Below are 89,682 nucleotides of genomic sequence, written 5' to 3' on the forward strand. Positions count from 1 at the left end.
AGCCCTTGAGTTGTTTCTCGCGCAGGACGCGCTGGCTCCGGCGGCGCTTACCCACCTGATGTCGGACCGCGCCGCGCGGCGGCTCTGCGACCGGCTGGTGGCCCTCGGCGCGCTGCGCGAGCTGACCGGGCGTGACAGTTTCCGCCTTTACGGGCTCTGACCATGGACATGATCGACCGCGAACTGGCCGAGCTGCCACCCGAACTGCGCTGGCGTGAGTGGATGCGGCGGGTCGAGGCGGTGCTGTTCGCCTCCGCTCGGCCGGTGCCGCGCGCCGATTTGGGCCGGGTCGTGGGGCAGGGGGCGGCACTCGACCTGCTGCTCGACGATCTCGCCGCGGAGCTGGCCGACCGGCCCTACGAGGTCGTGCGGATCGGCGAGAGCTGGATGCTGCGGACCCGGCCCGCCTATGGGGCGGTGGTCCGCGCTGCCGCCGATGTGAGGGACCGGGAGTTCGACCTGTCGGAGCGCGATCTCGCGGTGCTCGCCGCCATCGCCTACCACCAGCCGATCACCCGCGATGGCCTGAGGGAGATTTTCGGACACGACATTTCCCGTGAGCTGATTGGCCGACTGGCGGCACGCGAGCTGATCGCGCCGGGGCCGCGCGCGCCGCGGCGGGGTGCGCCCTATACCTACGTCACCACGCCGGGCTTCCTTGCAGCCTTCGGGCTTTCGGACCTGCGGGACTTGCCCGATGTCGAAGCTCTGCGCGATGCGGGGCTGGCGGGGGGTAGGGTGGAATAACGGCGGGATCGTCATCCGCCGAACCTCCTTTGTCACCCGCCAAAAGCTTCGCTCGTTTTCTGTCTGTCTTATCGGCGGCCCCAAGCATAGCAGATATCGGTCAGCACATGCGGCGGCTCGAGTTGCTCCTCATCATGCGTGATCGATCGGCAGCCCTGGCCGGCCAGCCCCGCAGGCCGGGCAGCGTCGCTGAAAAATGTCCGAGCCGTTCGCCCCGTAACGCTCGCCGCAGCGCCGGCATCGAAGGATGTAGACGAGCTGGTTGTGGTCGTTGCCGGGAAGGTCGGTCTTCCGCAGGACTTCCTGGTCGTTGCGATTGAGGAAGCCCGGCCGTGTCGTCCTGGCCGGTGCCACTCCCTGCAGGGACGGCTTCCGCTTCGGCTTTGGCTTTGGCTTTTTGGCTGGCGGCCAAGTGGCTCCGAGGATCCACCCCTCAACCTGTCCCATCCGGGCGATTGGTTCGGGCTCAGGCGCTGCGAAGGCGCCTGCCAGATCACCGCTGCAATCGGCCTCCTGAAGCCATCGCGCGATGGCATAGGCGTCGTGCTGGTCGGGCGTGCGCGCGCTTCGCGGATAGTTCGCGCTCCAGAGCCGCGGATATGCCTCGACGACAACCGAGGCCCCCGGCGCTGGCATCCATCCATCGAACGGCCAGAAGTGGAGTTCTGGCTTCGCCCTGCGCAGCGCCCGAAGCCAGGGGATCCCGGAATGGGTGGATTTTGCCACCGAGCCCTGCACATCGAAATGAAACACCGACTTCGCCGATCCGGTGGCCTCCTCGGTCAGACGGCGCCAGGTCCTTTCGCCCGTCCTGGCCGCCCCGTTCCCGACGTGGCCATACCGCACGAAGTCGACATAGGTGTGCGGCTCGTCCGTCGGCCAATGCGCGCAGAAGTCGTCCAGGAAACTCGACCAGTCCGGTGCCAGGCGGTGGCGTTCGAAGTAGCGCATTGGGAAGGAGAAGGCGTGATCGATGCCGACGATGGTCGGCACACGGCCGTCCAACTCCTGCATCAGCCATGCCGCCAAGCCGCGCCGGGTCCAGTATTTCTTCGGCCCGGCCGGGGGCAGGACTTCTTGCGCTTCCTCGTCACTGAAGGACAGATAGACCCGCAATCCCTTGAGGCTCGCCTCGGCGGTCTCGGCCCCCGAATAATCGATGCCAATCGTGCGGGCGAAACTGCGCGGCGTATCGGTCACTGGAAGCTCGCCCGAAAGCTCGTAGCGGTCAGCGAGACATGTGCGTCGAGAGGGGGCCGCAGCTCGAACGCCTTCGGCGCGCGCGCAAACTCGTAGAGCCGAAAAAGGTGCCAGTCGTCGCGGCGCTCCTGCGCCACCTTGAGCTCGTTGCGCGAAATGTGGAAGGGCGTGCGGTCCCACCCGTTGGTGGTCTTTACCTCGATGAGGCGCTCCCGGCCTTGGGGCGTGAAGCTGGCGATATCGTAGCCCACGCCATCGCCATCCTCCTGCGAGACCCAGCGAACTCGACGCGCCAGATCCTCGCGGCCGCTTTGCCGTAGGGCATGGATCTCATGGCGAAATACGCGCTCTTCGCCGGCATGGCCCAGGGCGCGGTTGCGCTCATCCCGGCCGGCCGCGTCGAAACGTCGTGCAATACGCTGCGTGTGCTCGAGATCTTCTGAGGGCAGTGCGTTGCGCAGGGTCGGTGCGACGCCAACTTGGAGCATGGCGGCCTCGGCTATCTGCGGGACGGCCTTGCCATGCAAAGTTGCTTCCCATTCCGGGTGCCGCGCGAGCCATCGGGCGGCGGCCTCTGCGAGCGACATCTGGACATTGAACCGGGGCAGGTAGCCCTTGATGATCGGCAGTCCGAGGCCGAGACAGGCCGCGGACACATTGCACAGCTTGAACTCGATGGAGCCCCGGCTGCGCCCGATCTGCTGCTGCAAGGCCTTGTTCTGGGCCGCCTTGTTGTAGGGTCGTCCGGACAGCTCATCACTGAGCATTGCGAAGTAAGCCGCTACCACGGCGTCGTTCTCGGAGTCTGACCAATCGCTCGCGTTCATGCTGTCACGCTACGGTGGGGCGGGTTGGGTGTCATCAAGGTTCGGCGCATCAAAGGGCCCCACGGGTATTGAGCCGATCAAACGGCGCTCCCTGAGATCCTGTAGCGAACGGCCCTAAGCTGACCTTCATGCCTTGCGTAGCGAAGGTCCGCTTCGAGCTCAGATTGACCGATGCTGCGCAAGGCATGAATATCTGCTTAAATCCTTGAATTGGTTACTATCGTGCCAGGCTCGGACAGAGCCTCGCAAAGGGTTTGTGGCAAAGAAAGCACCCCACAGCCCCAACGTCAGGTGACCTGAGAAAGAACGATCCATTTGCCGAGACGTCAGTGGCGCAGATGATCGGAGATAATTTTTGCCATCCTTCGATGTTGCACTGGTGGAAGCTCATGTCCGACACCGGGCAGGACGACAAGCTCCGCGCCTTCGATGCCGTCGACAATGGCTTGGCCGTTTGCGACGGGAAGAATGGGGTCCTCTTCACCGTGGAGGACCAGCACAGGCACCGAGATGTCACGGAATCTGCCCGTCCAATCCCGGCGAACATCAAGGGTGGCATGATTGAACATGCTCGCCGGGCTGTCGGTGCGCTCAAGGATTTGAGCGATCCGCGCTCGCATGGCTGTCTCATCGAAGGGCTCTCCTGACCCGGCACTGAGACGATCGCTCGTCAGCAGGAAGTCGGTGACGGCCTCCCGGTCCACCCAATTCAGATGCTCGAGATCTGCGAAGTGCTGGAGAAATGCCTGCGAGATATGCGGCAGCGGTGGTCCTTCCCAACCGAGAGGCTCGGAGCCGACGAGCGAGAGAGACCGAACGCGATCTGGGTGTTCAAGCGCCAGCATCTGCGCCAAATAGCCGCCGAGCGACATGCCCAGAACATGTGCCCGCTCCAGCTGATAGCCATCCAGAATACCGATGACATCCTCGGCCAGATCTTCGACCGCATAGCGCGCCGCGCCCGGCGGAACGGTCGTGGACTGCCCCGTGTCGCGGTGATCGAAGCGGATCACGTAGAGGCCTTGCTCCGCGAGGGCATGACAGAACGCATCCGGCCAACTTAGCATCGAGGCGGTCGCCCCCATGATCAGAACCAAGGCTGGGTCGGCCGGCAATCCGAATGCCTGGGTAGCGATGTGAACGTCCCGGGTCTCTACAATTCGCATATCGCGGGTTTCCCATCCTGACCAACCGCGAGGTGAGGACACGCGGTCAGAGCGCAGATACCGCTAAGAAGCACACGTCGTCTCAACACAACCCCATAAATAACCTACATGTTGGTTATTTAATTCCTTGTGTTAGAGTCAAGCGTTCGTCGATCAGATCGAAGGCGAAACGGAGTTTCCGGAGCACGAAATCCGATAATTCCAGAGACCCGTCACTGACAACCCACTGCATGGTCGCACCGGCAATCACCCCGTGCAAATGTTCGGCGGCTTCGCGACGGTCCGGCCCGTCCGAAAGCCGCGCTTCGATCGCATCCTGCACGATCCTGTAGCGTTCCTGCGCATGGTGTCTCATCACCGGATCTCGAGCTTCCAGTGCTGCGATCTGGACCCGCGCCGAAAACCCGTCACCCGCTCCCATGCTTTCCACGATCTCTTCGAGGAATCTCCACAGGCCAGTCCGACCTCGCTCAATCGGGAAGGTATCGATCCAAGCCCGCGTCGCCTTGGCTTCGAACGCGGCCATGTGATGAAGGATCGCCTCCCGATCACCGAAGCGTTGTATCAGCGTCGCACGTGACAAGCCGACAGAGCGCGCCAGATCGGACAATGTGAAGCTTAGTCCTTCAGTTCCGAGCAACTTGAGAGACGCGGTAAGGACATCTTCATCGGAAACGGTCTTGGGGCGTGGCAAGGGATCAGGCTCGAAAATTATTCATGAATGAAAGCATATATCTTCGGCGGCTGGTCGAACACTCCGAATGAGACGAGCAACCAGGGTGGCGCGTGTTTCGATCTTGCCAAACCTTTGGCGACAAGGACCGTCCTCGGTCCGAACAGCGATCATTGGTTCAAAATCGGCGAATCTCGGCTTCCTCCGCACAGCTGGCTTTCAGTGCCCGCGCAGCGAATGACTACCGCGAGCCCGAAGTCGCTTCGACAGCCTCGTTATGGAAAGCTCCCGGCATGGCATTACTCAAGATCTTCGCTCAATTGAATTGCCGCGACACCAAGTCGAGTGCTGATTGGTATCAGAAGCTCTTTGGTCGACGCAGCGACGTCGATCCCATGGACGGCCTCAAGGAATGGCATCATGGACCAGACGCAGGTTTTCAACTCGTTTCCAACTCCGATCAGGCAGGTCACGGTTCGATGACGCTGATCGTGAGCGACCTTGCAAGCGAGCACGAGCGGCTGGTGAAGGCTGGTTTGTCGGTGGGTGAGATTGTTGTTGGGGATTTCGCGTCATTTGCACAGCTTAAAGACCCAGACGGAAATACGGTGGTGCTGGCAGAGCCGAAGTAGTTGCTGTGAACATCGGCTTCATCCCGTTTAGCAGACCACGATGTGATGTGCAGTGAATGTCTGGGTCGAGCCCACAGTGATGGATGCTCCACGCCAGTTAGATAATCCTTCGCTCCAGTTCAGCAGGATCAAGGACGTCGACATGCCAAAACGCGCACGCCTCGGCTGGTAGCTTCGCCAGCATGCGATCAAAGTCTCTTCCATTCGTGCATCGCCGCACGGCCCATGCAGTCGCCTCTATTGCATTGTCTGGCGTCAGGTTGTGGTTCACTCGCACTTTCTTCACCTCAGCTACGAGGGTTTCTCGATCGCGAAATGTCGCTGGAGGATGCGTAACATCCCAGTTTTCAACAAAAATGGCACGGAGAACACAGGGCAAAACGCTTGCGAACTCCAGCCCCTGTTGAGCAGTCAAACGACGGCGGAACACTTGGAATACCGCGTCTACAGCAGTGTAGGCCATGTTATCTGACTCAATGGACATGCGCTCTTTGGCATCGTCGAGGAAAGCCCGCCATTCCTTGGTGGCGTGCCGATATGTCCACGGCATTGGCATTTATCGCTGTTTCCTTGATTGTATCATCATCTGCAAGCTTAGTTGTCGTGGAACGCTTGTCGAGGCAGTCGACCTCAGCTTCGTCCGCTCAGTGGACCTCAGTAGAGCACAGCTAAGATCTTCAATCCGCTCTTCCCTACCTCGTTCGCCGGGCCCATCGCCGACATTCGCAGGCTGCGCCATGCCGGGACGCAGATTAGCCGAAGTGGCCGGTGGCTGGGCTGTGCAGCAACGCCTCCTGCCTCCCAGTCGGCTATGTAGACCTCGCCGTCCGCTGCATCTGCACAGTTTCCGCCGCGCCTGCGAGAACCTCTCAAGGGAAGGGCGGAGAGCGACCATTCGCGTCGCTTATCACAGGGGACCGCTCCGCGGACCTTCCTGCCATTCAGAGGATGACATCGAGGCGCATCCTACCGGGCGTTTCTGGATACTTGTCCGCCCGCCCCAAAAGCTCTTCGGATCGCGGTTCTCATGGCGTGGATTGGTGGCGTCATGTCGTCAGGACGCGACCCTAACACCAAGTGAGAAACCGGCATGTCGCAAAATCCATCCTCTGGTTCAAGCTTCCGCAGATCCTCGGTCATGCTGGACGTGCCCAGCAATCCGATAGCGATGCCAGCTTCGATCGCTGCGGCGACACCCGCAACGCTTTGACTGGAATAGACGATGCGAAAGGGGCGCCCCATCGAACCCAAGGCGCCCAAAGCCGCATCACGCCACCAGCAATCCCGGTCGAAGAGCGCGATGGGCAGTGGATCGTGGAGCAGGAGATCGTGATGATGCGACATCATCCAGCAAGTCCGTTCCTCCTGTAGAACATCTGCTCCCGGTTCGGGATGCGCCACCTCGAAAATCGCGATGTCCAGGGCACCTGATGCAAGCGCATCGGGAAACCCCGCGCTGAGGGCGCAGGTGACATCCAGATCGACCAGCGGATGGGATTGCGCGAACTCAGCTACGATCCGGGACAGCCGGTCTTTCGTCTGGTCGTCGGGAATGCCAAGGCGCAACTTGCCATGCAGGTCGTCCGAAGTCAGCTCGCGTAACGTCGCATCCAGCTTTCGGGTCACATCCCGCGCGACCGGTAGCAGACGCTCGCCCGCATCCGTCAGCACGACTCCGCGACCATGCCGGTCGAAGACAGATCGACCTACGATGTCCTCGAGTTTTCGGATCTGAAGGCTAACAGCAGATTGCGACCGATAGACCCGGGCAGCCCCCTCCGTCACGCTGCCCGCCTCGGCAACAGCCAGAAAGGTCCGCAACAGGTCGCTGCTCAAGTGATCCATTCGAGAACCTCATGCCTGATAGCCAAACAACTCGTTTCACATATACCCAAGCGAACCCCAAGCTCGAGGCATCGATCCGGGGAGATGCATGGTGTTCGACCAAAGTCAGAATGAAACGCGCTCGGTATCCAGACAGGCCTTGGTCTTGGGGTGTCTGATCGTGATCGCTATGGGCTCAGTGATATGGCCCGGTCAAGCATGGGCCATGGCCCGATTTGTAGTCTTCGGCCTCGTCTCCGTCGCGCCGCTTGTCGTTCCCGGTATCGTTCTGGCCGCATGGATCATGGCCAGTGGGGCGGATGCCCATATCGTCAGGGCTTTCGAAGGACAGGTGGCCTATTCGATTATCGCAGCGGCCGCAGTCGGGGCGATCACACCGGTCTGCGGTATTACGGTCCTGCCGTTGATGGCTGGATTGCTGGCAGCGGGGATTCCACTGGCGCCCATCATGGCCTTTTGGCTGTCGTCCCCGATCACCGATCCGGCGATGTTGGCGGCGACGGCCGCAACCCTCGGGTTCGGGTTCGCGGCAGGCAAGACGGTTGCGGCCTTTGGCCTCGGCCTTTGGGGCGGATCGGTCACGTCGATCTTCGCAAGACAAGACTGGGCGACTGCTCCCCTGCGCCGCAATCGCATCGTCGGCAGGCTGTCGCAGAAGACTTGCGGAGCGCCGTTGCCGTTCGAAGCACAGGTTTGGACCGACCCCGGGCGGCGGGAGGTCTTCCGGCAGAACTTCGTCTCCACGACGCGGCTGATCCTCATTTGCCTGATCCCCGCTTTCGCGGCGGAATACGCTTTGAACGCAACCCTGAAACCAGAAGCCTTGTCGGCCTATGTTGGTGATGATGTGTGGTGGGCCATTCCGTTCGCGGTCTTTGTCGGCGCACCCGCCTATCTCGACGGATACGCGGCGCTGCCCCTGACGCGCAGTCTGATGGATCACGGCATGTCGCCGGGAGCTGCCATGGCCTTTCTCGTCTCGGGAGGCGTGGTCAGCATCTGGGGCGCAATGGCGATCTTCCCCGTGCTCAGGCTGAAGCCGTTCCTCCTGTATCTCGCGCTGGCTATCTCGGGATCGCTGATCGCAGGCTACCTCTTCGACTCGATCGTATGATTTCTACGGAAATAGCCAAGTTTGTGATGTGGGCGCAGCAATCAACAGGATGGGCTCGAAGCGGATATTGCGGCCGCGCCTTGGTATCGTTGTGACCTGCACCCCGAAGTGCGAAGGCCCGTCGAGTAAAGGCTCCCGAAAAAGATATGGGGGGCATGCATGTTTGATGTCAGCTTCGTAGGTAACTCGAAATTGCCATTGTCGGCATGTGGATTACGTCGCTTCAGATCTCGGTGTTCCAGGAAGCAGATATGTCGGTAGAGTTCATCGCGATCGTGGTGATGGTCATCCTCATCCCAGGTGTGGACCAATTGATGGTGCTGCGGAACACGCTTGTCAGAGGGCGCATCGCCGGGATCGCAACTGCGCTTGGGATTGGTTTGGCCTCTGCGATACAGGCAGCTCTCGTCTCGATTGGCATTGGCGCTGTAATTGTCGCGGTGCAGCCCATGTTCGAGGTGATCCGGTGGCTGGGCGTTACCTATCTGCTGTGGCTTGGCATCGGCGCTCTACGCTCCGCCATCAGTGGCACCTATGCGCAAGAAGAAGGGAGAAAGGCCGATGGAGCTCTTTTCGGTTTCCGAGACGGTATGGTGTGCAACATCACCAACCCGAAGATGTTCGTATTCTACCTTGCGCTGCTCCCGCAGTTCGTTGGAGCCACCGCTCCCGTCATGCACTGGCTCATGCTCGCGCTGATGGTGCCGGCATTCGGAACGCTCTGGCTCATTGGCATGGCGCTGGCGGTCAATCAGGCTCGTAATCTGCTTCTACGTCGCACGGTGAGGCGCGCCATCGACGGAGCGAGCGGGCTGTTGCTTGTTGCGTTCGGCCTTCGGTTGGCACGGGAAACCTGAAAGGGCTGCGCAACCGGTTGCCCAATGGGCCATGGCTTTGAGCCACCTTCCGGCCTTCTCGCCCCCAGGATGTGCTCCTGGGACAGGTGTTCCAGCAGCGCCGCTTTAGCCTCAGCGACTGTCATTCCGGGTAGTGTGTCCGGCAGCACTGGTAACAACGCATCCCGCATCGCGGTGTATTTCGCACGATCGACGCGCTCGGTGCGGTCGGCAGAAGTCGCGCTGCTGATCTCGATCATCTCATCCGCCTTCCAAAGGCAGCTCTCCACTGTCCGGGAACCGGGGGTTTCTGAACCCCATCCTCACCCATGCGCCGAACAGGCGGCCATAGAAGCCGATCGAGTGGGTCTTCAGGTTGGGCAGGTCGCGCGGCAAGTCATCGCGCTCGCCTATCATGGTGCGCAGTTCAACGACCGGACGGTCGGCTTTGGGCCAAAGCGCGGCATAGAGACTCAGCCAGTGGCCACCCTTCATCTCCAAGAAGACGGGGGTGTTGCAGCAGCTGGCGGCCACGCGGCGGGTGCCGGCACCATCAGTGAGCCGATGCGACATGAGCTTTTCCTGTCCGGCGACGATCGCGACGCAGTCTTTGCGATGCAGGACGAACGGCGTGGCGCCCTTGACGTCGAGGATCGGCTCAGCTCCCGGGAGAGCTTCGAGAACCCGTGCTGCCTTCTGACAACTGATGCATAGACATTCGACGGACGCGATATGCGGGCCTTCGACCGTCAGGCGCACCGCTCCGCATCGACATCCGAGACTGGGCATTGCATCAAATCCGCTACTGCAACCATACGAGGAGCCGACTGGATCGGCCTGCTCGACCGGTCAAGACGGTGGGCTTCGCGATAGAGACCTGAGTGAACGCCAGCGTGTCGAACGACCGATCGCTTCTATCCAGCGCAACCGCGCGAGCATGGTTTCACCGACAGGGCGGCACGGGAGTTTGCTGCGCAAGGCCGTCATCGCACGAGTGCCGGGCCCGGTGCGCCTGCGAAGCATGACGCTCGGCACGGCCAGAGCGGCCTACTTTCCTTCGCGCACGAGCTTTTTCAGAACCGCTGCAACCATCTCCCTGTAATCTCCTGGCCCTGTCGAGACATCCCGGGCAAGCACCGCCCGGTCGAACATCGCCGAGACCAGATCGGCGAGCATCTCGACCTCGGGGTCGTCTCCGTCACGCCTCATCACCTCTGCGAGGCCGTGGCGCAGCTCCCGACCTCCGGTTTCCCGGTCGATGCGGCGCATCTCATCCGGCCCGAGCACGGCAGGCCCATCCAAGAGCATCAGCCGAACCCGGCCCGGAATTTCCATGGCACGAAAGTAGGCGTTGGCTCCTTGGATGAGCGCATCCAGCGAGCTTCCAGCACCGGCAGAACCGTCCTCGATCTCGACTGCGATCCGTGCTGCCTCTTCCTCGACGACGGCGAGGAACAGGGCCTGCTTGTCGGCGAAATGGTGGTAGAGCGCGCCCCGCGTGAGGCCGACACGTTTGACCAACACTGGCGTGCCCACCGCGGTAAACCCTTCCGATAGGAACAGCTCACGGGCCGCGTCGAGCAAGGCGTGCCGAGTGGCGTTGCTGCGGTCAGCGTTCGAACGTCTCTCTTTCATACATACAGCCTGTATGTTAATATGGTGGCGCAGAGGGTCCCTGCGATTCAGCTTGAAGGATTCAAGCCATGAAGATCACCCAATACTACCCGGTCCTGATGGTCGAGCACGTCGCCGAAGTCAGCGCCTTCTATCGGACGCATTTCGGGTTCCGGCCCTGCTTCGAAAGCGACTGGTATATCCATCTCCAGTCAATCGAGGACGACACGGTTAACTTGGCCATCCTGGACGCGTCGCACGAGACCATCCCGGCCGAGGCCCGAGGTTCCCGCGCGGCGGGACTCATCCTGAACTTCGAGGTCGCCGATGTGGACGCTATCCATGATGCCCTGACGGCAGCAAACCTGCCGATCCTGCTGCCCCTTCGCGACGAGCCGTTCGGGCAGAGACACTTCATCACCCGCGACCCGGCAGGGGTGCTGATCGACGTCATCACCCCCATACCACCGAGCGAGGCGTTCGCAGGTCAGTTCGCCGAGAATGCCTTACCAAGCTAACTCATAGTTATTGTGCTCAGCCCGGTCAGTCTGTCTGCGAGGAAAAGCGGCCGTTCATGTCAATTGCAGCGAACGACCGCTTTCCGTCCATTATGTCTGTCTTTTAGGGCTGCACTGGAGGTTATTCAGCTCCCGCACTTCTCTTGAACGAGCCCATAAATGGCGTCGGCCTCCGGCGGAGAAAACGTAAGGCCATAGGATTCCGACACCCGAGTAAAACGGAGCAGATACTGGCAGTGGAAGCTTGCATCTTCCGGCAGCCATGCGAGCGGTCCCGATGCCCCCTTCTGCCTGTTCGCCGAGGCCTCAACGGCGAACAGGTTTACGGAATCATTCGCGAAGCGGTGACGCTTCTCTTCCGCCCACATGTCAGCACCATGGGCCCATGCGTAGGCCAGCGGCACGAGGTGATCGATGTCGAGCGCTGCGGCATTAAGATGGATCTGCCCTGAATACGGGTCATTCCAGCGCCCTCGCTCCACGTGGCAACCGTCGCCTGAGTAGCGGACCGGTCCAGTCGACAGCTCGGCCAAGAGCTCATGCCGGGTGTTCTGACAATCCCCGTCATCGTCGGCCCAGCCTCCGAACAGATCCCGGTCGTAGCTATCGCGTCCAGCCGAGACAATGACGGCGTTGGCAGTCGGGCGGCTGAAGGCGGGTGTGGAGGACGCGAGTTCGCAAGCGCCTTGACCCTTCTTGGGGTGCCGTCCCCCTGCATCGAGGCAAGCCTGTATGGAGGGGTAGGGACGGAAGCTCTTCGTCCGCGCATAGTAGGAGCCACCGGGGCAGTGGCAGATCCTCGAGGTCGACATCTTCACCGGATCAGCTGCGCTGAGCGTGGGTATGGCTATGGCAGCGGAGATCGCGATCGCGCGGAAGAAACTCATGGGGCACCTGATCGAAAGGATGTGCGCCCATGTGCGCATAGCGTGCTCCGGTTGTGTAGAGGGAAACTGTGGCGCCTATGGAGCGTGTCAGTCTAACCTCGAAACAGAAGCCATGCGTTGCAAACGAATGACCGCACTCGGATCGCCTCGGCCGACCATCTGCAAAGAGCGCGTTACGACACGGCCGACGTGCTGCTATTGGATCAACTCTGGCCCTGCGGGATCATCGACCAGCGCAGAGAACCGGCTGCGGATCATCTCTTCCCGATAACGCTCGGCCAGATGCCCGTAGGTCGATGCGACCGTTCGCGTGTCGGCATGGCCGAGCTGTCTGGCCACGACCTCAAGCGGGACGCCATGGCAGATGAGGTCGCTGGCATAGGTGTGCCGTAGGCCATGAAAGACGAAGGTCGGTGGCAGGCCGGCCCGGGCAGCGGCAAGCCGAAACGGTCCCGCGTGCTGACGCCGCCAGACCTTCCCGGATTCTGAGAGCAGGACATGATCCTTGGGGACTTTGTCGAGACAGCACCGCTGGAAGAAGGCCATGCCTTCGTCCGGCAGAAAGACGAAGCGGGCGGGGCTGCGCTTGAAGGCCGGAATGCGCAGCCCGTAGATCTGGTAGGCGACATCCTCCACGCGCAGCTGTCCCAGCTCGCCGACGCGGCAGCCGGTGTAGAGAGCGGCCATCACCAGGCGGCGCAAGGCTGGCGAGCACGCGTCGAGCAGGCGCCGGCATTGGGTGCGGTCGAGGAAGTCCCTGCGGGGCGTGTGGTTCACCGGCAGCCGTCGCAGGCAGCGCCATGTGCGTTCCGCTTCCAGATGACCGTTCTCCCATGCGAGGCGCAGCGCCATACGCAGGATCGTCACCAGGCTGTTGAAGGTGCGCTTGCGGCGCCGGAGATCCTCGGAGGTGAGGTCGCACAGCCGGACCTTCGGCCGCTCGCGCTGGAAGCCGAACTTCGGTGGACGCTCCAGCACGCGATGTGCCAGCCGCCGAAGGTGATGAGGGACGATGTCGTTGACCGGCACGAACAGCAGCTCGTCGGCCAGATGATGGTTGATGAGCGCCAGCATGTTGTAGTGCCCGCCCGGCGAATGCGCGATCTTCGTCCAAGCGGTGTAGTCGGCAAGGGCATGGCCAACCGTGTAGAGATCCCCGATGGGGCAGAAGCTGACCCCCGACATTCGCTCGGCGGGCCGGGTGGCATGCGCCTTGTCGGCGACATCCGGGGCCGCGAACCATGCCTCGGCGAGATCCAATGCGGCCTCGAACTGCAAGGCGCCTTGGCCCGCGTCCAATGCAGGACCGAGAGCTCTTTGCTTGTAGAGCTTGTCCCTGGACAGGTAACGCGCCGTCCAAGTGCAGACCCCGGCGTGAGGGCGATAGATCCCGAGATGCCGGGAGGTGGCGATCGACCACCAGTAGGGCGTCTCCCGGAATGGCAGTTCCGCGATCGTCCGTGGGGCGGCGAAGGGACATGACCTTTCATTCACCGCATGTGTCGACGGCACCGGCAGCGTCATGACGCACTCCATGCGGCCGTTAACGGCTGGTTAACAGTTTGCCGTCAAACCGAAGGATATGGGAAGCATCTGTTCGATTGAGCAACGGGTTTGCAAAAGCGCCATCGCCTACACGGAAGGAAGGGCAGTCCGATATGTGAATAGCCCCGCGTTTCTTAGACGCCCTCGTGCCTCAGTTTCTGCTGCCACTCGAAGTCGACGGGCGACAGCATTCCGTTCCGCGCGTGCTTGCGCTTCGGGTTGTAGAACATCTCGATGTAGTCGAACACGTCCCGGCGGGCTTCCTCGCGCGTCCGGTAGGTCCGGCGCCTGATCCGCTCGCGCTTGAGCAGGTTGAAGAAGCTCTCTGCGACGGCATTGTCATGGCAGTTGCCTCGACGGCTCATGGAATGCTCGAGGTCGTGGGCTTTCAGGAAAGCGGCCCAGTCCATGCTGGTGAACTGACTTCCCTGATCGGAGTGGATCAGCACCTTGGCCTTCGGCTTTCTCCGCCATATGGCCATGAGCAGAGCCTGGAGGACGACGTCAGTCGTCTGGCGCGACTGCATGGACCATCCGACCACGCGCCGAGAGAAGAGATCGATGACAACAGCGAGGTAAGCGAAGCCTTCCTGCGTCCGGATGTAGGTGATGTCGGTGACCCAGACCGTATCTGGAGCCTCGACATCAAATTGCCGATCCAGGGTGTTGTCGACCACGATCGACGGCTTGCCGCCATACTTGCCAGGGCGGCGCTTGTAGCCGATCTGCGCCGTGATCCCGGCCAGCTTGGTCAGGCGGGAGACGCGGTTCAGGCAGATGCTTTCGCCCTGTTCGACCAGGTCATCGTGCAACTTCCGCTGCCCATAGACCTTACCGCTCTCGACCCACGCTTCCTTCAGAAGCTCAATCTGCCGTTCGTCCTCCCGAGCGCGTTTGCTCAACGGCGCCTTCAGCCAGGCATAGAAGCCGCTCGGCTGGATGCGCAGGCACCGACACATCGCCCGCACGGAGAACTGACTGCGATGCTCGGCCACGAACGCGTATCTCACTTTGCATCCCTGGCGAAATACGCGGTGGCCTTTTTTAGGATGTCGCGCTCCTCCGAGACCCGCGCCAGTTCCTTCTTCAGGCGCCGGATCTCGGTGTCCTTCTCCGCCTCGCCGGATGACGCCTTCGCGAACTTCTTCTTCCAGGCGTAGAGCGAATACGGGCTGACCCCGAGCCGCTGCGACACCTCCCTGACCGGGTAGCCCCGCTCGGTGATCTGCGCGACCGCATCCCGCTTGAACTCGTCGCTGAACTTGCTGCTGCTCATCATGGCCTCCTTGCCTCAAAATTAGCGAAGAAGGCGTCCACAAGACACGGGGCTATTCAATGGCCTGTTAGGCCCGGAGACACTGGCACGGCTCGCGGCGCTTCCGCGCTTGCGTTGGGTTCGGCTGGAGGACTTCGCCCCTTTGAGTGCCTCGTATCAAAGCATCATGGCCCGAGAAGAGAGGGCGGTCGTTGCGGTGTCGGCTCAATTACGCCTGCATGGTCGCCGGGTGTTCGATCACGAGATCACCCTGGCGAACCGGCGTTGCGACCTGCTGATCCTGGTTTGCAGCACACTGGCCTCTCCCATCTCGGATCGAGAAAGCCCCCGCGACGTCCGGGGCGATGCCGCCTCGGTATTGCGCGATGTGATGTTTCACTGAAGCGAAGGAAGAACGTGGGGCATGGCATCAACCAGACAGCTTCCTCCCGACCCTTTCCACCCATACCATGCCCCTAAGAATGGCGGCGCAGCTTCTTGGATCAGTCAGCAACGCAGCGGCCCCGTGCAGAATGAACATATCGAATTGGACGGCATGACCCACCCCATCGACAAACACGTCGGCACGCGCCTCCGCCATGCTCGCTGGATGAGGGGAAAAACACAGCAGGACTTGGGGGAGGCGGTCGGCTGCAAGTTCCAGCAGATCCAGAAGTATGAGACCGGGGCCAACCGGGTTTCAGCGTCGCGGTTGTGGGACATTGCCAAAGCACTCGGCCTGCCCATCACCTATTTCTTCGAAGGCACGGACCAGCCGGATCCGATGCTATCGACATTCCCGGATCGCGGCTCGGCCGAATTGCTTCGGATCTGGATGTCTCTGCCGGGGCGGCAGAAGCAAGCTCTCCTGAGCCTCGCGAAAAGCATGACCAATATGGAGGGGCAGGAATAGGTGGCACTGGCCTCTCCCCCAGTCCTGCGGAACGCGATTTTGTTACCTAAGCGCTACTCGACCTTGGCGATGTCGCAGACCAGCGCCGTGGCCGGGGCCTCGGTGCGGTTGTAGACCCAATGCACTGTTTCCTCAGTCTCGGGGAACGTGCCATGTGAGGCAGCATCGAAGCTGCGCTCGCCCGAGGGCTGGCCCTCGACCCATTGGCCATCGATCACCGTGACGATGCCCGGGCGGTCGGCATGACTATGCTCGGCGATCTGGCCGCCGGGAGCGATCTCGACGGCGCGCATGCGCAAGCTGTAGCCGGCGAGGCCAATGGTAGCCTCCATGGTCTGGGGAGACAGTTCGGCCAGCAGGTCGACCGTCAGGCCGGCATGCTCGGTCGGGCCCGACATCTGCGCTAAACTGAAGCTGCCAGAAGCGGCTACGAGACCAGCGCAGAGGCCGAGGGCGAATGTCGTCCGGGGATGGCGTTGAAGTCGCGACATGGTGGTTTCCTTTCAACGTTGCGGGTTGAGCTTCGCCTCCGGCGGAGCCGGGGCCGTCAGTGGGTGCAGACCGTGCCGACCAGCAGCATCGTGTGATCGAGGTCGAAGGCCGTCTCCAGATCCTCGCCGAACAGGGCAAGCCAGGCATCCTGAGCCCGATAGGCCAGCCGTTCCCGCGCGGCCGGGCAGGCGAAGCGGTGCCCGGCCATGGCCTGCATGTGGTAGACCAATTCGTGGACGAGGATCGACACCTCTGCCGGGCTGCGGCCGGTCCAACCCTCGGAGAGGTAGATGGTGCCGGTGGCCTTGTCATAGAGCGCAACCACCCGGTCGGGGGCGACGCCTGCTCCTTCACCATAGCGCATCGCGACCAGTTCCGGGCCAGGCAGCGTGACGAGATGCGGATCGCGGGTCGCGCGCGGCAGGTCGAAATTGGCTTCGGGCCACAGCGCGAGGGTGTCGAGAAGCGGCGGTGCCTCGCGCATTCGCCCCTCCTGTGCGGAGGCGGGCAACGGCGCCGCGGTCATGGTCCAGAGGCACAAGGCAAGCGTCCCGATGTAAAGGGCAGAGCGGAGCATGAGGTCCTCCCGAGGCCGTGACGGTGTCCCCGAAGCTTCAATCGGGGACGGCTCGAAGTCCTGAAAACGGCCTGAAGGAAGCCTGAAATCGTGCTAAAATCGGCAGGTCCAGCACCGGGGCATCGTCGTGGAGGCTTGCGAGACCATTCGGATCGGCGACGTCGTGCTGAACCCCAGACGCGGCCGGCTCGAGGATGGGACCGGCGCCGAGCGGGTTTTGCGCGCCAAATCCTTTCGCGTGCTCGAGCTTCTGATCGCGCGGCGCGGGGAACTGGTGGCCAAGGACGATCTTCTGCGCGACGCATGGCCAGACGTGATCGTGTCGGAAGACTCCCTGTCCCAATGCATCAGCGACATCCGGCGCGCGCTGGGACCGCGCGGCGCCGTGCTGCTGCGCACGGTGCCCCGACGCGGCTACGTGCTCGAGGATGAGGATGTCCCTGCCAAAGCCTTGCCGGGCCGCACGGTCCGGCATGGCATGATGGTCGCCGCGGCGGGGCTGGGGTGGCTGTGGCTGCCCGCCGGACCGGTCGCCCCGCCCGAAACGCCTGGCCAAGTCATGGCCGCCAGCGCGCTGCTCGACGGACGGGACTGGCAAAGGCGGGAGGCCAACGAGCAAGCGCGCATGCTGCTCGAGGCAGCGGTCGAAGACGACCCCGACGATGCTGTGGCTTGGGCCAATCTCGGCCTGACCTATTGGCTCGAGGTTCAACATCTCGCCTGGGGCGGGGGACGGCGTGAGATGGCGCAGGCGATTGAGTTGGTCAAGCGCGCCGTGGCCCTCGGGGGCACGGCCAGCGCGCACCGGCTCCTGGCCGAGATGCGGCTGCTGTCGCCTTTTCCCGAAATGCGCTCACTGGTCGACGCGCTGGCCAATGCGCAGGCCGCGGTCACGATCGCGCCCGACAAGGCAGACAATCTTGCCGTGCTGGCGCATGTGCTGGCGCTGACCGGTCGCGGCGCCGAGGCCGTGCGCCATATCGAGCGGGCCCTGCGCCTCGATCCAACACCACCCGACTGGTATCGGCAGGTGGCCGGGCTGAGCTATCTCGTCTCGCAGGAGCCGGCCCGGGCGGCCGAAGCCTTCGGGGCGCTGCATGGCGCAGGCACCTTCACCGGCACCCGCTGGTGGCCCGGCTGGCTGCTGGCATCGAGCCTCGCGCAATCGGGCCGCACCGGCGAGGCGGCCGCAATCATTCAGGCCGCTGCGGGCCGCCGCCCGGAGCGGAGCATCGCCGCCGTGGCACAATCGCTTGACGGCTGGTCCGATCGCGACAGCCGGGAGCGGTTCCTCGACGGGTTGCGACGGGCCGGGCTGCCTGGCTGATCAGTCCTAATCGATATAGCCCTGCGCGGTGGCAGAGCCTTGGCCTTCGACATGGGCCAGATAGCTCTTCCAGGCCGCGTCAAGGAGTGGATCGCGGGCGGTTTCCTCGGCGATCACCTCAGTCCATGCTTGCCGCAGCGCTGCGAGGATTTCCTCGGGCCAGTCGTGGATCTCGACCCCCTCGGCGCGGAACCGATCCAAGGCTGTTACCTGCCGTTCCAGGGCCATCGCAAGCGACCAGGACAGCGTCGCCTCGCAGGCCGCCTCGATCGCGGATCGGTGGTCATCCGACAGCGCCGCCCAGCTGCGTTCCGGCATCAGCATCTCGAGCGAGGTCGCCGGCTGCTGCCAACCGGGTAGGTAGAGATGCCCCGCCGCCTCGTGCAGGCCGAGATCGGCGTCGATCGACGGCAGCGAGAACTCCGCCGCCGCGATCAGCCCGGTCTCCAGCGCCGGACGGATGTCGGCGGCGGGCAGCTCGTAGGGCACCACGCCGAGCGCCCTGAGCGTCAGCGCGCCGTAGCCGAAGACGCGCATGGCCAGCCCGTCGAGATCGCCGACGGTCTCGATAGGCGCGCGGAACCAGCCGCCACCCTCGGCCGGCAGCACACCGCAATAGAGGCTCCTGAGGCCATGGCGCGCATAGATCGCTTCGAGTGCTTCGGCTCCGCCGCCTTCGTGCATCCAGGCGGTAAAACTTTCGGGGTCCGGCCCGAAAGGGAAGCCGCTGAAGATCGCGAGCGCCGGGTCCTCGCGATGATGGTGGCCGGCAGAGCCCCAGACGGCGTCGATCAGCCCGGCCTCGAGCGCGCCGAAGCTGTCCTGATCGAGAACCATCCGATCATGCACCTCGATGACGAAGCTGCCCCCTGTCCGACGCTCCACCTGCGTCGCGAAGTGGGACCCGGCCTCGCCAAAGAGCTTCGGGTAGAGCAGGCTGTTCATGCGCCACCGCAGGACGTCCTCGCCGGCCGATGCCGGGCCGGCGGTCAGGCCGAGCACGATGACTACCGGGCCCAGCTGGCAGCTCAAAAGGGAGCGGTATGACATGTCGCGCGCCTTCACATGAAGCTGCTGGCATTGCCCATAATGCGCGCTTCCCAGTTGCCGATCAAACATGGAGACCGCGTGCCAGCGTCGGCCGATCGGGCCAAGCCGCGTATGGGGATCGCATCGGTTTGCGGACCCTTCGGCCGAGCACTGTCTTGGTTGCGGGAGAAGTCCCCCATGAACTGCTCAGGCACGGCCGAAGCGAGCTGATCACGAGGTAGCTTGTCGCGCCGGCAGCCGCAGGGATTCTGACGCGTTTGCAACGAGGGCGCGGATTTCCGCGAAGTTGGACGTGAGGAATTGAATGGCATCTTTACCACTTTTGCCCCAGCGGGCACCACTGAGGTGAAGAGGCATATTAGGGTGAATGCGTTCGGCGTCTACGATGAGGCCCTCCTGCATGTCATCGGCGTCGATGTGCGCCTCGAGAAAGACCTCGTCGATGAGGCGGATTTCAGTGATTTTCATTTCTTCATTACTTTCTTTGATTTGCTTTGGTTCATGCGATCGCCCCCTGCGTGACCATCGCAGAGGGTAAATGGGTCTCACGGCCGGAACCAAAAAAAGAAAGTTCGGAAAGGTTTGAGAAGCAATGGCAGCTCTTGTCCCTACCCGGGAGCGTGGCCGCTTCCAGTATGACACTGTTTCTGCTCAGCCTGCAGTTTCCTTGCACCCTCGCAGAGCCTTTTCGAGAGTTGCGTTCGCCGTGACGGCGATGATCGAACATCGTCGGTGTCTGAATGGCACGATCAAACCAAACATGGGTTTATGCTTGATCCCGAAATGCATCGGTTCCCCGTTGCGTTGATCTCTACTACGTCCGCAACCAGGGGCTTCTTTCGCCATGCCGTCCGGCAAGACCCCCCGGTGGAACGTTTCTTGACAGACATTTCTGCAGCCCGTGCCGTGAACCCAGTTTCCCGGCATGGAACATCTGGACCCCACTCATCTCCTCGACGCCCAGCCGGTGGTGCAACAGCTGACCACGGCAGACTACGTGAGGTTGCTGCATCCGATCACGTCGATCGGAAAGTCGACGATCATGACGGCCATAGTTGGCAAGGGTATGCACAGCAAAATCTACGGGACCCGTGAGGCACCCTGGATGGCCGAGTGCTGCCTCGGCACGGATGCCTACATCACCCTGAACCGGTTTCATGGCCCCCGCCGGGATCAGCGGCTGGCCGCCCTGAATGCCCTCTACCTGGACCTCGATATCGACCTCGCGCCCCGGAGTCTCGCTTCCAATCCGATAGCCTGGGCACGGGAGTTCACCCGCGATGTCGAGCGCCGCGGCCTGCCGGCCCCGTCCTTCGTAAACTTCACGGGGCGCGGGCTTGCGGCGATCTGGCTGATCAACGATTTGCCCCCGAAGGCCAGACGGCGCTGGAGCGCGGCGCAGAAAGCGCTCATCAGCCTGTATCGGCGTTACGGCGCGGATCCCCGCTGCTGCGACACCGCCCGGGTGTTTCGGATCCCGGGCTCGGTCAACCTCAAGAGCGGCCGCACGGTCGAGATCTTGGGCGGAAGCCTGCAGCGCCATTCCTTCGAAGATCTCGCAGACAGGATCTACATCGCCGCCGGCCGGCCGACACGCCGGGACCTGCAGGCGCGGAAGAAGCGGAAGGCTCAGTCGGGGCAGGGCGGGCCGCGCCGATCCAGGCTGAGCCCCGGCCAGCGCTTCTTCGCAATCCAGCAGGACCTGGAATGTCTGTTGGATGCCTGGGGCGGTCGTGTTCCAACAGGTCACCGGAACACATGGCTGCATCTGTGGGCCACCTGCCTGACGCACCAAGAGACCCCCGGAGATATCGACGCGCGGACCCATGCGATGGCGCGCGTCGCGACCCCGGGGCTTTCGGCCAACGAGGTGCGCGCCATCGCCAGGCATGCCGCGGAAAGGGCAGCGCTTCCCCGAAGCGGGTCCCTGATGTCAGACGGCCGCTACCACTATGCCGGCGCCACGCTTGCCGAGCTGCTCTGCGTTTCGGACAAGATGGCCCACGCGCTCGGCCTGCGGCAGATCTTCTCGCTCACCGCACGCAGGCGTCAGAAAGCCGGCAAGCAGCGGTTGCGCCGCGCGGCCTCCGGGGCCGTGACCCGCGCGAGCTATCTCGCCGAGAACGCAATATCCCGCACGAAGCCGTGGGAGGCGCAGGGTATTTCGCGGGCCACCTGGTATCGCCGGCAGAAGGCCGAGGCAGAGACCTCAAACCCGCGGCAGACCCAAGAGCATTCTGGTGAGACAGGTTCGTGCCCACTACAAGGAGCTTCGCTATGCCGAAGGCTGGGAGAGGGGGAGGCAGTTACCCGGACACCTGCTCAGGCCACTCAGAATACGCTCATGCCCATTGCAGGCGCCGAAAACCCCGCCAAAAGCCCGGGAGAGCGACAGGGCATCGACAAGGTGGCACGAGAGGCATCGGAGGTATCGGCCCGGACAGAGCTGGTTGTCGACGGATATCGCGCGGAGATGCCGGAAGGACAGGCCGTGACTGACCCTCAGGCAGACGAGGGGGATCTGCATCAGGTGGTGCTTGCCCCCGTCAGCAACGTCGGACCCGCCCCATCGAACCGTCACGCTCTGCGCAGGGATGCCGCCGCGGAGCCGCATGATGTCAAAAGGACGCTCGAGCCGGGCATCCGCCCCTTTTCAATCGCGGTCGCGCCAGCCGGGCCGCATGACCTTGTCGAGGTTTTCGTAAGGCGCGGTGTCGAGGAAGCGCTGAAGGCGCTCGGGATCCCTGGGCCGATCCCGTCCAGCGGTGTTCCCGAGATGCCGCATCCAGAGGCTCACCCCGATGGCGACGACAACAGAGGTGACCGACAGAATGATCTCGAACGTGGTCATGGGTTCTCCTGCAATTGGCGTCTCATGATAGCATGAACCACCGGATCACGCCGAGGAGGGGCAGGTAACATGCCGAGGGCCCACAAATGGGGCGATGCACTCGTCGTCAGGGTCGCAGTCGCCCTTGTCCGCAAGTTCGGGCTGGGAGCCCGCGATCCCCTCGATAAGCACGCAAAGAGCGGTCCTGTCCTCGCCTTTATCGGCCGGAGGTGCCTTGGTGGTATTTGGGCCGGACTTCGTCGGTGCAGGGGGTTGCCCCCTGTAGACGGCCGTTCCCAACGACATGAGGTGCCTAATCGGTTTCCAGAAGCTTTCAAGGAAGCGCGCGGCACGGTGGATCCCACGATCGACCTCGGGTTTTGATACGACCTGCGAGAGACAGGATCGGCCTGAACCCGAACCATAGAACGGTCGTGACAAAGTCGGCCAAGGTATCAGCATGATGACCTTGCTGCGGACGACATAGATATCCTCCTTTTCTCTCGATCGAGGTAGAGGAAGACCGGAGAACGTCCACGGCGGGCCTGCTTCGCCAGGGTCGACGATTCAGAGTCGGGAGGTTCAACGGTCCCGCTATAGCTGTCCGGCTGAGGCACATGGCGCGCGCTCGCGACGATCTCGTGATTGCGCGCATGTGCAGGTCGCCGCGCTGCTTGAGAAATGCCCCCCGAACTCATTGCGCCCGCTCATATTCCCCCGTTCGTCTCAGGCCTGTCCTGACGAAGGCCCGAGGCGAACAGCGGAATATGGTCTGCTTCGACCGGTTTGATCCGCTGGAGAACGGCACGCGGTTGCAAAGCCGTCGACCTCGGGACCTTCGATCTTTTTCAAGACAAGGACCTGACCCATGACGACCTCCAACTCCCTCGAAGACCTCGCCTTTCACGCCATCCGCAGCGGCCGCGCCTTCGCGCGCCTCTGGCACGATGCCGGGATCGAAGCCCACAGGGTCACACGCCCCTCCTGGACCATCACGCTTAACCAACTTGAGGCGGGTCGGCTGCTCAAGGGGGTCGATCTCGACGGAGTGACCGCCATGGGCGAGGCGCTGCGTCGCGTGCTCAACACGGAGCGTGCAGGCTACGGCGATCGCGCGATGCAAGAGGATACGCGGTATGACGATCTTCTCTGGGAGCCTCGCCTCGATGAGCTGCGTCGCGTGGCGGAGGCCTACAAGCACTTTTGTGACTGCCATGAGCGCTACGCCGATCGCCTGACGGCCGAACGCGAGGCCGCACGCGCGTTCTAACCCTGACCCGGTCGGCCCCGCCCCTCGGCGTCAGGTCGTCATCTGAAACCGGAGGAGAATACCTCCGGTTTCGCCGCCTCCGTGCCGGGTCTACTCCAGGCTCTCGGAATAGTTCTTCAGCAGCCGCAGGCGATCCGTGGCATAAGCCACGATCTGCTCCGCGAGCTCCGCTGGAAATGTCTTAGGCAGCTGTTCAGGGGCGCTGCGGAGCGCCTTGGGCGCTGCCGCTGCGAGGTCTCCGAACGCGCGTCGTCGCGCCTCCAGGGGGACGCCGGCCTTCTGCGCTGTCTCATCGAAATGGCGTGGCACGATCCGATCCAGGCGGTAATGACCACGCCGACCCACCGACATGGCCAGCTGCAGATCCTTGTGCCGGAACGTCGAGCGAAGCTGCTGCGGCGCCGCGCTCATAATGTCGTAAAACGGCGTCAGCCGGAATCCGTCTCCTTCGAGGAAGATCGAGAAGTTCTTCGCATGCCCGTCGATCCCAGCGATCATCCAGTTGAAGAGCTGCGCCTTCAGGAATGCGGCCTGGTCCGCAATCGGATCGTCGGACTGCCGCAGCAGCGCGAAGCATTCCGCCATTGAAGGCCCGCCGTGCTGCTGATACTTCTGGCCGGAAAAGCGGCCCATGGCTTGCAGGAAATCCTCCTGCGGGACCCGCACCAGTCCGCCCGCCCGCCGCGGCCGCCGGTCGAACCGCTCGACCACGAGCGTGATCTGCTCCTCGAAATGGTGGATCTCGGCATGGTTTGCCTCGAGCCCCATTTCCCGCGCCAGAAGCAGGCAGAAGAACTCGTTCTCGACGCTGCGGGTGAGATCGAGACCGCCGCCGACTACGCCCATGGGGCGTTTGAAGATATGCGTCGTCGGCGTCAGCCCGGTCGGCCTCAACCAGGCACCGTCATGCCGAAGATAGGCCGTCTTTTCCTGCGCGCCCGCCAGCGAGATCCGGAAAGGCTCGTCCGGATTGATGCCGAGCGGCGTCGTGCTGAGCGATCTGAGCGTCTCCGCGATCTGGGCCTCGGATTGCGGCGTGCCCTCGATCCGGAACGGGTCGGCCGGCGTTACCCCATGATGCAGGAATTGCATCGCCCCCACGCAGTCCTGACCAATCGCGGCAAGAAGATCGTGGGTCCGATCGCTGCGCGCCTCCGTGCGCTCAGCGATCGCTCGTCGTAGCTCGGGCACATCGGGAAGGAGGTTCTCGAAAACCGCGTCTACGTAGTCCCCGGTCTGGGTCGACGACATCAGGGGCAGGGCGCGCGAGATTGGAAAGCGGAATTCCCAGCCGAGCCAGGTGTCGTCGTAGCGAAAGCTGGCGCCGGCGGAGGGGCGATAGCCGTAATAGCCCGCAAGCCGCCCGTTGAGATAGACGTCAAGCATGCGGGTGAGCGATCTGCGCCCCATCAGAAGATGTCCTCGGGCTTCGGTCGCGCCGTCTGGAGGGACGCCCCACGCCGGGGCACGAGGCCGAGGTCCAGTTCGAGCGCCGCTACCACGGCGAGCAGCAGGCTCAGCTTCGGCTCATGGGCCGCCGTCTCGATCCGCGAGATCTGGCGCGGGTCCGTGCCTGCCCGCCGGGCGAGATCGCCTTGCGACCAGCCCTTCGCCTTGCGCGCTTGGCGGAGCTGCTGACCCAAGGCTTTCACGTCCCGAAATATGCTTGCGTCCATACCTGCCTCGCATGCCATGCTTGTAGCATCTGACTTTTATGCCATCTCTGTAGCATAGGCGATATACTACAGACATGTAGATTTTATAATTTATACCAAACATGTCTTGAAGATCGATCCTTTGGAAAGGCGGTCGAAGCGCGCCAAGTGCAACACTCACCAGACCCGGCGCTCCAATGCGGTCGGAGAACGGCCATGCCCTCCGACCCTCGAAGCTCACGCTGCCGCACCGGTGATCGCGTCAGGATCCTCCGAAGCAACGAGAGCCTCCGGTCGAGCTTCGTCCCGCGTCCGGGTGTCCGGGCGGTTGACCGTGGTGAGATGCGTGAGGGACCGCATTGCCGCGCGACCCGAAATGATCCGCTGCGATGCAGCCGCCACCAAGCCCATGGGACCCCCGGGATTGCCTGGCAGAACCAGGGAGGGATCGGCCGCGCTCTGGTCCGCCGCCGTAGCGGCAAGGCGCCGGACGGCCTCGTAAAGCGCGACGATTTCCGTCTTTGCGACCGAAGGCATGGCTGCCGTGTTGCGCCGCACATTATCAAAGTCGATCGTCTTGAAGCGTGCCAGAAGTTCAGCTGCGCTGCAGGTGACGGCACGCACGAACAGATGCGACTGCGTGCTGCCGGCCTCTTCCAGCGTTTTCAGGCGCCCGGCATTGGCGCCAACGCGCTGGATCGCGAAGTCGGCCTCAGCCCGACCGCAGAACTCGAAGTCAGGATGCCGCGTTTCCCGTGCGCGCTGCGGTCGGGGCTCCACGCGCCGCTCCCAGGTCTGGGTCGCGCACCGCCGCTCGTGCGGCCGGCCGTTGGCTCCCGACATCTGCACCGTGGCGTCGATGTCGTTGACGAGATGGAAGGCGGGGTCGAGCTGGTTCTGCACGCTCGTCTTCCGGAAGCTCAGCGGCACCTTGATCGTGATGAGTTGTGCCTCCACCGCGGCTGCATTGAAACGCGCGATGGCTTCCCGAGCCGGTGCACCTCCCGAAATGTCGTCGATGACCACCTGGCCGGACAGCACAGGGGTATCGGCTTTCAACGTGTCGGACCTCACCGCAACCGCCGCGGGGCCGCCACTGGTCTCGCAATGTGCTGGCTCGCCGAGCGCTGCCCGCTGCGCGGTCCTGTCAGCTTGCTCGATCGGCAGGGCTTCAGGGGCGGCGGGCACCGCCTGTGCGCTCTGCCGCGGCATCGACACTGCAGGGGCGGCCGCCACGGTCCGAGCTTCCTCCGCCAGAGCTGCCTCGTAGAGCGCAACGATCTCGCTCATGTTGATCGAGCCACCGCCGACGCCGTTGCGGGCATGCCCCGCCATGTCGAGCCGCGCGAACCGGGCCTTCAGCTCTTCGGGGCTGCAGCCGGTGGCCCGCAGAAAGATGTTGGACTGGGCGCTCCATTGCGTCTCGAACGGCTTCAGCTGACCGGCATGCGCGCCCACGCGCCGGATCACGAGGTCCGCTTCGGCCTGGCTGCAGCGTTCGAAATGCGGATGCGTGGTCTCCAAAGTGTGCAGCTGGCGCGGTTCCGAGCGGCGTTCCCAGATTTGCAGCACGCAAGGGACATCAACGGTCTTGCCCTCGAAGATGAAGGCATCTTGGGGCACCTCCTCTTCGTGCACGAGGTGGAGGTTCCTTGCGACGCGGTTCTGCTGCGTCTTCTTGCGGAACGTCGCAGGCAGGATGAACACGACCACGTCGGCGAAGCCGGCGGCATGGTTGAGGAAGGCGAGCGCCGCCTTCTCGCCAAAGGGCGGGTTGCCGATGACGAGGCAGCGACCGGTGGGTGCCGCGGGCGTCCAGTTCAGAAAGTCGGCTTTCACGATGCCCGGCGCCTTGGGGTCGAGGTCGAGCGCGATGCAGTCCGGCCCGAGAGGATGCGAAAAGGCACCTTCGCCTGCGGAGGGATCGATATCCGTTTCGAAGGGGTTGGCGTCGTAGCGCGTCTTGACCTGCTTCACGATTGCTGCCGCGAGCTGCCTGTTGGTGTAAAACTGGCTCATCTTTTCGGCAATGGAAACGTGGCGGGTGTCGGCGGCCTTGGTGTTGGTGGTCATGGATCGTGTCCCTCGTTGATGTGAGAGGGAAATTGATCCGGCGACCCGAACCCAGAAGCGGGTTTGTTTCTAATTATTCATTAGGTTTCAATGTCTTGAAGTATGTCCAAGATTTTTTCCAGTCGTATCCTATGTCGTGTGGTCTGCTGGCCCACCGGGGCCATGCACGGTCAGGACGGAAGGTTTCATCTGATTTCTGCGGGTGGCTGTGCTTGCCGCGAAAGGAGCCTATGCTTCTCGGCATGGCTGACCCGTTCCCTCCGTTCCCGACCGCGCAGGAGCTGATCCGGCCCGATGGCAGGGTTGCCATCGATGACCTTCTCGATGAGCTCCGCCTGAGCCGGGCCGAACTCGCGCTCGCTCTTGGCCTGCCGGAGGACGCGCTGTGCGAGCCATCACGGCCGGATACGCAGCGCCGCCTCTGGGATCTGATCGAGATCCTTGCGCAAGTCGCCCCCTGGGCCGGCTCACTCCACGGGGCCTATGCTTGGGCTTCGACACAGCCCCTTCCGTCCTTCGGCGGCCGGACCGCCGCGGACCTGCTGCGGGAGGATCGCGGCGGGGCAGTGGCGTCCTACGTCTCCCGGGTTACTCAAGGGGGCTACGCATGAGGGGGGCTGGTCGGACAGGCAGGGGGCGCCAGCGGCTGGGCAGACCCTCCAGGTGACATCGACTTACACCAGCAAGTTCATGAGGCTCTCGTCGGCTTCCTGACCAGATTGGAGCCTTCGGAAGACCCGTGCGCATGGGCGATCCGGTGACACCACCCTGCAACAAGACCTTCCATACAGGGCCAATGATACCGGTCCGAGACGGCTGCTCGGATGCTTGCCGTCGGCCTTGGACGAGAGGCCTGCAGACCGAGCTCATGCATTGACCATGATGACCTTGGTGTTTGGATGGAATTTTTTGAACTCATCCTGCGACCAGCGCGTGTTGTCTGTGCGAAACCGGATCCGGGCCTGACGATAGGCCTGCGTGCCTCGATCCTCCTCGTAGCCGATGATGAACTTATAGCCCGTGTGCCTGGCCCATTTGCTCAAGGCCGGTTCGAGACGCGCCCGGGTCGCGCGCAGATCGATCTGCGGTGGGCACCTCTGACCCTCGAACTCCTCGAAACCGGGGTTCGCTTGGAACAGGGTGAACTCAGGCCATTTCTTCTTCCGGTGCAGCGTGATCTGCGCCAGCAGGGCGAGATCGAGGTCCCGCGACAGCAGGGTGATATCCGAGAGAGTCATCAGCCCGTAGACATTCATGTCCGACATCAGCGCATGCATCCGAAGACCGAAGCACCACGACACAGTCCTGCGGCGTGGGCACAACTCGATATGCTCGAACAGCGCCGGCACCTCGGCCAGCGCCGGCACCGCGTTCTGAAAAAAGCGCAGATTGCCCGTGCGAGGTGCACATCCAAGTGCACGAAACCGGCTCACATGGCGATGGCAGGGGCGGCACGCAAACTCCATCCAGTCCTCGCCCGTTCGCCAGCCATTCTCCTCTTGGTCCTGTTCGTGGATCAGCGCGTAGAACAGCTTCTGCGCTGGCACCGTCAGGATGAGCTGCTTCGTCAGCTCCGCGACACTCTCCGATATTCTGAACTTCCCATTGCTCACCGCTTTTTCTCCTTCAATTCAATCCGGGAGCGAGATGGGTTCGAGTTGTGAAGGTGCAAAAATGCCAGCTGCCTCTGGAAGGCGGCCGCATGCCGCCAAGCGCCTGCCGCGCCTCTTCTTGAGCCTGTTTCCCAGCATCAACGGCCTGCCAGAAATCCTCATCAGGGCCCGCATCTGTCCACTTTCATTCGCTTTTTGAGCCCTGAAGTTGGGGAATACGGGGAATGATAAGAACCCCCTGAAATGGCTTTGCGGGGGGGTTAGAGGAGCTTCTCGTCCCCGCTTTCTCTTCAAAGAAGGCGGTTCAACCTTTCCCTTGCAAGCCAGCAGAAGTCTTTGGCTGTAGCAGGCCTTACCAGCCAGGAAAGGTGACACCCGTCAACTGATCGGTAGGTGCAGTGTTCTGCAGGGCGGGACGGTCCACTATCGCAGACCCTTCTCTTGATCCAATCGTCTGACGCGTCAAAGCATGCCCACCTGATTTCAGGTGGTTTGTTTCCGACTTTCTGCCCTGAACCCAGATCCCGCCTGCCGGGAGAGTTCCACCCGGTCGGGCGGATGCCAGCGGGGCATGACGACGGATCCGCCATCGCGGACCCTCTTCCCGATCACGAGACTGAAAACGAAAGGATAAATTCATGGGCCTTGATATGGGCTTCGTCAAACGTCGCGCAAAGACCGAGATCGCGAGCCTGCGCAAGCACCATGCGTTCGCCACCAGCTTCTTCAACTTCAATCCTCCTCCTTTCGAGGAGCCCTTTACCGATTTCCTGGTCGACGAGTGGATGATCAACGGAGTGGCCCACCAGTGGGGTATCGATGACGAGGAGGTGGTGCGCGCGGAAGCGGCGCTGTCAAAGGCGGTGTTTGAAAGCATCTGCGGCGACTGCGAGGACGACCACAACATCTCGGAACTCCGGCCGGTTTACCGGCGAATTATTGAGAGGCTATGCACTGCCGTCGGGGGTTCAACGCTCCTGTTGTGTTACTACTCCGCCTGAAGCACACCGGCTACCAAACTGAATTACATATAGATTTTGAAACACCCCCCGGCGGGAATCATCTCCTTCGCGATCGCCGCTGCGACCCCCTCCCGAATGAGGGGCCGCAGCGGCCTCGCTTCAATGGAGATGACGATGACCACCGCAGACACTCTCGCTGACGTTCACACCTGGGCCGTGGCTCAGGAGGAGGCGTCGGACGCCATCCGCGCGCTGCTGCGCGTGCCGGCCCGGCTGGGGCTCCTGGACGCCGATCTCGGCACCATCCCGGCCGATCTCGGCCATTTCGAGCGCCGCATCGCCGGGCAGGGCCATGCCCTGGTCAGCCGGGCGCGGGACATGGCCAAGAGCGGCGCGCGCGAGGACTCGCGGCTGCGCTCGCTGCTGCGCCGCTACCACATCGCCCGATCCAACACGGGGCCCACCGACCCGGCCGTGCGGGCGCGTTACAACGCGTTGATCGAGATCATCGCGGCAGAGGAAGGCCCACCCGGCTCCGGCGCGCGCTGGAACATTGGAAAGCACCGCAGCTTGTGGGTGCTGCGCGCCCGGGCCTGTCTTGCGCCCGAAGCGCTGACTCAGGGCGAGATCGACCGGATCAGCGCCGAAATGAGTGCAGGCAAGCGCAAGGGGCTGCGCCGGGCCGTCGCGTTCCTCGGGGAGCTGCACCGGCTGACCAACGAACTGCCCGTGCTGCGGGAGTTCTTGCCGCTGGTGCCCCTGGTTTCTCCGGCAGGCTCGTCGCGGGCGCGCAAGCTGGACTGGGACGGGCTGCCAAAACCGTTCCGCGACTCGTTCGAGGCGGCGGCGGATGCCTGCCTGAAAGGGGCCGGCGATCATGCCGAAGCCTTTCTCGCCCGGATCGAGGCCGGGGAGGATCCGGAAACCGTCATGGCCGAAGCCGATGCCATGGCCGAGAGCAAGAGCCGCGAGGTCGGCAAGCCCACGGCGGCGCGCACGCGCTACCGCGAGGCGGTAAGCTGGCTGGTGCGGTCGTGGGAAGATGCCGGAGGCGACACCGAGGACCTGCGCGACCTGCGTCAGCTCTTCGAGCGGACCACCATCGAGACCGCGATCCGCGACCAGATCGCGCGTTCCAAGGACGCAGCCGACCTGCGCGATCCTCTCGACTCCACGACGCTGAAGGCCCGCCTCATGGCGCTGATCACGCTGGCGCGCCGCGGGCTCGAGGACGCGCGCGCCGTGGCGATCCTGAAGTTCCTGGGCCAGCAGCACTACGAGATGCCGCGCCTCAAGCTCAAGAAGGATCGCGGCGGGGCCGGGATCCTGATGGAGGTCGACCGGATTGCCGCGATGCTGCGGCAGAAGCCGGCGCTCGCAGGCATCTGGGCCAATGCACCCGGCCGCATCGCCGAGGCCGCACGGCGGGATGTCGAAGCGGCCCAGTCGGCCGGGGATCGTGACGGGGAGATCAGCGCGCTGCGCCGTTTCGCCGGGGCGGCCGCTTATGCACTGCAGATGTCGCGACCGCTGCGGCCCACTTGCCTGCGCCATACCCGCATCGCCAGCAAGGATGATGCGCATGCGAACCTGAAGCGCGTCTCGCCCCGGAAGGATCTGCTGACCTTCCGCTACGCCCCATGGGAGGTGAAGAACGTCCGCGATGTCACCGTCGACGTGACCGGATCCGACGCGGAGATTTTGCGCGAATGGCTCGACCAATGGCGGCCGCAGATGATCGCCCTGCAGGATCTCGATCCGGACAACGTCTATCTCTTCCCCGGCGCGGCCCTCCCCAAGCCCGACAAAGGAGATCCGGTGGCATTGCCGCGTGGAGCCTATGCGCCGAGCTCCTTTCTCGACCTGTGGCGCGATAGTTCGGCGGAGCTCGGTGTTCACGAAACCCCGCATCGCATGCGGCATGTCGTGGCATTGCTGACGCTGGCCGCGCACCCGGGCGACTACGCGCGGGTATCGGCCATTCTCGGGAACACCGAGGCCACGGCCCGCCAGCACTACGGACGCGACAATGGCGAAGCGGCGGCGCGCCAGAGCCGCGCGGCGATGCTCGCGGCGCATCCCGATCTCTTCAAGACATTGAACAGGAGGCATCGTCGATGAAGGACGATATCGCCCGGGCGCGCCTTGCCGGCGTGCCTGCGGACATCAGGAACCGGCTGCTTGCGGCGCGCGCCGCTCTGCCGGCCGGCGCGATCAGCGTAGTGGCGCGGTTCTTTGCCGTGCTGGACGAGCGCGGCGAGCTTTTCGATGCGCCCACGCGGGCGAGCTTCGAGGCGGCCTGCGGCAGCGAGTCCACCTTGGGCCTGCTGCTGCGTGTGCTTGAACGGCATGCGCCCGAGGTCGGGCTCGCCGAGGGCCGGGCCCTGCGCCAGGCGCATTACCGCGCGCGACCCAGTGGCAAGGGGGCGGCTCACCAACAGGATCCCGCGGGGCAACCACAGGTGCGGAAAGAGCGTCAGGGTGCAACGTCGCAGCTACCGCAGCCGCGCGATTGGCCGGACGCCTGGCTTGCCTTGCTGCCGGGCCTGCGGGCGGCGCCGATCGCCGACAGCTCTATCGCCAGGCACATCGCCTCGATCAACAGATGTGCCGAGATGCTGTCGGATCTGTCCTGCCCACCGCGGCTCGGCTGGCTGCTCGCCTGGGAACTGGCGGAAATCCTCCAGGAGCGCGGCGGCAAAGCCGCGAAGGCGCGCGCGGGGCAGGGCAAAGAGGTGACCGGCATCGGTCCGCGTAGTGCGGCCGCCTATATCGGCGCGCTGGTGAGCCTTGGCCTGCATGGCGAGCTGGAGCCGGCGGCCCTCAAGGGGCTGCGCGCGGTGCGGTCGCAGCTGCAGCGCAAGGCCAGGCGGGCCCCCAAGCGCAAGACCAGCCGGATCGAGGCGCTTTACGAGAAGGGCGGCTACGCCGAGATTCTGCGCGTCATCGCCCATGAAATCGAGCGCGCGGCCGCCTTGCCCGCTTGGCGATCGGAGGCGGAGATCGCGCGCGCGGCGTCGGCAATCCTCGCGGTGGCGGTCAATATGCCCGCCCGCACCGGCGATGTCGCGGCCTGGAAGATCGGGGAGGAGCTCCTGCGCGACCCCTGTGGCGACTGGCGGTTGCGCTGGCGGCAAGGCAAGACCGGTCACTGGCAGGATGCCGGCACGCTCTGGCCCGAGGTTGGACTGGTGCTCGACCTGCACATCCTCGGGGATCGGCCAGGCCGACAGGTCCAGCAGCGCCATGACGCGCTGCAGGGGCTGAACTGGCTGACATTCTCATCAGACGCCTACGCATCGAAATGGCCAAGCGAAAAGGTCAAGGCGGTGGTTGGCATACCGCTGCACGACCTGCGCACCCTGGCGGCGGACTACCTGCGCCTGCACGATCCCGCGAAGGCACCGGACATCGTTTCGTCGCTGCTCGGCCATGCCACGCGGCAGGCGGGCGAGGCTTACCGGGCGCTGTGCTCCGACACCGTTGCACAGCGGGAGTGGATGGCCGTCCGGGCAGGGGCGTCCGGCTAAGAGGATCGTCGGCGATCCGTGCGCGCCTTCCATTCGGCGCCTGAAATTTTTTCGCGTTGAAGATTTTGGTTCCGCTCTCGCGGGGCCAATCTGCTTCTCATGGAACAGACCCACGAGTATATGCTCACGACCGATGAGGTCGCAGCGCATTTCGACCTCTCGCCACGCACCGTGCGGCACCACCTCCAGCTGGGCAATTTGCGGGGGGCAAAGAGAAACCGCGACTGGCGCTGCCGCTGGCCCGATCTCTGGGCCGTGGAGAAGGGGCCAACCCCCAAGGGAGATCGTGCCGCCTTCTACAAGGCCCCCCTCCTGAGCAAGAGTGGTCTTGCGGCCAAGGAGCGCATCAGCGTGCGGACCGTGGAGCGCTGGGTCGAACAGGGCCTGCCCACCCGCAACGTCTTCGGCAGCGTCCGTATCGCTGAGGTCGACGCCGAGGAATGGTTGAAATGGTATTTTGGTAGAGAGGGTTAGCAGATCGCGTTGGCCGACTGTGTTTCGGTATGTACGCGGTATTGCCGCTTACATACCGGTATTGCCGACACAATACTCGGGAGCGAAGCGAGCCAGTCCGCCCCCATGTATCGTCTTTTGGCGAGCAAGCCGCCCTTGGCCGACAGCACAACGGGCGCGCAGAGGCAGCGGCGCCTACCGATCCAACACGATCTGCGGACACCCCCTTTGGGTATGGGTGGCGAACGAGTGCTGGATCAATCTGAGTTTCACTCAGCACCGCCTCTGTCGGCGATCCCGACTGCCCTACCCCTGCCACCATGATCCGTCGAGTAGACGCAGCGATCCTTTTTCCGGACAGGCAGAATGGAACGGCATTTCACACGCCCCTCGGCGTCGGGCGGCACCCTGCCGCCCGCACCAACGGGAAACGTATGGCGTCCTCAATAGCAAGCGAACCAGCGCAATGCCGTGATGATGACGTTGTCATAGTCGCTGGAGAATGCTTCATCGACGAAACGAGACAGTTCGTCATTGCTCAGTCCGGCACGTCGGCCGGCCTGGCGACACCGACCGACGATGGCATAGGCATTACCATCTTCGCCGATCAACTTGACTTTGATGTGGGGATACTTGGTGGTCATGGGGGTTGGGTCCCCTTCAGTTACGGCGTTGTGCCGCCTCAGGAGGAAGCTTGGTTCGATGGCAGGAACGACAAAGCGGTTTGGTTCGATAAGTGATGTTCGCGCCTGAGGCCACCATGCCGAGCGGGCCCCGACAGACATCCGAAGTCCAGGCACGAGGCGTCTGACAGGATGCCTGCTGGCGCGACTGGCGATCGGTTCGATCCATTCTCCGCGACCTCAGACCGATCGCGGGACACGTTCGCACAGATCGATGGTCGAAATCCCGCCATGGCGGCAGTTCCTCGTCAGCCGCACAGCCGGCCCCGAACATTCATTGGCGAAATGTTCGGGACTCTCGGTGCGAGCGGCGGCAGATCCCCGACAGGATGTGCGTTTTACTCTTTTTCCGGAGGTCGAGGCGTCAACGACTCTGCAAGTAAATTCTATGAGCCAGCCAGCACCGCCTGACTGCCGGAGAATCCTGAGTAGCTGGAGCACATGAGGGAACGCGCTTGGCATGACATTGTGTCTCCTTGGCACTCCTCTCGGCCCGAAGCGTTGCATTGTTGCGTCTATTCAAGGGCACCGCACCTATTGAGCCAAAGGAGAAGGATCGACCGAAACCGGCTTCCCCCACTTCGCGGTGTAAACTTCGACGAAGCCGTCTGTAAGTGCTCGATGTCCGCTCAGCGGACCCGGCGAACTTTCGCTGCGGCTGCACGAATGCCGGCTTTCCGAATATTCTCAGGACCTGGAAGCCTCATCAACGACTTCCCGGACTATCTGGAAGATCCCCTTCAGGTCGTCCTTGTGCACGCCACCGAACGCAAGACGAAGCGCCTGAGGCACGGCAACGGTCGTCGCGAAAGGTTCTGCACCCGACACGGAGATTCCGTTTTCCTTCAGACGTGCGACGATGGGTTCCGCCCGAACACCTTTTTCGAGCGGCAACCAGGCAAAGCCTGCGTTGCGATGCGAAAGGATGGGCGATCCACCGAAAGCGGCCTGCCAGATCTGCTGTCGCTGCGCACCGTCCCGCCTTCGGTTCTCCTCGGAGCGGATCAGCGTGCCGTCCTCCACCCAGCCCGTGACCAATCCGGAAATCAGCGCCGGGGCGTTCCAGGTCGTCGCCCTTATCGCCTCGAGCAGCCGGTCCGTATGGTGCGCTGGGGCGATCATATAGCCCAGACGCAGCCCGGTCGCGAGGCTCTTGGAAAAGCCTCCTACATGGACAGTCCTCTCCGGCGCGAGGAAAACAAAGCTCGACGGGGGGGCCGGTTCCAGAAATGCGTAAGCAGCGTCTTCGATGATCAGGAGGTCGTGCTCGCGCGCGATCTCGATCAAACGCCGGCGTGTCGCCTCGTCCATCACCGCGCCCAGGGGATTGTGAACGGTTGGCATCAGATAGACCGCCCGCAGTTTGCTCGCATGGCACTGTCGTTCCAGATCGTCCGGGTCCATCACACCACGCCGTCCTTCGACCGGGACAATCTCGAGGCCCTGCAACGCCGCGACGGATTTGAAGCCGGGATAGGTCAGGGTGTCGGCCGCAATCCTCTCGCCGCGTCGAAAGAGCCCGAGGGCGATGGTTGCAAGCCCATGCTGCCCGCCAGACGTGACCAGAAGGCATTCCGGGTCGATCGGACCAAGGGTCGAGGTGAGGCTTTCGGCAATGATCCGGCGTTCGTGGGTCCGCCCGCCATGCGGCTGGTAGCGCAGCATCGCCTCGAGGTCGCCCGCCGCCGCAAGTCGCCGCAAACCCGCACGGAGCATCTCCGCATCGGCTGAGTCTCCCGGCATGTTGAAGACCAGGTCGACGAGGCCTTCGCTGGCTGTCTGTCGGACGCCGAGCGTGGGCGGCAATCCGGGATCGCGCACATAGGTGCCGCGCCCCGCTTCGCCGACGATCAGGCCTCTACGTTCAAGCTCCCCATAGGCACGCGTCGCTGTGGCCAAGGCCACCTTGAACTGCTCCGCGAAGGCGCGATGCGTGGGCAGCTTCGTGCCCGGAGCCAACCTGCCTTCGCTGATGGCGGTCGAGAGCATGTCGGCAAGGCGGATGTATCGGGCTTTCTTCATGATCCCACTGTATCTATGACAATATAAAAATTGTCATGCCTGATCCCGCATGACATCCCGGTCTCAAGTCAACCTTCGAGATCCATGCCCCATGTCCAAGCTGCTCCCGGTTTCGCTGCTTGCCCTTGGCCTTTTCACGGTGACGTTCGCCGTGAACCTCCAGGCGCCGCTCTACGACGCCTACGCGGCGAAAAGCGATGTCAGGGCGACGTCGGTGACGGTCGCGTTCGCGGCCTATGTCGCGGGGCTCATGCCGACGCTGCTGCTGCTTGGCGGGCTATCGGATCGGGTCGGACGACGGGTGCCGATTGCTCTGGCGCTGATCCTCGGCACCGTTGCGACGGCGCTTCTTGTGCAGGTTCCAAGCTGGACCAGCCTCGTCGTGGCGCGAATTCTGCTCGGGATCGGGACGGGCCTCGCGACGACTACCGGGACCGCCTACATGACGGAAATACTCGGCGCGGGCCGTGCCAAGACCGCCGCCCTTGTTGTGACCTCCGCCACATCGCTCGGCTTTGGCGGCGGTGCTCTGGCGACCGGCATCAGTCTCGGAATGCAGGGGCCGACGTTTCTGCCCGCCAGCTACGTCGCGCTGTTCGTCGCGGCTCCGGTCCTCGCCGTGATCGCTCTCGGACTGCCCAGGATCGATAAACGCCGGCCCGTCTCCCTTATGCGTCTGCCGGTCTTCCCCTCCGGCACGTGGATGTTCGGTGCCGCGATGGCACTGGCTTGGTCCACGACCGGCATGACCATCGCGGTCGTTCCGCTTGAGCTGGCTGCGAACGATCTCGGGGGATGGACGGGTCTCGTCATATTTCTGGCGATCTTCATGGGGTTTCTTTGCCAGCCGATTGCCCGGCGCATGACCAACGACCGCGCGCTCGCCCTCGGGTTCGTTCTGATCCCGCTCGGCTTTCTCGTTCTTCTGGCCGGCGTCTGGTTGAAGGTTCTCCCATTCGTTCTCGTCGGAACCTGCATCACCAGCGCGGCAAGCTACGGCTTTACCTATCTCGCTGCACTGGCAGAAGTCTCGGTGCGTGCGCCGGCCGACCGGGCGCGGGCAACGGCGGGTCTGTTTGTCTATGCGTATCTCGGGTTCTCGCTCCCCGTGATCGCCTGCGGCGCGTTGGCGGACATGCTTGGTCTTCTGTCGGCGATGTTGGTGTTCGCAGCGGTCCAGATCACGGTCACCGTGATCGTCGTGATGATCTTGTATCGAGGGGCAATCTCGCCCGTCGCTTCTTTGAGTGCGGAATAAAGCAGTGACAGACTTGGAAAACGTAAAGCGCTTGCGGATCATGGTGCTGTTCGGTGGCCGGTCGAGCGAGCACGAGGTTTCAATTCTGTCCGCGGTTAACGTCCTCTCCGCAATGGATCTTGAGAAGTATGAGCCGTGCCGGTGTTTATCGGGCACGACGGCCTTTGGAGGCTCAGCGATTATTCCGCGGGTTCACTTTCGCGATCGACAGATGGATCAAGGGTCGCTCCCATTCCAGGCGGACGGGGGCATCTGGTCAACCTGTTGGCCGATGGACGTCTCGGGGAGTTGCCTCCCGTCGATGCAGTTTTTCCTGTGCTCCACGGTCTATGGGGCGAGGATGGCTCGATACAGGGGGCGGCCATCACCGCAAACGTCCCACTGATCGGATGCGGCATTCCGGGTTCGGCGAATGCGCTGGACAAGGAGATCGCAAAGCGGCTTCTGAACGAGGCAGGATTACCAGTCGCTCAGTCCATGACGATCCGCCGGGAGGACGCGGCCCCCTTCGACGTGGTAAAGGGCAAGCTGGGCGCCCCATTCTTCTTGAAGCCTGCCATGCAAGGATCGTCGGTCGGTGTCGGAAAGGTTTCGACCGACGAAGAATATCGTGCCGTGCTGACAAACGGGTTCAAATTTGATCATCGGATGCTTGCAGAGGAATACATCCCGGGCCGCGAGATAGAATGCGCTGTCCTGGAAGATGCCGACGGATCGCTGTTCGTCTCAAAGCCCGGGGAAGTGTTTCCGTCCTCCGCGCATGGGTTTTACACCTATGATGCGAAATACCTCGACCCGGACGGGGCCGGGTTGCAGATCCCTGCCGACCTTTCCGTCGACGATGAAGCCTCGATCCGGTCGATGGCCGCCCGAGCGTTTCGAGCGGTCGGGTGCGACGGAATGGCTCGCGTGGATTTTTTCCTGAAGGCCGATGGCAAGCTGGTCGTGAACGAGCTGAACACCATGCCAGGTTTCACGGATGCCAGTATGTATCCAAAAGCGATGGCTGCGAGTGGGATAGACGGACGGGAGCTGCTCGACAGATTGATCGCTCATGGGTTGGCGCGGTTCGACAACGAAGATCGCAGGCAATAACGCGATCACATTCAGCGGAAGGTAAGCGAAGTAGACATTGGGGTGTGTCGCAGCATCGGTCAGATTGGGCTCGATGCGGACGTTGCGCTTCGAGCCTTGGTGTCGTTCTCTCAAACCTCGAAGTGCAAAATGCCGGCGATAGAAAGTCGATAGCGACATCGCGTCTGTCCGGCCCATTCGTGCTTGCAAAGGGCACCACGTTTCAGGGCCCTCATGCGGAATGGGCGGGGCAGGCAAGACATGTCGGCTGAACCGAAGCATGTGACAGATCGCTCGAGCACCCGCCACATGTCACGCTGCCATTCAGGCGCGCCCCGTCGGCAAGGCGGTCGTGGTTGCGTATTTCTGCATCCAGTAGCGATGATCGGCGAGACAGAAGCCATCGTCGTCTGGTTTGGCCTCCCATTCCAACTCCGGCAGGGCCTCTCTGATGTCGTCTTCGATTTCAGCCCAAATCTTGCGGCTGACCGCCATGTCGAGCTCCTTGCTCTCGATTTCCTCCTCCCGCCTTTCCAGAGCGATCCGCCCGGGTCCGCAAAGCGCTCCGGTTTCGTCGAAGGGCAGCAGGAAGGAAAGCGAGTGGTTCTCGTCAGCGTCGCTGATCTCGAACACGCCATGCTCGCCCACACGAGGCGATCGCTTGATGTCTTGGAAGCTGCCGAAATTCTCCCATACCTCCCAGATTGGATCGAAGCGCACTGCGCTTTCCAGCAGCTCCACGTCGAAGCCAAAGTTATCGAGAAATTCCAGGTCTGTTGTCATGTCAGTCATTCCATGTTGGCTGTGGTGAGGATTTGGGAGCCCCTGAAGGCCTTCGCGACCTTGGTTTGAATCCCGGCCGGTAGGGGTGCAGACGTTCCCACCGAAGGGGCATGGAGATGCTCCTCCGGTGGCCCGTGACGGCGCTCCAAGCGGTAGGGAATGCAAGAGCCTTCCAAGCACCGTCCGGAGCGCCTTAGGAGACAGCGCTCTCAGTTCGTGACCGGCTCCGGGAGCCGCATCAGGAATTCGTCGCGACGAAGCGGACCCTCCGCCTTGGTCTCGAAATCCCAGTCGGCCCCGCCATCGACGAACTGCATGAAGAGCCGCATTCCGGGAGAGGGCAGATCGAACATGGCAGTGCGGGCCGAGGCCGGTGCAGGGTTTGCAGGGGCATCTTCGGCAATGGCCGGAGCCTTGCCCGCGGCCAGGCAGGCGGCTTCGTAGAGGGACACGAGATCTCCCTTGGAAACCGACGGAATGCCGGCCACCTGAAGGCGCAGGAGATCGAAGTCGATCTTGGCGAGGTGGGCGCGCAGCTCGTCCACGCGTCCGTCGGTGGCCTTCAGGTAGTAGTGCGAGTTGACACTGCCCGCCTCGGCGACTGGCTTGATCCGGCCCGCATTGGCGCCGACGCGCTGCACCGCAAGGTCGGCATCCGAGCGGCCGCTGAACACGAAGTCAGGGTGCGACTTCGGCTGCATGATCTTGCGCCGCGGCGTGGCGCAGCGCTGCCAGATCTGGAAGGCGCAGGGCACGGTGCGCTCCTTGCCATCCGCGCCGATGATCAGGCCGACAATGTCCTCGTCGTGGATCAGGTGAAACCTCGGATCGAGCCGGTTCTGCTGGCTCGGCTTGCGGACACAGCGCGGCAGCAGGAGGGCGATGGTCTGGGCATATCCGGCCGCGGCATTGAAGAAGTCCACGGCAGAGGTGCCGCTCCTGCCGAAGGCCGCGGCGCCAACTACCAAAACGCGACCGTAGTTGCAGCTGGGCGTCCAGCTCGCGAACTCCGCAACGCAGAGGCCGGCCGGGCGGGGAGTAATATCCAGTGCGACCCGATTGCGCAGGCTGGTCGAGAGAGCACTGGGCACTGCGGCGGGGTCAATGATCGTATCGAACGTGTCGAGCGGGCAGATCGCCTCGAGGCGCTGCAGGCAGCACTCGGCGGTGGTGGCCGTGGTGTCGAAGCTGGGGCGGGTGGTGATGGTCATGGTGTGTCTCCGGTATCGATGACCGGGAGATTGGTCCCTTTCCCAAACCGAAAAACGTTCAGTTTGATTTTTTAATATAACAAAAACAGATGGTTGGTGCGCGCCTCGAAATTATTATGAAAAGTCGGTGTAGCCGGAGGCAGGTTTCCGGCGTGACGGAAAGGCCCGCAAGGTCACTGATGTCCAGTCGGGCGCGACGGGGTGCCGCCCGACCGGACATCAGTGCTCTCGCGAGCCAGCGGAACGGGTGGAGATGAACTCTTTGAAGGATCCTGCCCAATGCATTCCACCCATCTTGCCTGCCTGCCATCGCAACCTGATTGGAGGTCGACGCTCCGTGCCGGCGACATCGTCGCCTTCCGCTTCCCGCATGAGCGCGACGGCGACGAGCCACCGAAGGTGCGTCCCACGCTCGTGCTCGGCCTTTGGGTCGAGAACGGCCAACGCTTGGCAACGCTCGCTTACGGCACTTCGAGCGGCCGGCGTCGCGCGCCTCATCTTCTGGTGCCGGTCACTGCCCCGGAGGAGCTGACCTGCGCGTCGCTCCGCAGGCCGACGGTCTTCGATGCCGGGCGACGGCTGCGCGTGCTGCTCGACGACCCAGCCTTCGAGATCCATCCCGTTCTGAACACGGCTGTCATCGGGCATCTCACCGGGGCTGCCGCGGCGCGGCTCGCGCTTGTCCAGAGGCAGGTTACGCGCGGATCTTATCGCCGCTTGCCTTGGGGTCGGATGCGATCCTCTGGCACGTCGGCCCCCATCCCCCATCACCGCAGCCGTCCCCTGCTGTCGCTCAGGTCGGACGATCGAGAGAGCAGCAACCGCCAGCCCGGAGCATAGCGCCGCGTCCGTTACGCGATCGCAGTCGTCCAATACTCCACCCATTCGGCAAGGGTAGCTTGGATCATCGGCCCCTTCGGGGGGCTAACCCAAGCGAGAGCCCCGCAGCATCCGACGGGCCCACGCTGTCCGTAAAAGGGCCTCCAGAGCTTCCCCGCCAATCCCTTACGGCCCTCCCATCCGAAGAGGGCCGCCTTGTCGCCTGCGGCGCACCGCCGTCGGGCCTATATCTCAAGGAAAGACTTCATGTTCGACACTCCCATCCCACTCTCCGCCCTGCATCATTTCGCCCAGCAATACGACGTCGCCCTCCAGAACGCGGCTTGGTGTCTGGGGGGTCGGCCATGGCTCCTGCGAGCACAGCGCCTGCTCGACGATCTGCGACAGCCGGCGCGGCTGACATGCAGGGCCGAGCGCGATGCGCAGGCCCTGCTCGACCTGCTTCGCCTCGAGCATGTGCATGACGAGAACCGCATCGAAGCGGCCTGCTTCGCGGTGATCGACCCAACTTCGCCGAATGTCGAAAATATCTGCCTGCTTTCCGAGGCCCTGAGGGACGCGCTCCATGCAGCACAGGCTCAGCAGGAGACGGAGACCTATCATGTGTGAGCGGTGTCATGACTGCGACAGCCTCATCGTTCGGATCAACCGAGCCCTCGATGCCGCGGAGGCCACCGAAGCGGCCTTGGCCGCGGCCGAGAAGATCCAGGGCCTCTCGGTCTCGCAGCAGCGTCGAGCCGCGATGCTGCGCCAGGAGTTAGCGCAGGCGACAATTTTCTCGGCGCTCGACATCGACGCGTTTCGCGTCTTTGCAGCCGATCTCGATGCGGCCATCCGCCAAGGCACGGGGAGCCATTACATCGCTGATGAATATGCCATCTCGGGAGGCTACGAGCAGCACGTTACGAACGAGTCTGCGATGGCGCTGATCGCCCTGCAGTCGGCGTTGAACCTCCTCGCCAGGCGAATCGGCGCCGTGCGCAACAGGCTGCGCGCGGAGCGGATCGCGAGCGAGCTTCGGGTATTGAAGAAGCACGGGCTGGAAACAGCCCCTCGCCTTGCGAGTCGTCAGCGCCAATCGAATAGACGATCATTATAGGGCTAAAACCTGAATGCCACCCTCAGGGAAGTAGTCAAAAATAAGCAAGCGATCGAAACAACCGTGTTATGTTTCGACTGAACACGTTCACCAGCTGTATTGCAAACGCCTGGAACCGCTAACATTCCGAACGGAATGCCAAGCAGCTGCGCAGCTGGCTTAGCTAAGACCGAGGTAAGGTACCTCGACTATTTCTCACAGTGGACGAATGCCATTTAGGTCGACTGCTTGACTTGAGTGTCAGCACATCAGGCCGCATACGCCTCTTCCAAATCAACTGGATTTACATCGTATTCAATCCAGCGATGATTATCGCGGTATGACCTATCAATAAGCTCCCAGAGCAAATCTGACCCATTATCAATATCATCTTTGCTGAGGGCTTCGGCCTCTTCCATGTAATAGCCATGATCGATGAATGTGGACCATAGTTCGCGCCGAAGCTGGCGTTCCCCATATACCCGAATCGTATCTTCTTCCCATTCGTAATTGTAGAAGATGTCGTAGGCAGTGCTTTCGACAGGCTCGATCAACTGACCGGCCCCGACCTCATCACCAGTAATCAATGATGCCTCGATGCCAGCATCCGAGAGTTCCTTTCGGAAGGCTTCGATCCGGCTATCCCGATCCGGACCCTCCGGCATGATATGCAGCGCCGCATATTCGTCACGCTGGCCCTTCGTAAGCCTGGCGGCGGTGAATAGTTTCAGTTCAGTCATTTCGTATCCTTCGATGCTATGGTCCCCGGGGCGGTGGCTCCCCGCGAATTCGGCCTTCCCCTTGGGCAGGTCGGACTCGGCTGGCGGGCAGTCACCGCGCCATCGATTCCAGTGGTCTACTGTGCCGGTTGCCACGAATAAGGTGGGTCCCTCATCTGAAACGAAAAACAGATTCCGACCGAATTCTTGGGGAGCCCGCGTCGCGGCGCTCGACGGGTGGGACCTGCCGGCAGTGATGCTCTACAAAGCGACGTTAAAGCGATCCACTTGCTGAGCGGCGTAAAGCCGCGCGTTTTTGCGGTGCCGAAGCGCCACGGCGTGGTGGACTACGACAACTTGCCAATGGCGGCGCTGCCTATGTTCGGCCTTCCCAGCTTCAACTTGGGTGGGCGGTTGGGCAAGATGGCGACGCATACTCTTGTCGTCGACCGTCGGCCTGGCCGCTATATGATCGAGCAATAGGACGACGACCGGGCCTTCACCTGTTGGCGCGAGACCTCGGCCGTGCTCTGGCCTGATGCGGACGAGATGCGCACCGTGGTCACCGCGGCGGCAAAGTTATCAGACTTCGTTCTGCCGAATTGCGGAGACGAGGCGCGCTGGTGTTCAGTGACCCCAACCTCGCCGCACGCGCCGCGCGTTGCCGTGTCGCCGGGGTGCGCGACAGATTTAATGGCGCCTATTTCTCTGCACGCTGGCTGGCGCATCCTGCTCGCAGCAGCAGAGGCAGAGATTGTCCTGGGAACATGCAAAATTTCGCCGCACGGCGCGATTCTCGACCTGCCGAAAACATTCAACCGGAAATCCGCCTGAAGCGAACGAATGCTCTGACGGGATGACAGAGCAAACAAAAAATCCAAAGCGTCCGCGAGTTACATAATTAGGGTTATACGCATGAATTGCGTGTAGCGGCGCGCGCTACTTCCAACTGCGACTCTTGTTTGAAAACAATGCCCTATCAAGCAGGAGTTTTCCAGTATGGGACGTGTTTACGCGCAGCTGACGCTCGAGGAGCGCCGCAAGATCGAGCGCTGGCGCCATGCCAGAGTATCCGTGAACGAGATGGCGCGGGTGCTGCGCCGCCACCGCTCGACCATCTTTCGCGAGCTCCGACGCAATCATTTCCAAGACCCCTGCATGCCCAAGGTCGTGGGTTACTTTGCGATGGCCGCTCAGCTGAGAACCAGCGATCGCCGCGCCCGCCAGCGCAAGCTGATCCGGCATCCGCAGCTACGTGACCAGGTCGTCGATCGGATCAAGGATGGTTGGACGCCGGAGCAGATCGCCGGCCGGATGCGCATCGAGCGCGCGCCGCTGCGGGTCTGCCAGGAAACGATCTATCGCTACATCTACGGCAAGGAAGGCCTGCGCGAAGAGCTGTGGTGGTATCTGCCGACCCACCGCAAGGCCCGGCGTCCGAGACGCGCCCGCAAGCGGCGTCCGCCGAAATTCCACCGTGATGTCAGCATCCTGTTCCGGCCCGAGGCAGTGGCGCGCGCTACTTCCAACTGCGACTCTTGTTTGAAAACAATGCCCTATCAAGCAGGAGTTTTCCAGTATGGGACGTGTTTACGCCCAGTTAACGCTCGAAGATCGGCGCAAGATCGAACGCTGGCGCCATGCCAAAGTGTCTGTGAACGAGATGGCGCGGGTATTGCAGCGTCACCGCTCGACCATTTTCCGCGAGCTCAGGCGCAACCATTTCCAGGATCCCTGCATGCCGAAGGTCGTGGGCTACTTCGCCATGGCCGCTCAGCTGAGAACCAGCGATCGCCGCGCCCGCCAGCGCAAGCTGATCCGGCATCCGCAGCTGCGTGATCAGATCGTCGAGCGGATCAAGGACGGCTGGACCCCGGAACAGATTGCCGGCCGGATGCGCATGGAGCGCGCGCCGCTGCGGGTCTGCCAGGAAACCATCTATCGCTACATCTACGCCAAGGAAGGCCTGCGCGAAGAGCTCTGGTGGTATCTGCCGACCCATCGCAGGGCCCGCCGCCCGAGATGCGCCCGCAAGCGCCGTGCGCCGAAATTCCATCGCGATGTCAGCATCCTGTTTCGACCCGAAGCCGTGGCGCAGCGCTCTCAGTTCGGTCAATGGGAGGCCGATCTGATGCTGTTTAGGCAGCGGTTCGGCTCCGCCAACGTGACCTCGCTCGTCGAGCGCGTCAGTCGCTTCACCGTGCTGCTGAAGAACGCTGACAAGCGGACCCGACCCGTCATGGACAAGGTCATCGCCGCGATCCGTGCCCTGCCCCAGCCGGCGCGCAGATCGATCACCTTCGATCGAGGTACCGAGTTCGTCTCGTAGCCGCATCTCCAGGCCGAGATTGGCACGAGCAGCTGGTTCTGCGACCCCTCCGCGCCATGGCAGAAGGGCACGGTCGAGAACACCAACCGCCGTGCCCGCCGCTGGCTGCCCCGGGAACGCGACATCGGCCAACTCTCCGACAACGACATCCGCGAGATCTGCGACCGCCTGAACGCGACGCCGCGCAAATGCCTCGGATGGAGGACACCCGCCGAGGTGTTCCGGGCCAAGATGCTGGAGAAGAGGACGTGAGCGCCCTACCCTGAACCCATCGCGGAGTCGCGGTCCAAGTATCGCTCACCGTCGAAAATGTAGCATCTGCTTGAAAGTCAGTCCCCAGATGCTCTTAGCATACTTCGGTCCCGACTTCACCCTTTCCGGCCTTTTCGTGCGCTGTCGTCCTATCGATTGCGACGGTGAGGTCATCTTTCTTGCACAGGGTCACGGTCGCTTCGAGCCGCTGTCATGAGTTATCCACAGGGTGCTGAGTGTTAGTATGTGTTAAATAGTGTGTTAAGGCTCACAGAATGATCCGTAAGTTACTGTAGTATCAGTACAAAATATAAGTTCCGGTCACAGATACCCCGAACATTCGTCACTGTTTCCCAGACATCGGTCACAGAAACCCCGAACTCATGTTTCGGTCACAGAAACCCCGAACATGTGGTCATGGGTCATAGATTCCCCGAATCCTTGACTTCGGTCACAGATTCCCCGAACTGTAGGGCATGGTCACAGAAACCCCGAATCTTTCTCCTGAACGCTACCCCGAAAAGGATCTGTTCATCTGCGACGTGGGTGATGCGGTTCTCAAGGACTTCATGCAAGAGATGGAGCATCCGTTCTACTCCCTCTCGAAGAAACCAGATACCAGTGTCCGAAGGTATGAGCATAATGGATTGTGGATCGAAATAACGCCCTCCGTGAAGGGCTTGGCAACGATCTACGATAAAGACATCCTTATCTATGCAATCAGCCAGATAATGTCAGAGTTGAATGCTGGTAACAAAGTAGGTAAACGAGTCCGGATTAACTCCCGAGATTTTTTACGCTTTACGAACCGCGGCACTGGGGGGAAAGACTATACTGCTCTAATACAAAGCCTCGAAAGGCTTCGGGGTACAATGATTACAACAAATATTCGCACAGGCGATGAGGAGCAAATAGATACTTTTGGACTTATCGAAAGCTCGTCTGTTCGTCGAAAATTCGGTCTTGATGGTAGATTACTATGGGTCGAACTAACGCTTTCAGACTGGGTCTTTAATGCTATTCAGAAGCACGAAGTTCTAACTCTGCACCGTGATTACTTTCGTCTCAAGAAACCACTCGAGCGCAGAATCTATGAGCTTGCGAGAAAGCATTGCGGTGCTCAAAAAGAGTGGCGATGTAATGATGAGCTGCTCTTAAAAAAGTCAGGGTCTCGGTCGCCGTTGAAGCAGTTTAGATACTTGCTTCGTGATATCGCAGAGCAGGATCATCTCCCGGACTATTCGCTTAGTGTCGATGACGAGATGGTCACATTCCGTTCGCGCGGCACCGTGCCATCTGAGTTTATCGAAACCATCTCCATCCCTACTCTCGACCCGGAAATTTACGAGATGGCACGACAGGTGGCGCCTGGTTGGGACATCAGAATGATCGAGCGGGAGTGGCGTGACTGGGCGACAGAGGCTCCCAAGAACCCGGAGATGGCATTCTTGGGATTCTGTCGAAAGTGGTTCGAAAAGCGCGGTAAGCCGTGATTCAGTAAGGCTGAAGCATGGTTCCTTGCCGCAATGATGTCAGCGAGCTCGGTGCGCATCTGCTCAACGCCTGCCAAGTCACCAAGAACGCCCTCATCATCGGCGCCCTGCCTTTCCTCAACAACATGGTCAAAAAGTTGACGCAACTGATCCATTTCGCCAAAAATGGCTGTCATGCCGACTTCAGTGACGGCGGGCGGCAGGTCGGACTCTTGGATACGCTGAGCGGCAGCGAAGAAGATAGAGGTCAGATCACCGCGGGCGGATTCGAAACGGAGGCGGTTGTGGGCTAAGAAAGTTATCGCTTGCCCTCTGCCTTGTCCATGAGGATTTCAAGCATCGCCCACCGGCTCCTGCGATCTTCTTTGCACATAGCATTGAAACGGTCAGCTACACTTTGAGGGCCATGAATATGGAGCTGGACGGTTTTCTCCTTCTCAGCTTCCACTTTGGCCTCACGCGACGGCCAGCCGCCCTCTGTATGCTTCTCCGGCGCTCGCTTCCTGACAGGTTCTGGCTTAGGAGCTTGACGCGGAGGTCGAGGCCGAAAGTCCTCGAGGCTGTCCGCCTCAGCCCTCTCGACGCGATCGGAAACCTTTGCCTCATCCGTAGCGGATTCTGGTGCTTCCATACTGAATCCCCGTCTTGCCATTAAGCTGCCTCCCCTGCCCTATTGGATCGAAGTATTTCAAGCAGCTCGGCCACCAGAGCCGCCACGTTCTCGCGTGCTCGATCGCGACCGCCTCTGGGGTCTGTCAGACGACCAAGGGATGTAGCGTGAGACCAAACAGCACCTACTGCGTCGCGCTCGAGTAGCTCGCAGTCCATGACGCGGACGCCCTTGTTACTGCGGAGTTCATCGGCATTCTCACGAGCGTCCGTGCCGCGACCAACCTCACGAGTCCGGGTCAGGCAAACGACTGCGGGCACCTCTCGACGCAACTGCCGAGAAACACGCCCTACTTCCGCAATGGTCTTCATGGCATCTTGGATGTCCAGGTATCGCTCTTGAGCAGGCACGACCACGAGGTCAGACTCGGTCATGGCAAACGTTGCCATCCGGCTCGCGACGCCCTCGAGATCGACGAGGACGAACGCAGCCTCAGATGCTGCCCGCTCGATCTCATCCTGGATGTTTGCTTCACCATCTGATCGCCTCACCGACAGTCCCGCTGGCTTGTCGCCCTCGGCTTCAAACCACTCGAGAATCCTCGGCTCCTGGTCAGCGTCGATGATGATGACGCTGGACTTCTCGGCGAGATAACTGCCAACCAAGACTGCGAGGGTGCTCTTACCTACCCCTCCCTTTATCGACGCAAATGAGATCACTGGCATGCTCGTCCTCGTTTCTCTTGGTGAGTTGCCTCACCAAACCTCGCCTGATCGCATCGCACCACACATCATCAAAACATAAGGCCTGATGTGATGCGGTGAGGTCACGTATGTTACTACACCTTATGATGTCACACCTTATCATATAGTATCATAACTGACCTTATCAAATAAAATCTTATCTAACCTTATCATACCTTATCAATCGTTCTCGGTCAGGCGTTGCTATGCCTCGAGATCATCACCTGCGAAGTCGCACCACACGCTCACGACAGTATAGACCTGTTCGCCATCATATCTCCAAGCGAGGTAGAACCCCTCGACATCAGCACAGAAAGTGTATCGACCTCTCTCCTTCTCAGTGTCAGAGAACAGCACGACAGGCACCTGCCCCATAGCATGAGATTTGAGGAGCTGCCGGACCCAGGGTGGGATTTCGGGTCCGTTCTCTGCGGGGTCATAAAGTGGCAGGGCCGATGGGTTATACAGTATGAGTTGCAGCAGCGGTATTGGCGGGTTGTGCATCGACATCGTCAGTCTCCCTCTGTTCTGAGAAGAAATATTAACCCGTTTCCGCAAGAACGAAACAGAAACAAAAGTTGCCGAAGCAGCCGCTGATGATATTGAGTGCGGACGGGTAGGGCAGGGGGTCTGCGCCCTTTAATCGGCACCAGCGCGCGAAACCGGCCCAGTCGCGCGCTTAGGCCCGACGGGTGTTCTCGGCGATGGCGTGATCGGCATAGCCCCGCGCCGAGTCGACGAGCCGGCGACGTGGGTAGGCAGGGCGATCGGGGCGGGGATTTCGGGCGTGTCCGGCATGCCGGTGGGCGTATCATGCTCATGTCCGATAAGTCAGCTTATCGGATACGACTGGGAGCAGCTGTGAAAAGGGTGCGGAGCAAGGCCGCCCGGTCACTCTGATGCCAGACGCGCGCCGGGACAGACACAGGCTTCCTTCATCCGCCCGGGGCCTTGTCATGCCCTCGACCGCCGAACTCGGAGGGCCCGTCGCAGGCGTGCCAGGCGCATACCGTTTCCAGCGTTCAGATTGCCTGCCTTAGAAGGCGATCCGGGGCCAGGGATCACGAGGAATGAATGCTCCCGCCGAGGGACATCAACACGGACGAGAGCTGGCGCTCGGAGAAGGGTTTTTGCAAGCGGGGCTTGTTCTCGAAAGCGGATTCGACCAGCGAGTAGCCCGTGGAGAAGAAGTAGGGAATGCCCAAAGCCGCCAACCGCTCGGCGATAGGATAGCTGGTCTCGCGGCCGAGGTTGATGTCGAGCATGGCGAGATCGATAGGCTCCCGTTCGACGATCCCCAGGGCCTGCTCCACTCGAGCCGCCGGGCCGACCACAATACAGCCAAGCTCCGAAAGCATATCCATGAGATCCATGCAGACGAGCATCTCGTCCTCCACCACGAGAACACGCAACCCGTTCAGAGCAACCCCGTTCATTGAAGCTGCCCTGGTTCTGGGACGAAGATGTCCCAACTCACCCCGGAGCGGTCTGCTCTCATCTGCACGTCGCCCCCCAACTCATGCGCCAGGCCATGCCGGAGCAGATAGGAACCGAAGCCGGACGCGCCGAACGCTTCGACCGGCGGACCGTCCTTTTCGGTCCAGGATATATGCAAGGTGCCGTCTTCCATGGTTCTCCAGCACAGATCGATGTAGCCGGAATCGCCGCGCAGGGCACCATGCCGGGCTGCGTTGGCGACCAGTTCGTGAAATCCCATGCCCAGAGCCAGAGCGACTTTCGGCTCAAGACAAACAGGCGGGCCGTCGAGCCGGGCGCGTGCCTCCCCCTTTGCCTCGTCCAGAAATGGCGCCAAGGCGGTGTGGGCCAGATCCTTCAGATCGACGGCTTGCCAGTTCTGGCGCATGATCAGGCTGTGGCTGTGCGACAGGGCATGCAGCCGGTCCTGGAACGACCGCATGGCCGCTTCCTCTGCACGCCCCCGGAGGGTGCGGCGCGCGAGGGACTGCACAGTCGCAAGCATGTTCTTCACACGGTGATTGAGTTCCTGGATCAGGAGTTTCTGGTGCGCCTCCGCCTTTTGCCGCTCCGCGATCTCCCGCTGCGAGGCCTCGAACAGGGCAGCATTGTCGATCGCCGCGGTTGCCTGCGCGGCAATCGCGGTCACGATGCGCTCGCTCCGCTCGGTGAATACGCCGACATCCTCATGACCGAAAATCAACGCACCATGGATCGTCCCATTGCACGCCAGGACCGGCACCGAGAGATAGCTTGAAGCGGGCAGGTGGCTCTCCGGCATGCCGCGGAACGGGGGGTTGCGCCCGTAGCGCGGATCGCGCCGAATATCGGGGGAACGAACCACGCGACCCTGCGCGAAAGTCGGTTCGAACACGGCCGTATGCCGCGGCTGCGGAAAGGCCGCGAAAGCGTCGCGAGATGCGCCGGACAGCGTATAGAGCTGGAGTGCCTCGCCGTCTCGGATCACGTTGTAGAAGAACGCACCGAATTGAGCGCCCGCCAACTCGGTGGCCGCCTCCGTGACAGCCTGGACGATCTCCTCGAGATCCAGCTTGCTGGCAAGCATGCTGCCGGTTCGATTGAGGATCTCGAGCATGCGGGTTTCTTCCTTCAGCGCCGCGATTGCCGCCTGATCGCCTCCTGTCGGGCGCATCTCCAGCACCGTGCCCACTACCTCGCCGCCTTCGCGCACCGGACTGGCGGTATAGATGATCGGGTGGGCCTGACCGCTCCTGTCCATCAGGACATCGCGCTGTGGCTGCCCGCTGGCGATCGGGAAGCGATCGTGAGGTGACAGATCGGCGCCATCCTGCCCGATCACGTCCCACAGGGACCGGCCGCGCATTTCATCTTGCCTGTAGCCGGTCAGCGCCTCAGCCGCCCGGTTCATGAAGATGCAGCAATTCTGGGCATCGAGAAGCAAGAGTGCCTCGCTCGCACGATCGCAGAGCGCCGCCAGGAGCTGGCTCGAAGGAGTATGAGCTGTCGTTGTCAAGAATGAACTCTGCCCGTTCTGGTTGTCATGGCCTTGTAGACCCCAAGCGCGGGTGAAACTAAGGCCGATGCCGTTCGTTTTCAATGGCTGTAGACATTCCCGCACATGTGAAGCCTGGCCCGCCTGAACTGCCCGCCATTCGCCGCACCGCTGACGGTAATTCCGGCTTGCACCGTTCTTCCTCGAAAAGAGATGTTATCTCCGATAACGCTCGGTAGAAGTGGACCGTGTGCTGACAGCCTTGAGTTGTCCAAGAGAGGCGATGATCGAGAAAGATCCCGATATGGACAGAGTCCTCGACCGGATTGCAGGCTGCGGAACCTATGAGTGGCATGTCCTCGAGAACCGGCTTGTCTGGTCCGAAGGACTGACAAAGCTCTACGGCCTTCGCCGACCGCCTTCCACGGAGCGGGGCTTCCTGCAACTCGTGCACCCTGAGGATCGGATACGGATCGAGGCCGAGATATCGAGCTTTCTGGAGACCGGAGACAGCTACGAGCACGAATTCCGGATCGTCCGTCCCGACGGGCATGTGCGCTACATTCACGACCGTGGCACCATCGAGCGCGACGCCGATGGGCGGGCCCGATTTCTGCATGGCCTTAATGTCGATGTGACCCGGGCGCGCGAGATCCAGGTCATGGAACAGGAGACCCGCCTCGGCACGGCGCGGGGCATCGGTTTCTACGAGTATGATGTGGCGCAGGCGAAGCCCTGGTGGTCCGAGGGGATGTTTCGAATTCTCGATCTGCCGCCCGATCGGGATCTCGATCTGGACCGAATTACTGAAGAGCGGGTTCACCCTGAGGACCGCGATCGCCTGCGCGGTTTGCAGTATTCGGCGTATCGCAGGCTGGGCCCCTTCGAGATCGAGTATCGCTTCTTTCAGCGGGACGGCGAGGTTCGGTGGATCAGGGACCGGGGAGAGACCGTGGGTGCCCTGGACCCGGCCAACGGCATGGCCTGGCGCATACGCGGCACGATCACCGACATCACCGAGAGCAAGCGGACCCATCCCGCCACCCCGGCGGGTTCGGAAACTTTCCGCCAGGTGATCGAAGGGGCGCCCTTCGGCATCTGCGTGATCGATGCAGACTTTCGACTTGTGCAGGTCAGCGCGGGAGCAAGGGAAGCGTTCGGTGGGATCGATGCCTTGATCGGCCGCGATTACCGTGAGTTGCTGCGCTCGATCTGGTCCGAGCCCTTCGTGTCGGATGTTGTCGCCCGCATCCGGAACACGCTCGATACCGGCGAGACGTATCGCGACCTGCTTGCGCAGGAGCATCGACGGGACCGAGGTGCGGATGAAACCTACGCATGGGCGTTGGAGCAGATCCGTTTGCCGGACGGCCGGCCCGGGGTGGCCTGCTACTTCTACGACCTGTCCGACCGCACCGCTCAGGAAGCGGTATTGCGCGAGAACGAGGAGCGGCTGCATCTTTCACATGAGGCCGCCAACATGGGGGCGTGGGATCTCGACCTCGCCTCCGGCGACGTTATCTGGACTTCGATGCTATACGAACTCTTGGGGCTCGACCCTACCACGCCGGCATCGACGAACCTGTTCTTCGAGATGATCCATCCTGAGGACAGGGAGACAGTCAAATCAGAACTCGAACGTTCTATTGAGAGCGGCGGAAACTTCGATGCCATGTTCCGGGTTCGGCGGCCTGACGGAGACATCCGACATATTGCCGGGCGAGGCCGGGTCATACGGCATGACGGCAATCGCCCAGTCCGGATGATTGGTGTCAACTTTGACGTCACCGAGCGGCATCGTATGGAACGGAAGGCCCGCGACAGCGCCGAGCGGTTGCGGCTGGTGCTCGACAACGCGCTCGCCTTCATCGGCTTGCTCGATCTCGAGGGGCGGATCGTGGAAGCGAACGCGATGGCGCTCGAAGCGGGCGGGGTCGGTCGTGACGAGATCGTCGGGAAGTTGGCTTGGGAGACATATGGATGGTCCTACGATCCCGAGGTTGCCGACCGGCTGCGCGCCTCCATCGCCCGGGCGGCCACTGGCGAGGTCGTGCGCTACGACGCCGTGGCACGCACTTCAGGCGACGGACGCGTGACCATCGATATGTTGCTGTCGCCCATCATCTACGATGATGGAAGCGTGCGGGAAATCGTCGTCTCCGGCTTTGACGTGACCGAACGCGAGAAAGCCAAGGAGCACGCCGAATTCCTGATGCGGGAAATCAATCACCGCGCCAAGAACACCCTCTCGCTGGTTCAGGCGATCGCCCGGCAGATCTGGCAGACCGATTCCGGTGAGTTTCTGTCCCGCTTCGAGGGCCGGTTGCGAGCGCTGGCGCATTCGCACGACCTACTCGTCAATGATGACTGGAACGGTGTTCGCCTCGGGGATCTGGTGCGCGGCCAGCTGGCGCATTTCGAGGATCTAATCGGCACACGTATCCACCTGCAAGGACCGAAGACGGCGATCACCGCCGAAGCCGCGCAGACGCTTGGCATGGCGTTCCACGAACTGGCCACGAATGCCGGCAAGTATGGCGCGCTCTCGCAGGAAAACGGTCACGTCGACATCATCTGGAACGTCTCCGGCGCGGAGCATGGAGACAGACGGCTAACCGTATGCTGGACCGAGCGGGGCGGGCCGCCGGTCGAGCCCCCCACCCGCAAGGGCTTCGGCAACATCGTGCTCGACCGGCTCGTGAAGGGGGCGTTCTCGGGGGAGGTGGAACTCGCCTATCCACCCAAAGGTTTCCGTTGGCGTTTCACCTGTTCGGATACGTGCCTGTTGCCACAAACCCTATCGGATCAACTGTAACGTGAACAGTGGGTGGCTGAACTGATCCTGTGCCTCGCGGTTGGTGAACCATTCACCAAGTCTGCGAGAGGATCACTCATGCACGCTCTACTGAAAACCACTACGGCGAGCGCTGCGCTTGCGGCGGCTCTTTCTGTTTCTCCTGCCACACTGTCAGCGCAGGAAACCGCAACGGACGACTCCTCGTCGTCTGAAACGAGCACTGCAACCGACACTGCGTCGGCCCCTGACACCCGTGTCGAAGTGCAAGCCAATGTCACCGCCGATGCCGGTGCCGTGGCCGATCCACCGGCCAGCCCAAACGAAGACATGCAGGCGGTGCTCGACAAGCTCGCCGATCTGGGGGCTCAACCGATCTCGGAACTGTCGGTCGAGGAAGCGCGCAGCCAGCCCACTCCTGCCGATGCCGTCATGGCGCTGATGGAAGAGCGGGGCATCGAGATGCCCGAGGATCTGGCTGGGATCGCGACGCGCGACATCACCTATCCCGGCGCCGATGGCAGTGAGATCGATGCGCGCGTCTACACCCCCGCCGAGGGTGAGGGACCGTTCCCGCTGATCGTCTACTACCACGGCGGCGGCTGGGTGATCGCCGGCATCGATGTCTACGATGCTTCGGCCCGTGCCCTTGCTGCCAGCGCAAATGCAGTGGTGGTCTCCGCCACGTATCGACAGGCTCCAGGCGCGATCTTCCCGACGCAGCACGAGGACGCCAGCGCGGCCTATGAGTGGATTGTTGAAAACTCGGGCGCCTTCAACGCCGATGCCGAGCGGCTTGCTATCGCGGGCGAGAGCGCGGGCGGCAACCTTGCGCTGAACGTGGCGATCCATGCCCGTGATGCCGAGCTGATCCAGCCCGACCATGTGCTCTCGGTCTACCCGATCGCCAGCGATGATATGCAGCTGCCCTCTTACGAAGCCTATGCGGACGCCATGCCGCTGTCGCGCGATGGCATGGAGTGGTTCTTCGACAAAGTCTTTGAAGATCCCTCCCAGGCTTCCGATCCGCGCATCGACCTGATCTCTCGCGACGACCTGCAAGGCCTGCCGCCGGTGACCATCGTCAATGCCGAGATCGACCCGCTCCAGAGCGAGGGCGAGATCATGGCCGAGCGCCTTGCGGAAGCGGGCGTTGAGGTCGAGCAGATGACCTATGACGGCGTCACCCACGAGTTCTTCGGCATGGGCACGGTCGTGCCGCAGGCACAGGAGGCCGTGGACATGGCTGTCGCCAATCTGCGCGAGGCCTTTGGGAGCGAGAGCGACATGGATGCCGGCGCCACGACCGATGCGGGAATGGAATCTGGGGAGGGCTCGGAGACGGATGCCATGGCGACCGACGCGCCTGCGGCCATGCAGACAGAAGGCGATACGAACACGGGGACCGATGGCACCGCCGATCCCGCAGACGAGGACGCAACGACGACCGGAAACTGATGGCCGGCCTTCGATCGTGACAATGGGCGAGGCTTGGAACCTCGCCCATTTTTTTGACGAGTGTCCACAAGAAAGGCGGGCAGCAAGAATGCTTCCCGCCTTTATTCTCGCCAAGAATGCATTTACTGCTGAATCACGGCTTCTTCGGCGTTGGTGATATCTTCTCCGGCCGGTTCAAAAGTCAGCCGCTGGGCAATTTCAGGACTATTGCCTGCCATATGCTGTCGAACGGCTTCCTCATAGGCAGCCCGAGCTTCGTCGACTGACTTTTCGCCGGTAATCACATCGTTACCAAGGTTGAGCGCGATCAAATTGGCAAACTCGGAGTGGCAGCGGGCCGAAATCTCGCCCTTGGTGCGCTCCGCAATAATGCTGCCGTCGAACATTGCGAGCTCGTCGAACACATCGGTCGGCACATCGTAGTGTATGAACTGCTGCAACACGTCCTTGTGCGGCGCCGGCCAGTTATGGTCGATTTCATATCCATAGACATAGGTGCGCACGAACGGCCCATTGTCACGCCAGATCAAGAGGGTGTCGGTCATCTCGGCTGGCGCGCCATACTTGTCCCACATCTCCATGGCGGCCTTTTTCGAGGCCTGCGGCCATTGTGCGATATGAGTCTCGAGATCGGCCATGGTCATATCGCCCGCCATCTGGCCGGAACCGATCCCCTCGGCATCCATCTCACCAGAAGTCATTTCCGCAGAGGCAGATTGTTCCGAGCTGTCTCCTCCGGACATGGCTTCGTTGCCCTCGGCAGCGTCAACTTCCGTCGTGGAGCCACTTCCACCGAAGCTCGCGGTCACCACCTCGCCATCTACGGTGACGGGCGTATCAACGTCAGTGTTGTCCGGGCCAAAATCATAGGTTTCATTGCCATTGCTTTCGACATGCAGCATGGCAATGTAATTCTCGGCTTCGGCGAGCGGGTATTCTGTCGTGACAGTTACATCATTGTTTTCGCCTGCGCTGACTGCGGCGCTCCCGATCGACTCGGGCACGACAACCTCGCCGTCCTGAGTGGTGTGAATCACCAGATAGCCGTCCTCCTCAGCCATCACCGAGCTGAAGGTGACGTCCGCACCGTCCACGGTAACTTCAGAGGTGTTGATCATGTTTTGCGCTGCCGCTGGCCCACCGAACGTCGACACGAGTGCTGCGACCGCAGTGGAAGTCAGGTATTGTAGTTTCATTTCGCTTCTCCTGATAATGTCGAAGTCGAACCGAACAACGTATCCGGGCATGAATTGTTCGAAGTTCTCGCGCAGATGTCAGAAATCAGGAGGCTGAGGAAAATACGAATTTGGTCGAATCCTACCATGCAGATGAAGCGTGTTCCTTGGCGCGCAATGGGATACGACCAAGCCCGGTAAATTCGCCTGAATTCTTCAAGCTAAAGGCCACAGTCCAACTTGACGTTATCGAGCGTCGACGGTTGAAATCAGCGCGTTGATCTCTTCGGCAAGAATCCGCGGATGATCCTCGGGTGTGAAATGCAGCCCTCCGTCGATCCGCCGCAGCGGCGCGCCGAAATCCTTGGCGAGCCGCTCGCCATACTCAACCTTCTGGAACTCGTCCGCAGCCCCCCAGACGATCCGGGCGGGGATATTGAGCGTCGGTAGTTGGCTCGCGATGGCCTTGGTATCTTCGACATTCAGTGATTGCGCCTGCCGCACGAATGCCTCTGCCTCACCGTGACGGTTGTAATGCGACGCATGCGCATCGAACGCAGCCTCGGCAGCCGCATTGGTCTCGTGGCCTTTCGAAAACATCATCTTCAGGAGCTGGTGAAAGGAGCCGTCGGGAGCGTGCTTCGCGATGGAGCCCGTCTTCGCGACCGCGCTCACGAGCGGCACCGGCCAAGAATCATAGCTAATCGCATTGGTCAGAAGGAGGCCGCTGACCATCTCCGGATGCCGCACGGCCACGATCTGTGCGACGCCGCCACCAAGGTCGTGTGCTGCGAGGATCGCGCGTTCGATCTTCTGACTGCGCATCCAGGCAACGAGGTAGTCGGCCTGCTTGGCAACAGAGATGTCGCGGCCCTTTCCTTCGGGGATTGAAGCACCATAGCCAGGCATCTCCCAAGCAAGGACGCGACAGCCTTCGATGAGCGGCACGACATCACGCCAGAGGGCCGGGCCGGTGGGAATACCGTGAAGCAGGATGACAGGCTCCCCTGATCCGGTTTCCTCCCAACGCATGTCGATTCCATCAACGTCGGCGGTGTGGCTTTGCATGACGTGGTCCCTCTTCGTAAATCTACATCGCTCTGAAGACCAACCAACACTGCACAACCTCGTTCCTGATGCCTCCCTGAGTAGCTTGTATGCTCCAGTGGGTAGATTGTTTATCGGCCTTCCGATGAGCGATATTATCTTCGGCAGACAAGGGACCTCTTGCCAGAAACGGCCGTTATCACCGGTGACAGAAATGGTTGAGTTTTGGCACATCCTGCGGTGTCGAGGAGGTCCGCTCCGAGCCCTTCCGCGACATCGGTGACAATCGCAGCATCCGTCGAAGACAAGCGGGAAGCGGTCGTTCGCCGCACCTGTCACAAGAGCGAGCGGTGCCCACAAAGCCGTCGCAGATTCGAGGGAGCTACACGGAGTCGTCCGACGGAATGCGACGCCGATGCAATGTCCTGACAGCTGACAGTGAAACTAAAGGAAGTTCTGGCCGTTGTTGCAGCATGGAATTGAATTGCGAACGTCATGGTGCGGGACGACCCTTGCTTATGGTTCACGGGCTCGGGGGAAGTGTCCGGTCATGGGACAGCATCGTCCCGATGCTATCCCATGCGCGCGAGATCGTGCTGATCGATCTGCCGGGGCACGGAAAATCTCCGGCGCTTTTGGGGCGCCAGACAATAGCGGCCTATGCGGACGTGCTCGAGCAGTTCATCGACCTGAATGGGCTTACAGGAGTTGACACAGTCGGCAGTTCCGTCGGCGCACGCTTGGTTTTGGAATTGTCGCGGCGGGGCGTCGGCGGCCACACGGTCGCCTATGATCCGGGCGGTTTCTGGCGGGGCTGGGAAACGGCTTGGTTCCGCTACACACTGTCCGCCTCGGTTCGGCTGGTACGCCGCTTGCGCTCGCGCATTCCGGCATTGTCGCAGAACAGGGCCGCGCGGACGGCACTTCTGATGCAACTGTCGGCGAGACCCGGCACCCTCGATCCTCAGTTGGTCCAGAAAGAGCTGACGGCCATAGCCGGGACCGAAGTATTCGACGCGATGCTGCGCGAGTTGGCGAACGGTCCGTTGCAGGAGGGGACGGCCACACCTCCGGGCCGCGTGACGATTGGATGGGGTCGTAAAGACCGCCTCCTGCTGCCCAGGCAAGCGGAACGTGCTCAAGCAGTCTTCCCTACCGCCCAGCTACATTGGTTCGAGCGATGCGGCCACTTCCCGCAATGGGACCGCCCGACGGAGGCCGCAGAGGTCATTCTGAAGACCGTCGAGGAATGAGGTACGGATAAGTTTGAAGTCATCGCCCGGCGTGCTTGCCAGCCCCGACTTGGAGAACGACGCCAATAACGCAGCGGCAGCTATCTATCTCTTTACAACTCTCGCCCGAGGAACCAGCCAGAGGGCTGAAGAGACAGAAAGCCCCTTTGCCAGTCTGGCCACCCAGCATTCTCGCAAAGTGATGCCTCACCGCCGGCACGGCTTCGGGGTGAGTCCGGACTTGAGGTGTGCTCAACAGTAAGCGTCAGTATCGACCAGCCTCAGCGACCCAGCACTTCAGGGGACGGAGGCCAAACATAAGAGGGCGGATTACGTTGAAAAAGTCGGTCGAGGACGACGGTTTTGCCAGCCATTCGTCGGGGCGCCGCCGTTCCGTTCGGGCAACTGCCCGTCTGTCCGCCTCAAGACGGGTATTCGCCCGCTCAGCTCATGCCGTGGCCTCCCGAAGCACATTCTGGGGCCGTAGCTTCGCAAGTTTCCTGAGGTTCTGAGCGATGGCGGCGAGGAGGAACTCATCCTTGGCGCCGTTGGGGCCACGCAGGCGTAGCCGGGTCAGGCCGAGGATGCGCTTCAGGTGGGCAAAGAGCATCTCTACCTTCTTCCGCTTGTCGCGGGACACCTTGTAGGCCTTGGTCTTGCGACATTCGCGCGCGAACTCGCGTGCTTTCTCGTGCGGCTCACGTGTCACGTATCGCGCCTCCGCTTTCGGGCAGCAGACTTCCTTGGATGGGCAGGCCTGACAGGTGGCCTTCAAGGCACGGTATTTCTTCTGTCCGCCAGCATCCTGCCCCCGGCTTGGATCGGAGTAGTTCCGGCGGAATTGCTTGAGAGCCTGGCCCTCGGGACAGATGTATTGATCGTTCGCTTCGTCCCATTCGAAGTCGGACCGGGACCAGGTGCCATCGGTCCGCTCTGATTTGTCGATGACCGGGATGAAGGGGATGATGCTGCGCTTCTCGACCAGCCATCCGAGGTTCTCGGCGTTGCCGTATGCGGTGTCGGCGGCCAGCCAGTCCGGCCGGATACCGAACCGCTTCTCCGTCCTGTCGAGCATTGTGCGCGAGGCCCCGACTTCGGCCTGGCGGATTGCCCTCGTCGCCTCGACGTCCATGATGACCGCGCTCTTGGTGTCGATCAGGTAGTTGGTGGCATAGGCGAAGTATGGACGGCTTTCCTCGGCGCGGGTCCATTGCGCGGCCGGATCGGACTTCGCCACGAACTTCGGCTGGACAGGCGACGCGGCCCCGAAGGCGGCATCGTCGAGTGTCTCCAGATATTCCCGCGCCGCCCTGTTTCCGACCTCACGTGCGCGCTCCGGACTCCAATCCTCGGCCGCGATCGACCGGACCTTGTTGGCGTCGGCAGAGATCAGGCTCGCATCCACAGCGAAGCCCTCGCCGGACACGAGGTCTTCCTTCAGGCAGCGCTCGACCGTGGCTTCGAAGGCCTGACGCAACAAGTTGCTCTCCCGGAACTTGCCATGGCGATAGCGCGAGAAGGTCGAGTGATCCGGAACCTTCCGCTCCAGGCCCAGTCGGCAGAACCAGCGATAGGCGAGGTTCAGATGGACCTCGTCACAGAGGCGACGTTCCGATCGGATGCCCATGACGTAGCCGATCACCAGCATCCGGATGATGAGTTCGGGGTCGATGGATGGACGGCCAAGGTGGCTGTAGAAGGGGCGCAGCGCCTCCCGCAAGCCGCCGCAGTCGAGAAACAGATCGATCTCTCGCAGCATATGGTTGGCCGGGACGTGCCGCTCCAGATCGAACTCGTAGAACAGCTGCGCCGGAGCCTCCTGCCTGCCCATCATCTCGAAACCCTCCCATCCCCTCAGGATTGAGTGAATCGAAGGACTTGCCGCGCTGCAATACGGACTTTTTCAACAGCATCGGCGGAGAGCCGTCATTCGCTGCACCCGGCTCGAATGTCCGCACACCGGACACAAACCCCCTGACAGAACCCATTGGCCAAAAACGGCCGTTTGTGGAGGAGGGGCACTGCCTGGAGGTCGGCAGGGGCAGGACCCTCCAATAACCCCATCCAGAAATACGATAGTTGTTGAAGGTTTTTGGAGGGAGGGCGCTCGGCGGCGTCTGTATCTTAAAGCCCCGCCGCCTTGGTCAGGTTGATGCGAAAGCGATCCCGATTTTGCTGGTAGCGGCGGGTCATCTCGGCCGAGGCGTGACCGAGCTGCTTCTGCACATGCCGCTCGTCGACTTCGGCCGACGAGGCCAGTCCGGCGCGTAGCGAATGGCCCGCGAACAGTGCGCGGCGCTCGGCCTCCGGCAAATCCGTCCGCAGTCCGGCCGCGAGCGCCGTGCGCTGCACCAGCCGTGCCACGTGGCGATCGCTCAGACGGCGCTCCAACGCGCTTTGTCCGTCACGGCTGACACCAGTGTAGATTGGGCCGAATCGATCTTCGCGAAATGCAGCCAGCGCTCCAATGCATGCACCGGGCAAGTGGCCTCGCTGGAGCCACGGGCGATCTCGACCGCGCGCCAACCTGTCTTGCCGCGCAGCGTCACGAGCGCGCCGGCCTCCAAGATCTCGACCCAGCCGCTGCCGTCGATGGTGTCGTCCTTGGCCCGGTCCAGCCCGACGATCTCCGAACGCCGCAGTGCGCCGGCGAAGCCGATAAGCAGCATCGCCCGATCGCGCAGCCCACGCAGATCATGCGGCAGCGTCGCGAGCATCGCCCGCAGCTCGTCGGGTCCGATCGCCTCCTTCTGCACCGGTGGCCGCGCATGACGGCGGCGGATGCCGGCGAGAATGGAGGCGATGTGTCGGTCGCGACGGTCGAGCCGGAAGCCACGCTGCGTGTAGCCCCAGGACAGCCCTGCCAGCCGGCGCTCGATCGAAGCCACCGAGAGTGCGCGCGCCTTGCCCGACGGCGCGGCGAGGTCGGTGATGTAGAGGCCGATCAGTTCGGGGGAGGGCGGCAGCGGGTCGGCGCCGCGCAGCCGGCACCAGCGTGCGAAGGCGGCCCAGTCACGCCCGTAGGCAATACGGGTGTTTTCGGAGACCGCGTGGTCGGCATAGCCGCGGGCTGTGTCGATGAGGCGATCAAGCGTGCCCGAGCCTGCGATTTGATTGGGCAGGACGAGCGGCGTTTCGGGGTTCTCAGATGATCCTGTCATGCCGAGCAGCATATCACCCTTGTGTCCGATAAGACGGGGTACTGGACGCAATAGAAGACCGCATCCATGCTCATGGGTGCCGTGCCGAGCTTCCATTGACCATGATCTCCCGTATGAGACCGGCAACCGCGCGGTGCGTCTGAACATCAATTCCCGGCCCGATGGCGTTTTCATGCGTTGTCGCTGCGTCTTGCAGGATGCCCAGGATTTCGTGTTTCGGCAGCAGCTGGCGGTCACTGAGCGCAAGAAGGAGCGCCTCGCAAATCGAGAGCGCGGCCATGCCAGAGTAAGTGTTCTGATCAGTCATGCGGGGAAATCCTCTCTGAAAGTGACGCCACCGGACGTGTCGGGTTTTAGTTGAGTGCCGACATGTTGGCATGAAGTGCGGTATGGTGAACTGATCGAAAGCAGCCCTCATGTCTGAAGTTTTGGCTCCATTTGGAAAAGGGAGGAAAGCGTTTGCTGGCCGGTTCATTCGACGCATTCGCGCGCAAGCTCGGCGCCTTCGTCGCCTTGTCGGCGACGGAGCTCGATGTACTGTCACGCCTGCACCGCCGTCGCAGGACCTTCGTGGCCGGGCGCGATCTTGTGCATCAGGGGCAATCCGAGCAGGCCGCCTACATCCTGACATCGGGCTGGGTCTGTTCCTATAAATCGCAACCCGATGGGTCACGGCAGATCATCGATTTCCAGATCCCGGGCGATTTCCTCGGCTTGCGGAGCATCCTTCTGCATACCTCGGATCATGGCATCGAACCGATCGGAAAGATCGAGGCTGCCGAAGTTCTAAGACAGGATCTTCTCGATGCGTTCGCGCATACTCCCCGCTTGGCGACAGCGGTCCTTTGGGCGGCGTCGCGGGACGAGGCGATGGTCGTCGAGCATTTGGTAGGGCTCGGACGGCGCAGCGCCTCCGAGCGCATGGCCCACATGCTGCTCGAACTGGGAGCCCGGCTGGCGCTGGTCGGCATGGGAGACAAGGCTGGCTATGATTGTCCTTTGACCCAGTATCATCTGGCGGATGCTCTGGGACTGAGCGCGGTACATGTCAATCGCGTGCTTCGGCAATTGCGTGAGGAGGGGCTGGTAACCTTCCAGGGCGGCCATGTCGCCTTCAATGATTATACGGGCCTTGTAGCCCTGGCCGAGTTCGACCCGACCTATCTTGATCAGATGGGTCCTCTCCTCGATTGAGAATGCGCGCACGGGGGATATGGGTGTCGATGCCCCCATGAGGTTCTGCCGCGGGTGTCATGCAAGGGGCGTTTGCTGATGCGAGAGCCGCAGCCAGCCCCCGTCCCGCAGGTAAAACGAGGACATGCAGAGCGCCTCATAGATCGTGCTACCTGTCTTGTTCGCCGAGACGCGGTAGGCAAGGATGATCCGGTCCGTATCGCGCGCAAAGCTTCGATCCAGCAAGGCGACGGAGCGCCAATCCGACGCTTGCAGCCAAGCAGTCCAAATGTCGACGCCTCGAAGTGGACGGGTTTGATGAGGAAGGATGAACATCGCATCTGCCGCCGTCGAGGCGCGGGCTTGGAAGAGGCCATCGCTCCAAAGGCTTTCTTCCATTTTCCAAAGCCGCGCCTCGTGTGGTGGGACGGATTTCCGCGCTGACGCCGGAAACGGCCGGAGGTTGGGAAAGGGCAGGATCATTCCCCGGCTCCGGCCAAGCCGAAATACAGGATCTGCGCGAGCGCCAGCAGGATCATGAGAAGCCAGAAAACAGGCAGGGTGGGCTTCGATGGACATCCCGCGACCAGATCGTCATGGCTCGGCGCGGCTCGGGGCCGCAACCGTTCCGGAAGCAGCAGGATCAGTCGTTCCGCCGTGGCACCGTGCTCGCGCTTGAGCGCCGGCACATCGGAGAACCCGGTGAGCAGCCGGTCCAGCCGTTCGCGCGCGACCGATCGCGACAGCGCCGCAAGGCCCGATGCCTCATTTCTCGGATCGAGGCCGAGCCTTGCGAAGGTCGACAAGACGGTCACAACATAGCCGTTCCTATCCTCGCCCACCGGAGCAAAAAGGAACCGGTCGCAGTCGCTCGCGTCGGGACGAAGCAGGTTGGGGTTGGTCATGGAAAAAGCCTTTCGTGCCCCGCAATGGCCCGGCACGGGGGGCGGCATGGCGTGTGGGAAGCAGAGATTGCCAGCCGTTTCGGTGAGCAGCCGGGTGTGGGCTGGCCCAGTCTCGCAGAGATGGCACGCAGCTGCGCTGATGCAGATCAGTCACCTGCTCCGAAACGCTATCTGCAACCGATGCGGTGACGGTGCGAGGGGTCGTCAAAAAAAGCGTGGTCGGCGCTAACACCGGTCAGTCTGCCTCGCCGGGCTGGGCCGTATGGTGCTTCAGTCGATCGGGCGGGGCATCGTCCTCGCCCCCAGACTGACGCAGTCCATGCCAGTTAGTAATTCGGGAGAGTTCCGAGATGACCGTGCGATCCTCCAAGTCGGTGGTGACGTTTACTTATCCGTTCCGCATCTCAGGGTATTCGGACGAGCTGCCTGAAGGCGAGTACGTGGTGGTCGTCGAGGAAGAGCTCCTTCAGGGGCTCAGCTTCGAGGCCTATCGAAGAACGGGCACCTAACTGACCGTTCAGGGCAGGGGGCACCGCGCCGACAGTTCGGAGACGCGCCCGATTACCCAAAAGGCGCTGGAGGCCGCTCTCGATCACGACCGGACGCTTGCTGGAGAAGCCACCGAGCCAGTCGACGTTTCCCCGGCCTGAACCACGCAAGACGGGCCACCGGCCCATCCATCCATCCCTTGGCGCAGGTTCGTTCGTCGACCGTCCTGATCCCTGACGCCCCCTGTTCTCAGAAAAGGAAATGCACGATGTCTTTCAAAGATCTGTCAAAGAAGGCGGAGCAGCCGCCGAAGCCGTCCGAGACCAAGAGCCCGCAACAAAACCAGGCGGCGAAGGATGCCGCCCCGGCACCTGCCGACGCGGCCCATTCGCCAAAGAAGCCTTGAGCCCCGAGGCCAGTCCGGTCCCGTCACGTCCGGGGGCGGGGTCGGACGGAACGGCAAATGCCTCGAAGGAGGCGCTGGACGACATGATCCGCAGGGCCACGGCAACCTTCTCGCGCGCGTTCACGCTCCCCGGCTTCGACGAGATGCTGCCGGCAGGTGAGTACGACATCGAGACCGAGCTGGCCGCCCCGGTGGAGCATCTGAACCCCGATGACTGGAAAGCTTCGGTCCTGGTCCATTTGCACCCACGGGAGTCGCATCCCGGACTGTCGCGCAGCCTGACCGTGTCGCTCGCTGATCTGGAGTTTGCCGCCATGAAGGACGGCCTTTCGGACATGGATTTGAGGTATGCTTTTATCGAGGAGATGCTGGTCGACCCTCTGGTCCGCCTGCTGATGCAGGCCGACGAGATTTCGGAAACGGAACTTCGGCGCTTTTATGCAAGCCCGCCGCCTCAGGAGGTACGAACTGCCGAGGCGGTAAGTCGCTCTCCCGTAAGCAAGGCACTGAGAGCGATGGCCGATATGTTCGCCCTCCAGTCGGCCGAGAACGAGGGTATGCCGATGCGCTACCGCCGCATGCCGAACTGATCGTTCGAAGTAGCGGTGCCACGGATGCCCGGCACTGACCCGATGTTGTGCCGATCAACAGGAGGTAGGACCAAACATGTCTAAGGGACAGAAGCGAAACAACAAGGAAGCCAAGAAGCCAAAGCAGGAGAAAACTCCTCCAGTCGCTCCGTCGAGCGTCGTTCGGACCTTTGCCGATGCGGCATCGCCGAAACTTAAGAGAAAGCACTGAGCCGGTTCCTTGCCGTCGTAGAGCGCATCCCGCTCCAATTAGTGCCGCGCGCAATGCACGGTTTCTGACGCATCCGCGCCAACCACATCGCAATCAGCTTCGAGATCGAAGCAGGAGACCAACATGGCTAACATGAATGTGACGCAATCCCGCAAAAGCATGGGCATTATCGCCGCCGTTCTCATCGGCGTTGTCGTGATCGCCGCCTATCTCTTCGGCTGGTATAGCGGTGATCCCACGGTGGCGATCCCCGCGAACTGAGACGTCCGCAGCCGTTCGGATGACCGGGGCCAGCTTACGCCCGGAAGCGAGGCTTATGAGCGGACGGCCGAGGTGCGCAGGCGAAGGCCCGATCGTTTCAAGCGGCCTCGCGGACTGTCGGAACAAGATCTCCAACAAGGCGGGCTCTATGACGTTTCATGCTTCCCAAGCACTACGCCCGCCCCATGGCCACGGCGAATATCTGTCGGACCTGCAACTTGCGGACCTCGGGCGCGATCTTGCGGGGCGATCCCGTGTCGAGGTTCCGTTCGGCTTCGGTGCGATCATGCCGCGCCGCGCCCGGCAGCTTCGGGAGCAAACCGCCACGATTTATCGCAGGGTGTTTCGTGCCTCGCAGGGAGAGCAGCTCATCGGCCCGGCCGAGGAATGGCTGCTCGACAACTTTCACCTCGTCGACGAGAACATCCGGCAGGTCGAGCAGGCGCTGCCGCCCCGCTATATCCGGCAGCTTCCGCAGGTTGCGATCTCGGAAGGGCACGCCGCGCCGCGGGTGGTCGCCTTCGCATGGAAGTTCGCCTCGCATTCGGCATTCGAATTTGATGCCGCCCGCCTGACCGCGATGGTCAATGGTTACCAGGCGATCCACCCCTTCCTGATCGGGGAACTCTGGGCCCTGCCGTCCATGCTGCGGTTCATCCTGGTCGAGGAGTTCGCCGGTCTCGCGCAGCGTATCGACCGAGCCCGGACCATGCGAGATCGTGCCAACATCCTGGCGGACCGGATCGTCGCGCTGAACGGCGCGCCGGAGCACGGTCTCCTCGAGGCCGAGATCACGGCCTGCGAGGACGACAGCTTCGCGAGCCAGCTGCTCTACCGGCTGCGCGACGCGCCCGAGCGGACCCATGCGGCGATCGACTGGCTGGACGAGGCACTGATCCGCCGCGGCAGCGATGCCGAAGAGGTGCTGATCGCGGAGGAAACGCACCAGTCCGCTGAGACGGTGCTGATCGCCAGCATCATCCGCAGCCTGCGCGCCATCGACGATCTGGACTGGATGAAATGGTTCTCTTCGGTCAGCCTGGTCGATGCAGCACTTGCCGAACGATCCAACTTCGCGGCGCTCGATTTCAAGTCCCGTAATCAGTATCGCAATGCGGTCGAGGAGCTGGCCCGGCAGTCGGGTCATAGCGAGCTTGAGGTTGTGGAGGCGGCGCTGCGGCTGTTCGAGGCCGAAGCGCGGGGCCGAGGCGGCGCGGGGGCCCGCGTGCCGCGCCCGGAGCACCCTGATATCGGGTTCTGGCTGGTCGGCCCGTGCCGTCCCGGGCTGGAGCGGGATCTCGGGGCGCGCCTGCCGCTGAAGAAGCGAGCCGAGCGCGGCTACCGCCGGCTGGGCTGGCTGGCCGTAGCGGGACCGATTCTGCTTCTGACCGTGCTTATCGTCGCAGCCGGGATGGTGACGCTGAGCCTTGCGGGGCTTTCCGCGTGGCAGGTGCTCTTGCTGTGCCTTCTCGCCGCCTTGCCCGCCAGCGAGGCGGCGAGCGGGCTGTTCAACTTCGCCGCGTCGCTGCTCAAGGGGCCGGTTCGGCTTGTCGGCTTCGAGTTTCCCCGCGGCGTCCCGGAGGAGGCGGCAACCCTCGTGGTCGTGCCGTGCCTGCTGTCGTCGCGCGACGCGATTGACGACCTGTGCCGGCATCTCGAAGTGCATTACCTTGCCAACCCGACAGGGCAGGTGACCTTCGCGCTGATCAGCGACTGGTCCGACAGCCCGACCGAAACGGCGCCCGACGATGCGGAGCTACTGGATCATGCGCGCGATCGGATCGACCGGCTGGCCCGACTCTACGCGCATGACGGCCGCAGGCGGTTCCACCTGCTGCACCGCGCCCGGCAATACAATGCCTCGGAGGGGGTGTGGATGGGCTGGGAGCGCAAGCGCGGCAAGCTCACCGAGCTGAACCTGCTGCTGCGCGGCGATGCCGATACCTCGTTCCTGCCCACCGATACGGCGCTGCCGGAGGGCATCCAATACGTCATGACGCTCGATTCCGATACGCGTCTCACCCGCGACGCGGTGACCAAGCTCGTCGGCAAGATGGCGCATCCGCTCAATCACCCGGTGCTCGACCACGATACGGGGCGGGTCACGCGCGGCTGGTCGATCATGCAGCCACGGGTGACGCCATCGCTCACCACCGGGGCCGAGGCGTCGACCTTCCAGCGGGTGTTCTCGCGCGACCGCGGGCTCGATCCATATGTCTTCACCGTCTCGGACACCTATCAGGATCTGCTGGGCGAAGGCTCCTTCACCGGCAAGGGGCTCTATCACGTCGATACGGTCCGCAGGGTGCTGACCCACGCCTTCGGCGAGAACGCGATCCTGAGCCATGATCTGGCCGAGGGGGCGATCGCCCGCTGCGCGCTGGTGACGGATGTCGAACTGATCGAGGACTTTCCGACCCGTTACGAGGTCGAGGCGGCGCGTCAGCACCGCTGGGCGCGCGGCGACGTGCAGCTGCTGCCGCTGATCCTGAGCGCGTCGGGCATCGGTGCCCTCGGGCGCTGGAAGATGATCGACAATTTGCGGCGGATCCTTGTACCGATCTTCTGGATCGCGGCCTCGGTGAGCGGGTGGATCCTGCTCGGGCGGGTCTCGGCGCTGGTGTGGCAGATGTTCCTGATCCTGAGTCTCTTCGTGGGGCCGACGCTGCAGCTGATCCGCTCCGGCCTGCCGCCCGCCGTCGACATGGTGACGCGGACCCACCTGCGATCACTGGCGGTCGACGTGGCGGCATCGACGGCGCAGGTCGGTCTGCGCATCCTGTTCTTGCCGCATGCGGCGGCCCTGATGCTGGATGCCACGGTCCGCAGCCTCTACCGCGTCCTGATCAGCCGCAGGCACCTGCTGGAATGGCGCAGCGTCGGCGCTTCGGGGGTCACAACCGCGCCGGGCCTGCCGGGCTATTACCGGATCATGCTCTGGCCGGTGCTGGTGTTGCTGGCCGGGCTGCCGCTGCTCTACCGGCTCTCGGCCCCCGGCCTGCCCATCGCGCTCGCCTTCGGGCTGGTCTGGAGCCTGGCACCCGCTGTCGCGTGGTACGTCAGCCGCTCGGCCGAGACCGAGGACCGGCTCGACATCGACCCGGCCGACCGCGCGGCGCTGCGCCGGATCGCACGGCGCACCTGGGAATACTTCGACCGCTTCGTGACCGAAGAGCACAACTGGCTGCCGCCGGACAACTTTCAGGAGGACCCGGAGCCGGTCGTGGCGGGGCGGACCTCGCCCACCAACATCGGCCTCTACCTGCTCTCGACCGTCTCGGCGCGCGACTTTGGCTGGATCGCGCTGCGCGACGCCATCGGGCGGGTCGAGCGGACCCTCGCGACGGTCGAGACCATGGAGATGCTGCGCGGCCATCTCTACAACTGGTACGACACGCGGACGCTGGCGCCCCTGATGCCGCAATATGTCTCGACCGTCGACAGCGGCAATCTCGCGGGACATCTCGTGGCGCTGTCGGCGACGCTGCGCGAGTGGGGGGCGGCGCCCTATGTGCACCTGTGGACCGGCGTCGAGGGGATCGGCGACGTCGCCTCGATCCTGCGCGAGGAGCTGGCCGCCGTACCCGACGACCGCCGCACGATCCGGCCCCTGCGCCAACGACTGGAGGAGCGGCTCGCGGGGTTCGAGCGGTCGCTGGAGACGGTGCGCCGCGCGCCCGAGACCGCGTCGGTGCGCACCCATACGCTGCTGGCGATCGCCGAGGACATCGACAACCTCGGCCTGGGCTTTGCCTCCGAATACGGCGAGCGCGCCATCGCTGTGCGGCACTGGTCGGCGCGGCTCAAGGCCGTCTGCGCCGCCGGTCTGGCGGATGCGACCCTTGGCATGTCCGCGACCGAGGAGCTGCGCGCGCGGCTCGAGCGCATCGCCGAGCTGGCGCGGCGTCTGGCCTTCTCGATGGACTTCAGCTTTCTCATGCAGCCCGATCAGCGGCTGCTGTCGATCGGCTACAACCCTGTCGAGGGCAAGCTCGACACCTCCTGCTACGATCTTCTCGCCTCCGAGGCGCGGCTGACCAGCCTGTTCGCCGTGGCCAAGGGCGACCTGCCCAACGAGCATTGGTTCCGGCTCGGCCGCCAGCTGGTAAGCGTCGGCGCGCGGGGCGCGCTGATGTCGTGGTCGGGTTCGATGTTCGAATACCTGATGCCGCCGCTTGTCATGCAGGAACAGACAGGTGGGCTTTTGAACCAGTCCAACATGCTCTCGGTCAAGGCGCAGATTGATTACGGCCGCCGCCGCCGGGTGCCTTGGGGCATTTCCGAGGCCGCTTACAACGCGCGCGACCGGGAGATGACCTACCAGTATTCCAACTTCGGTGTGCCGCTGCTGGGGCTGAAGCGCGGCCTCGCCAGCGATCTGGTGATTGCGCCCTATGCCAGCCTTCTGGCAAGCCAGTATCGCCCCCGCGCGGCGGTGGCCAATCTCGAACGACTACGCGACATGGGCGCGCGTGGCGATTACGGCTTCTACGATGCGATCGATTTTACACCGGCGCGGCTGCCCGAGGGCACACGTCATGCGGTGGTCCGGACCTACATGGCGCACCACCAAGGCATGTCGATCGTCGCGGTGGCGAATGTCGTGTCGCAGGGGCTCATGCGGACGCGGTTTCACAGCGATCCGGTGATCGAGGCGGCCGAACTGTTGTTGCAGGAGCGCTCGCCGCATGAGGTCCCCGTGATCGTCGCATTGACCGAAGAGAACGCGCGCCTTACCGGCTCGGCGCAGCTGACCAGCACGGCGCTACGCGAGATCGACGATCCGACCCGGGCCGGGCGGGCTGTGAACCTGCTGTCGAACGGGCATTATTCTATCATGCTGACTGCCACGGGGGCCGGATCGGCTGTCTGGAACGGCTTGGCCGTCACCCGGTTCCGCCCGGATCCGGTCGAACAAGTCTGGGGCAGCTTCCTGTTCCTTCGCGATCTCGAGACCGGCGACTGGTGGTCGGCCACGGCTGCGCCCCGCGCCGCCCCGGGCGAGACGGCGCATGCCGTGTTCTCCGACAGCAAGGCCGAATTCTACAAGACAGTCGGCACGCTGCGCAGCCGCGTCGACGTGATCGTCGCCTCCGAGGTCGATGCGGAGGGCCGCGCCCTGACCTTGTGCAACGACGGCGAGACCGATCGGATCGTTGAGGTCACCTCCTATGCCGAGCCGGTGATTGCCCCGGCGCGGTCCGACGCCGCGCATCCCGTCTTTTCCAAGATGTTCATCCGCACCGAGATCGCCGAGGCCGGCGCCGTAATTCATGCCTGGCGCAACAAGCGCAGCCCGGACGAGCTGGACATGCATGTGGCGCATCTGCTCGCCGGATCGGGCGGCGGCCGGAGCACCAGCGCCGAGACCGACCGCCGCCGCTTCATCGGGCGGGGCCGCACCCTGCGCACCGCCGCGGCCTTCGATCCCGACGCTCCGCGCTTCGGCGGAGCGGAGCCATCGGACGGCTACACGCTCGACCCGATCCTGTCGCTGCGCCGCAAGGTCCGGGTCCCGGCGGGCAAGGAGATCCGGTTGGTCTTCTGGACTATCGCCGCCCCGAACCGAGCCGAGGCCGAAGCGGCGATCACCCGCTACATGCATCCCGAGGCGTTCGACCGCGAGGCGATGCACGCTTGGACCCGGTCGCAGATCCACCTGCACCATGTCGGCGTCGATCCGGCCGAAGCGGCGATCTTCCAGGCCCTCGCGGCCTCCTTCGTGCTGCCCGACCGGTCGCTTGGGGCCGCGTCGGATGCGCGGCGCCTCGGCGCGCAGTCGATGCTGTGGCGCCTGTCGATCTCGGGCGACGCGCCGATCCTCACGATCCGCATCGACGCCGAGGCGGATCTCGAGGTGCTGCGCGAGGCGCTCAGGGCGCATGAATACCTGCGCAGCCGGGGCCTGCTGATCGACCTCGTGATCCTCAACGAGCACGCGACCTCCTATGCGCAGGACCTCCAGATGGCGATCGAGACGATCTGCGCCAGTTCGCGGCACCGCGCCCTGATGGGCGGCGGTCTGGCGCATGTCTTCGCGCTTCGGCGGGATCTGATGGACGAGGCGACCTGCGAGACCCTGCTCGGCGCGAGCCGCGCGGTGTTCCACGCCCGCAATGGGCGGCTTTCGATTCAGCTCGGACGCGCGGCGCGGCTGGCCGGGCGCGGGCGATCCGATGCGGAGGCGCGGCCCGACCACGAAACTCGACCGGGATGGCCCGCCCGTCTCGTTGTCGACCGCCCGAAGGGTGGCCAGAAACCGCCCGAGCCACGAGGCGGCGACGGTCTGGAGTTCTGGAACGGTATCGGCGGGTTCGACGCCCGGCGGCGCGAATACGTCATCCGCCCGGAGGCGGGCGTCCCCACGCCGCATCCTTGGATCAACGTGATCGCCAACATGCGGTTCGGCATCCAGGTCTCCGCCGATGGCGCCGTGTCGAGCTGGAGCGTCAATTCCCGCGATCACCAGCTCACGCCTTGGTCCAACGATCCGGTGATCGACCGGCCCGGCGAGGCGATCTATGTGGTCGACCGCGACACGGGGATGATGTTCAACCCCCTGCCGCGCCTTGATACCGCGGGCGGCGCGCGCTTCGAGGCGCGGCACGGCATGGGCTATAGCCTGTTCCGGCGTGAGGGCGGCGATCTCGCGATGACGCTCACACACCGCGTGGCGGCCGAAGATCCGGTGCGCCTGTCCCGGCTGGAACTAAAGAATACGGGGGAGCGGCGGCTTCGGCTGCGGATCACCGGCTATGCCGAATGGGTGCTCGGCCATGACCGTGCCCGCACCGCGCCCTTCGTTGCGGTCCGGGCCGATCCTGCCGCAGGGCTGATGACGGCCTGCAACCCCTTCGATACCGAGTTTCCGGGCCGTGTCGCCTTTCTCGCCTGTTCGGAGCCGGTGGCCGCCTTCACCGCGGATCGGGGCCGCGTTCTCGGCGGGGGCGATGTCTGGCGCCCCGAGGCGGTGATGCGCGGTCAGCATTTGGGCGACGAGACGGAGACCCATGGCGACCCCTGCGCCGCCATTGCCACCGATCTGGTGCTCGAACCCGGCCAAAGCGCGCGGCTGAGCTTCCTGTTGGGCGACGGGGCGGATGCGGGGGAGGTGCAGGCCCTTGCCCGTCGCCATCTCGCGGCAGAACGGGACTCGCAGATAGATCCCTGCGACGCGGCGGCGGCGGCGTGGGCGCCGCTTCTTGATACGCTACAGATCGAGACGCCGGACCCGGCGATGGATCTCATGGTCAATGCCTGGCTGCCCTATCAGGGCATCGTCTGTCGACTGCGCGCCCGCTCGGCGTTCTATCAGGCCAGCGGCGCCTTCGGCTTCCGCGACCAGCTGCAGGATACGCTGGCCTTCTTGTGGCAGGATCCCGGGCTGGCTCGGCGGCAAATCCTCAACGCCGCGGGGCGGCAGTTCATCGAAGGAGATTTCCAGCACTGGTGGCTGCCGCAGAGCGGGGCAGGGGTGCGGACCACAATATCGGATGACTGCGTCTGGCTCGCCTATGCGGTGTGCCATTTCGTCGCTGGGACAGGCGACGTCTCCCTGCTCGACGAAGTGCTGCCCTTCCTGTCAGGGCCGCCGATCCCTGAGGGCGCGCATGACGCCTATTTCCAGCCTGAGACGACGCAAGAGATCGCCTCAGTTTACGAACATGCGGCACTCGGCCTCGATCTGGCGATCAGCCGCACCGGCGCCCATGGCCTGCCATTGATCTTGGGTGGCGATTGGAACGACGGCATGAACCGAGTCGGCGAGGCGGGCCGGGGTGAAAGCGTCTGGCTCGGCTGGTTCCTTGCGCATGCGCTCGACCGACTGGGAGCGATCGCGTTGCAGCGCGGCGACAGCGCCCGTGCCGACGCTTGGGCCGCCCATCTGGTGTCGCTACGCGAAGCGCTCGACACGGCTGGCTGGGACGGGGAATGGTACCGCCGGGGCTATTACGACGACGGCACGCCACTGGGCTCCACGACATCCGAGGAATGCCGCATCGATTCCATCGCCCAGTCATGGAGCGTGATGTCAGGCCTCGCCGATCAAGAGCGAAGCGCGCAGGCCATGACAAGCGTGCTGGCGCATCTTCCGGACCGAGAGGCCGGACTGATCCGCCTGTTCGCGCCACCTTTCGCCCGGACCCCGCAGGATCCGGGCTACATCAAGGGCTACCCGCCCGGTGTGCGCGAGAACGGCGGTCAGTATACCCATGCCGCGGCTTGGGTGGCCTATGCGCTGGCCGAGATGGGGCAGGGCGACGCGGCGCATGACTGCTTCTCCATGCTCAACCCGATCCGGCACGCGCTGAACCCGGCCGCTGTCGCAACCTACCGAACCGAGCCCTACGCCGTCGCGGCCGACATCTATTCCGAAGGTGAGCGACAGGGCCGTGGCGGCTGGACTTGGTACACTGGCTCCGCCGGCTGGCTCTATCGTGCTGCGGTCGAAGGCATCCTCGGCATTCGCCAATCCGGAGGCCGCGTCATCGTGCGCCCGAACCTGCCTGACGCGTGGCCGGGCTATTCAGCTCGCTTAAAGATCGAAGGGACGGTTCACGAAATCGATGTGACGCGCAGCGACGACGGTAGCCTCGTCATCAAGGTGGATGGGACGGAGTTGCATGAGACCGAGTCAATCTGCCTTTAGACCCCCAGATAACGCTACGAAGCGACTGCACCGGTGGCCTCTCAGGCGGCATTCTCTTTGCAAAGGTTGCTCGAAGCCGCCCAAAACATTGCATGGAGAAGAAATCGCGGATGTGCCGGTTTTTCCAGCATCTCATTCCTGCAAGCATGGCGAAGGCCAACGTCACCATAGTCTTCGCTTGCGAGATGGCCGGCTGCGTCCGAGCCTTCGCCAGAGAGACGACGGCCGCCTTGACCCGATACGCTAATACCCGAGACCGAAAAGACGAAGGCGTTCCTCATCATACTGATGCGCAAGGATATGGCAGAACGCTGTAGGACCCGCGGTTTGTTATCAGCCAGCACACTCGGCGCGCTACTAAAAGACATTCTTTGACCTCAGAAAACAGGCAAAGGAGACTGCGGCTCATGCTAAGTCAGGTGAGTGGTGAGCGCGCTTGATCAAAGAGTCTGCGACCCGGTCAACTTGTAGCGTGCTTTGTGCCACTTGTTTTCAACGAGTTGAATGGTTTGCGAAAGCGACCCGCCACGGTTTGGCGGGTCGTCTCATGTGAATAGCTATGGGCTGTATAGACGAGCTGTGCGATCGTGTCGAAACCCACGACGGACTTGAGCAATGCGAGCGGGACGGAGGCCTCGGGCACGTTCGATATGCCGAATATCGTATTCACCATGATGTCCGATAAGACGGGTTATCGGACAGGAACTGGAGCGGACAGAGCCATGCTGTGCGGATCATGCCCAGCATGGCCAAGGTTGAGGTAGTCGAGTCTCGATGCCGCCCTTGCTCGGGGCGGCGCCGCCTCTCCATGCTGCGACGTCCACTCCCCGAGTGGCGTCTTCTTTCCTTACCGCAGTTGATCCGGCATCCGCACCAGTTTGCGCCCGCCCATATGGCTCAGGACGGTATAAGCGAGGGTGCCGGCCGCGTCATAGGTCGACGCGAGCGAACGCGGCAGGTAGACGACCTGATTTTCGCGGCAGGCATGCAGCGCGTCGCACCAGGAGGGCAGGACGCCGTCCAGGGCGGCCTTGGCATCGGCGACCGTTTCGCCGCGGTCGGCGCGATAGGTGACGAAGATCATGTCCGCGTCGAATCGCGGCAGCATCTCGGCCGAGAATGCCTGACGCTCGTTGCCCTCGATGGCGTCGACGATCTCCGGAAACGAGAAGCCCGCGTCGCGCAGCACCTTGCCGAGCGTGCCATAGGTGTTCCAGACGAGCAGCTCGCCGTCATGCCCTTGAATGACCGAGACGCGCAACTCTTCCGGTTCGACCTGGCTACGGATCAGATCGAGCTGCGCCTCATAGCGTGCTTCGAGCGCGGCCAGCCGATCGCTGTGCCCGGTGATCTCCGCCAGCTTGGCATAGACGTCGAAATCACCGGTCCTCGCGATGTCGAAGACATAGGTCGGGGCGATCCGGCGCAGCTGGTCCGGGTCGGCGGTCTGCCAGCTCGTCGTCACGATCAGATCGGGGTCGGCCGCGGCGACGCGCTCCACATCGGCGGGCAAGTTGCCCATGAACGCGATGTCGGAATTGGCGAAATCCATCCCCGTGGCCGTGGCGGAGGAGCGGATATAGGGCGTGCCGTCCGCCCGGGTCCGTCCGTGCGAGCCGACCGGCTCGATCCCCAGTTCCAGCAGCGCGACCGTCAGCGAGGTGTCATGCAGCGAGACGATCCGCTGCGGGTTGGCGGGCAGGGTGACCTCGACCCCGGTGCCGTCGACGACCGTGCGGACCTCCTGCCCGGCCGCAGGCGCGGCGACCGTGATCAGGGCCATGGTTGCGAGATGCTTCATGAGAACTCTCCTTTTCTCTCGCTCAGTTCGCATCAGCGGTCGTCGCGGGATCGCCGCCGAGAGCGGCCTCGATCAACGGGACAAGGCGTTCTACGGCGTAGGGGATCGACAGGAGAGAGGCATGCGAGAACGCGCCGACCAGCTCCTCGTCGAGAAAGATTTCGCCCCCTTCCTGGGCGACATCAAGGAACTTGCGTGCGGGCAGGTCGAGGATCGGCTGTCTGTTCTCTTCCTCCGGAAGCCAGACGAGAAGATCTGTATCGATCGGCGAAAGATCTTCGGGGGAGAAGTTGACCGCGAATTCATTGCCGACGATCAAATCGTCGATCGCCTGCGGCGTCTCGAAGCCGAGCTCCGCGAGCAGCTGCGGGCGGACATCGTTCGAGGTGTAAGCGCCCAGATCGCCGTTCCACATATAGGCGACGGCGGCGGTCTTGCCGGCCCAGTCGGGATGGGCCTCGGCAGCTGCCTCCAATTCGGCCTCGACCGCCTCGATCCGGGCCTCGGCCTTCGCCTCGCGGCCGACGGCTTGGCCAGTCAGTCGCGCGCGCTTGTCCCAGGGCAGGGCGTAATCGCCGACACCTTCCGGGACCGCAACAACCGGCGCAATCAGACTCAGGCGCTCGTATTCCTCGGCGGTGATGCCGGACCACAGGGCGACGATCACCTCCGGCTCAGCGGCGGCGACCGCTTCGAAATCGATCTGGCCGCGCAGGATCGTCGGGGTTCCCTCGAGCAGGGGCTCGGCCCAGGGCCAGACCGAGCGGGGGTAATCGCCATACCAGTGACGGATGGTTACTGGCTGCACGCCAAGGGCGAGCAGATCGTCGGCTCCGGCATAGTCGAGCGAGGCAACGCGCTCGGGCGCCTCCTCAATCACCGTGGTCCCGAACTTGTGCTCGAAGGTCACGGGGTAGTCCTGTGCGAATGCAGGCCCCGCAAGGCCGATGATGATGGTCGAGATGGCCGTGTTCAGGCGCAGCATGGTCTTCTCCGATTTTACGAAATGGGACGTCCCAGCCCGCGGGGGCGGATCTAATGGCAGGTGCGGGCGGGTGAGCGGACCGCGAGGGCCACGCGCTCGGTCGGGGAGGGGACTCGTCACGCCCCCTCCAGCCCATGCTTGCGGCGCAGATGGGCGCGCAGCAGCGCCTCGCGGCTCTCGGGGTCGCGCAGGACACAGGTCGAACAATATGCGCCACCCTCGGTCGTGTAGTAGCGGCAGCAGCCGCCCCGCGCGCGGAACCATTCGGCGATGTCCGGCCGCTCGGGCAGATCGATCCGGAAAAAGCCGGTCTGGCGTGAATGGAGTGGGTTCTGCCGATCGCGCAGAGCCGCATAGGCCATCTCCATGGCCTCCTCCTCTCGACCCACATGCTTGCCCTGCATCAGGAGCGCGCCTGCCAAGGCGTCGCCGATGAGCCGCCACAGCGCCCCTCGTGACAGGCCCGAGCGATCGACGAGATACAGGACGAGCGGCGCGAGCAGGTCGGGCAGCGCGGCGCCCAGCATTGCGGCGGGCGCGCTGCACGGCACGAGGTCCGTATCGGAAAGCACGATGTCATAGGCGCGGCCCTCGCCGCTTTCCCCGTCGAGGTGCCATAGGGCGCGGCGTGCGGTCAGCGCGACGGTATTTGGGGCGAGGCGCGCAGGCCGCAGGCCCTTCAGCGCCAAGGCCGCGAGCACCTCGCTGACGGCGAAAGCGATCCGGCCCAGCAGGTAGGCGGCGGCGAGCTTGTCATCGGCGCCCGGCTGCGCCTGTGCCTCCGCGCCAAGCCATGCTTCGAGAAGCTCGGCCCCTGGTGTATCGAGGCGAAGCACCTCCTCGGGGGCAGGACCTGCGTGCAGCAGAGCCGAGAAGGCGTCGCGCAGCCGAGGCAGTCGCACGGCGACCGCCGCGAAATCGGCACTGACGGCATCATTCCGTGTCGCGGCGCCGTCGGTCGGGAGCGGTGCCCGGCTTTGTCGTATCATCCTCGTCACAGGCTGGCCCTCGCCTGAGTGCGAAGAAGGAGCCATACGAAGAGCGGCACGCCGATAAGTGCCGTCACCAGCCCGGCCGGGATCTGGACCGGTGCGAAGGCAAGGCGGCCGGCCAGATCCGCCGCGCCCACGAGGAGCGCGCCGGTCGCCGCCGAGAGGGCAAGGTGCAGGCCGACGCCGCAGCGCGCCAGCCGGTGGGCCAGATGCGGCGCGACGAGGCCGACGAAGCCGATCGGCCCGACCATTGCCGCGGCCGCCGCGGCGAGCGCCACGGACAGCGTGACGAGCGCCATGCGGGTCAGGCCGACCCGCAGCCCGAGCCCCACCGCCATCTCCGGCCCCATGCGCATCGCCGCCATCGGCCGCGAGGCCGCGGCGAGAGCCGGTGCGAGGCAGAGAAACGCGCCGCCCAGGACCGCAACCTCGCTCCACCCCGCGGCGTGGACGGACCCCGAGAGCCAGCCCAACGCCGAGATCGCGCGGTCTATCTGCCCATAAGTCAGTAAGGCCGAGGTCAGCGCGGAGACGAAGGCCGCAACGCCGATGCCGGTCAGGATGAAGCGCATCGTCGCGCCGCCCGACCTGCGCATGGCGATCCCCTGGATCAGCGCGGCCACCGCGAGGGCGCCGCAAAAGGCAAGCACGGGTCGCATTGCTTGGGGCAGTTCGGACCAGGCCACCATCGCCGCGACGACGGCAAGGCCCGCGCCTTGGCTCACCCCGACCAGCGACGGGTCGGCCAGCGGATTGCGCGTGACGTTCTGAAGCGTCGCGCCCGACAGCGCCAGCAGCGCCCCGGCCGCGAGCGCCGCGAGGGTGCGCGGAAAGCGGAACTGCCAGACCACCGTCTGCGCCATGTCCGACGGGGCCCGCCCGGCAAGGGTCGCCGCGACCTCGGTGGCCCCGAGCGGGTAGCTGCCGGCCATCAGGCTGGCAACCACGAGGGTGCAGGTCAGGCCCAACAGAACAGCCAGCACGGTCAGGGCATGCACCGGCAGGGCGTAGGTGACCGGCCCGTCGAGCCGGATGAGCAATCCTGCGCTCACAACCGTGCCCTCACCAGCCAGACGAAGATTGGCGCGCCGAGCAGGGCCGTGACGAGGCCGGTCGAGATCTCGACCGGGGCCAGAACCATCCGCGCGGCGACGTCCACGACGAGGAGGTAGCCGGCTCCGGCGATGGCCGACCAGGGCACGATCCGGCGATAATCCTGACCTGCGAGGAGACGCACGGCATGCGGCACCACCAGACCCACGAAGCCCATCGGTCCGGCTATGGCGACGGCAGCGGCGGTCAGCGCCACCACGGCGAACAAAGCGAGCGCCTTCACCCGCCCGACATTCATTCCCAACCCCACGGCCGTCTCTTCGCCCATGGCGAGCGCAGTGGTCTGCCGCGCGATGGCGAAGGCGACGACGAGACCGACGCCGAACCAAGGCAAGGTCCAAGGAATGACGCCGCCTTGCGCGCCCGCGAGCGATCCGGTCATCCAGACCCGCAGCTGTTCGAAGCTCTGCTCATCGAGCAGGTTGGCGATGGTCACCAGCGCCCCGAGAAAGGCTGTGATCGCCGCGCCCGAAAGCACCAGGGTAAGCGGCATCGCCCCGCCTGGCGCGGCCGAGGCGATGCCCCACACGGCCGCGGCGGCAGCGACCGCCCCGAGGGCCGCGATGAGCGGGATCAGGGCGGGCGTGGCAAGGTCGAACACCCCTACGAAGAGCACCACCGCGAAGGAGGCGCCGATCAGCAGCCCGAGGATGCCCGGATCGGCCAGAGGGTTGCGCGTCACGCCCTGCATGAGCGCGCCGGATACGGCGAGCGCGGCGCCAACCATCGCCGCAAGAAGCGCGCGTGGCAGGCGCAGGTCGACAATCACCACGTGCTCGAAGACCGAGGCATCGTAAGACAGCAGCGCCTCGGCCACGACCGGGAGCGGAATGGTCTTGGCCCCGACCGAGACATGCCACGCAAAGGCAAGCGCGAGCGCGGCCAGCGCCAGCAGGGGCGCAAAGCCGGGGCGGCGCGCAGGGCGGGTCGAAGGCGCCGTCATTGCGCGGCCCTCCAGGGCAGGACGGTTTCGATGGGGCCGACGATCGGCACGCAGACCGGTCGGCCGCTCGCCGGATCACGCAGCACGTTCGCTTCGAGACCGAAGACCTCCCGCAGGGTCGCGGCGGTGAAGACGCGCTCCACGCGGCCCTCCGCGAGAATGCGGCCGTCCTTCATCATGACAAGGTGGTCGGCGAAGGCGGCCGCGACGTTCAGCTCGTGCAGGACGACGACCAGCGTGCGCCCGTCTTCCCTCGCGATCCGCCGCAACAGGCGCATCAGGTCGACCTGGACCTTGAGGTCGAGAAAGGTCGTCGGCTCATCGAGGAGCAGGATGCCTGTCTCCTGCGCGAGCACCATGGCGATCCAGCAGCGTTGCCGTTGCCCGCCCGAAAGATCCGACACGGGCCGGTCGGCGAACTGGATCACATCCGCGGCCCGCATCGCGGCATCGACGGCCTCGGCGTCCTCGCGTGACCATTGCCGCAGCAGCGACTGGTGCGGATAGCGTCCTTGCGCCACCAGCTCGCGCACGCGCAGCCCTTCGGGGGCGATCGGCCCCTGCGGCAGCAGGGCGAGTTGCTTGGCAACCTCGCGCGTCGGGGTCGACCGCAGCGGGCGGCCATCGAGCCTGATCTCGCCCGCGCTGACCGGCAGGACGCGGGCCATGGCCTTCATGAAGGTGGATTTTCCGGAGCCGTTGGGACCGACGAGAACCGTCAATGCGCCATCCGGCACATCGAGGGAAACATCACGGACGATCGGCGCGTCGCCATAGCCGACCGCGACACCCGCCACGCGAAGGCGAGATGCAGCGCTCTCTTCCGGAGCGTCTGAATTGTTATATCCGGTCATGCTCTGCCCCTGTTGCGACTCATGCCTAAGCAAATTTGTCGGATTAAACAAGTTGACTGACAATATTGGTCGGGTATGAGGGGCGCCGGATGAAGGAGCGGCGGACGCCAATGTCTATCCGTCTCCTTTTTCGACGTGATGCCCGATGGACATCGTCGGGAAACAAGATGCTCGACCGACTCTGGACCTGGATAAAACTATGTTCCTCGCCGCCTCCGACCCCCGCGTTGTCTTTGACAGCGACCAGCGAGCTTCATTGGAGCCCAAGGACCGGCGACTGCTGGCCCAAATGCGGCTGTCTGCACTACGTTGCCGGTCCCGGAGCCGGATCGAACTGGCGCAGGCCTGCGCCATGGTTGGCACTCGGCGAGACATTCCGCCGGACACCGTGCTCGATGCCCTGATCCGGACGCTGGGTGAAGCGCTTGGCCGCTCTCCCCGCTTCTATCGACCGACCGCCCGGGCGCTGTCCTTCGACGAAAGCTGGTTGCTGCGCCTGATCGCCGCTCTGCGCGACGACGACCTGACCAGCGCCACGTTCCTATTGCACAGCCGCGTGCCAGCGCAGGTCCGGCGGTCCTTGGTTCATCTGGTCGCTCGCGTCGCGTCCGATAGTGACACGTTGACACGCTTGGCGGACGCGACAGATGATCCGGCATCCCCGAAGCTGGAAAGGATTGCGTCATGACACAGCCTGCCATCGAGTTGAGCCCCGACGCTCGGAAGGAGATCGCCGAGGCGCTGAACCAGAGCGTGGCGGAGACCGCGGTCACCACCATGCTCGCCCAGAACTTCCACTGGAACGTCACCGGCATGGCTTTCGGTGAATTGCATCGCCTGTTCCAGGAAATCTACGAGGATCACTTTCAGGCGCAGGACGATCTTGCCGAGCGTATCCGTGCCCTGAACGAGCATGCCGAGGGCAAACTTGCCGGCATGCTCGAGCGATCAAAGGTCGAGGAGCATGACGGTCATCAGAGTGACCGGGAGATGGTCGAAATCCTGATGAAAGCGCAGGAGACCATTGCTGCTACGCTGGGGGGGCTTGGCGAACTCGCAGCCAATCACGGTGATACCTTGACCGAGGATCTTGCCATCGAGCGCGGGCGAACCCACGAGAAATTCGCTTGGATGCTGCGTGCCCATATCGCCTGAAAACGGCGAGTGAAAGATTCAAGCGGCGCCCGAGGGGCGCCGCTTTCTGTTTCAGAATAACCCGGGCCGCAGCGGGCTTGTCCGGCATTCGGAGACCCACGCCTCCCGCCTCGGAACATCGCGATCAAGTCGCAAGGGGCGGCATCACGCCCTTCTTCGCGCATTTCTTGAGATAGGCCGGTGCCCAGTGTCGGAACAGGCACAGATCGTTCTGCTGATGAACCAGCATGGTGACGAAGGCCTCGCGGTGCTCGGGCTTCTTCAACGTCTTGAACATCTTCTTCTGGGCCTTGGTCATAGAGCAGCCGATACAATGACCTTCGCGGCGGAACTTGCAGACGTCGATGCAGGGGGATGGCAGTTTCTTCGCCATGGTCTCTCCGATGCGGCCGGGGCTTCTGCCTTGCCGCTTCAGATAGTCACCTCGTCCAAACGGGAAAAGATATGGCATCGGGTTTCTTGTCCGCCGCACACCATCCCCGGCAGACAAGCGAGAACCGCCGGACCAGGAGGGAACCGGCCCGGCGGCTGTAGGGGCGTTTCGGGAACGCCCCGAACCCGCTGATCAGAACTTGACGCTGGTGCTTAACGAGATGTCGCGGCCCTCGCCGAAGTAGCACGTGGCAGAATCGCAATTGGTGAAATGCTCGTCATCGGTCAGGTTGCGGAGGTTGAGCGAGACTTCGTAATCGTCGGTGCCGTAGGCCACCCGCGCGTCGTAGAGCGTGTTGTCCGGCACGAAACTGTTGCCGTCGCCATCCTCGCGATCACCCGCAAAGCGCGCACCGACGCCGAACTCCCAGCCCGCGAGCCGGCCAGCCTCAGGGGCATAAGTCACCCAACCTGAACCAAAAGTCTCGGCCACGGTAGCAATGGAGTTGCCGTCGACATTCTCGGTGTCGAGCATGGTGAAGTTCGCGTCGAAGCGCAGGTCGCGCCAAAGAGTCTGCGCCTCGAGCTCGATGCCCTGCACGGTCGCCTCGCCGGTTTGGATTTGGAAGCCCGGGTTCTCGGGATCGGCGATGGTCAGGTTCGACTTGGTGAGGTCGAACAGCGCCACCGAGTAGATACTGTTGGTGCCGAGCGGCTGGTATTTCATACCGACCTCGTATTGCTCGCCTCGGGTCGGCTCGAACGGATCGCCTTCCGCATCCGAGCCCACGACCTCCTGCCGGAAGCTTTCGGCGTAGCTGCCATAGACCGAGACGCCGTTATCGAAGGCATAAAGCAGCGCGACATTGCCGGTCACAGCGTCGTCCTCGGCGTTGACGACCGCCGAGGTGAAGGTGCCGGTGGTCTCGCCGGTCTCGATCTCGCCGTAGCGCAGGCCGGTGTCGAGATGCAGCCGCCCGCCGAAGGTTGCGCGGTTCTGTACGTAGAGCCCGCGCTCCTCGACCGTGCTGGCCGGGCTGTCGATCACGGCGATCTCGGGTGCGCCGGGATAGACCGGGTCGAAGGGATCGATCGGGGCGATCTGCGCGCCGTAGCCGGTATCGCTATCGTATTCGCCGCGATTGTAGCTCAGACCGAACAGGGTCTGCATTTCGATCGAGCCGAGCGCGTAATCGGCCGTGGCGGTCACGTCGGCACCGAATGTCTCGAGTTCGTTCTCGGCGCGGTAGAAGGTGCGGTTGATCGTGTCATCGCTGTTGTAGCGGTTCGTCTCGAAGTTGTCGAAGGCCCACCAGGCATGGCGGTAATCGGCCTTGCCCCGGGTCGCGCGGGCGCGCGCATCGATCGACCAGACCGGCGACAGGCGGTGCTCGGCCAACAGCGTGACGCCACGGCTTTCGCTGTCATAGCGATCGAAGCCCGGCTCGCCCACAAAGAGGCTGTCATCGAGGAAGCGTCCATCGGGCGAGGGCTCCAGAGTACCGAAACGCGAGGCGAACTGGATCATCGGACTGGCCTGGTTTTCTTGGTAGTTGCCCAGCAGGGTCAGCTTGGTGCCGGCCTGCGGCTCCCAAGTGATCGAGGGCGCGATGGCGAAGGCATCGTCGCGGCTGTGTTCCACCTGAGTCTCGCTGTCGCGCGCCAGCGCTACGATGCGGCTGCGCAGGCTGCCATCGGCATTTAGATCGTGCGAGACGTCGAGCCCGACCTGCCGGCGCTCATGCGACCCAATCTGAAACTGGGCGATGTTCTCCGAGTCTTCGGCCGAGGTCTTGGAGGAGGTGTTGACCACGCCGCCGACCTCACCATTGCCATAAAGCCCCGAGGCCGGGCCGCGCAGCACGCCGATCTGCGAAAGCAGGAAGGGCTCGGGCTTGGTATCGTTGTAGTAGCCGTAGCGCGCTGCCAGCCCGTCATGGAAGGTGGCCGGGCGAAAGCCGCGCACGAGATACCAGTCCGAGCGGTTATCGAGGCCGAATTCGCCGGCGAACACACCGGCGCTGTACTGTAGCGCCTGTTCCACATCCTGCGCACCGCGCTCGGCAATCTCGGCCTCGGTCACCACCGAGATAGCGCGCGGTGTCAGCGCGATCGGCGCGCCGGTTTTGGTGACGTTGCTGTCGAGCGCGATGGCATCGCCAAAGAAGGTGTCCTCGAATTCACCCTCAACAGTGATGGGGTCGAGTTCGATGTCCTGTGCCGCGGCAGGGAACGCCGCCATCAGGGCACAGATAGAAATTGCGGTGCGCCGAAGCAGCATGACCGTCTCCATGAGTTTGTGCTGGAAATGCCTTGCCATGCCGGCTGGGTGCAGACCCGCTACATTTCCTTACTGAAATTATCAAGAACCAATTTCAGTCATCCGTTAAACAGCATTGGTAAGGTGAAGCTGTAACTTGGATTGTTCAGACCCTGCGGCGCGGCGGGCAGCCGCGCGGCCTGCACCGCATTCAGCGCGGCCTGATCGAGCACGGCGTTGCCGGAGGAGCCGACCAGAGCGAGGCCGGTCAGCCGACCGCCGCGATCCACCGTAATCCGCACCGTCACCTGGCCCGAGGCACCACGCGCGGAGTTGGGATAGCGCTTGCGCCGCTCGATCTGCGAACGCAGTTGCGCCCCCCATTGTGTGGTCAGCGACTGAACCTGCCCAGGCGACAGCCCCGGCGCGGCCTGCTGTTGCGCCGCGCCCGCCTGAGCGCCGCCGCCTGATCCAGCGGCGCGCTGTGCCTGCCGCGGTTCGGAGACTTGCCGCTGCGGCTCCCGCTGGGGCTTTGGTTCGGGCTTCGGCGCCAGTTCGGGCGGCCGCTCCGGGCGCGGCTGCGGCCGGTCCTTCGGTGGCTCGGTCATTGGCTGCTGCGGCTCGGGCGGCTGCGGCTCAGCCGAGATTGTGTCGATCTCGGGGGCGGCGGGCAGCGCTGGCGCCTGCGGCACCGCAAGGCCCGGCCCGGTTGGCATGGCAGGTGCGACCGGAGCGGCGGGGGCCGGCATCTTTGGCATCTGCGGCACGGGAGGCGCGATCGGCATGGGCTGCGCGATCTTCTCTGTCTCGGGCGGGCGCTCCCACGTATCAACAAGCACTGCGATCTGCGCGTCCCCAGCCGCCAGCGTCACCGTCTCGGCCCCGCTCGCCCCGGCAGCGGTTGGCGTCCCCTCATCGGGGCGCAGAGCGAGCAGCGCCAGATGCGCGCCGACCGCCAGCGCAAGGAAGCTTGCGCCTTCGAGCAAACGCCTCATGGTGCGGCTGTCACGAGTTCGATCGCCGAAAAGCCCGCAGCCGACAGCTCGGGGAGCAGCGCCGCGAGCCGCGTCGCCGGCACGCCTGCATCGGCGCGCAGCGTCAGCACCTCGCAATCCTCGCAGATTTCCGCCTCAGTGGCAGCCGCGGCGATCGCGCCATCACCCAGTGTATCGCGGAACGCCACCGTGCCTTCGGCCGAGAGGTGCAGCACCAGCTCGCCGCCGGCGAGCGTCTCGGCCTCGGCCTTGGGCGGCGTCACCTCGAACGGCTCCGGCGGCGCGATCTGCGCTGTCATCAGAAAGAAGATCAACAGCAAGAACACGACGTTGATCATCGGTACGATGCTCTCGGTCTGCGGCTTGCGGGGCGGCTCGGACAATCTCATCAGTTCACTCCACCAGCACAAGTTGGCCGTAGCCCTCGGCCGAGAGACGCTGCATCACCGTCACCAGCCGCTGAAGCCCGGTGCCCTCTTTGGCGCGCAGCACGATGGTGTCGGACGGGTCCTCAACCAGACCGGCCAGCGCCTCGGCCAGCGCCGTCTCTTCGATTGCCACGCCGTTCAGCGCCAGCGTTTCTTCTCCGACTGTGACCAGCCGCGGCGGCCCCTGCCAGCCCGCGCTTGCTGTCTTTCCCGCGGCGTTCAGCGGCAGCTGCTGGTCGAGACCGAACCGAGCGGAGAGCATGAAAAACACCAGAAGCAGGAACACCACGTCGATCATCGGTGTCAGGCTGATGCGCCGACGCGACCGGTCGAGATCGGCGAAATTCATCTCAGGCCGCCCGCGCGACCAGCTCGGCCGACGCCACCGGTCGCAGGAAAATCCGGGTCGCAGCGTCCTCCATCTCGTGGCGCAGCCGGTCGGCGACGCTCTCGAACCAGGTTAGCGCCATCGAGGCCGGAATCGCCACCGCCATGCCGGCGGCGGTGGTCAGCAGCGCCTCCCAGATACCGCCCGCCAGTGCCGCCGGATCGGCCCGACTGCCGGCCTCCTGCAACGCCTGGAACGCGGCGATCATGCCGAGTACGGTGCCCAGAAGCCCCAGCAGCGGTGCAATGGTCGCAATCAGCTCCAGCGGCCGCAGCCCGGCCTTGGCGCGAGCCAGTAGCTCCCGGGCGACGCGCTCAGTTTCAGACTGCGCGGCTGCATCGTCGAGGCCGGGATCGCGCCGGGACCGCATCGCCGCCTGCACCAGCTGTGCCCGGCAGCTGCGCCGCCCGTCTATCAACGCCAGCGCCTCGGCCTCGCGCCCTGCGATCCAATGCGCGACCGCGCGCCGCGTGCGCCGGCCTCCGCTCCACGCTCCGAGCAGCGCCAGCCGCCACGTTTTCCACAGGATCAGCGCCAGTGTGATCACCGAGAGAGCGACAATCGCCCAGATCGCCGGGCCGCCAAGCACAATTACCTCCCAGCCGCCTTCAAGCCCCGTCTGCGCGCGTGTCCAGATCTCGTTCATGATGGGTTCCCTCGATTGCGGGCGGTGCACCGATCGGGCGCAATACAAAGTCTTAGTCTAATAGTCGGGATTGTGCGGTAGGTCCATACGTGTGGTGAGACGAACGCATGGGGTTGGGCGCTCGGCGACTTCTGAAAAGAAGCCGGTGGCTGTGAATAGCCCTATGTTTAGGAAACGCCCCTTTACCGAATTCGAGATTAAAGACTGCTACAGCCCCGCGGCCCTGGTCAGGTTCACCCTGAACCTGTCCCGACTTCGCTGATACCGGCGGGTCATCTCGGCCGAGGCATGACCGAGCTGCTTCTGGACATGGCGCTCGTCGATCTCGGCCGACGAGGCCAGTCCGGCGCGCAGCGAATGCCCGGCGAAGAGAGCCCGGCGCTCGGCCTCCGGCAGCTCGGCTCGCAGCCCCGCCGCCAGCGCCGTGCGCTGCACCAGCCGCGCCACGTGGCGATCGTTCAGGCGACGCTCGAGGGCGCGGGCTCCGTCATGGCTGACGGCGGTGAACAGTGGGCCGAAATCGATCTTCGCGAAGTCCAGCCAGCACTCCAGCGCCTGCACCGGGCAGGTGGTCTTACTGGAGCCGCGCGCGATCTCGATCTCGCGCCAGCCGGTCTTGCCGCGCAGCGTCACAAGCGCGCCGGCGTCGAGGATTTCGACCCAGCCGCTGCCGTCGAGGGTGTCATCTTTCACCCGGTCGAGCCCGACGAGTTCCGAGCGGCGCAGCGCCCCGGCGAAGCCGACAAGCAGCATCGCCCGATCGCGCAGCCCGCGCAGGTCGTGGCCGAGGGTGGCCAGCATCGCGCGCAGATCGTCGGGTCCGATCGCGTCCTTCTGCACCGGCGGCCGGGCGTGGCGGCGGCGGATGCCGGCGAGGACCGATGAGATGTGCCGGTCGCGGCGGTCGAGCCGAAAGCCGCGCTGCGCGTAGCCCCAGGAGAGACCGGCCAGCCGCCGCTCGATCGAGGCCACCGACAGCGCGCGGGCCGTGCCCGAGGGGGCCGCGAGATCGGTGATGTAGAGGCCGACCAACTCTGGGGAGGGGGGCAGGGGGTCGGCGCCCTTCAACCGGCACCAGCGCGCGAAGGCCGCCCAGTCGCGCGTATAGGCCCGGCGCGTGTTCTCGGCGATAGCATGGTCGGCATAGCCGCGGGCGGTGTCGACGAGGCGGTCGAGATTGCCGGAGCCCGCGACATGCTCGGGCAGGGCGATCGGAGCGGGGATTTGGGGCGTGTCCGGCATGCCGATAAGCGTATCACCGCTATGTCCGATAAACCAAGATTATCGGACATGATGTTAGACCGCACAGCGCGGCGGTTAAAACGCCATGGAATGGACAAAAGCGCCGCGACCCGGTAGCGCGAGAGGCATGTCCGTTCATCCGCATCCTCATCTTCCCGCGCCCTCCTGGCCTGCTGCTCCGGGCTGGGCCGTCACGGGCCGCCCTGCGGATCCCGAGGAGGCCGCGTTCCGCGCCGGCGCCGCGCTGGCGCATCTGCAAGGCGTGATGGCCCAGCCGGGCTTGCCTCTGACGCTGTGGCGCGACCGG

General features: G+C 63.4%; 83 protein-coding genes and 4 pseudogenes. 38 read left to right on the forward strand and 49 right to left on the reverse strand.

Annotated features, from left to right (window positions below; genetic code table 11):
* Together NHG85_RS02025 and scpB are read left to right on the forward strand one after the other, a co-directional pair.
* Positions 1–160: DUF1403 family protein (locus tag NHG85_RS02025; protein WP_253329483.1), on the forward strand; the 160-nt coding region annotated here is incomplete at its 5' end.
* Between the two features lie 2 nt (positions 161–162).
* Positions 163–747: an SMC-Scp complex subunit ScpB gene (gene scpB, locus NHG85_RS02030; protein WP_253329313.1), complete on the forward strand. Its 585-nt coding sequence runs from the start codon at positions 163–165 to the stop codon at positions 745–747.
* A gap of 132 nt (positions 748–879) precedes the next feature.
* Here the strand turns inward: scpB and NHG85_RS02035 are convergent, their stop codons facing one another.
* From NHG85_RS02035 to NHG85_RS02050, 4 genes are all read right to left on the reverse strand, one after another.
* Complete coding sequence (locus NHG85_RS02035) at positions 880–1,947, reverse strand: hypothetical protein (protein WP_253329315.1); 1,068 nt, start codon at positions 1,945–1,947, stop codon at positions 880–882.
* Entirely contained in the window at positions 1,944–2,774 is an 831-nt protein-coding gene (locus NHG85_RS02040) for a protein NO VEIN domain-containing protein (RefSeq protein WP_253329317.1), read from the reverse strand. Before NHG85_RS02040 ends, NHG85_RS02035 begins: the two co-directional genes overlap by 4 nt.
* Positions 2,775–3,100: 326 nt before the next feature.
* Positions 3,101–3,871, reverse strand: coding sequence for an alpha/beta fold hydrolase (locus NHG85_RS02045; RefSeq protein WP_253329319.1), 771 nt, complete (start codon positions 3,869–3,871; stop codon positions 3,101–3,103).
* Between the two features lie 184 nt (positions 3,872–4,055).
* A complete protein-coding gene (locus NHG85_RS02050) occupies positions 4,056–4,634 on the reverse strand; it encodes a TetR/AcrR family transcriptional regulator (protein ID WP_253329321.1) in 579 nt (192 codons plus the stop codon).
* A gap of 272 nt (positions 4,635–4,906) precedes the next feature.
* Between NHG85_RS02050 and NHG85_RS02055 the strand changes: the two genes are divergently transcribed.
* Positions 4,907–5,245 (forward strand): VOC family protein, encoded by a 339-nt coding sequence (locus NHG85_RS02055; protein ID WP_253329323.1) that lies wholly within the window; start codon positions 4,907–4,909, stop codon positions 5,243–5,245.
* A gap of 97 nt (positions 5,246–5,342) precedes the next feature.
* Here NHG85_RS02055 and NHG85_RS02060 read toward each other — a convergent pair whose 3' ends face one another.
* Positions 5,343–5,801 carry a DUF2267 domain-containing protein gene (locus tag NHG85_RS02060; protein WP_253329325.1) on the reverse strand — a complete coding sequence of 153 codons (459 nt, stop codon included), beginning with the start codon at positions 5,799–5,801 and terminating at the stop codon, positions 5,343–5,345.
* Between the two features lie 410 nt (positions 5,802–6,211).
* Complete coding sequence (locus tag NHG85_RS02065) at positions 6,212–7,090, reverse strand: LysR family transcriptional regulator (protein ID WP_253329327.1); 879 nt, start codon at positions 7,088–7,090, stop codon at positions 6,212–6,214.
* A gap of 205 nt (positions 7,091–7,295) precedes the next feature.
* Here NHG85_RS02065 and NHG85_RS02070 point away from each other — a divergent pair, with 205 nt between their 5' ends.
* Positions 7,296–8,204, forward strand: a complete 909-nt coding sequence (locus NHG85_RS02070; RefSeq protein ID WP_253329329.1) for a permease — start codon at positions 7,296–7,298, stop codon at positions 8,202–8,204.
* Positions 8,205–8,410: 206 nt separating this feature from the next.
* Positions 8,411–9,061, forward strand: a complete 651-nt coding sequence (locus NHG85_RS02075; RefSeq protein ID WP_253329331.1) for a LysE family translocator — start codon at positions 8,411–8,413, stop codon at positions 9,059–9,061.
* Here the strand turns inward: NHG85_RS02075 and NHG85_RS19945 are convergent.
* The 3 genes from NHG85_RS19945 to NHG85_RS02085 all read right to left on the reverse strand — a co-directional run bounded on the left by NHG85_RS19945 (position 8,956) and on the right by NHG85_RS02085 (position 10,675).
* The gene (locus NHG85_RS19945) at positions 8,956–9,300 is read right to left on the reverse strand and encodes a DUF6958 family protein (protein WP_440339600.1); all 345 of its coding nucleotides are present in this window, start codon (positions 9,298–9,300) and stop codon (positions 8,956–8,958) included. The two genes, NHG85_RS02075 and NHG85_RS19945, sit on opposite strands and share 106 nt — an antisense overlap.
* 1 nt (position 9,301) lies before the next feature.
* Positions 9,302–9,829: a GFA family protein gene (locus NHG85_RS02080; protein WP_256500052.1), complete on the reverse strand. Its 528-nt coding sequence runs from the start codon at positions 9,827–9,829 to the stop codon at positions 9,302–9,304.
* 258 nt (positions 9,830–10,087) lie between these two features.
* Positions 10,088–10,675, reverse strand: a complete 588-nt coding sequence (locus tag NHG85_RS02085) for a TetR/AcrR family transcriptional regulator (RefSeq protein ID WP_253329335.1) — start codon at positions 10,673–10,675, stop codon at positions 10,088–10,090.
* A 68-nt stretch (positions 10,676–10,743) separates the two neighbouring features.
* Here NHG85_RS02085 and NHG85_RS02090 point away from each other — a divergent pair, with 68 nt between their 5' ends.
* Entirely contained in the window at positions 10,744–11,172 is a 429-nt protein-coding gene (locus NHG85_RS02090; protein WP_253329337.1) for a VOC family protein, read from the forward strand.
* A gap of 125 nt (positions 11,173–11,297) precedes the next feature.
* Here NHG85_RS02090 and NHG85_RS02095 read toward each other — a convergent pair whose 3' ends face one another.
* The 3 genes from NHG85_RS02095 to NHG85_RS02105 form a co-directional block, all read right to left on the reverse strand.
* On the reverse strand, positions 11,298–12,059 hold the full coding sequence (locus NHG85_RS02095; RefSeq protein ID WP_253329339.1) for an HNH endonuclease family protein: 762 nt from the start codon (positions 12,057–12,059) through the stop codon (positions 11,298–11,300).
* A 195-nt stretch (positions 12,060–12,254) separates the two neighbouring features.
* On the reverse strand, positions 12,255–13,583 hold the full coding sequence (locus NHG85_RS02100) for a tyrosine-type recombinase/integrase (RefSeq protein WP_253329341.1): 1,329 nt from the start codon (positions 13,581–13,583) through the stop codon (positions 12,255–12,257).
* Positions 13,584–13,738: 155 nt separating this feature from the next.
* A protein-coding gene (locus NHG85_RS02105) for an IS3 family transposase (RefSeq protein ID WP_253329343.1) occupies positions 13,739–14,880 on the reverse strand; the annotation gives its coding sequence in 2 pieces (ribosomal slippage) (positions 13,739–14,640 and positions 14,640–14,880; 1,143 coding nt in all).
* Positions 14,881–15,046: 166 nt separating this feature from the next.
* Here NHG85_RS02105 and NHG85_RS02110 point away from each other — a divergent pair.
* Both NHG85_RS02110 and NHG85_RS02115 read left to right on the forward strand, forming a co-directional pair.
* Positions 15,047–15,262, forward strand: a complete 216-nt coding sequence (locus NHG85_RS02110; protein WP_253329345.1) for a hypothetical protein — start codon at positions 15,047–15,049, stop codon at positions 15,260–15,262.
* A 153-nt stretch (positions 15,263–15,415) separates the two neighbouring features.
* Positions 15,416–15,772, forward strand: coding sequence for a helix-turn-helix domain-containing protein (locus NHG85_RS02115; RefSeq protein ID WP_253329347.1), 357 nt, complete (start codon positions 15,416–15,418; stop codon positions 15,770–15,772).
* Positions 15,773–15,825: 53 nt separating this feature from the next.
* Here the strand turns inward: NHG85_RS02115 and NHG85_RS02120 are convergent, their stop codons facing one another.
* Both NHG85_RS02120 and NHG85_RS02125 read right to left on the reverse strand, forming a co-directional pair.
* Positions 15,826–16,170, reverse strand: a complete 345-nt coding sequence (locus tag NHG85_RS02120; protein ID WP_253329349.1) for a cupin domain-containing protein — start codon at positions 16,168–16,170, stop codon at positions 15,826–15,828.
* A 149-nt stretch (positions 16,171–16,319) separates the two neighbouring features.
* Positions 16,320–16,841: a DUF6647 family protein gene (locus tag NHG85_RS02125; RefSeq protein WP_253329351.1), complete on the reverse strand. Its 522-nt coding sequence runs from the start codon at positions 16,839–16,841 to the stop codon at positions 16,320–16,322.
* A 163-nt stretch (positions 16,842–17,004) separates the two neighbouring features.
* Here NHG85_RS02125 and NHG85_RS02130 point away from each other — a divergent pair, with 163 nt between their 5' ends.
* Entirely contained in the window at positions 17,005–18,168 is a 1,164-nt protein-coding gene (locus NHG85_RS02130; RefSeq protein ID WP_253329353.1) for a winged helix-turn-helix domain-containing protein, read from the forward strand.
* 6 nt (positions 18,169–18,174) lie between these two features.
* Here the strand turns inward: NHG85_RS02130 and NHG85_RS02135 are convergent, their stop codons facing one another.
* Both NHG85_RS02135 and NHG85_RS02140 read right to left on the reverse strand, forming a co-directional pair.
* Positions 18,175–19,218, reverse strand: a complete 1,044-nt coding sequence (locus tag NHG85_RS02135; RefSeq protein ID WP_253329354.1) for a TRAP transporter substrate-binding protein — start codon at positions 19,216–19,218, stop codon at positions 18,175–18,177.
* 210 nt (positions 19,219–19,428) lie between these two features.
* The gene (locus tag NHG85_RS02140; protein WP_253329376.1) at positions 19,429–19,686 is read right to left on the reverse strand and encodes a hypothetical protein; all 258 of its coding nucleotides are present in this window, start codon (positions 19,684–19,686) and stop codon (positions 19,429–19,431) included.
* A gap of 457 nt (positions 19,687–20,143) precedes the next feature.
* Here NHG85_RS02140 and NHG85_RS02145 point away from each other — a divergent pair, with 457 nt between their 5' ends.
* Together NHG85_RS02145 and NHG85_RS02150 are read left to right on the forward strand one after the other, a co-directional pair.
* Positions 20,144–22,105 carry a RepB family DNA primase gene (locus NHG85_RS02145; protein ID WP_253329378.1) on the forward strand — a complete coding sequence of 654 codons (1,962 nt, stop codon included), beginning with the start codon at positions 20,144–20,146 and terminating at the stop codon, positions 22,103–22,105.
* 811 nt (positions 22,106–22,916) lie between these two features.
* Complete coding sequence (locus NHG85_RS02150; protein ID WP_253329380.1) at positions 22,917–23,318, forward strand: hypothetical protein; 402 nt, start codon at positions 22,917–22,919, stop codon at positions 23,316–23,318.
* A 90-nt stretch (positions 23,319–23,408) separates the two neighbouring features.
* On the opposite strand, the gene NHG85_RS02155 is transcribed toward NHG85_RS02150, so the two are convergent.
* The 3 genes from NHG85_RS02155 to NHG85_RS02165 form a co-directional block, all read right to left on the reverse strand.
* The gene (locus NHG85_RS02155; protein ID WP_253329382.1) at positions 23,409–24,704 is read right to left on the reverse strand and encodes a type II toxin-antitoxin system HipA family toxin; all 1,296 of its coding nucleotides are present in this window, start codon (positions 24,702–24,704) and stop codon (positions 23,409–23,411) included.
* A 23-nt stretch (positions 24,705–24,727) separates the two neighbouring features.
* On the reverse strand, positions 24,728–24,961 hold the full coding sequence (locus tag NHG85_RS02160; protein WP_253329384.1) for a helix-turn-helix transcriptional regulator: 234 nt from the start codon (positions 24,959–24,961) through the stop codon (positions 24,728–24,730).
* A gap of 249 nt (positions 24,962–25,210) precedes the next feature.
* On the reverse strand, positions 25,211–27,046 hold the full coding sequence (locus tag NHG85_RS02165) for a hypothetical protein (protein ID WP_253329386.1): 1,836 nt from the start codon (positions 27,044–27,046) through the stop codon (positions 25,211–25,213).
* A 242-nt stretch (positions 27,047–27,288) separates the two neighbouring features.
* Here NHG85_RS02165 and NHG85_RS02170 point away from each other — a divergent pair, with 242 nt between their 5' ends.
* The gene (locus tag NHG85_RS02170; protein ID WP_253329388.1) at positions 27,289–27,657 is read left to right on the forward strand and encodes a hypothetical protein; all 369 of its coding nucleotides are present in this window, start codon (positions 27,289–27,291) and stop codon (positions 27,655–27,657) included.
* A 255-nt stretch (positions 27,658–27,912) separates the two neighbouring features.
* On the opposite strand, the gene NHG85_RS02175 is transcribed toward NHG85_RS02170, so the two are convergent.
* Positions 27,913–28,659, reverse strand: a complete 747-nt coding sequence (locus NHG85_RS02175; protein WP_253329390.1) for a hypothetical protein — start codon at positions 28,657–28,659, stop codon at positions 27,913–27,915.
* Between the two features lie 638 nt (positions 28,660–29,297).
* Between NHG85_RS02175 and NHG85_RS02180 the strand changes: the two genes are divergently transcribed.
* From NHG85_RS02180 to NHG85_RS02195, 4 genes are all read left to right on the forward strand, one after another.
* A complete protein-coding gene (locus NHG85_RS02180; protein WP_253329392.1) occupies positions 29,298–29,660 on the forward strand; it encodes a hypothetical protein in 363 nt (120 codons plus the stop codon).
* Between the two features lie 135 nt (positions 29,661–29,795).
* Positions 29,796–31,742: a hypothetical protein gene (locus NHG85_RS02185; protein ID WP_253329394.1), complete on the forward strand. Its 1,947-nt coding sequence runs from the start codon at positions 29,796–29,798 to the stop codon at positions 31,740–31,742.
* Positions 31,739–33,151: a hypothetical protein gene (locus NHG85_RS02190; RefSeq protein ID WP_253329396.1), complete on the forward strand. Its 1,413-nt coding sequence runs from the start codon at positions 31,739–31,741 to the stop codon at positions 33,149–33,151. Before NHG85_RS02185 ends, NHG85_RS02190 begins: the two co-directional genes overlap by 4 nt.
* A gap of 120 nt (positions 33,152–33,271) precedes the next feature.
* Complete coding sequence (locus NHG85_RS02195) at positions 33,272–33,625, forward strand: helix-turn-helix domain-containing protein (RefSeq protein WP_253329397.1); 354 nt, start codon at positions 33,272–33,274, stop codon at positions 33,623–33,625.
* Positions 33,626–34,047: 422 nt separating this feature from the next.
* Here NHG85_RS02195 and NHG85_RS02200 read toward each other — a convergent pair whose 3' ends face one another.
* Both NHG85_RS02200 and NHG85_RS02205 read right to left on the reverse strand, forming a co-directional pair.
* Positions 34,048–34,248, reverse strand: coding sequence for a hypothetical protein (locus tag NHG85_RS02200; RefSeq protein ID WP_253329398.1), 201 nt, complete (start codon positions 34,246–34,248; stop codon positions 34,048–34,050).
* 726 nt (positions 34,249–34,974) lie between these two features.
* On the reverse strand, positions 34,975–36,309 hold the full coding sequence (locus NHG85_RS02205; RefSeq protein WP_253329399.1) for an aminotransferase-like domain-containing protein: 1,335 nt from the start codon (positions 36,307–36,309) through the stop codon (positions 34,975–34,977).
* A 91-nt stretch (positions 36,310–36,400) separates the two neighbouring features.
* Between NHG85_RS02205 and NHG85_RS02210 the strand changes: the two genes are divergently transcribed.
* Entirely contained in the window at positions 36,401–37,567 is a 1,167-nt protein-coding gene (locus tag NHG85_RS02210) for an MFS transporter (RefSeq protein WP_253329400.1), read from the forward strand.
* A gap of 40 nt (positions 37,568–37,607) precedes the next feature.
* Positions 37,608–38,662 (forward strand): annotated as a pseudogene (locus NHG85_RS02215) (D-alanine--D-alanine ligase family protein).
* A gap of 303 nt (positions 38,663–38,965) precedes the next feature.
* Here the strand turns inward: NHG85_RS02215 and NHG85_RS02220 are convergent.
* On the reverse strand, positions 38,966–39,424 hold the full coding sequence (locus NHG85_RS02220; RefSeq protein WP_253329401.1) for a hypothetical protein: 459 nt from the start codon (positions 39,422–39,424) through the stop codon (positions 38,966–38,968).
* Between the two features lie 209 nt (positions 39,425–39,633).
* Entirely contained in the window at positions 39,634–40,635 is a 1,002-nt protein-coding gene (locus NHG85_RS02225; protein WP_253329402.1) for a hypothetical protein, read from the reverse strand.
* Between the two features lie 279 nt (positions 40,636–40,914).
* Between NHG85_RS02225 and NHG85_RS02230 the strand changes: the two genes are divergently transcribed.
* The 3 genes from NHG85_RS02230 to NHG85_RS02240 all read left to right on the forward strand — a co-directional run bounded on the left by NHG85_RS02230 (position 40,915) and on the right by NHG85_RS02240 (position 42,574).
* A complete protein-coding gene (locus tag NHG85_RS02230; protein WP_253329403.1) occupies positions 40,915–41,475 on the forward strand; it encodes a hypothetical protein in 561 nt (186 codons plus the stop codon).
* Positions 41,476–41,721: 246 nt separating this feature from the next.
* Positions 41,722–42,084: a hypothetical protein gene (locus NHG85_RS02235; protein ID WP_253329405.1), complete on the forward strand. Its 363-nt coding sequence runs from the start codon at positions 41,722–41,724 to the stop codon at positions 42,082–42,084.
* Entirely contained in the window at positions 42,077–42,574 is a 498-nt protein-coding gene (locus NHG85_RS02240; RefSeq protein WP_253329407.1) for a hypothetical protein, read from the forward strand. Before NHG85_RS02235 ends, NHG85_RS02240 begins: the two co-directional genes overlap by 8 nt.
* 248 nt (positions 42,575–42,822) lie before the next feature.
* On the opposite strand, the gene NHG85_RS02245 is transcribed toward NHG85_RS02240, so the two are convergent.
* A complete protein-coding gene (locus tag NHG85_RS02245) occupies positions 42,823–43,293 on the reverse strand; it encodes a hypothetical protein (RefSeq protein ID WP_253329409.1) in 471 nt (156 codons plus the stop codon).
* A gap of 267 nt (positions 43,294–43,560) precedes the next feature.
* Between NHG85_RS02245 and NHG85_RS02250 the strand changes: the two genes are divergently transcribed.
* From NHG85_RS02250 to NHG85_RS02275, 6 genes and pseudogenes are all read left to right on the forward strand, one after another.
* Positions 43,561–43,755 carry a hypothetical protein gene (locus NHG85_RS02250; protein ID WP_253329411.1) on the forward strand — a complete coding sequence of 65 codons (195 nt, stop codon included), beginning with the start codon at positions 43,561–43,563 and terminating at the stop codon, positions 43,753–43,755.
* Positions 43,756–43,821: 66 nt separating this feature from the next.
* A complete protein-coding gene (locus NHG85_RS02255; protein ID WP_253329413.1) occupies positions 43,822–44,106 on the forward strand; it encodes a hypothetical protein in 285 nt (94 codons plus the stop codon).
* Positions 44,107–44,271: 165 nt separating this feature from the next.
* Positions 44,272–44,787: pseudogene (locus NHG85_RS02260) on the forward strand (IS30 family transposase); the annotation flags it as partial.
* 64 nt (positions 44,788–44,851) lie between these two features.
* A pseudogene (locus NHG85_RS02265) lies at positions 44,852–45,853 on the forward strand (IS30 family transposase).
* Between the two features lie 476 nt (positions 45,854–46,329).
* Positions 46,330–47,346, forward strand: a complete 1,017-nt coding sequence (locus tag NHG85_RS02270; protein WP_253329415.1) for a replication initiator protein A — start codon at positions 46,330–46,332, stop codon at positions 47,344–47,346.
* Between the two features lie 17 nt (positions 47,347–47,363).
* Positions 47,364–47,639, forward strand: coding sequence for a hypothetical protein (locus NHG85_RS02275; protein WP_253329417.1), 276 nt, complete (start codon positions 47,364–47,366; stop codon positions 47,637–47,639).
* Between the two features lie 358 nt (positions 47,640–47,997).
* Here the strand turns inward: NHG85_RS02275 and NHG85_RS02280 are convergent, their stop codons facing one another.
* From NHG85_RS02280 to NHG85_RS02295, 4 genes are all read right to left on the reverse strand, one after another.
* Positions 47,998–48,681 (reverse strand): nucleotide-binding protein, encoded by a 684-nt coding sequence (locus tag NHG85_RS02280; RefSeq protein ID WP_253329419.1) that lies wholly within the window; start codon positions 48,679–48,681, stop codon positions 47,998–48,000.
* Between the two features lie 222 nt (positions 48,682–48,903).
* Positions 48,904–49,209: a hypothetical protein gene (locus NHG85_RS02285; protein WP_253329421.1), complete on the reverse strand. Its 306-nt coding sequence runs from the start codon at positions 49,207–49,209 to the stop codon at positions 48,904–48,906.
* A 551-nt stretch (positions 49,210–49,760) separates the two neighbouring features.
* Positions 49,761–50,135, reverse strand: coding sequence for a response regulator (locus NHG85_RS02290; RefSeq protein ID WP_253329423.1), 375 nt, complete (start codon positions 50,133–50,135; stop codon positions 49,761–49,763).
* Complete coding sequence (locus NHG85_RS02295; protein WP_370362957.1) at positions 50,132–51,775, reverse strand: sensor histidine kinase; 1,644 nt, start codon at positions 51,773–51,775, stop codon at positions 50,132–50,134. The genes NHG85_RS02290 and NHG85_RS02295 overlap by 4 nt, the downstream gene beginning before the upstream one ends.
* Before the next feature lie 157 nt (positions 51,776–51,932).
* Between NHG85_RS02295 and NHG85_RS02300 the strand changes: the two genes are divergently transcribed.
* Together NHG85_RS02300 and NHG85_RS02305 are read left to right on the forward strand one after the other, a co-directional pair.
* On the forward strand, positions 51,933–54,464 hold the full coding sequence (locus NHG85_RS02300) for a PAS domain-containing protein (protein ID WP_253329427.1): 2,532 nt from the start codon (positions 51,933–51,935) through the stop codon (positions 54,462–54,464).
* 12 nt (positions 54,465–54,476) lie between these two features.
* A complete protein-coding gene (locus tag NHG85_RS02305; RefSeq protein ID WP_253329429.1) occupies positions 54,477–55,901 on the forward strand; it encodes an alpha/beta hydrolase in 1,425 nt (474 codons plus the stop codon).
* A 122-nt stretch (positions 55,902–56,023) separates the two neighbouring features.
* Here the strand turns inward: NHG85_RS02305 and NHG85_RS02310 are convergent, their stop codons facing one another.
* Positions 56,024–57,148, reverse strand: a complete 1,125-nt coding sequence (locus NHG85_RS02310; RefSeq protein WP_253329431.1) for a DUF7282 domain-containing protein — start codon at positions 57,146–57,148, stop codon at positions 56,024–56,026.
* 174 nt (positions 57,149–57,322) lie between these two features.
* On the reverse strand, positions 57,323–58,144 hold the full coding sequence (locus tag NHG85_RS02315) for an alpha/beta fold hydrolase (RefSeq protein WP_253329433.1): 822 nt from the start codon (positions 58,142–58,144) through the stop codon (positions 57,323–57,325).
* Positions 58,145–58,641: 497 nt separating this feature from the next.
* Here NHG85_RS02315 and NHG85_RS02320 point away from each other — a divergent pair, with 497 nt between their 5' ends.
* A complete protein-coding gene (locus tag NHG85_RS02320; RefSeq protein ID WP_256500056.1) occupies positions 58,642–59,376 on the forward strand; it encodes an alpha/beta fold hydrolase in 735 nt (244 codons plus the stop codon).
* 427 nt (positions 59,377–59,803) lie between these two features.
* On the opposite strand, the gene NHG85_RS02325 is transcribed toward NHG85_RS02320, so the two are convergent.
* The 3 genes and pseudogenes from NHG85_RS02325 to NHG85_RS02335 form a co-directional block, all read right to left on the reverse strand.
* Positions 59,804–61,189 (reverse strand): transposase, encoded by a 1,386-nt coding sequence (locus NHG85_RS02325; protein ID WP_253329438.1) that lies wholly within the window; start codon positions 61,187–61,189, stop codon positions 59,804–59,806.
* Positions 61,190–61,479: 290 nt separating this feature from the next.
* Positions 61,480–62,528 (reverse strand): annotated as a pseudogene (locus NHG85_RS02330) (tyrosine-type recombinase/integrase).
* 58 nt (positions 62,529–62,586) lie between these two features.
* A complete protein-coding gene (locus tag NHG85_RS02335) occupies positions 62,587–62,823 on the reverse strand; it encodes a hypothetical protein (RefSeq protein ID WP_253329440.1) in 237 nt (78 codons plus the stop codon).
* A 155-nt stretch (positions 62,824–62,978) separates the two neighbouring features.
* On the opposite strand from NHG85_RS02335, the gene NHG85_RS02340 reads away from it, so the two are divergent.
* Complete coding sequence (locus NHG85_RS02340; RefSeq protein ID WP_253329487.1) at positions 62,979–63,710, forward strand: Crp/Fnr family transcriptional regulator; 732 nt, start codon at positions 62,979–62,981, stop codon at positions 63,708–63,710.
* A gap of 57 nt (positions 63,711–63,767) precedes the next feature.
* Here the strand turns inward: NHG85_RS02340 and NHG85_RS02345 are convergent, their stop codons facing one another.
* Together NHG85_RS02345 and NHG85_RS02350 are read right to left on the reverse strand one after the other, a co-directional pair.
* Positions 63,768–64,172 carry a hypothetical protein gene (locus tag NHG85_RS02345; RefSeq protein WP_253329442.1) on the reverse strand — a complete coding sequence of 135 codons (405 nt, stop codon included), beginning with the start codon at positions 64,170–64,172 and terminating at the stop codon, positions 63,768–63,770.
* Positions 64,169–64,594: a hypothetical protein gene (locus NHG85_RS02350; protein WP_253329444.1), complete on the reverse strand. Its 426-nt coding sequence runs from the start codon at positions 64,592–64,594 to the stop codon at positions 64,169–64,171. Before NHG85_RS02350 ends, NHG85_RS02345 begins: the two co-directional genes overlap by 4 nt.
* 350 nt (positions 64,595–64,944) lie before the next feature.
* Between NHG85_RS02350 and NHG85_RS02355 the strand changes: the two genes are divergently transcribed.
* The 4 genes from NHG85_RS02355 (at position 64,945) to NHG85_RS02370 (ending at position 75,201) form a co-directional block, all read left to right on the forward strand.
* Positions 64,945–65,103, forward strand: a complete 159-nt coding sequence (locus NHG85_RS02355; protein WP_253329446.1) for a hypothetical protein — start codon at positions 64,945–64,947, stop codon at positions 65,101–65,103.
* Positions 65,104–65,351: 248 nt separating this feature from the next.
* The gene (locus NHG85_RS02360; protein WP_253329447.1) at positions 65,352–65,489 is read left to right on the forward strand and encodes a hypothetical protein; all 138 of its coding nucleotides are present in this window, start codon (positions 65,352–65,354) and stop codon (positions 65,487–65,489) included.
* Positions 65,490–65,572: 83 nt separating this feature from the next.
* Entirely contained in the window at positions 65,573–66,079 is a 507-nt protein-coding gene (locus NHG85_RS02365; protein ID WP_253329449.1) for a hypothetical protein, read from the forward strand.
* A gap of 620 nt (positions 66,080–66,699) precedes the next feature.
* Positions 66,700–75,201 (forward strand): glycoside hydrolase family 94 protein, encoded by an 8,502-nt coding sequence (locus tag NHG85_RS02370; RefSeq protein WP_253329451.1) that lies wholly within the window; start codon positions 66,700–66,702, stop codon positions 75,199–75,201.
* 847 nt (positions 75,202–76,048) lie between these two features.
* On the opposite strand, the gene NHG85_RS02375 is transcribed toward NHG85_RS02370, so the two are convergent.
* The 6 genes from NHG85_RS02375 to NHG85_RS02400 all read right to left on the reverse strand — a co-directional run bounded on the left by NHG85_RS02375 (position 76,049) and on the right by NHG85_RS02400 (position 81,889).
* Positions 76,049–76,984: an ABC transporter substrate-binding protein gene (locus NHG85_RS02375; RefSeq protein WP_253329452.1), complete on the reverse strand. Its 936-nt coding sequence runs from the start codon at positions 76,982–76,984 to the stop codon at positions 76,049–76,051.
* Between the two features lie 40 nt (positions 76,985–77,024).
* Positions 77,025–77,987: an ABC transporter substrate-binding protein gene (locus NHG85_RS02380; RefSeq protein ID WP_253329454.1), complete on the reverse strand. Its 963-nt coding sequence runs from the start codon at positions 77,985–77,987 to the stop codon at positions 77,025–77,027.
* A gap of 116 nt (positions 77,988–78,103) precedes the next feature.
* On the reverse strand, positions 78,104–78,889 hold the full coding sequence (locus NHG85_RS02385) for a (2Fe-2S)-binding protein (protein WP_253329456.1): 786 nt from the start codon (positions 78,887–78,889) through the stop codon (positions 78,104–78,106).
* A gap of 92 nt (positions 78,890–78,981) precedes the next feature.
* The gene (locus NHG85_RS02390; protein ID WP_253329458.1) at positions 78,982–80,031 is read right to left on the reverse strand and encodes a FecCD family ABC transporter permease; all 1,050 of its coding nucleotides are present in this window, start codon (positions 80,029–80,031) and stop codon (positions 78,982–78,984) included.
* Positions 80,028–81,035, reverse strand: a complete 1,008-nt coding sequence (locus NHG85_RS02395) for a FecCD family ABC transporter permease (protein WP_253329460.1) — start codon at positions 81,033–81,035, stop codon at positions 80,028–80,030. The genes NHG85_RS02390 and NHG85_RS02395 overlap by 4 nt, the downstream gene beginning before the upstream one ends.
* Positions 81,032–81,889 (reverse strand): ABC transporter ATP-binding protein, encoded by an 858-nt coding sequence (locus tag NHG85_RS02400; RefSeq protein WP_253329462.1) that lies wholly within the window; start codon positions 81,887–81,889, stop codon positions 81,032–81,034. The genes NHG85_RS02395 and NHG85_RS02400 overlap by 4 nt, the downstream gene beginning before the upstream one ends.
* A gap of 145 nt (positions 81,890–82,034) precedes the next feature.
* On the opposite strand from NHG85_RS02400, the gene NHG85_RS02405 reads away from it, so the two are divergent.
* Positions 82,035–82,577, forward strand: coding sequence for a hypothetical protein (locus tag NHG85_RS02405; protein ID WP_253329464.1), 543 nt, complete (start codon positions 82,035–82,037; stop codon positions 82,575–82,577).
* Positions 82,574–83,044 carry a Dps family protein gene (locus tag NHG85_RS02410; protein ID WP_253329466.1) on the forward strand — a complete coding sequence of 157 codons (471 nt, stop codon included), beginning with the start codon at positions 82,574–82,576 and terminating at the stop codon, positions 83,042–83,044. The genes NHG85_RS02405 and NHG85_RS02410 overlap by 4 nt, the downstream gene beginning before the upstream one ends.
* A 124-nt stretch (positions 83,045–83,168) precedes the next feature.
* On the opposite strand, the gene NHG85_RS02415 is transcribed toward NHG85_RS02410, so the two are convergent.
* From NHG85_RS02415 to NHG85_RS02445, 7 genes are all read right to left on the reverse strand, one after another.
* Entirely contained in the window at positions 83,169–83,417 is a 249-nt protein-coding gene (locus tag NHG85_RS02415; protein WP_253329468.1) for a DUF1289 domain-containing protein, read from the reverse strand.
* Positions 83,418–83,609: 192 nt separating this feature from the next.
* Positions 83,610–85,697 carry a TonB-dependent siderophore receptor gene (locus tag NHG85_RS02420; RefSeq protein WP_253329470.1) on the reverse strand — a complete coding sequence of 696 codons (2,088 nt, stop codon included), beginning with the start codon at positions 85,695–85,697 and terminating at the stop codon, positions 83,610–83,612.
* Between the two features lie 98 nt (positions 85,698–85,795).
* Positions 85,796–86,671: an energy transducer TonB gene (locus NHG85_RS02425; protein ID WP_253329472.1), complete on the reverse strand. Its 876-nt coding sequence runs from the start codon at positions 86,669–86,671 to the stop codon at positions 85,796–85,798.
* Positions 86,668–87,060, reverse strand: coding sequence for an ExbD/TolR family protein (locus NHG85_RS02430; RefSeq protein WP_253329474.1), 393 nt, complete (start codon positions 87,058–87,060; stop codon positions 86,668–86,670). Before NHG85_RS02430 ends, NHG85_RS02425 begins: the two co-directional genes overlap by 4 nt.
* Before the next feature lie 4 nt (positions 87,061–87,064).
* Positions 87,065–87,448, reverse strand: a complete 384-nt coding sequence (locus NHG85_RS02435) for an ExbD/TolR family protein (protein ID WP_253329476.1) — start codon at positions 87,446–87,448, stop codon at positions 87,065–87,067.
* 1 nt (position 87,449) lies between these two features.
* Positions 87,450–88,133 (reverse strand): MotA/TolQ/ExbB proton channel family protein, encoded by a 684-nt coding sequence (locus NHG85_RS02440; RefSeq protein ID WP_253329478.1) that lies wholly within the window; start codon positions 88,131–88,133, stop codon positions 87,450–87,452.
* Positions 88,134–88,340: 207 nt separating this feature from the next.
* Positions 88,341–89,375: a tyrosine-type recombinase/integrase gene (locus NHG85_RS02445; RefSeq protein ID WP_253329480.1), complete on the reverse strand. Its 1,035-nt coding sequence runs from the start codon at positions 89,373–89,375 to the stop codon at positions 88,341–88,343.
* 127 nt (positions 89,376–89,502) lie between these two features.
* Between NHG85_RS02445 and NHG85_RS02450 the strand changes: the two genes are divergently transcribed.
* On the forward strand, positions 89,503–89,682 hold a 180-nt coding region (locus NHG85_RS02450; RefSeq protein WP_370362959.1), incomplete at its 3' end, for a DUF1403 family protein.

The sequence above is a fragment of the Limimaricola litoreus genome (genome assembly GCF_024159025.1).
GTDB lineage: Bacteria > Pseudomonadota > Alphaproteobacteria > Rhodobacterales > Rhodobacteraceae > Limimaricola > Limimaricola litoreus.

What these genes read in the sequence shown, in the direction of transcription:
- NHG85_RS02120 (WP_253329349.1), bottom strand. Translation starts at nt 16,170, where the DNA reads ATGTCGGGCCCGACCGAGCATGCCGGCCTGACGGTCGACCTGCTGGCC.
- NHG85_RS02245 (WP_253329409.1), bottom strand. Translation starts at nt 43,293, where the DNA reads ATGACTGAACTGAAACTATTCACCGCCGCCAGGCTTACGAAGGGCCAG.
- NHG85_RS02285 (WP_253329421.1), bottom strand. Translation starts at nt 49,209, where the DNA reads ATGTCGATGCACAACCCGCCAATACCGCTGCTGCAACTCATACTGTAT.
- NHG85_RS02225 (WP_253329402.1), bottom strand. Translation starts at nt 40,635, where the DNA reads ATGACCATCACCACCCGCCCCAGCTTCGACACCACGGCCACCACCGCC.
- NHG85_RS02445 (WP_253329480.1), bottom strand. Translation starts at nt 89,375, where the DNA reads ATGCCGGACACGCCCCAAATCCCCGCTCCGATCGCCCTGCCCGAGCAT.
- NHG85_RS02165 (WP_253329386.1), bottom strand. Translation starts at nt 27,046, where the DNA reads ATGACCACCAACACCAAGGCCGCCGACACCCGCCACGTTTCCATTGCC.
- NHG85_RS02125 (WP_253329351.1), bottom strand. Translation starts at nt 16,841, where the DNA reads ATGCTCCGCTCTGCCCTTTACATCGGGACGCTTGCCTTGTGCCTCTGG.
- NHG85_RS02320 (WP_256500056.1), top strand. Translation starts at nt 58,642, where the DNA reads ATGGTTCACGGGCTCGGGGGAAGTGTCCGGTCATGGGACAGCATCGTC.
- NHG85_RS02420 (WP_253329470.1), bottom strand. Translation starts at nt 85,697, where the DNA reads ATGCTGCTTCGGCGCACCGCAATTTCTATCTGTGCCCTGATGGCGGCG.
- NHG85_RS02430 (WP_253329474.1), bottom strand. Translation starts at nt 87,060, where the DNA reads ATGAGATTGTCCGAGCCGCCCCGCAAGCCGCAGACCGAGAGCATCGTA.
- NHG85_RS02230 (WP_253329403.1), top strand. Translation starts at nt 40,915, where the DNA reads ATGCATTCCACCCATCTTGCCTGCCTGCCATCGCAACCTGATTGGAGG.
- NHG85_RS02070 (WP_253329329.1), top strand. Translation starts at nt 7,296, where the DNA reads ATGGCCCGATTTGTAGTCTTCGGCCTCGTCTCCGTCGCGCCGCTTGTC.
- NHG85_RS02140 (WP_253329376.1), bottom strand. Translation starts at nt 19,686, where the DNA reads ATGAAAATCACTGAAATCCGCCTCATCGACGAGGTCTTTCTCGAGGCG.
- NHG85_RS02375 (WP_253329452.1), bottom strand. Translation starts at nt 76,984, where the DNA reads ATGGCCCTGATCACGGTCGCCGCGCCTGCGGCCGGGCAGGAGGTCCGC.
- NHG85_RS02415 (WP_253329468.1), bottom strand. Translation starts at nt 83,417, where the DNA reads ATGGCGAAGAAACTGCCATCCCCCTGCATCGACGTCTGCAAGTTCCGC.
- NHG85_RS02220 (WP_253329401.1), bottom strand. Translation starts at nt 39,424, where the DNA reads ATGACAACAGACCTGGAATTTCTCGATAACTTTGGCTTCGACGTGGAG.
- NHG85_RS02355 (WP_253329446.1), top strand. Translation starts at nt 64,945, where the DNA reads ATGACCGTGCGATCCTCCAAGTCGGTGGTGACGTTTACTTATCCGTTC.
- NHG85_RS02435 (WP_253329476.1), bottom strand. Translation starts at nt 87,448, where the DNA reads ATGAATTTCGCCGATCTCGACCGGTCGCGTCGGCGCATCAGCCTGACA.
- NHG85_RS02280 (WP_253329419.1), bottom strand. Translation starts at nt 48,681, where the DNA reads ATGCCAGTGATCTCATTTGCGTCGATAAAGGGAGGGGTAGGTAAGAGC.
- NHG85_RS02145 (WP_253329378.1), top strand. Translation starts at nt 20,144, where the DNA reads ATGGAACATCTGGACCCCACTCATCTCCTCGACGCCCAGCCGGTGGTG.
- NHG85_RS02325 (WP_253329438.1), bottom strand. Translation starts at nt 61,189, where the DNA reads ATGATGGGCAGGCAGGAGGCTCCGGCGCAGCTGTTCTACGAGTTCGAT.
- NHG85_RS02155 (WP_253329382.1), bottom strand. Translation starts at nt 24,704, where the DNA reads ATGCTTGACGTCTATCTCAACGGGCGGCTTGCGGGCTATTACGGCTAT.
- NHG85_RS02395 (WP_253329460.1), bottom strand. Translation starts at nt 81,035, where the DNA reads ATGACGGCGCCTTCGACCCGCCCTGCGCGCCGCCCCGGCTTTGCGCCC.
- NHG85_RS02065 (WP_253329327.1), bottom strand. Translation starts at nt 7,090, where the DNA reads ATGGATCACTTGAGCAGCGACCTGTTGCGGACCTTTCTGGCTGTTGCC.
- NHG85_RS02060 (WP_253329325.1), bottom strand. Translation starts at nt 5,801, where the DNA reads ATGCCAATGCCGTGGACATATCGGCACGCCACCAAGGAATGGCGGGCT.
- NHG85_RS02315 (WP_253329433.1), bottom strand. Translation starts at nt 58,144, where the DNA reads ATGCAAAGCCACACCGCCGACGTTGATGGAATCGACATGCGTTGGGAG.
- NHG85_RS02190 (WP_253329396.1), top strand. Translation starts at nt 31,739, where the DNA reads ATGAAGGACGATATCGCCCGGGCGCGCCTTGCCGGCGTGCCTGCGGAC.
- NHG85_RS02360 (WP_253329447.1), top strand. Translation starts at nt 65,352, where the DNA reads ATGTCTTTCAAAGATCTGTCAAAGAAGGCGGAGCAGCCGCCGAAGCCG.
- NHG85_RS02055 (WP_253329323.1), top strand. Translation starts at nt 4,907, where the DNA reads ATGGCATTACTCAAGATCTTCGCTCAATTGAATTGCCGCGACACCAAG.
- NHG85_RS02350 (WP_253329444.1), bottom strand. Translation starts at nt 64,594, where the DNA reads ATGACCAACCCCAACCTGCTTCGTCCCGACGCGAGCGACTGCGACCGG.
- NHG85_RS02100 (WP_253329341.1), bottom strand. Translation starts at nt 13,583, where the DNA reads ATGACGCTGCCGGTGCCGTCGACACATGCGGTGAATGAAAGGTCATGT.
- NHG85_RS02300 (WP_253329427.1), top strand. Translation starts at nt 51,933, where the DNA reads ATGATCGAGAAAGATCCCGATATGGACAGAGTCCTCGACCGGATTGCA.
- NHG85_RS02170 (WP_253329388.1), top strand. Translation starts at nt 27,289, where the DNA reads ATGGCTGACCCGTTCCCTCCGTTCCCGACCGCGCAGGAGCTGATCCGG.
- NHG85_RS02205 (WP_253329399.1), bottom strand. Translation starts at nt 36,309, where the DNA reads ATGAAGAAAGCCCGATACATCCGCCTTGCCGACATGCTCTCGACCGCC.
- NHG85_RS02270 (WP_253329415.1), top strand. Translation starts at nt 46,330, where the DNA reads ATGGTCACAGAAACCCCGAATCTTTCTCCTGAACGCTACCCCGAAAAG.
- NHG85_RS02115 (WP_253329347.1), top strand. Translation starts at nt 15,416, where the DNA reads ATGACCCACCCCATCGACAAACACGTCGGCACGCGCCTCCGCCATGCT.
- NHG85_RS02210 (WP_253329400.1), top strand. Translation starts at nt 36,401, where the DNA reads ATGTCCAAGCTGCTCCCGGTTTCGCTGCTTGCCCTTGGCCTTTTCACG.
- NHG85_RS02195 (WP_253329397.1), top strand. Translation starts at nt 33,272, where the DNA reads ATGCTCACGACCGATGAGGTCGCAGCGCATTTCGACCTCTCGCCACGC.
- NHG85_RS02080 (WP_256500052.1), bottom strand. Translation starts at nt 9,829, where the DNA reads ATGCCCAGTCTCGGATGTCGATGCGGAGCGGTGCGCCTGACGGTCGAA.
- NHG85_RS02085 (WP_253329335.1), bottom strand. Translation starts at nt 10,675, where the DNA reads ATGAAAGAGAGACGTTCGAACGCTGACCGCAGCAACGCCACTCGGCAC.
- NHG85_RS02180 (WP_253329392.1), top strand. Translation starts at nt 29,298, where the DNA reads ATGGGCCTTGATATGGGCTTCGTCAAACGTCGCGCAAAGACCGAGATC.
- NHG85_RS02110 (WP_253329345.1), top strand. Translation starts at nt 15,047, where the DNA reads ATGGCCCGAGAAGAGAGGGCGGTCGTTGCGGTGTCGGCTCAATTACGC.
- NHG85_RS02410 (WP_253329466.1), top strand. Translation starts at nt 82,574, where the DNA reads ATGACACAGCCTGCCATCGAGTTGAGCCCCGACGCTCGGAAGGAGATC.
- NHG85_RS02255 (WP_253329413.1), top strand. Translation starts at nt 43,822, where the DNA reads ATGCGCACCGTGGTCACCGCGGCGGCAAAGTTATCAGACTTCGTTCTG.
- NHG85_RS02150 (WP_253329380.1), top strand. Translation starts at nt 22,917, where the DNA reads ATGACGACCTCCAACTCCCTCGAAGACCTCGCCTTTCACGCCATCCGC.
- NHG85_RS02275 (WP_253329417.1), top strand. Translation starts at nt 47,364, where the DNA reads ATGGTTCCTTGCCGCAATGATGTCAGCGAGCTCGGTGCGCATCTGCTC.
- NHG85_RS02090 (WP_253329337.1), top strand. Translation starts at nt 10,744, where the DNA reads ATGAAGATCACCCAATACTACCCGGTCCTGATGGTCGAGCACGTCGCC.
- NHG85_RS02310 (WP_253329431.1), bottom strand. Translation starts at nt 57,148, where the DNA reads ATGCCCGGATACGTTGTTCGGTTCGACTTCGACATTATCAGGAGAAGC.
- NHG85_RS02095 (WP_253329339.1), bottom strand. Translation starts at nt 12,059, where the DNA reads ATGAGTTTCTTCCGCGCGATCGCGATCTCCGCTGCCATAGCCATACCC.
- NHG85_RS02400 (WP_253329462.1), bottom strand. Translation starts at nt 81,889, where the DNA reads ATGACCGGATATAACAATTCAGACGCTCCGGAAGAGAGCGCTGCATCT.
- NHG85_RS02345 (WP_253329442.1), bottom strand. Translation starts at nt 64,172, where the DNA reads ATGATCCTGCCCTTTCCCAACCTCCGGCCGTTTCCGGCGTCAGCGCGG.
- NHG85_RS02290 (WP_253329423.1), bottom strand. Translation starts at nt 50,135, where the DNA reads ATGAACGGGGTTGCTCTGAACGGGTTGCGTGTTCTCGTGGTGGAGGAC.
- scpB (WP_253329313.1), top strand. Translation starts at nt 163, where the DNA reads ATGGACATGATCGACCGCGAACTGGCCGAGCTGCCACCCGAACTGCGC.
- NHG85_RS02440 (WP_253329478.1), bottom strand. Translation starts at nt 88,133, where the DNA reads ATGAACGAGATCTGGACACGCGCGCAGACGGGGCTTGAAGGCGGCTGG.
- NHG85_RS02075 (WP_253329331.1), top strand. Translation starts at nt 8,411, where the DNA reads ATGTGGATTACGTCGCTTCAGATCTCGGTGTTCCAGGAAGCAGATATG.
- NHG85_RS02135 (WP_253329354.1), bottom strand. Translation starts at nt 19,218, where the DNA reads ATGTCATACCGCTCCCTTTTGAGCTGCCAGCTGGGCCCGGTAGTCATC.
- NHG85_RS02200 (WP_253329398.1), bottom strand. Translation starts at nt 34,248, where the DNA reads ATGACCACCAAGTATCCCCACATCAAAGTCAAGTTGATCGGCGAAGAT.
- NHG85_RS02240 (WP_253329407.1), top strand. Translation starts at nt 42,077, where the DNA reads ATGTGTGAGCGGTGTCATGACTGCGACAGCCTCATCGTTCGGATCAAC.
- NHG85_RS02370 (WP_253329451.1), top strand. Translation starts at nt 66,700, where the DNA reads ATGACGTTTCATGCTTCCCAAGCACTACGCCCGCCCCATGGCCACGGC.
- NHG85_RS02425 (WP_253329472.1), bottom strand. Translation starts at nt 86,671, where the DNA reads ATGAGGCGTTTGCTCGAAGGCGCAAGCTTCCTTGCGCTGGCGGTCGGC.
- NHG85_RS02380 (WP_253329454.1), bottom strand. Translation starts at nt 77,987, where the DNA reads ATGCTGCGCCTGAACACGGCCATCTCGACCATCATCATCGGCCTTGCG.
- NHG85_RS02040 (WP_253329317.1), bottom strand. Translation starts at nt 2,774, where the DNA reads ATGAACGCGAGCGATTGGTCAGACTCCGAGAACGACGCCGTGGTAGCG.
- NHG85_RS02365 (WP_253329449.1), top strand. Translation starts at nt 65,573, where the DNA reads ATGATCCGCAGGGCCACGGCAACCTTCTCGCGCGCGTTCACGCTCCCC.
- NHG85_RS19945 (WP_440339600.1), bottom strand. Translation starts at nt 9,300, where the DNA reads ATGATCGAGATCAGCAGCGCGACTTCTGCCGACCGCACCGAGCGCGTC.
- NHG85_RS02185 (WP_253329394.1), top strand. Translation starts at nt 29,796, where the DNA reads ATGACCACCGCAGACACTCTCGCTGACGTTCACACCTGGGCCGTGGCT.
- NHG85_RS02335 (WP_253329440.1), bottom strand. Translation starts at nt 62,823, where the DNA reads ATGACTGATCAGAACACTTACTCTGGCATGGCCGCGCTCTCGATTTGC.
- NHG85_RS02235 (WP_253329405.1), top strand. Translation starts at nt 41,722, where the DNA reads ATGTTCGACACTCCCATCCCACTCTCCGCCCTGCATCATTTCGCCCAG.
- NHG85_RS02405 (WP_253329464.1), top strand. Translation starts at nt 82,035, where the DNA reads ATGGACATCGTCGGGAAACAAGATGCTCGACCGACTCTGGACCTGGAT.